The organism is Stenotrophomonas sp. 59 (assembly GCF_030291095.1).
Lineage (GTDB): Bacteria > Pseudomonadota > Gammaproteobacteria > Xanthomonadales > Xanthomonadaceae > Stenotrophomonas > Stenotrophomonas maltophilia_Q.
The window spans coordinates 171864-285082 of the sequence record NZ_CP127408.1; the positions used below are offsets into that span (position 1 = coordinate 171864).

Annotated in this window: 100 protein-coding genes, 4 pseudogenes and 2 riboswitches (2 of these 106 cut by a window edge); of the genes and pseudogenes, 54 read left to right on the top strand and 50 right to left on the bottom strand. The window is 66.7% G+C overall.

From position 1 onward, the window contains the following. On the top strand, positions 1–617 hold the 3' portion of the coding sequence (gene arsH / locus QP552_RS00705) for an arsenical resistance protein ArsH (RefSeq protein ID WP_286074692.1). It extends 112 nt beyond the left edge of the window; the window shows 617 of its 729 coding nt (coding positions 113–729); the start codon falls outside the window, past its left edge; it ends in the stop codon at positions 615–617. Between the two features lie 27 nt (positions 618–644). Here arsH and QP552_RS00710 read toward each other — a convergent pair whose 3' ends face one another. The 5 genes from QP552_RS00710 to QP552_RS00730 all read right to left on the bottom strand — a co-directional run bounded on the left by QP552_RS00710 (position 645) and on the right by QP552_RS00730 (position 4199). Continuing rightward, positions 645–989 carry a hypothetical protein gene (locus QP552_RS00710; protein ID WP_286074693.1) on the bottom strand — a complete coding sequence of 115 codons (345 nt, stop codon included), beginning with the start codon at positions 987–989 and terminating at the stop codon, positions 645–647. 436 nt (positions 990–1425) lie between these two features. Beyond that, on the bottom strand, positions 1426–1671 hold the full coding sequence (locus QP552_RS00715) for a hypothetical protein (RefSeq protein ID WP_286074694.1): 246 nt from the start codon (positions 1669–1671) through the stop codon (positions 1426–1428). A gap of 71 nt (positions 1672–1742) precedes the next feature. Further along, positions 1743–2429 (bottom strand): hypothetical protein, encoded by a 687-nt coding sequence (locus QP552_RS00720; RefSeq protein ID WP_111113309.1) that lies wholly within the window; start codon positions 2427–2429, stop codon positions 1743–1745. 166 nt (positions 2430–2595) lie between these two features. Continuing rightward, positions 2596–2868, bottom strand: a complete 273-nt coding sequence (locus QP552_RS00725; RefSeq protein ID WP_010487149.1) for a hypothetical protein — start codon at positions 2866–2868, stop codon at positions 2596–2598. A 296-nt stretch (positions 2869–3164) separates the two neighbouring features. After that, entirely contained in the window at positions 3165–4199 is a 1035-nt protein-coding gene (locus tag QP552_RS00730; RefSeq protein WP_286074695.1) for a serine hydrolase domain-containing protein, read from the bottom strand. Between the two features lie 236 nt (positions 4200–4435). On the opposite strand from QP552_RS00730, the gene QP552_RS00735 reads away from it, so the two are divergent. The 5 genes from QP552_RS00735 (at position 4436) to QP552_RS00755 (ending at position 7497) form a co-directional block, all read left to right on the top strand. Further along, the gene (locus QP552_RS00735; RefSeq protein WP_286074696.1) at positions 4436–5011 is read left to right on the top strand and encodes an Ax21 family protein; all 576 of its coding nucleotides are present in this window, start codon (positions 4436–4438) and stop codon (positions 5009–5011) included. A gap of 162 nt (positions 5012–5173) precedes the next feature. After that, positions 5174–5497, top strand: coding sequence for a hypothetical protein (locus tag QP552_RS00740; RefSeq protein WP_286074697.1), 324 nt, complete (start codon positions 5174–5176; stop codon positions 5495–5497). Between the two features lie 114 nt (positions 5498–5611). Next, positions 5612–6586, top strand: coding sequence for a Dyp-type peroxidase (locus QP552_RS00745; protein ID WP_286074698.1), 975 nt, complete (start codon positions 5612–5614; stop codon positions 6584–6586). A gap of 69 nt (positions 6587–6655) precedes the next feature. After that, positions 6656–6961 carry a hypothetical protein gene (locus QP552_RS00750; protein ID WP_146260354.1) on the top strand — a complete coding sequence of 102 codons (306 nt, stop codon included), beginning with the start codon at positions 6656–6658 and terminating at the stop codon, positions 6959–6961. 119 nt (positions 6962–7080) lie between these two features. Then, the gene (locus QP552_RS00755) at positions 7081–7497 is read left to right on the top strand and encodes a hypothetical protein (RefSeq protein ID WP_286074699.1); all 417 of its coding nucleotides are present in this window, start codon (positions 7081–7083) and stop codon (positions 7495–7497) included. 424 nt (positions 7498–7921) lie between these two features. On the opposite strand, the gene pnuC is transcribed toward QP552_RS00755, so the two are convergent. The 7 genes from pnuC to QP552_RS00790 form a co-directional block, all read right to left on the bottom strand. Then, the gene (gene pnuC, locus QP552_RS00760) at positions 7922–8494 is read right to left on the bottom strand and encodes a nicotinamide riboside transporter PnuC (protein ID WP_286074700.1); all 573 of its coding nucleotides are present in this window, start codon (positions 8492–8494) and stop codon (positions 7922–7924) included. Between the two features lie 8 nt (positions 8495–8502). Beyond that, complete coding sequence (locus QP552_RS00765; protein ID WP_286074701.1) at positions 8503–10704, bottom strand: TonB-dependent siderophore receptor; 2202 nt, start codon at positions 10702–10704, stop codon at positions 8503–8505. 70 nt (positions 10705–10774) lie between these two features. Then, positions 10775–10870, bottom strand: a riboswitch (TPP riboswitch). A gap of 109 nt (positions 10871–10979) precedes the next feature. Next, entirely contained in the window at positions 10980–12113 is a 1134-nt protein-coding gene (locus QP552_RS00770; RefSeq protein ID WP_286074702.1) for a phosphotransferase, read from the bottom strand. 125 nt (positions 12114–12238) lie between these two features. Further along, positions 12239–12646, bottom strand: coding sequence for a glycine zipper 2TM domain-containing protein (locus QP552_RS00775; RefSeq protein WP_286074703.1), 408 nt, complete (start codon positions 12644–12646; stop codon positions 12239–12241). 246 nt (positions 12647–12892) lie between these two features. Next, positions 12893–14890 (bottom strand): peptidoglycan-binding protein, encoded by a 1998-nt coding sequence (locus QP552_RS00780; protein ID WP_286074704.1) that lies wholly within the window; start codon positions 14888–14890, stop codon positions 12893–12895. A gap of 111 nt (positions 14891–15001) precedes the next feature. After that, complete coding sequence (locus tag QP552_RS00785; RefSeq protein ID WP_286074705.1) at positions 15002–15772, bottom strand: hypothetical protein; 771 nt, start codon at positions 15770–15772, stop codon at positions 15002–15004. A 378-nt stretch (positions 15773–16150) separates the two neighbouring features. After that, entirely contained in the window at positions 16151–16789 is a 639-nt protein-coding gene (locus QP552_RS00790; RefSeq protein WP_106548743.1) for a response regulator transcription factor, read from the bottom strand. A 74-nt stretch (positions 16790–16863) separates the two neighbouring features. Between QP552_RS00790 and QP552_RS00795 the strand changes: the two genes are divergently transcribed. Further along, complete coding sequence (locus QP552_RS00795) at positions 16864–20460, top strand: transporter substrate-binding domain-containing protein (RefSeq protein ID WP_286074707.1); 3597 nt, start codon at positions 16864–16866, stop codon at positions 20458–20460. On the opposite strand, the gene QP552_RS00800 is transcribed toward QP552_RS00795, so the two are convergent. Both QP552_RS00800 and QP552_RS00805 read right to left on the bottom strand, forming a co-directional pair. Then, complete coding sequence (locus QP552_RS00800) at positions 20454–20855, bottom strand: c-type cytochrome (RefSeq protein ID WP_106548745.1); 402 nt, start codon at positions 20853–20855, stop codon at positions 20454–20456. The two genes, QP552_RS00795 and QP552_RS00800, sit on opposite strands and share 7 nt — an antisense overlap. A 65-nt stretch (positions 20856–20920) precedes the next feature. After that, a complete protein-coding gene (locus QP552_RS00805; protein ID WP_286074709.1) occupies positions 20921–22597 on the bottom strand; it encodes an electron transfer flavoprotein-ubiquinone oxidoreductase in 1677 nt (558 codons plus the stop codon). A gap of 257 nt (positions 22598–22854) precedes the next feature. On the opposite strand from QP552_RS00805, the gene QP552_RS00810 reads away from it, so the two are divergent. Next, the gene (locus QP552_RS00810; protein ID WP_005420799.1) at positions 22855–24018 is read left to right on the top strand and encodes an acyl-CoA dehydrogenase family protein; all 1164 of its coding nucleotides are present in this window, start codon (positions 22855–22857) and stop codon (positions 24016–24018) included. A 485-nt stretch (positions 24019–24503) separates the two neighbouring features. Here the strand turns inward: QP552_RS00810 and QP552_RS00815 are convergent, their stop codons facing one another. After that, a complete protein-coding gene (locus QP552_RS00815) occupies positions 24504–24983 on the bottom strand; it encodes a tRNA (cytidine(34)-2'-O)-methyltransferase (RefSeq protein ID WP_100461853.1) in 480 nt (159 codons plus the stop codon). A 69-nt stretch (positions 24984–25052) separates the two neighbouring features. Beyond that, complete coding sequence (locus QP552_RS00820; RefSeq protein ID WP_106548748.1) at positions 25053–25529, bottom strand: hypothetical protein; 477 nt, start codon at positions 25527–25529, stop codon at positions 25053–25055. 416 nt (positions 25530–25945) lie between these two features. Here QP552_RS00820 and QP552_RS00825 point away from each other — a divergent pair, with 416 nt between their 5' ends. The 4 genes from QP552_RS00825 to QP552_RS00840 all read left to right on the top strand — a co-directional run bounded on the left by QP552_RS00825 (position 25946) and on the right by QP552_RS00840 (position 31459). Next, positions 25946–28795 carry a pitrilysin family protein gene (locus QP552_RS00825; RefSeq protein WP_286074710.1) on the top strand — a complete coding sequence of 950 codons (2850 nt, stop codon included), beginning with the start codon at positions 25946–25948 and terminating at the stop codon, positions 28793–28795. A 194-nt stretch (positions 28796–28989) separates the two neighbouring features. Continuing rightward, the gene (locus tag QP552_RS00830) at positions 28990–29307 is read left to right on the top strand and encodes a DUF4156 domain-containing protein (protein WP_005407628.1); all 318 of its coding nucleotides are present in this window, start codon (positions 28990–28992) and stop codon (positions 29305–29307) included. A gap of 103 nt (positions 29308–29410) precedes the next feature. Continuing rightward, the gene (locus QP552_RS00835) at positions 29411–30427 is read left to right on the top strand and encodes a 3-oxoacyl-ACP synthase III (RefSeq protein ID WP_004135358.1); all 1017 of its coding nucleotides are present in this window, start codon (positions 29411–29413) and stop codon (positions 30425–30427) included. A gap of 141 nt (positions 30428–30568) precedes the next feature. Further along, on the top strand, positions 30569–31459 hold the full coding sequence (locus QP552_RS00840) for an alpha/beta fold hydrolase (protein WP_106548750.1): 891 nt from the start codon (positions 30569–30571) through the stop codon (positions 31457–31459). A gap of 145 nt (positions 31460–31604) precedes the next feature. On the opposite strand, the gene QP552_RS00845 is transcribed toward QP552_RS00840, so the two are convergent. Further along, the gene (locus QP552_RS00845) at positions 31605–32036 is read right to left on the bottom strand and encodes a YkgJ family cysteine cluster protein (RefSeq protein WP_029380125.1); all 432 of its coding nucleotides are present in this window, start codon (positions 32034–32036) and stop codon (positions 31605–31607) included. 104 nt (positions 32037–32140) lie between these two features. On the opposite strand from QP552_RS00845, the gene oleC reads away from it, so the two are divergent. The 3 genes from oleC (at position 32141) to QP552_RS00860 (ending at position 35026) form a co-directional block, all read left to right on the top strand. Continuing rightward, positions 32141–33799 (top strand): olefin beta-lactone synthetase, encoded by a 1659-nt coding sequence (oleC, locus tag QP552_RS00850; protein WP_286074712.1) that lies wholly within the window; start codon positions 32141–32143, stop codon positions 33797–33799. Beyond that, positions 33796–34788 carry a 2-alkyl-3-oxoalkanoate reductase gene (gene oleD, locus QP552_RS00855; protein WP_111113290.1) on the top strand — a complete coding sequence of 331 codons (993 nt, stop codon included), beginning with the start codon at positions 33796–33798 and terminating at the stop codon, positions 34786–34788. Before oleC ends, oleD begins: the two co-directional genes overlap by 4 nt. A gap of 82 nt (positions 34789–34870) precedes the next feature. Continuing rightward, the gene (locus QP552_RS00860) at positions 34871–35026 is read left to right on the top strand and encodes a DUF1328 domain-containing protein (protein WP_049429804.1); all 156 of its coding nucleotides are present in this window, start codon (positions 34871–34873) and stop codon (positions 35024–35026) included. A gap of 164 nt (positions 35027–35190) precedes the next feature. On the opposite strand, the gene ddlA is transcribed toward QP552_RS00860, so the two are convergent. After that, complete coding sequence (ddlA, locus tag QP552_RS00865) at positions 35191–36276, bottom strand: D-alanine--D-alanine ligase (protein ID WP_286074714.1); 1086 nt, start codon at positions 36274–36276, stop codon at positions 35191–35193. A gap of 424 nt (positions 36277–36700) precedes the next feature. Here ddlA and QP552_RS00870 point away from each other — a divergent pair, with 424 nt between their 5' ends. Together QP552_RS00870 and ubiB are read left to right on the top strand one after the other, a co-directional pair. After that, positions 36701–37336, top strand: coding sequence for an SCP2 sterol-binding domain-containing protein (locus QP552_RS00870; RefSeq protein ID WP_106548754.1), 636 nt, complete (start codon positions 36701–36703; stop codon positions 37334–37336). Further along, positions 37333–38988 carry a ubiquinone biosynthesis regulatory protein kinase UbiB gene (gene ubiB / locus QP552_RS00875; RefSeq protein ID WP_111113287.1) on the top strand — a complete coding sequence of 552 codons (1656 nt, stop codon included), beginning with the start codon at positions 37333–37335 and terminating at the stop codon, positions 38986–38988. The genes QP552_RS00870 and ubiB overlap by 4 nt, the downstream gene beginning before the upstream one ends. A gap of 52 nt (positions 38989–39040) precedes the next feature. Here the strand turns inward: ubiB and QP552_RS00880 are convergent, their stop codons facing one another. Genes QP552_RS00880 through QP552_RS00895 form a run of 4 tightly spaced genes read right to left on the bottom strand, consistent with a single transcriptional unit; the run spans position 39041 to position 42173 of the window. Then, the gene (locus tag QP552_RS00880; protein WP_111113286.1) at positions 39041–39826 is read right to left on the bottom strand and encodes a YaiO family outer membrane beta-barrel protein; all 786 of its coding nucleotides are present in this window, start codon (positions 39824–39826) and stop codon (positions 39041–39043) included. Positions 39827–39830: 4 nt separating this feature from the next. Further along, positions 39831–40436, bottom strand: coding sequence for an acetyltransferase (locus tag QP552_RS00885; protein WP_286074716.1), 606 nt, complete (start codon positions 40434–40436; stop codon positions 39831–39833). Continuing rightward, positions 40423–41562 carry a glycosyltransferase family 2 protein gene (locus QP552_RS00890; protein ID WP_111113284.1) on the bottom strand — a complete coding sequence of 380 codons (1140 nt, stop codon included), beginning with the start codon at positions 41560–41562 and terminating at the stop codon, positions 40423–40425. Before QP552_RS00890 ends, QP552_RS00885 begins: the two co-directional genes overlap by 14 nt. Next, a complete protein-coding gene (locus QP552_RS00895) occupies positions 41562–42173 on the bottom strand; it encodes a PIG-L deacetylase family protein (protein WP_106548759.1) in 612 nt (203 codons plus the stop codon). Before QP552_RS00895 ends, QP552_RS00890 begins: the two co-directional genes overlap by 1 nt. A gap of 165 nt (positions 42174–42338) precedes the next feature. Between QP552_RS00895 and QP552_RS00900 the strand changes: the two genes are divergently transcribed. Then, positions 42339–42926 (top strand): O-methyltransferase, encoded by a 588-nt coding sequence (locus QP552_RS00900; RefSeq protein WP_286074717.1) that lies wholly within the window; start codon positions 42339–42341, stop codon positions 42924–42926. An 80-nt stretch (positions 42927–43006) separates the two neighbouring features. Further along, the gene (locus QP552_RS00905; RefSeq protein WP_106548761.1) at positions 43007–43747 is read left to right on the top strand and encodes a pseudouridine synthase; all 741 of its coding nucleotides are present in this window, start codon (positions 43007–43009) and stop codon (positions 43745–43747) included. An 81-nt stretch (positions 43748–43828) separates the two neighbouring features. On the opposite strand, the gene QP552_RS00910 is transcribed toward QP552_RS00905, so the two are convergent. Beyond that, on the bottom strand, positions 43829–44356 hold the full coding sequence (locus QP552_RS00910) for a DUF2059 domain-containing protein (RefSeq protein WP_005407643.1): 528 nt from the start codon (positions 44354–44356) through the stop codon (positions 43829–43831). A gap of 133 nt (positions 44357–44489) precedes the next feature. Here QP552_RS00910 and arfB point away from each other — a divergent pair, with 133 nt between their 5' ends. From arfB to dcp, 3 genes are all read left to right on the top strand, one after another. Then, entirely contained in the window at positions 44490–44921 is a 432-nt protein-coding gene (gene arfB, locus QP552_RS00915) for an alternative ribosome rescue aminoacyl-tRNA hydrolase ArfB (protein ID WP_049429794.1), read from the top strand. Between the two features lie 4 nt (positions 44922–44925). Next, entirely contained in the window at positions 44926–45528 is a 603-nt protein-coding gene (locus tag QP552_RS00920; protein WP_106548762.1) for a lysophospholipid acyltransferase family protein, read from the top strand. Between the two features lie 111 nt (positions 45529–45639). Further along, a complete protein-coding gene (dcp, locus tag QP552_RS00925) occupies positions 45640–47796 on the top strand; it encodes a peptidyl-dipeptidase Dcp (protein ID WP_286074718.1) in 2157 nt (718 codons plus the stop codon). A 68-nt stretch (positions 47797–47864) separates the two neighbouring features. On the opposite strand, the gene QP552_RS00930 is transcribed toward dcp, so the two are convergent. The 3 genes from QP552_RS00930 to QP552_RS00940 all read right to left on the bottom strand — a co-directional run bounded on the left by QP552_RS00930 (position 47865) and on the right by QP552_RS00940 (position 49964). After that, positions 47865–48827, bottom strand: a complete 963-nt coding sequence (locus QP552_RS00930; protein ID WP_286074719.1) for a transposase — start codon at positions 48825–48827, stop codon at positions 47865–47867. 285 nt (positions 48828–49112) lie between these two features. Further along, a complete protein-coding gene (locus tag QP552_RS00935) occupies positions 49113–49559 on the bottom strand; it encodes a 3-dehydroquinate dehydratase (protein WP_004153636.1) in 447 nt (148 codons plus the stop codon). Positions 49560–49562: 3 nt separating this feature from the next. After that, on the bottom strand, positions 49563–49964 hold the full coding sequence (locus QP552_RS00940; RefSeq protein ID WP_111113279.1) for a hypothetical protein: 402 nt from the start codon (positions 49962–49964) through the stop codon (positions 49563–49565). A 248-nt stretch (positions 49965–50212) separates the two neighbouring features. Here QP552_RS00940 and lepB point away from each other — a divergent pair, with 248 nt between their 5' ends. Both lepB and QP552_RS00950 read left to right on the top strand, forming a co-directional pair. Next, positions 50213–50839 carry a signal peptidase I gene (lepB, locus tag QP552_RS00945; protein ID WP_049429789.1) on the top strand — a complete coding sequence of 209 codons (627 nt, stop codon included), beginning with the start codon at positions 50213–50215 and terminating at the stop codon, positions 50837–50839. Positions 50840–50963: 124 nt separating this feature from the next. Continuing rightward, positions 50964–52220 carry an MFS transporter gene (locus QP552_RS00950; RefSeq protein WP_286074722.1) on the top strand — a complete coding sequence of 419 codons (1257 nt, stop codon included), beginning with the start codon at positions 50964–50966 and terminating at the stop codon, positions 52218–52220. Between the two features lie 94 nt (positions 52221–52314). Here the strand turns inward: QP552_RS00950 and QP552_RS20960 are convergent. The 6 genes and pseudogenes from QP552_RS20960 to QP552_RS00965 form a co-directional block, all read right to left on the bottom strand. Continuing rightward, a pseudogene (locus QP552_RS20960) lies at positions 52315–52416 on the bottom strand (LysR family transcriptional regulator); the annotation flags it as partial. 91 nt (positions 52417–52507) lie between these two features. After that, a pseudogene (locus QP552_RS20965) lies at positions 52508–52609 on the bottom strand (LysR family transcriptional regulator); the annotation flags it as partial. 90 nt (positions 52610–52699) lie between these two features. After that, positions 52700–52801: pseudogene (locus QP552_RS20970) on the bottom strand (LysR family transcriptional regulator); the annotation flags it as partial. Positions 52802–52880: 79 nt separating this feature from the next. Continuing rightward, entirely contained in the window at positions 52881–53825 is a 945-nt protein-coding gene (locus tag QP552_RS00955) for an IS481 family transposase (protein WP_286074724.1), read from the bottom strand. Between the two features lie 276 nt (positions 53826–54101). After that, complete coding sequence (locus QP552_RS00960; RefSeq protein ID WP_286074725.1) at positions 54102–55019, bottom strand: LysR family transcriptional regulator; 918 nt, start codon at positions 55017–55019, stop codon at positions 54102–54104. Positions 55020–55396: 377 nt separating this feature from the next. Next, a complete protein-coding gene (locus QP552_RS00965; protein ID WP_024956234.1) occupies positions 55397–56365 on the bottom strand; it encodes a LysR family transcriptional regulator in 969 nt (322 codons plus the stop codon). A 110-nt stretch (positions 56366–56475) separates the two neighbouring features. Between QP552_RS00965 and aceB the strand changes: the two genes are divergently transcribed. The 4 genes from aceB to QP552_RS00985 all read left to right on the top strand — a co-directional run bounded on the left by aceB (position 56476) and on the right by QP552_RS00985 (position 63429). Then, on the top strand, positions 56476–58098 hold the full coding sequence (aceB, locus tag QP552_RS00970; RefSeq protein WP_286074726.1) for a malate synthase A: 1623 nt from the start codon (positions 56476–56478) through the stop codon (positions 58096–58098). Between the two features lie 64 nt (positions 58099–58162). Next, a complete protein-coding gene (gene aceA, locus QP552_RS00975) occupies positions 58163–59464 on the top strand; it encodes an isocitrate lyase (protein WP_111112488.1) in 1302 nt (433 codons plus the stop codon). 369 nt (positions 59465–59833) lie between these two features. Continuing rightward, positions 59834–60874, top strand: coding sequence for a GGDEF domain-containing protein (locus QP552_RS00980; protein ID WP_099551553.1), 1041 nt, complete (start codon positions 59834–59836; stop codon positions 60872–60874). Positions 60875–60891: 17 nt separating this feature from the next. Beyond that, positions 60892–63429 carry a putative peptide modification system cyclase gene (locus QP552_RS00985; protein ID WP_111112489.1) on the top strand — a complete coding sequence of 846 codons (2538 nt, stop codon included), beginning with the start codon at positions 60892–60894 and terminating at the stop codon, positions 63427–63429. Here the strand turns inward: QP552_RS00985 and QP552_RS00990 are convergent. Beyond that, the gene (locus QP552_RS00990; RefSeq protein WP_106548770.1) at positions 63402–63707 is read right to left on the bottom strand and encodes an NHLP-related RiPP peptide; all 306 of its coding nucleotides are present in this window, start codon (positions 63705–63707) and stop codon (positions 63402–63404) included. The genes QP552_RS00985 and QP552_RS00990 overlap by 28 nt on opposite strands. Before the next feature lie 142 nt (positions 63708–63849). Here QP552_RS00990 and QP552_RS00995 point away from each other — a divergent pair, with 142 nt between their 5' ends. Next, positions 63850–65019: a putative peptide maturation dehydrogenase gene (locus tag QP552_RS00995; protein WP_286074727.1), complete on the top strand. Its 1170-nt coding sequence runs from the start codon at positions 63850–63852 to the stop codon at positions 65017–65019. A 21-nt stretch (positions 65020–65040) separates the two neighbouring features. Here the strand turns inward: QP552_RS00995 and QP552_RS01000 are convergent, their stop codons facing one another. From QP552_RS01000 to QP552_RS01010, 3 genes are read right to left on the bottom strand one after another with little or no spacing between them, the layout of a single operon-like run. After that, complete coding sequence (locus QP552_RS01000) at positions 65041–67023, bottom strand: acetyl/propionyl/methylcrotonyl-CoA carboxylase subunit alpha (RefSeq protein WP_111112491.1); 1983 nt, start codon at positions 67021–67023, stop codon at positions 65041–65043. A 41-nt stretch (positions 67024–67064) separates the two neighbouring features. Further along, positions 67065–68675 carry a carboxyl transferase domain-containing protein gene (locus QP552_RS01005; RefSeq protein WP_111112492.1) on the bottom strand — a complete coding sequence of 537 codons (1611 nt, stop codon included), beginning with the start codon at positions 68673–68675 and terminating at the stop codon, positions 67065–67067. Between the two features lie 10 nt (positions 68676–68685). Further along, positions 68686–69849, bottom strand: a complete 1164-nt coding sequence (locus QP552_RS01010; RefSeq protein ID WP_111112493.1) for an isovaleryl-CoA dehydrogenase — start codon at positions 69847–69849, stop codon at positions 68686–68688. Positions 69850–70010: 161 nt separating this feature from the next. Between QP552_RS01010 and QP552_RS01015 the strand changes: the two genes are divergently transcribed. From QP552_RS01015 to QP552_RS01025, 3 genes are all read left to right on the top strand, one after another. Then, positions 70011–70628, top strand: a complete 618-nt coding sequence (locus QP552_RS01015; protein ID WP_111112494.1) for a TetR/AcrR family transcriptional regulator — start codon at positions 70011–70013, stop codon at positions 70626–70628. A gap of 210 nt (positions 70629–70838) precedes the next feature. Beyond that, entirely contained in the window at positions 70839–71357 is a 519-nt protein-coding gene (locus QP552_RS01020) for a c-type cytochrome (protein WP_005407662.1), read from the top strand. A gap of 408 nt (positions 71358–71765) precedes the next feature. Further along, a complete protein-coding gene (locus QP552_RS01025; protein ID WP_286074728.1) occupies positions 71766–73211 on the top strand; it encodes an ExeM/NucH family extracellular endonuclease in 1446 nt (481 codons plus the stop codon). 137 nt (positions 73212–73348) lie between these two features. Here QP552_RS01025 and QP552_RS01030 read toward each other — a convergent pair whose 3' ends face one another. Further along, positions 73349–74206: an EamA family transporter gene (locus tag QP552_RS01030; protein WP_111112496.1), complete on the bottom strand. Its 858-nt coding sequence runs from the start codon at positions 74204–74206 to the stop codon at positions 73349–73351. 43 nt (positions 74207–74249) lie between these two features. Here QP552_RS01030 and QP552_RS01035 point away from each other — a divergent pair, with 43 nt between their 5' ends. From QP552_RS01035 to QP552_RS01075, 9 genes and pseudogenes are all read left to right on the top strand, one after another. Continuing rightward, positions 74250–74921, top strand: coding sequence for a CocE/NonD family hydrolase (locus tag QP552_RS01035; protein WP_286074730.1), 672 nt, complete (start codon positions 74250–74252; stop codon positions 74919–74921). Continuing rightward, positions 74918–76018 carry a cell division protein ZapE gene (zapE, locus tag QP552_RS01040; protein WP_286074731.1) on the top strand — a complete coding sequence of 367 codons (1101 nt, stop codon included), beginning with the start codon at positions 74918–74920 and terminating at the stop codon, positions 76016–76018. The genes QP552_RS01035 and zapE overlap by 4 nt, the downstream gene beginning before the upstream one ends. 188 nt (positions 76019–76206) lie before the next feature. Then, the gene (locus tag QP552_RS01045) at positions 76207–76926 is read left to right on the top strand and encodes a fimbria/pilus chaperone family protein (RefSeq protein ID WP_111112497.1); all 720 of its coding nucleotides are present in this window, start codon (positions 76207–76209) and stop codon (positions 76924–76926) included. Positions 76927–77024: 98 nt separating this feature from the next. Next, positions 77025–79379: pseudogene (locus QP552_RS01050) on the top strand (fimbria/pilus outer membrane usher protein). A gap of 126 nt (positions 79380–79505) precedes the next feature. Then, positions 79506–80153 (top strand): DUF1120 domain-containing protein, encoded by a 648-nt coding sequence (locus QP552_RS01055; protein ID WP_111112499.1) that lies wholly within the window; start codon positions 79506–79508, stop codon positions 80151–80153. A gap of 10 nt (positions 80154–80163) precedes the next feature. Next, complete coding sequence (locus QP552_RS01060; RefSeq protein ID WP_286074732.1) at positions 80164–80823, top strand: hypothetical protein; 660 nt, start codon at positions 80164–80166, stop codon at positions 80821–80823. A 526-nt stretch (positions 80824–81349) separates the two neighbouring features. After that, the gene (locus QP552_RS01065) at positions 81350–83752 is read left to right on the top strand and encodes a ribonucleoside-diphosphate reductase subunit alpha (protein ID WP_106548779.1); all 2403 of its coding nucleotides are present in this window, start codon (positions 81350–81352) and stop codon (positions 83750–83752) included. 127 nt (positions 83753–83879) lie between these two features. Next, positions 83880–84899, top strand: a complete 1020-nt coding sequence (locus QP552_RS01070; protein ID WP_008264781.1) for a ribonucleotide-diphosphate reductase subunit beta — start codon at positions 83880–83882, stop codon at positions 84897–84899. 254 nt (positions 84900–85153) lie between these two features. Beyond that, positions 85154–85522: a hypothetical protein gene (locus QP552_RS01075; protein ID WP_286074733.1), complete on the top strand. Its 369-nt coding sequence runs from the start codon at positions 85154–85156 to the stop codon at positions 85520–85522. A gap of 39 nt (positions 85523–85561) precedes the next feature. Here QP552_RS01075 and QP552_RS01080 read toward each other — a convergent pair whose 3' ends face one another. Continuing rightward, on the bottom strand, positions 85562–86197 hold the full coding sequence (locus QP552_RS01080) for a LysE family translocator (RefSeq protein WP_099551541.1): 636 nt from the start codon (positions 86195–86197) through the stop codon (positions 85562–85564). A gap of 153 nt (positions 86198–86350) precedes the next feature. Here QP552_RS01080 and QP552_RS01085 point away from each other — a divergent pair, with 153 nt between their 5' ends. From QP552_RS01085 to QP552_RS01095, 3 genes are all read left to right on the top strand, one after another. Beyond that, on the top strand, positions 86351–86752 hold the full coding sequence (locus QP552_RS01085; protein ID WP_049435481.1) for an acyl-CoA thioesterase: 402 nt from the start codon (positions 86351–86353) through the stop codon (positions 86750–86752). 56 nt (positions 86753–86808) lie between these two features. Continuing rightward, the gene (locus QP552_RS01090) at positions 86809–87615 is read left to right on the top strand and encodes an NAD-dependent protein deacetylase (protein WP_286074734.1); all 807 of its coding nucleotides are present in this window, start codon (positions 86809–86811) and stop codon (positions 87613–87615) included. Positions 87616–87780: 165 nt separating this feature from the next. Beyond that, positions 87781–88881, top strand: coding sequence for an NADH:flavin oxidoreductase/NADH oxidase (locus QP552_RS01095; RefSeq protein WP_111112503.1), 1101 nt, complete (start codon positions 87781–87783; stop codon positions 88879–88881). Positions 88882–88884: 3 nt separating this feature from the next. Here QP552_RS01095 and QP552_RS01100 read toward each other — a convergent pair whose 3' ends face one another. Continuing rightward, entirely contained in the window at positions 88885–89796 is a 912-nt protein-coding gene (locus tag QP552_RS01100; protein WP_111112504.1) for a LysR family transcriptional regulator, read from the bottom strand. A 114-nt stretch (positions 89797–89910) separates the two neighbouring features. Between QP552_RS01100 and purU the strand changes: the two genes are divergently transcribed. Then, positions 89911–90762, top strand: coding sequence for a formyltetrahydrofolate deformylase (gene purU / locus QP552_RS01105; RefSeq protein ID WP_111112505.1), 852 nt, complete (start codon positions 89911–89913; stop codon positions 90760–90762). Between the two features lie 90 nt (positions 90763–90852). Here the strand turns inward: purU and pncA are convergent, their stop codons facing one another. After that, on the bottom strand, positions 90853–91479 hold the full coding sequence (pncA, locus tag QP552_RS01110; RefSeq protein ID WP_106548786.1) for a bifunctional nicotinamidase/pyrazinamidase: 627 nt from the start codon (positions 91477–91479) through the stop codon (positions 90853–90855). Between the two features lie 56 nt (positions 91480–91535). Beyond that, on the bottom strand, positions 91536–92207 hold the full coding sequence (locus QP552_RS01115; RefSeq protein ID WP_008264648.1) for an epoxyqueuosine reductase QueH: 672 nt from the start codon (positions 92205–92207) through the stop codon (positions 91536–91538). Positions 92208–92383: 176 nt separating this feature from the next. Then, a riboswitch (cobalamin riboswitch) is annotated at positions 92384–92598 on the bottom strand. 261 nt (positions 92599–92859) lie between these two features. Between QP552_RS01115 and QP552_RS01120 the strand changes: the two genes are divergently transcribed. Next, a complete protein-coding gene (locus QP552_RS01120; protein WP_286074736.1) occupies positions 92860–93657 on the top strand; it encodes an aspartyl protease family protein in 798 nt (265 codons plus the stop codon). 53 nt (positions 93658–93710) lie between these two features. Here the strand turns inward: QP552_RS01120 and QP552_RS01125 are convergent, their stop codons facing one another. Continuing rightward, on the bottom strand, positions 93711–95117 hold the full coding sequence (locus tag QP552_RS01125; RefSeq protein ID WP_286074737.1) for an FAD-binding oxidoreductase: 1407 nt from the start codon (positions 95115–95117) through the stop codon (positions 93711–93713). Positions 95118–95306: 189 nt separating this feature from the next. Here QP552_RS01125 and QP552_RS01130 point away from each other — a divergent pair, with 189 nt between their 5' ends. Next, positions 95307–97154, top strand: coding sequence for a patatin-like phospholipase family protein (locus tag QP552_RS01130; RefSeq protein WP_286074738.1), 1848 nt, complete (start codon positions 95307–95309; stop codon positions 97152–97154). 75 nt (positions 97155–97229) lie between these two features. Here QP552_RS01130 and QP552_RS01135 read toward each other — a convergent pair whose 3' ends face one another. Together QP552_RS01135 and QP552_RS01140 are read right to left on the bottom strand one after the other, a co-directional pair. Beyond that, positions 97230–98183 (bottom strand): DUF1028 domain-containing protein, encoded by a 954-nt coding sequence (locus QP552_RS01135; RefSeq protein ID WP_286074739.1) that lies wholly within the window; start codon positions 98181–98183, stop codon positions 97230–97232. Between the two features lie 375 nt (positions 98184–98558). Next, complete coding sequence (locus tag QP552_RS01140; protein ID WP_286074740.1) at positions 98559–99926, bottom strand: short-chain fatty acyl-CoA regulator family protein; 1368 nt, start codon at positions 99924–99926, stop codon at positions 98559–98561. Between the two features lie 114 nt (positions 99927–100040). Here QP552_RS01140 and QP552_RS01145 point away from each other — a divergent pair, with 114 nt between their 5' ends. Genes QP552_RS01145 through mmsB form a run of 5 tightly spaced genes read left to right on the top strand, consistent with a single transcriptional unit; the run spans position 100041 to position 105580 of the window. Next, complete coding sequence (locus QP552_RS01145; RefSeq protein ID WP_106549917.1) at positions 100041–101546, top strand: CoA-acylating methylmalonate-semialdehyde dehydrogenase; 1506 nt, start codon at positions 100041–100043, stop codon at positions 101544–101546. A gap of 14 nt (positions 101547–101560) precedes the next feature. Next, entirely contained in the window at positions 101561–102727 is a 1167-nt protein-coding gene (locus QP552_RS01150) for an acyl-CoA dehydrogenase family protein (RefSeq protein ID WP_111112512.1), read from the top strand. Further along, the gene (locus QP552_RS01155; RefSeq protein WP_125428779.1) at positions 102724–103521 is read left to right on the top strand and encodes an enoyl-CoA hydratase; all 798 of its coding nucleotides are present in this window, start codon (positions 102724–102726) and stop codon (positions 103519–103521) included. The genes QP552_RS01150 and QP552_RS01155 overlap by 4 nt, the downstream gene beginning before the upstream one ends. Continuing rightward, positions 103518–104693 (top strand): enoyl-CoA hydratase/isomerase family protein, encoded by a 1176-nt coding sequence (locus QP552_RS01160; protein ID WP_286074742.1) that lies wholly within the window; start codon positions 103518–103520, stop codon positions 104691–104693. The genes QP552_RS01155 and QP552_RS01160 overlap by 4 nt, the downstream gene beginning before the upstream one ends. Beyond that, positions 104690–105580 (top strand): 3-hydroxyisobutyrate dehydrogenase, encoded by an 891-nt coding sequence (gene mmsB / locus QP552_RS01165; protein ID WP_099551527.1) that lies wholly within the window; start codon positions 104690–104692, stop codon positions 105578–105580. The genes QP552_RS01160 and mmsB overlap by 4 nt, the downstream gene beginning before the upstream one ends. A gap of 230 nt (positions 105581–105810) precedes the next feature. Here mmsB and QP552_RS01170 read toward each other — a convergent pair whose 3' ends face one another. Both QP552_RS01170 and QP552_RS01175 read right to left on the bottom strand, forming a co-directional pair. Then, positions 105811–106236 carry an organic hydroperoxide resistance protein gene (locus QP552_RS01170; RefSeq protein WP_004153735.1) on the bottom strand — a complete coding sequence of 142 codons (426 nt, stop codon included), beginning with the start codon at positions 106234–106236 and terminating at the stop codon, positions 105811–105813. A gap of 111 nt (positions 106237–106347) precedes the next feature. Continuing rightward, positions 106348–107304: a cation transporter gene (locus tag QP552_RS01175; protein WP_258394028.1), complete on the bottom strand. Its 957-nt coding sequence runs from the start codon at positions 107302–107304 to the stop codon at positions 106348–106350. Between the two features lie 202 nt (positions 107305–107506). On the opposite strand from QP552_RS01175, the gene QP552_RS01180 reads away from it, so the two are divergent. Beyond that, complete coding sequence (locus QP552_RS01180; RefSeq protein WP_111112517.1) at positions 107507–108961, top strand: SulP family inorganic anion transporter; 1455 nt, start codon at positions 107507–107509, stop codon at positions 108959–108961. A 57-nt stretch (positions 108962–109018) separates the two neighbouring features. Here the strand turns inward: QP552_RS01180 and QP552_RS01185 are convergent, their stop codons facing one another. From QP552_RS01185 to QP552_RS01200, 4 genes are all read right to left on the bottom strand, one after another. After that, positions 109019–109312, bottom strand: a complete 294-nt coding sequence (locus QP552_RS01185; RefSeq protein WP_111112518.1) for an addiction module antidote protein — start codon at positions 109310–109312, stop codon at positions 109019–109021. A 38-nt stretch (positions 109313–109350) separates the two neighbouring features. After that, complete coding sequence (locus QP552_RS01190; protein WP_049431373.1) at positions 109351–109641, bottom strand: type II toxin-antitoxin system RelE/ParE family toxin; 291 nt, start codon at positions 109639–109641, stop codon at positions 109351–109353. Between the two features lie 145 nt (positions 109642–109786). Beyond that, positions 109787–111568 (bottom strand): peptidoglycan-binding protein, encoded by a 1782-nt coding sequence (locus QP552_RS01195; RefSeq protein ID WP_286074745.1) that lies wholly within the window; start codon positions 111566–111568, stop codon positions 109787–109789. Between the two features lie 43 nt (positions 111569–111611). After that, positions 111612–112031 (bottom strand): DUF1311 domain-containing protein, encoded by a 420-nt coding sequence (locus QP552_RS01200; protein ID WP_258394029.1) that lies wholly within the window; start codon positions 112029–112031, stop codon positions 111612–111614. A gap of 221 nt (positions 112032–112252) precedes the next feature. On the opposite strand from QP552_RS01200, the gene dusA reads away from it, so the two are divergent. Then, on the top strand, positions 112253–113219 hold the 5' portion of the coding sequence (gene dusA / locus QP552_RS01205) for a tRNA dihydrouridine(20/20a) synthase DusA (protein WP_286074748.1). Its footprint extends 65 nt past the window's final position; 967 of the gene's 1032 nt are visible here — the first part of the coding sequence; the start codon lies at positions 112253–112255; its stop codon lies off the right edge, out of view.

The following is a 113219-nucleotide window of genomic DNA, read 5'->3' on the forward strand; positions in this document are numbered from 1 at the left end:
TGCTCTACGGCTCGCTGCGGCCGCAGTCGTTCAGCCGCAAGCTGGCGCTGGAAGCCGAGCGATTGCTGCGCCATCTGGGGTGCGAAACCCGCGTGTTCGATCCGCATGCGCTGCCCATGCTGGACAGCGTGGAAACGAGCCACCCCGAAGTGCAGCGCTTGCGTGCGTGGTCGCAGTGGTCGGAGGGCCAGGTCTGGGTCAGCCCCGAGCGGCATGGCACGGTCACCGGCGTATTCAAGAACCAGATCGACTGGTTGCCGCTGGAAGATGGCAGCGTGCGACCCACGCAGGGCAGGACGCTGGCGGTGATGCAGGTGAGCGGTGGCTCGCAGTCGTTCAACACGGTCAACACGTTGCGCGTACTTGGACGTTGGATGCGCATGCTGACCATCCCCAACCAGTCATCGGTGGCCAAGGCCTGGCAGGAATTCGATGACGATGGGCGCATGAAACCCTCGCCGTACTACGACCGCGTGGTGGATGTGATGGAGGAACTGGTGAAGTTCACGCTGCTGACGCGAGGGCGGTCGGACTACCTGGTGGACCGCTACAGCGAGCGCAAGGGCGACGCGCACGCCGCAGCATTGGCGCGGGCCGCAGGGGCTGCGGCTTCCTGATGCTCAAGGGGGCCGACCGGGGCACGATCACCCGCGCAGCTTCTTCACCCTTGAAGCGGCAAGGCGGATGATCACCACGTAGGCAAGCAGCATGCCGGTGCCGATGCCCAACACCTCGATTTCCCAGTTGCGGCGGTAGGGAGAAGGGCCCATGAAGGCCCACGCCAGCAGCAGCACTGCAATCAGCAAGGCGTTGCGGTTGGCCTTCGAAATGAGTTCATCTTCCGTCGCGCACCCCATGTTCGGATCCCAGGAACCGAGCAGCCATCCCAGGCCACGCAGGTACTCACGTCCAACGAAGAACAGGAACACGAATACGCCTGCCATCGTGCTCAGTAGAAACTGGAAGACTGGGTCCACCGGCAGCCTCATGAACGAGGCAGACGTGGCCTCGCAGGATCGTCAATGGGCGCAGTATGCCAGCGTGCCGGCCTTCGGAGACGGCACATCTGGCCAGCGAAGGCTACTGGTTCCCGATACAGAGGTACGAAATCAGATGCGATCGCAATGGTGTCGCAATTCGCACTTTAGCGCTGCTAGGCCTGATTGAAGCGGAACGCGTTCAGACCTTCAGATACATTGCGCAGAAATTCACTGCATACATGGAAGCGGAAGGAGGGCCAGACAATATTGTCAATGAGCCCGCAAACCTGCACATGCCCATCGGTCATCTGATCGAGTACTGGCTGCACCGTGGAGAGGGCCCAGATCTAAGAGACTATCTGAGAAAAATCCGCATGCCCGGCGGCACTGCCTATGCCAAGGAGACGGCAGTGATGTTCCGGACTGCCCGAGCGGCCGCATTCAGTCAGTAGATCCGGGCCGTGGAATCCACGACCAACGCCGCCTGATGGGTCACGCACCACAGTTCAAGTTCTTCTCTGAGTTGAGGCCAGAGATCGGACGCCCACGAGGGGGCGTTGCTTCGGAATACCTCTTCGGAAGGCAGGTAGGCCGTCAACCTGCCCATTGGCAGCTCAAGAACGAACGAGCCATGCGGGCCTGTGCAGACCAGCTCTTCCTTCCACCGTGCTTTGAATTCGAAAACGGACATGCGGACGTGACACCTGAACCAAGCCGGCCCGCGAAGCGGGTTCCCCCGGCGTGGAGTATACGCCGGCGCTGCTACTTGCTTGCGCGCCGCGCGCCCTTCTCGTCTTCGTCCTTCGCATCCCCGCGGCTCTGCGCGAACTCCGGGAACGTCTTCGCGATCGAATCCTTGTCCGGCAGGATGTAGAACACGCCGCCCTTCTCGAACATGGGTTGCACGATCTGCCCATAGAACGCGGGCGAGACGTTGATGCAGCCGTGGGTGACGCGGTTGTCGTCCGGCGTGGGCGATGCCAAGCGCTCGGCGCGCTTTTCCTTCGGGCTGCCCGGCGGCAGCGGATGCATTGAAACGGCGGAATCGTAGTCCACCCACAGCACGCGCCCGGCATCGTCGGAGGGGCCGTAGCCACCAATGAAGCGGCCGGCCGGCGTGGTGCGGTCGTGGCCGGGAATCGCGCTCAGTGCGAGCTTGGCGACGCCGGGTGCGGAATGATCGCCGATGGCCGAACCGAACAGCGCCGGTGCCGCGCCACGCAGCTTGCCGTCGCCGCTGAAGATCAGAACCTGCGCCGCCGCCTTGTCCATGACCGCAAACGGATAGCCCTGGTTGTCCTTGCTGGCGACCACCCAGCCGGCCAGTTCGATCACCGTTTCGGACACGCTCTGGTCAGGCGGAAGTTCATCAACGGCGGCCACCGGTGGTGCAGGTGCGTCCTTGTCCCTGGCGTTGGCTACGCCGCTGCACGCAACGACCAGTGCCATGGACAGTGCGGCATGCAGGGCGAGGCGTGCAGGGGAGGAGTAGGTACGAATGGGACGGCTCCTTGCAATGCAATCTCGGGTGGAAGGACGCCAGTGGCCGGCGAAGGCCACTGGTTCCCGATACAGAGATACGAAATCAGATGCGATTCAAACAGTGAGGGAGCGATTACCCGCGCGGCTTGCGGCCCGCAGGTGCCCTTTCAAGCTGCTGCACGCGACCTTCGATCTGGTCCAGGCGCTGGTTGGCCTGCTGCGCGGACTGGTTGGCGGACTCCGCACTCTGCGCAGCACCCTGCACCTTTACGTCGAGCTGATCGAGACGCGAGTTGATGGTTGCAAACTCGTTCTTGTAAGAGGCGCAGGCGCCAAGGCTGACGGTGGCGATGAGCGCTACAGCAAGTGCGCGGGCCGTCTTCATGTGTTGCGGGTTCAGGTTCATTGCACTCCCTCCTTCGTCTGGGGAAGCTGGAATATAGCGGCGTTTGTTCCCGTCGCTGACAAGCGCTTTCAGCTGGAATTTGAATACGTGGATGAGCTGTGAAGCCTGCCTGTGACCCCACATTAACAAGCGGGATCAGGCGAGCTGATGCACGTCGGCCGATCGCCTTGCGCCTGTTCAGAACAGCCAATTCATCTGTATGAAGCCGATGTCTGTCTGAGAGGCGTGCGCGTGTTCATAAAGGCTGCAAACGCCGATTGCCTGTTGCCTGTTGCCCGTTGCAGCGGCGCGTACGGCTACTTCAACGCAGGCAGCGTGAAGCCACTGCCATAGACAATGCCCACGAGGGTCCGCAGGAAATCAGCGGTTGGAATGCGCTCGCCGTTGGTGGAGTACGCGATCGACACATCATCGGCAGGGTTGTAGATGACGCGCGAATGAGAGCCCAGTACATCGCCGCCGTGGCCGAGGAAGCGCCGCTCGCCGAACGGGAACTCGGCCAGTCCTTTTCCCCAGCCGGCACCGACAGCCGGCGTCATCTGGTCGAGGCTTTCCCCGCGCAGCAGCCGGTAGTGGAACAGCGCATTGATCAGCACGTTCAGTTCGCGCGTGGTGCTGGCGATGTCGCCCACGCCGATCACGTTGGTGTACGCGATGTCCTTGATCTCGTTCCACTGCCCTGCATATGCATAGGACTTGAAGGTGTTGGCGTCGTGCGACGGTGCTGCGGCGAAGTGCTGCAACGCCAGCGGTTGTGCAATCTGCTGTTCGACGATGTGCTGGTAGTCGGTGCCATGGCGCTGCTCCAGGATCATCCGCAGCAGCAGGTAGGCAGAGTTGGAGTAGGCCACGCGCGTCCCCGGCGCGAACGCAGTGCCCTGCCTTCGTACTTCGTCGAGAATCCGGGCCTGGCTCACCTCGTCCACCACCCAGACCGCGCCGTCCTGTATCGCGAAGTTGCCCAGGCCACTGGAATGCGCCAGCAGATGACCAATGGTGATCTGCGGCGCCGACGGCATGTCGGGGAAGAAGTCCGACAGGTGGTCGTCCAGGCTCAACCGGCCTTCTTCGATCAGCTTGAACGCCAGGATGGCGGTAACCATCTTGGTCACCGAGGCGATCTGGTAGCGGGTGCTGCCGTCGTGCGCGACAGGTGGCAGGTTCTTCTGCCCGAAACTCCTGTTGTAGACCTCCTGCCCGTTCCGGAAGACGGACACACTGCCGACGCCGGCGTTGTTCTTCTCGACCTGATCGAGGAAGTCATCCAGCGTGCCTGCATTGACCCACGCCGCAGAAGCGGCTGCATTCGCGCCGTGAGCAAGCATCGACATCGTGAGCAGCAGAAGCAGGCAAGCCAGTCTCTTCATCGTGCAACCCTGGGTTGGAATGATGCGTACGCCACGCATGCAGAGTTCCCTGAACGGGAGCCTTATTTATACACCAGTCAGTTCAATATTCAGGGTCGATTAGACCCCCTAACGGATAATTCACACCTGTCGACCGCCTCCTCTCTCTCCCCCTCCCCGGAGGCGGTCGACGAAACCAAAATAATTAAAGGTGTGTCCCGATGAACAAGAATTCGCTGCTTGCCCTGGGTCTTCTGGCTGCCCTGCCGTTCGCTGCATCGGCAACCGACGGCCTGTCGTACAACTTCGTTGAAGGCGGCTACGTGAACACCGATGCCAAGGGCGGCGACGCCGACGGCTGGAAGGTGAAGGGTTCCGTGGCGGTGCACCCGAACTTCCACATCTTCGGCGACTACAGCGCGCAGGAGACCGACAAGTTCAAGAATGACGTCGACCAGTGGCGCATCGGCGCCGGCTACAACTACGGCATCGCACCGAACACCGACCTGGTGGCTCGCGTTGCGTACCAGAAGTACGACATGAAGCATGGCCTGGACTTCAACGGCTACTCCACCGAGGTTGGCGTGCGCACCGCGTTCAACCCGTACGTGGAAGGCTACGTGATGGCCGGCTACGAGGACTACACCAAGAAGCACGGCATCAACCCGGACGGCGAGTTCTACGGCCGTGTCGGCGCCACCGCCAAGTTCAACCAGAACTGGGGCCTGAGTGGCGAAGTGAAGCTGGCCAAGGCCGGCGACCGCGAGTGGTTCGTGGGCCCGCGCTTCACCTGGTAACAAACGCCTGTCGTTAGTGCGTGTTGTGCTGGCGTGTGACTCTCTCTCTCTCCCACACGCCAACCGAAGCCCGGCCTCGCGCCGGGCTTCACTTTTTCCGGGACCTCTGAGGCATCGGTAATGCGCGGGCATACTGTCAGCCCACCGGATGGCGGATTCCGCATGCAGACCTCCCTTTGCGCATACGTGCAGCAGGCCGATGGCAACACCGTGCAGGTGGTGCTTGTGGATGCCACCGCGCAGCCGGCGCTGGGTGCGCTTGGTTTTCAGGGCGTGCCGCCGATCCTGCATGCCTCTGTCGCCGACGATGCCGCCAAGACCCGCATGTTCGTCGCATTGCGCGATCTGGGCGTGGCCTTCTCGGCGGGGCGCGAGTGGTGCCCGGCCGAGGTGTTCGCCTGGCTGCGCGAGCGCGGCCTGCTGGAAGGCGCGTACCTGCGCATCGCTTGGATTGGCACGCAGCAGTTCCAGTTGACCCGGGCGTAGTGCGGCGCTGCTGGCAGCGGAACGAGAACCGCTCCGGCCGCGCGCGGGTGGTTCGGCTATGATCGCCGGCACATCGCCACGCGATGCGCCCGCCTCAAGCCAGCAGGAACCGCCGTGAACTCCCAGCCCGCACCGATCACCGCCCTCAATCACACGCTCGACAACGAGCCGCAGCAGATCACTGCGCCGCTGACCCATTCGGCGGCGTTCCTGGTGCTGAAGGTGAAGGATGACGAAGCGTCGATCGCCAAGGCGCGCGAGGTGCTGGCCAGTACCGACGATCTGATCAAGAACACCGCCATCCGCGAGATCGAGCGCACCTTTACCTGCAACGTCGCCATCGGCCACCGCGTGTGGCAGCCGCTGGTGGGCACCACGCCGCCGCGTGAGCTCAAGCCCTTCCGCGAGATCAAGGGCGCGGCCCACACCGCCGTGTCTACACCCGGTGACCTGCTGTACCACATCCGTGCACGAACCATGGACCTGATCGTGGCGTTCGAGCGCAACCTGCTGATGGCCTTCGGTGATGCGGTGGAAACGGTCGATGATGTGGCCGGTTTCCGCTACTTCGATGGCCGCGACCTGCTCGATTTCGTCGATGGCACCGCCAACCCGGAAGGACTGTCGTTGCCGGAAGCCACGATCGTGGGTGGCGAAGACCCGGAGCATGCCGGCGGCAGTTACGTGGTGGTGCAGAAGTACCTGCACAATCTCGATGCGTGGCGCGCACAGAAGACCGAGGCGCAGGAAGCGATCATCGGCCGCACCAAGCACGACAACATCGAGCTGGATGACGCACCGGCGGATGCGCAGAAGTCGCACAAGACTCTGTGCACCATTGAAGACGCCGACGGCGAGCACGAGATCCTGCGCGACAACATGCCGTTCGCCAACCCGGGCCGTGGCGAGTACGGCACCTATTTCATTGGTTACACGCGCCGCCTGTGGGTGATCGAGAAGATGCTCGAGCGCATGTTCATTGGCAATCCCGCGCCGCTGCACGACCGCATCCTCGATTTTTCCACCGCCACCACCGGCGTGACCTTCTTCGCGCCCTCGCGCAAGGTACTGGCCGACCTGGCGGAGTGATCAACGTATGCGTATGCATCTGGAGGACGTATGTCTGTCTTGAGAGGCCCCTTCCTGGCGACATTGTTCATGGGTATCGCCGGCTGCTCGACAGCACCGGGTCTGCTTGAACAGGCACCCGAGTCATTTGATTCTTCGAAATCGGTGCAGCAGGTGACCGTGTGCCTGTCCCAGACGTGGACCCAGCGCAACAAGGTTGTGCGCGTGCTGCCCACCGAATCCGGGCAGCGTATTGTCATCGACAACCCTGTGAACCATGGGGTGATTGCCATTGTCGAGCTTGCCTCTGCCCCGGCCGGTACGTCTGCACGCTACTGGAAGGGCGCAGGCCTCACTGGTTGGACGCGCGATGATCTGAAGGCCTGCCTGGACTGATCGAAGGCAATCCTTCTCAGTTGGGTAAGCTCGACGCGCCGCGCCATCACGGCCCGCCATCTGCCTGTCATCTATCGCGCCGACCATGTCGTGCTGGATGGGAGTGCAGGAGGCCGGCGATGGTCAAGACCAGGAACAGGACCGACGCGCGGCGTTGGTGGCGGCCGTTGGCCGCGTTGTTCGGCGCGTTGGCACTGGGGAGTGCCAGTGTTTCCGCGCAGGAGGCCCCTGCGCACTGGATGGCCTATGCCGCTGCGGTGGGTGGCCAGCTGCAGCAGCGCCTGCAGCAGGAACAGGATCCGCAGGCGCAGCGCGTGGTGGAGTGGCTGCGGGCACACACGGATACACCCACGCCGTTACCGGTGAGCCTGTGGATTGCGGCGGACGGCCGCATCTCGAAACTGGAGTTCGACAGCCTGGGTGACCGCCAGGTGGATGCAGATCTGCGCGCGACCCTGCAAGCGGCGCCGCTGCAGGCCGCACCGCCTGCTGACATGCGCCAGCCGCTGCGGTTGGGTCTGGTGCTTGACCGGTAGATCCACGCCATGCGTGGATGGGCCTACCGGTGACCCCTCAGCCACGCATGGCGTGGCTCTACTGTGGATGGCCAGCGCACAGCCCGGCCATCCGTATCAACGAACCGGCGCCACCTGCCGACATGCGCCAACCGCTGCGATTGGGTCTGGTGCTTGACCGGTAGATCCACGCCATGCGTGGATGGGCCTACCGGTGACCCCTCAGCCACGCATGGCGTGGCTCTACTGTGGATGGCCAGTGCACAGCCCGGCCATCCGCATCAACGAACCCGCACCGCCGGCCGACATGCGCCAACCGCTGCGGTTGGGTCTGGTGCTTGACCGGTAGATCCACGCCATGCGTGGATGGGCCTACCGGTGACCCCTCAGCCACGCATGGCGTGGCTCTACTGTGGATGGCCAGCGCACAGCCCGGCCATCCGTATCAACGAACCGGCGCCGCCTGCGGTTCGCGTGCGGCCGCACTCCATGCACGCAGGCCGAACGCGGCCAGGCCCAGGAAGAACACGTACAGCGCGGCAGTCACGTGCAGCGACTTGAACAGGTACGCGCCCACGTAGACCACGTCCACCACGATCCATACCCACCAGCAGGCCACATGGCGGCGCGCCTGCCACCACTGGCCAACCAGGCTCAGTGCGGTCAGCATCGCGTCCAGCCACGGCAGCGCGGCGTCGGTGAAGGTGTGCATGCCGGCTCCCAACGCCACGCCACCGCACAGGCCGATGGCCAGGTCGCGCAGCAGCTTGCCGCGCGCCAGCGGCACGATGCGGATGCTGCCTTCATCGGCAGCATGCTGGCGCCAGTTGAGCCAGCCATAGACCAGGAAACCACCAAAGGCGACCTGCAGCAGTGTGTCCGAGTACAGCTTGGCCTCGGCGAACACCAGCCCGTACAGCGTCACCGACAGCAGGCCCACCGGCCATGCCGACAGCCGGCGCCTGGCCATCAGCCAGACGCCGAGGATGCTGCAAAGGGCGGCGGTCCACTCGAGCATGACGCCGCTCACAGCGCGAACGTCACCGACAGGCGCGCCTGTCGCGGTGCGCCGGGGAACAGGTAGTAGTCACCGCCGCTGCTGCCGGTATCGCGCCAGTAGAAGCGGTTGAACACGTTGTCCACCGACAGGTTCCAGGTCACCGCACGTTCGTGCAGGCGGTGCTGGAAACGCAGGCCGGCGTCGAACACCGAGTAGTCCGGTGCACGCACGCCGCCATCGGCACGGGCCACGTTGGCACCGGCATAGCGCCAGCCGCCGGTCACATCCAGGCCCTGCACGAACGGCAGCGCATAGGCCACGTGCACGCTGGCCCGCACCTTCGGCACGTTCACCAGCTGATGGCCTTCATAGGTGGGCGTGCCGGTATCGCGAGCACGCGCCTGCAACACGCTGGCGCTGGCCACGATCTGCAGTGCATCGGTCAGCTGGCCGTTGGCGGTCAGCTCCAGGCCGGTGTGGGTCTGCGTGCCTTCCTCGACGAAGGTGTAGCCGACGTCGCTGTTGTCCGGCTTGGCGTATTGGTACGGCTGCGAAATGCGGAATACCGCCGCACCCAGGGTCAGCGCCTCGACCGGCACGTACTTCACGCCCACTTCCAGCTGCCGCGACTGCACCGACGGCAGGAAGGTGTCGGCATTGCTGGTCCAGAACGGCGCTTCCTGGCCCAGCGAAATGCCGCGCACGTAACTGGCATAGGCGTTGAGCTGGTCGGTGGCCTTCCACACCAGTGCGGTCTGCGGCAGGAAGCGCGACAGGCGGCTGTGGCGCTGCGGGGTGCCGCGCTTGTCGTAGGCGCGCTCATCGAGGCGCACGAAGCGGCCACCGGCCAGCCACTGCCAGTCGTCACCGAAGCTCATCCGGTCCAGCGCGAAGAACGCGGTCTGGCGGCTGTCCAGGCGGCGTGCGGACGGGCCGGGCATCTTCGGCGACGGCTCAAACACCGGCACCGGTGTTTCGTGGATGTTGCTGGTGCCGACGTACTCGTTGACGCTCGGGCGCTTGTCCACGGTGCGGCGGAAGTAGTCGGCGCCGATGGTCAGCTGGTGGCCGATGCTGCCGGTCTCGAAGCGGCCACGCAGTTCGGCGCGCGCCTGCTGGTTGCGGCGGGTATCGTCCGGGCTGCGGTAGTCGTAGATGTCGTAGTCGCCGTTGGGCGCGAAGTAGTTGCCCGGCACGCTGCCGTCGGCGCACTGCACGGCGTAGTAGCAGCCGTAGGCGAAGGCGACGTTGTCGTCGATCACCGACCGGCTGTGGCCTACCGACACGCGCGACTGCCAGGCGTCGTTGAAGTCGTAGGTGTGCAGTGCGGTGATGTTGGTGCTGGCGATATCCACCGGGCGCTGCCACGGCTGGTAGCCGAGCAGATGCTCGCGGTCGACGCCGCGCGGCAGGTCACGCGCGCCCAGCAGCTGGTAGCCGGACACCGAACGCTGCGAGCTGGTCTGGTAGTTGGCATCCACTTCCAGCTTGCCGCGTTCGCCGATCAGCCAATCGGCCGCCAGCGAGTAGAAGTTGCGGCGGCCATCGGCGTGCTCGACATAGGAGTTGCTGGAATCCCACGCGGCATTTAGGCGAAGGCCGAAGCGCGGGGTGATCCAGTGGCCGACATCGACGGCGACGTAGCGCGAGCCTTCCGAATCGGTGCCGAGCGTGGCGGTGCGCACCTCGGCCGGACGCTTGCCGATGTAGTTGATGATGCCGCCCGGCGCCATCACGCCTGCGGCCAGGCCGGCTTCGCCCTTGAGGATTTCCACCGACTGCACGTTCTCCAGCGCCAGGCGCTGTTCGCCGGCGATGGACAGGCCGTTGAAGCGGTAGCCGGTGGCGGCGTCCAGCGCGAAGCCGCGGATGGCGATGTTCTGGTAGTAGCCCACCGGCGCATAGGCATCGCCCAGTGAGGCATCGTTGCTGGCCAGCTCGGACAGTGAACGCACCTGGCGGCGGTCGAGGTAATCGCGCTCGAGCACGTTCACCGACGCCGGCGTGTCCTTCCAGGAACCACCACCGAAGGTGTTCACGCGCGAGGTATCGGCCTTCGGCTTGCCGGCCTGCACGCGCACGGCCGCCAGTTCGGTCGGCGAGCGTTCGGCGCCGCTGGCAGCCGCATCGGGGGACGCATCGGGGGACGCATCGGCTTCGCTGGCATGCAGCGGCAAGGCGGCGCAGAGGGCGAGGGAGAGCAGGGTGGGGCGCAGGCAGCGGTTCATTCGGTTCGTCTTCGGACAACAAGGGAGACGAAGCGACGGCGCGCAGGTGCACCGGCCCATGATGGGGGTGTGGCTGCGGCTCAAAGCTCCCTACGCCGGTGCAAACCGGATCAGGTTCCAAGGGACTCTCTCAGCCTGGCAGATCCAGGCACCCCCGCTTCAGGTGACCATTTCACTACAAATGGTACGGATTTGCGAGCCGGTGCCCTTCAGGCTGCGGGGTCAGATCCCTTTCCGCAGGAAGGGGATCTGACCCCAACGGTGTACCAACCGGGTCATGCCGCGGTGTGCAGCGCCTGCAGCAGTGCCTGCCCCGGCGCGCTGCGGAACCATGCCGGATGCCCCAGCATGAACGGCTGCCAGGCCACGTCCGCATTTGCGGTCGAGCCGGTGATGCCTTCGAAGTACTCCACTTCGGACAGTGCGAAGTCGAAATGGACCATCGGCAGCAGGTCGGCCAACAGATGCACGCGCGTACCCGACAGCGGCAGCACTTCGCGGTAGCCGTCAAGCAACGCCAGCGCAATGTCGATGCGCACTGCATCCATGCCGCGCTCGAGTTCCAGCCACGCCACCGCGTTGCGCTCGATCGCGGTGGCGAGGTCGAACAGCGCGCTGGTGGGCGAGGCCAGGCCGAAATCCAGCACGGTACTGACCTGCCCGTCGCGCCACAGCAGGTTGGACACATGCCAGTCGTTGTGCGCCCACAACTGGGGTTCGTCGCGCAGGCGCGCGGCCAGGCCGGCGTGCCACGGCAGCACGTCGCGCTGCAGCTGCGCTTCCCATGGGATGCGTGCGAGGTAACGTGCCAGACCCGGGCGTGCAGTCAGGTCGGCCTCGATTGCTTCGATCGGATCGTCGGCACGGATCAGATCATCGCGCGCGACCAGCAGGTGGGTACTGCGCTGTGGCGCGTGGTAGCTGGCGGAGGCACGGTGCAGCCGCGCTAGCATGCGGCCGGCTTCGCGTGCCTGTGCGACATCGGTCAGCAGCGACCACGACACGGCGTCGCGGTAGACGTCTTCGCCCACGCCGACGGCATGCAATTCAAAGGTCCATTCGCCGTGTTCGACGGCAGTGCGGCCATCGGTCGCCGCCAGCACCTGCACCACCGGTACGCCCTCTGCGGCGAGATGAGCGATGAAGCGATGCTCCTCTTCCAGGCAGGCCGCGCTGCGCACACTGTGGTGATGGCGCTTGACGAACACCGCGCCGTCCACGCCGTCCACGCCGTCGACGATGGCGGCGGCTGACAGCGGCCGCGGGCTGTGCCAGCGGGGCTGGCTGTGCTCGCCCAGCTGCAGGTAACGCGCGCTCAGCCACGCGATGTCCGCGGCGCTGATGGGTGGCCAGTCGGCAGCGACCTCGTCGTTGTTGAGGCCCTGCACGCGGTGGGAGGAAGACGTCATGCAGCAGCCCGAGTGGGAAAAGTCACATCCAAGGCTGCGCATTCAACGCCATGACCGCGGCCAACGCAAACGGGCGGGTCATCGACCCGCCCGTCCCTGCATCAGCATGGGTGATGCCGACGCGCTTACCAGCCGCGATGGCGGCCGCGGTCGTTGTAGTAGCGGTTGTCGTAGTAGCGCTCGCGCTGCCAGCGGCGATCGTCACCACGGTCGTAGTAGCCGCTGCGGTAATAGCCACGATCGTAGCGCCGGTCGTAGCGGTTGTCGTAGTAGCGATTGTCGTAATAGCGACGGTCGCGGCGGTCGGAGGTGGTCAGGTTGCCGATCGCGCCGCCGGCCACGGCACCACCGACGGTGGCCGCAGGATCGCCGTTGGAGAGCAGATTGCCGGCCACGCCACCGACCACGGCGCCGACCAGGGTGCGCTTGTCCTTCCTCGACATCGCGCTGGCATCGCTGACCACGGCGACACCGGCACCCAGTGCCAGGGCCATCGCCAGACCACGGAAGCTGAGTGTGGAAGTACTGAGCATGTTCGTTCTCCTGTGAGGTGCATGCCACGCTGGGCAGGGAGGGCGCGGGCGCCCCGGCTGCCGTGGAGACCACGCTGACGTTCCAACATTGCCGGAACATTGCCTGGCCCACCGTGCGGCTTGCGCATTCATCTAGCGGCAGGTGGCATGAAGCAAGGCTGAAAGCGGCCGCGGCCGCTCAGCTGGCAGAAAGGGAAAGGGCCGCGCATGGCGCGGCCCCTCCCCGGTCTGCAAGGCGCTGCGGGCTCAGACGCCCATGGCCTTCTGCGCCTGGCGGGCCTGTTCCTGCTGCGCGTCCTGCTGCTGGTGCAGCACGTTCGGCGCGCCCTGCACCGCACCGCTGCTGAGCGCGATGCTCTGCTCGCTGGCGGCGCGGGTCTCCACCGCGACACGGCTGGCCGCCGGGTCACCGATCGTGCCCTGCACGGCAAACAGGCGTTCACCATTCGGGCTGGGCACCACCGAGTCGATGCGCTGCAGGCCGGCGGCGTGGGCTTCCCTGGTCAATGCCGCTGCGGTGCTTTCCAGCGCGTGGCGATCCTTGAAGGTGCCTGCCGGCATCAGCTCCAGCCCCTTGCTGGCCTGGATGAACAATGGATTGCGCGGGTGCCGCTCGTCGTTCAGCAGCGGGCGCTCGCGAGCGTCCCTGATCGCCTCCAGGGTCTTCGCGCCGACGACGCCGTCAGCGACCAGCCCGTTGTCCTTCTGCAGCTGGCGTACCGCCGCGTCGGTGTTGCGGCCAAAGCGACCGTCTTCGACCAGCGGCTTGCCATCGGCACCGACATAGCCCAGGTGGCCCAGCTGTTCCTGCACCGTGCGCACGCCGTCGCTGTGCGCGCCCTGCTTGTACAGTTCGGCCTGCGGCGTGGCAGCGGCCTTGTGCTCGGCCGCCGGCTTGCCCTGGGTCTGCTCGTGCGACTGGGTGCGGTTTTCCAGCAGGTCGCGCGCCTTGGACAGCGGGTCGGTGGCGTACAGCTTCCAGTTCGGGTGGTCCTTCACCTGCTTGAGGTAGTCCTCGATGGGCATGGTGTGCACGCCCTTGCTGCCGGTGGACTGGCTGATCAGCAGCTTGTCGGTGTTGGGGTCGCGCACCACCATCACGATGTGGTCGATGCCGTTCCAATGCTCGTGGCGGGTCCTGGCCGTATCCAGGCCGATGATCATGCCTTCCTTCAGCGCATCGGGCTTCAGGATCGCGTCGCGGTCAAGCAGCACGCCGGACTGGTCGAACGCCTTGCGCACGATGCCGCCGGAACCCAGGTTGCCCAGGTCGATGCGATCGGCCTTGCTGAAGACCGCATGCCCGGCCTTCTGGTTGATCTCATCCATGGTCCGGTTCTGCAGCGTGCCGACCCAACCGGAACAGTCGATGTAACCCTGTTCCACGTTCTTGCCGCTCTTGCCCGGCACATGCAGCGCGTGGCCCGGGATATTGATGGCGTACTTGACGTGGTCGTACTTCACGCCGGCCTCGTAGGCGGCCTGCAGCTCGATGCCCGGCTTCGGCGCGGCAGCGGCCGAAGCGGTCGCCGCCAGCGCGGCTGCACCGGCCGCCACGGCGGCGCTGGTCTGCACCGGCGCTGCCGGGGTCTGGCCCTGGCTCTGGCCTGGGGCAACCGTCTGCGGGGCGATGTTCTTTTCCGGAATGCTGATCGCCGCGTACTTGTGGATGTAGTAGCTGGAGAAGGTGCGCGCCAGGTCGCCATCGTTCATGCCGCGCATCTCGGCCAGGGTGTGGCCGGTGAGCGCCTTGGCATCGGAGCCGATCTGGTTGAGCACGTTGCGGCGCATGTTGATCTCTTCACCATGGCCGTTGCGCACCACGCCGAAGGTGCCGGTGGCGATCGCGGTCTGCACCGAGCCATAGCCGGCGCTGCCCTGCTGGTGGGCCAGGTACAGGTCCAGCCCGGTCGGCGTACTGCCACCGGACAGGTACGGGTGGCCGGTGCGTTCGTTGCGGCGTGCCATCGAGTCCAGGTTGTCCTGGTACATCTGTGCGGCCGCTTCGGTGTTGCGGGTCGGGTCGAACTCGTGGCCGGTCAGGTGATACTGGCGCGCGGAGCCGGGCACGAACTGGAACAGGCCCTTGGCGCCGGACGAGGTGTTGTGGGCGCGCTCGTTGAAGGTGCCGCCGGTCTCGATGTGCGCGAAGCGCATGAAGTCATCGACGGGAATGCCCTTGTGCCGGGCGACCTGCTCGACGATGTCCAGGACTTCCTTTCTGCTGTAGTCATGCTGTGCCATGACGTCTTCCTCGGGGTTGATGGAGCGGCGCGTGCCGCGAATCGCCAACCGGACTCATCCATGAGTCAAGAACATGTCGGTCAACAGGTAACCCGCACGTGCGGGTGGCAATCAGGGCGCGACGTACTGCTGGGTCGCGCTGTCGAAGGTGTAGTGCACGGCGTCGCCGGCAGCCAGCGCACGGGTCTTGCCCGGGGCGTCGATGGTGGTGCCCTTGAAGGTCACGGTCAGTCGCGGCAGGCCATTGCCGTCGGCAGCGAACGCCAGTTCGCCATCGCTGTCGGTGCAGGGCATCACGTTGCCCTCGTCGCAGGCGGCGCTGTTGTCCTCGCCGGTGCGCACCGAACCGACATAGCGCCAGACCTTGTTGTCCACGTCGTCTCCGCTGCGCTTGGGGTTGAACAGCAGCAGTGCATAGCCGGTGCTGCTGATGCCGCGGTCGAAGCTGCTGGTCGGCACCGCCAGCAGCAGGCGGCCGTCGGCGGTGCGGTGTTCAAGCGGCTTGCGCCGGGTATCGACATCGTCGGCCTTGTCATAGGCGCCCAGTGCGCCGATGGTCCATTCCTGGCCACGGAACTTCCAGGGCTTGTTCGCGTCGCTGCCGGCCAGCACGAAGGTGGCCTCGGCGAGGTTGGCGCGGTCATCCGGGCCGGCCGGCGACTGCTCGCCCGGCTTGCCGTAGTGCTCGCGGGTATCCCAGGAGAAACCCGTGTAATACGTGGTGCCGTCGAGGGTGAAGGTATGGCCGAACCAGAAGGTCGCCACGCTGCCGTTCTGGACCTCGTAGGAGGTCGCGCCATCACCGTCCACCTGGTAGGTGAAATACATCACGGTCGGCGCGTCGGGCGGGGTGACGGCGGTGTCGGGAGAGGTGTTCTGCATCGGGGCAACATCCTGTCGGGGCGCATCGGCAGCCTGCACGGGGGCACCAGGCTGGGAGGACGAGGGGGCCGGATCGGCGGCGCTGCAGGCCGCAGCGGAAAGAGAGACGAGCAGGCACGCCGCGAATGCGCGCAGGGGCCGCAACGGCAGGGTCCAACGTAGCTCGGGGGGGGGATGCATGCGCCTCTCCATGGTCAGCGTTGCCGGGCCAGACGGCCGGCAGGAAACCGCACCCCATCCACCAGGGACGGGAGCGAGGACATGAGCCGGTCGATTCCTTCGACCTCGCATTGAGAACCCATGCAGGATCATCTTGGCACAGAACGGCGGCCGGTCAAAGAGGGCGGTAACAGATGCCCCCGCAGTGTGATCTGGTTCTCAGATTTTGCCGTCGCGCAGGTAGTCGAACAGTTCGGCGTCGCCCTTCAGGCCCAGCTTGAGCATGGCGTCGCCCTTCTGCCGGCTGATGGTGCTGACGCTCTTGTGCAGCTGCAGCGAGATCTCCTTCACCGTCATGCCGGTGCCGAGCAGCCGCAGCACTTCCACCTCGCGTGGCGACAACGGCTTGCCGTCGCCCTCGCGCATGCGCCAGCTGCCCGCAGCCTCGACCCGCTCACGCAGGCTCCGGCTGATGTAGAGCTGGCCCCGATAGACCGCCTGGATGGCCTGCGGCAGTTCGTCCATCGACGAGCTTTTGTCGACCAGGCCGAGCACGCCGCTGTCGAGCACCATGCGCAGGATCGCCAGGTTGTTGGAGACGCTGAGCATCAGCACCGGCAGGTCGGGGAAGCGGCGGCGGATCATGCCGATCATGGCGAAGCCATCGGCCTGTGGGCTGCCCGGCATGGAATAGTCGGTCACCAGCAGGTCGCAGGGCTGGCTGCCGAGCAGGGCCATCAGCGCCTGCGCGCTGTCGGCCTCGCCGACCACGCGGCCGACCCCGCTCGATTCGATGACGGCACGGGTACCGATACGGACCACGGGGTGGTCGTCTGCGATGATGATGCGCAAGCTCATGCTCTAGTATGGCCACCGGGCAAGCCGGACCGCGACCATCGCGGCCCTGTCAGGATTCTAGGAGATCGACGCCGATGCGTAGCTGGGCTGTTCGCGGGCTGGTCCTGCTGCTGGCCGTGCTGGTGCTGCCCGTGGCGCTGGCACAGGCGGTGCCTGGGCTGTTGCCGCTCAGCCCCCTGCAGCGCGAGTACCTCGCCGCCCATCCAAGCATCGTCGTGGGCCAGTATGACAGCGGCTGGCCGCCGTTCGAGTCCCTCCGTGATGGCCAGCAGGTTGGCCTGGGGCCGGATTATCTGTCGCTTCTTGCCCGTCAGTTGGGCGTGAAGGTTGAGGCCCGGCGTTATACCGACTGGACTTCCGTACTGGATGCGGCCTGTCGTGGCGAGATCGACGTGGTGATGAATGTCGGTCTCAGCGCCGACCGCACCCGGTGCATGGTCTACACCGCTGCCTATGGCGAGGCGCCGTTGGCGCTGGTGGGGAGACCAGGCGATCTGCGTGCTTCGAACATGCCCGACCTGGACGGATTGCGGGTGGTCATCGAGCAGGATTTCCTGACCGGCCCGCAGGTGCGGGCACGATTCCCACGTGCGGTGCAGCTTGTCGCAAACAGCTCGTTGACTGCGCTGCAGATGGTCAGAGACGACAAAGCTGATGTCTACATAGGCAATGCCTACGTTGCCACCGAACTGATCGCACGCGAGCGCCTGCAGGGTGTCGTGCTGCTGCGTCCGAGCGACCTGCCCCCCGAACGGCTGCACTTCGGCGTTCCCAACAGCAAGCAACCGCTGGCCGAAGCGCTGGACCTGGCGCTGGCCGCGACCAGCGAGGCCCAGCGCGATGCACTGGCACAACGCTGGCTGCCCCCGCCGCAGTGGTCGGCATCGGCACAGCTGGCGCTGAGCCAGGCCGAGAAGCGGGTTCTGGAACAGCCGTTGAAGATCGGTTTCGCGCCGAACGCCGCCCCACTGTCGTTCGCCGACGAGGATGGCAAGCCCAGCGGCCTGGCCAGCGAGTACCTGGGGCGGCTGATGCAGGCCGGTGCGAACCTGCAGGCACAGAACAGCCATGACTGGTACGAGGTGCGCGAGAAGGCGCGCCGCGGCGAGCTGCAGGCGGTGATGGGCATTCCGGTCGATTCGCGCTACCTGGGCCCGGACTGGGTGTTCAGCCAACCCTTCATCAGCGTGCCGAACGTGATCGTCAGCCGCCACGACAGCCCGGCCCTGCTGGGCCTGTCCGACCTCCAGGACAGGCGTGTGCTGCTGTCCGATCCGGAGCGCGTACGTGGCTATGTGCTGCAGCAGGCGCCGCAGGCCAGGATCGTCGCCGCGCGCAGCGCCGAACAGGCCATGCAACGCCTGATCGATGGCGAGGCCGACGCTTACGTGGGTAATCTGGCCCTGGTCGACCACCTGCTGCGCACGCGTTTCCCGGGTCGCCTGCAGGTTGCCGCGCCCGCGGGCTTCAACGACCAGCTGGCACTGGCCGTGGAGCGCCGGCATGCGGCTCTGGCCACGACCTTCGATCGCCTGCTGCTGCAGATGACGCCACGCGAGCGCGAAGCGCTGCGCGGCGACTGGCTGGCGGTGGAGTACCGCAACGGCATCGACTGGCGAAGCACGCTGCGCTGGGGTGTACCGCTGCTGCTGGTGCTGCTGACCGCGCTGCTGGTGCATGGCATCGGCTACTGGCGCCTGCGCCGTGAGGTGGCCGGGCGCCGCCAGCTGGAGCAGCGCCTGGCCGAAGTGACCGACAACCTGCCTGCCGTGGTCTACCAGGCCCGTCGCGAGGTTGATGGCACGCTCAGCTTCCCGTTCATTGCCGGCGACCTGCAGGCGCTGTTCGGGATCACCCGGCAGCAGGCTGAGCAGGACGCCAGGACGTTGCTGGAACGCGTCGAAGAGGAGGATCGCGCGCGCATCCTGCAGGCGGTCGAACAGGCCGCGCACCAGTTCGCACCGCTCATGCTGGAATTCCGCCTGCGTGGCAATGGAGCAGGCCCGCGCTGGGTGCGCACCCAGGCGCAACCCTATGCCGCCGAAGCCGGTGTGGTGACCTGGAGTGGCTACTGGGTGGATGCCAGCGAGGCCCGTGCACAGGCGGATGCGCTGACCGCTGCCAAGGCCGAGGCCGAGCAGGCGGCCGAGGCGAAATCCCGCTTCCTGGCCACCATGAGCCATGAGATCCGCACGCCGATGAGTGGCGTGCTGGGCATGCTGGAAGTGCTGGCGCACTCACCGCTGGATGCAGAGCAGAAACGCATCCTTGGCGTGATCGAGGATTCGGCACAGATGCTCCGGCAGATCCTTGACGACATCCTTGACTACTCGCGGCTGGAGGCCAACGCACTGCGGCTGGAGCCGGTACCGCAGCCGCTGCGGCCGTTGCTGGAAAGCGTGTGCCGCCTGCTCTCCGCACAGGCCAGCGCGCGCGGCCTGGCGCTGCAGGTACAGATCGATCCGCAATTGGCACCGGCCCATGAAGTGGATGGCGTTCGTCTGCGCCAGATCGTGTTCAATCTTCTCAGCAACGCCATCAAGTTCACCCCGCGCGGCGAAGTGCGGCTGCAGGTGGAAGTGATGGGCCCGACCTCCGAAGATGGCCGCCAACCGCTCCGCCTGAGCGTCACCGACACCGGCATGGGCATCGCGCCCGAACAGCTGCAGCACCTGTTCGCGCCGTTCACCCAGGCCGGCGCCTACATCCAGCGTGACCACGGTGGTACCGGCCTCGGCCTGAGCATCTGCCATCGGCTGGTGCAGATGATGGAGGGCGGGCTGGAGCTGCACAGTACGCTCGGCGAGGGTACCTGCGCCGAGGTACGGCTGTCGCTGGTGGAAGCGGGCATTGCCGATGCTGAAGCGCTGGCTGCCGAACAGGAACAGGCTGCCCTGCTGCCGCCGGCACTGCGCCAGGCACGCGTTCTGGTGATCGAGGATCATCCGACCAACCAGGCGATGATGGCCTGGCGGCTGCAGCAGCTGGGCGTGCCACACGTGCTGGTCGGTGATGGCCAGCAGGGGCTGGATCGCCTGGCATCGGAGCACTTCGATCTGGTCATTACCGATTGCCGGATGCCGGTGCTGGATGGGTTCGCCTTCACCCGGCTTCTGCGCGAGCGCGAGGGACGCACCGGGCAACCCCGGCTGGCCGTGCTGGCGCTGACCGCCAGCGTGCTGGACGACGATGCGCGTCGTTGCCGTGAAGCCGGGATGGATGAGGTGCTGGCCAAGCCATTGTCATTGGCGACGCTGCGCGCGGCCCTGTTGCGCTGGTTGCCGCAGGCGCAGGGGCAACGGTTCGAGGAGCCGGTGCTGGAGTCCGCCACCGACGGCGTGATGCTGCCTGACCTCGCCACGCTGCGACAGCGTTTCGGTTCACAGGCCGTGGCCGAGCAGTTGCGCGACAGCCTGCTGCAGGCCAGTGCAGGTGACCTGGCCGCTGTGCAGCGCGCGCTGGAGGCCGGCGACCGTGAGGCAGCCGCGCTGCACCTGCATCGCCAGGCGGGTGGATTGGGTGCGGTGGGGGCGACGGCACTGGCCGGGCAGGCCAATGCACTGGTCGAGCGCCTGCAGGATGCGGCCGAGACCGATCCGGTGCCGTTGTTCGCCGCGGTGGCGGCATTCGTGGCGCGGCTGCAACAGCAGCTGCAGCGCCTGGCTCACTGAGCCGACTGCTGCTGCAGGTAGGCGATCACCAGCGCACGGCGTTCGGCGCTGGGGAAGGCGTTGTACATGCGTGTGCCCGGTACAACATGGGTGGGTGACTGCAGGAACGCATCCAGGGTCTGTGCGGACCAGGTGATGTCGGCGCGGCGCATGCCGTCGGAATAGCCGTAGTCGGGCAGGCTGCCGGCGCGACGGCCGATCACGCCGTGCAGGTTCGGGCCGAAGCGGTGGATGCCGCCAGGCTGCACGGTGTGGCAGCCGGCACACAACTCGAACGCGCGTTGCATGGCCTGCTGGTGCGCCTGTTCCGGCGTGGCGGGCGCTGCAGGCGGGCGCTGGCAGGCCGTGGCGACCAGGGCCACGGCAACAGCGATGAGCGGGAGTGACGCACGCATGGGCGGGCAGGATAGCGGTGCGCGGCAAGCGATGGGCTGCGACGCTCGGTCGCAGCCCGTGGCGATCACATGCCCGAATAGTTCGGGCCGCCGCCGCCCTGCGGGGTCACCCACACGATGTTCTGGGTGGGGTCCTTGATGTCGCAGGTCTTGCAGTGCACGCAGTTCTGCGCGTTGATCTGCAATCGCGCGTTGTCCGCCTCGCCGACGAACTCGTATACACCGGCCGGGCAGTAGCGGGCTTCCGGGCCGGCGTACTCGGCCAGGTTCACCTTCACCGGAATGCTCGGATCCTTCAGCGTCAGGTGGCTGGGCTGGTTTTCGTCGTGGTTGGTGCTGCTCAGGAACACCGAACTGAGGCGATCGAAGGTCAGCACGCCATCGGGCTTGGGGTAGGCGATGCGGGTGTGCTTGGACGCCGGTTCCAGGCAGACGTGGTCCGGCTGGGTGCGGTGCAGGGTCCACGGCGGGTTGCGCACACCCAGCTTGGGCAGCAGCCACTGCTCCACGCCGGTCATCAGGGTGGCCACGGTCTGGCCCTTCTTGAACCACTGCTTGAAGTTCTTGGCCTGCTGCAGTTCGGTGAACAGCCAGCTGGCTTCGAAGGCCTTCGGGTAGGCGCTCAGCTCATCGTGCTGGCGGTCAGCAGCCAGCGCGTCGAACGCGGCGTCGGCGCACAGCATGCCGGTCTTGATAGCCGCATGGCTGCCCTTGATGCGGCTGGCGTTGAGGTAGCCGGCTTCGCAGCCGACCAGTGCGCCACCCGGGAACACGGTTTTCGGCAGCGACAGCAGGCCACCGGCGGTGATCGCGCGTGCGCCGTAGCCGATGCGGGTGCCGCCTTCCAGGTGCTTGCGGATGTCCGGGTGGGTCTTGAAGCGCTGGAATTCCTCGAACGGGCTCAGCCACGGATTCTTGTAGTCCAGGCCGACCACGTAGCCGATGGCGACCTTGCCGCCGTCGGCGTGGTACAGGAACGCGCCGCCGTAGGTGTCGCTGTCCAACGGCCAGCCGGCGGCGTGCACCACCAGGCCCGGCTCATGCTTGGCCGGGTCGATCTGCCACAGTTCCTTGATGCCGATGCCGTAGGCCTGCGGGTCCTTGCCTTCGTCCAGCGTGTAGCGGGCGATCAGCTGGCGGCCCAGGTGGCCGCGCGCGCCTTCGGCGAAGATCGTGTACTTCGCCTGCAGCGCCATGCCGCGCTCGAAGGCCGGGCCGATGCTGCCGTCCTTCTCGATGCCCATGTCGCCGGTGGCCACGCCGATCACTTCGCCGTTGTCGCCGTACAGCACCTCGGCGGCGGCGAAGCCCGGGAAGATCGCCACTTCCAGCGCCTCGGCCTGCTGCGCCAGCCAGCGCGTCACTTCGCCCAGGCTGATGATGTAGTTGCCTTCGTTGTGGAAGCACTCCGGCAGCAGCGCGTTGGGCGTGCTGCGTGCGCCGGTTTCGCTGAGGAACAGGAATTCGTCGCGGGTGACCTTCTGCTTCAGCGGTGCGCCGCGCTCGGCCCAGTCCGGGAACAGTTCGGTCAGCGCGCGCGGGTCCATCACCGCACCGGACAGCACGTGAGCGCCCGGCTCGGACCCCTTCTCCAGCACGCACACCGACAATTCGCGGCCGGCTTTGATCGCGCGCTGGCGCAGGCGGATCGCGGTGGCCAGGCCGGCGGGGCCGGCACCGACGATCACCACGTCGAATTCCATTACTTCACGCGGGGGCAGGGCGTTGGCTTCAGCGCTCATCGATTGCATGACTCGTGGGTAGGGCCGGCATCGGGGCCACCGGCGGTGCCTGGGAATCGCGCGTGCGGCCACGGGCGAAACGGTTGTTTGAATGTGTCAGGGTACCGGGACGCGCCGGATCCAGCTAGATCGGCGCCGTTCACGCCGCGATTGCTGCATTGCAGCGTAGTGCTGCAGCTCTGGTGGGTGCCGACCTTGGTCGGCACGCTCTGCCCGGATGACCGACAATGGCCGGGTCCTGACTGCGTGTGAGTGCCATGGCTTTGCATCCGTACGATCTGTTCGATGTCCGTTCCCTGCTCAACGAGGAAGAGCGCGCCGTACAGGAGAGCGTGGCCCGCTTCACCAACGAACGCGTGCTGCCGATCATCGGCGATGCGTTCGACCAGGCCCGTTTCCCCGACGAACTGGTGCCGGAGATCGCGTCACTGGGCCTGCTCGGTGCGACCCTGCCGGCCGAGTACGGCGGCGGTGGCCTCGGCGCGGTCAGCTACGGCCTGATCTGCCAGGAGCTTGAGCGCGGCGATTCCGGCCTGCGCAGTTTCGTCTCGGTGCAGAGCTCGCTGTGCATGTACCCGATCTACGCCTATGGCAGCGAGGAACAGCGCCAGCAGTGGCTGCCGGCGATGGCGCGCGGCGAGCTGATCGGCTGCTTCGGCCTGACCGAGGCGCATGGCGGTTCCGATCCGGCCAGCATGAAGACCCGCGCGGTGCGCGATGGCAGTGACTGGCGCATCAGCGGCAGCAAGATGTGGATCACCAGCGGCCCGGTGGCCGACCTGGCCATCGTCTGGGCGCAGACCGAGGACGGCATCCAGGGCTTCGTGCTGGAAAAGGGCATGGCCGGTTTCACCACGCAGGAGATCAAGCACAAGATGAGCCTGCGCGCGTCGCTGACTGGCGCCCTGTTCTTCGACGACGTGCGCGTGCCCGACAGCCACCGCCTGCCGAACGTAAAGGGCCTGAAGGGTCCGCTGGGCTGCCTGACCCAGGCCCGCTACGGCATCAGCTGGGGGCCGATCGGTGCGGCCATTGCCTGCCTGGATGAAGCGCTGGGCTATGCCAAGGAACGCGTGCTGTTCGGTCGCCCGCTGGCGGCCACGCAGAGCGCGCAGATCAAGCTGGCCGAAATGGCCCGCCGCATCACCACCGCGCAGCTGCTGGCGCTGCAGCTGGGCCGCCTGAAGGAAGCCGGCCAGCTGCAACCGCAGCAGGTCAGCCTGGCCAAGTGGAACAACTGCCGCATGGCCATCGACATCGCCCGCGAGTGCCGCGACCTGCTGGGCGGCGCCGGCATCACCACCGAGCATGTGGCGATCCGGCATGCGCTGAACCTGGAATCGGTGATCACCTATGAAGGTACCGAAACCGTGCACCAGCTGGTGATCGGGCGCGAACTGACCGGCATCAACGCGTTCTGAAACCTGGTTCTGGTGGGTGCCAACCTTGGTTGGCACTGCGGCCGCACGCCAAAGGCATCCACGCATGGCGTGGATCTACCGGGTGGGTGATCCGATCTGCCTTTGGTGGGTGCCAACCTTGGTTGGCACATTCCTTCGGCGCGCAACCGGGCATCGGTGCGGACCAAGGTCCGCACCCACCAGAAGCGATCCACAGCCACCAGAAGTTCTCGGCAGTCCCCTGAACCTGCCTTTGGTGGGTGCCGACCTTGGTCGGCACATTCCTTCAGAGCGCGATCGGGCATCGGTGCGGACCAAGGTCCGCACCCACCAGAAGCGATCCACAGCCACCAGAAGTTCTCAGCAGTCCCCTGAACCTGCCTTTGGTGGGTGCCAACCTTGGTTGGCACATTCCCTCAGCGCGCGATCAAACATCTGTGCGGGCCAAGGTCCGCACCCGCCAAGAGCGGTTCACGCGGGGAACACCATCCACGCATGGCGTGGATCTACTGGCCGCCGGCAAACCCGTGCTGCCGCCAGGCCTCGTACATCACCACGGCCACGGTGTTGGACAGATTGAGGCTGCGGTTGTCCGGCCGCATCGGCAGGCGCAGGCGGCGGCCATCGGGCAGGGCATCGAGCACGTCCTGCGGCAGGCCACGGCTTTCCGGGCCGAACAGGAACGCATCACCGTCTTCGAACGCCACGCTGTCATAGCGGACGCTGGCACGCGTACTCAGGGCGAACAAGCGCTTCGGTGCGATCCGCGCCAGCGCAGTGTCCAGGTCGGGATGCACCTGCAGGCGCGAGTACTCGTGGTAGTCCAGCCCGGCGCGCTTGAGCTGCTTGTCTTCCAGTGCGAAGCCGAGCGGCTCGACCAGGTGCAGCTGCGCGCCGGTGTTGGCGCAGAGCCGGATCACATTGCCCGTGTTGGGCGGGATTTCCGGTTGGAACAGGATCACGTGGAACTGGGGCGCGGCATTCATCGGCGCAGTGTACCTGCGACGGCCGCCGCCTTTACGGCGCACGCCCTGCGCGAGGCAGGGCGGCACCGCTTACGGGCGCAGCAGGACCTGGGCGGTTTCGGTGGCCAGGGCCTGCAGGTCGGCAGCGCTCGGACGCACCTGCAGGGCCGGCAGGTTGACGATCACCTGGTTGGCGACGCTGGTGGCGGCTGCAGCCAGGGTGGCGGCGTAGCGCTGGGCTTCCAGTTCGGCGGCCAGGGCGACGCGCTGTTCCAGGCTCGGGCGCACTTCCACCGAGGCCAGGGTGGTGACCGGCATCGCGGCGGCGACCGGGGCGGCGACGTAGCCGCTGCGCTCGGCCAGCTGGTCGGCGCTCGGGCGCACTTCCACGGTGGCCAGGGTCGGAATGCCGCTGGCCTGTTCCCAGGCCTGCTGGGCCAGCTGGTCGGCGGCCGGGCGGACCTGCACCGTGGACAGGGTCTTGATGGATTCGGAGGCCTGCACCGACGAAACAACCGCGGTGCCGGCGATCAGGGCGATGGCGATGGCAATGGTCTTGGCGTTCATGACGGGGCCTGTTTAGTGTTGGTGATCAGTGGTGTGGTAGTAAGGTAGTACACCGATTCTGGGCTTGCAAGGAAAATTTTCGATTTCCTGCATTTGTTCAGTCTTCAGTCAGCTTTCGTCTGAAGCCCTTCCTGGCGCAGGAAGTACCAAGCAATCCCCGTGCCAACTTTTAGTCGTTGATTTACAAGGGTTTTGTTTGGATCGAAAAGTGTCCGGTGGGCGGACACCTGTCCATTCGATGCGCCGCGGACACTGTCCGGACGCCTGCTGCGGGCGCATGTGACTTCCCACGCCGGCGTGGGAGGGCCGGGCGGATGGCGCACAGGGGCAAACACCCCCAGTGACTGGCGACCGATTCCTGCCATTGCGCGCGCACGCTAGGATCGGGGTTCACCTATGTGACCAAGGATCCGGATATGTCTCTCGCCCTTCGCCCGCGCGCTGCGCTGCTGGCCGTCGCCCTCAGCACCGCCCTGGGCACGCTTGTGCCTTCCCATGCGTTGGCGGCAAAGCCGGCCGCACCGGCCAGGGTCGATATCCCGTATGAGCAGTTCACCCTGCCCAACGGCCTGCGCGTGATCGTGCATACCGATCGCAAGGCGCCGATCGTCGCGGTCAACGTCTGGTACCACGTCGGCAGCAAGGACGAACCGGCCGGCCGCACCGGCTTCGCGCACCTGTTCGAGCACCTGATGTTCCAGGGCAGCGAAAACCACAGCGGCGAATTCTTCGAGCCGTTCAAGCAGGTGGGTGCCACCAACCAGAACGGCACCACCAATACCGACCGCACCAACTACTTCGAGAACGTGCCGACCACCGCGCTGGACATGGCGCTGTGGATGGAATCGGACCGCATGGGCCATCTGGTCGGCGCGATCGACCAGGCGGCGCTGGACGAGCAGCGCGGCGTGGTGCAGAACGAGAAGCGCCAGGGCGAAAACCAGCCCTACGGACAGGCCTGGGACCAGCTCAACAAGGCGATGTACCCGGTGGGCCACCCGTACCACCACAGCGTGATCGGTTCGATGAACGATCTGAACGCCGCGTCGCTGGATGATGTGAAAACCTGGTTCCGCACCTGGTACGGCCCGAACAACGCGGTGCTGGTGCTGGCCGGTGACATTGATCTGGCCACCGCCAAGGAAAAGGTCGGCAAGTACTTCGGCAGCATCCCGGCCGGTCCGACCATGGCGCAGCCGGCGGTGAACGTGGCCAAGCGCATTGCCGATACCCGCGAGACGATGACCGACAAGGTGCCGCAGGCGCGCATCTACCGCGCCTGGAACGTGCCGCAGGTCGGCACCACCGAGGTCGATCAGCTGCAGCTGTTCGCGCAGGTACTGGGCGGCGCCAAATCCTCGCGCCTGAGCCAGCGCCTGCAACACCAGGACAAGCTGGTGGACAGCATCGGCTCGGGCCTGTCGACCTCGCAGCTGGGCTCCAACTTCGTGATCATGGCCACGGTCAAGCAGGGCCAGGATCCGGCCAAGGTCGAGAAGATCATCGACGAGGAACTGGACCGCCTGATCAAGCAGGGCCCGACCGCCGCCGAACTGGAACGCGCCAAGACCGGCGCACGCGCCGGCTTCATCCGTGGCATCGAGCGCATCGGCGGCTTCGGCGGCAAGGCCGACGCGCTGGCCGAGTGCGCGGTGTTCACCGGCGACCCGGGCTGCTTCCGTACCTCGCTGGCCAACATCGAGAAGGCCAGTGCCGCCGACCTGAGCCGTCTGGGCACGCAATGGCTGGACAAGGGCAGCCACACCCTGGTGATCGCACCGGGTGAGCGCGTGGCGCTGAAGGAAGACCCGAGCCAGGCGCCGAAACCGTTCAACGTGCCGGCGGTGGACCCGAAGTACAGCACCCTGCCGGAGCAGGTCGACCGCAAGGCCGGCGTGCCGCAGACCCGCGAGTTCCCGCAGCTGAAGTTCCCGGCGCTGCAGCGCGCCACGCTGAAGAACGGCACGCAGGTGATCCTGGCCGAGCGCCATGAGATTCCAGTGGTGCAGTTCAGCTATCAGTTCCCGGGCGGCTTCAGTGCCGACCAGGGCCGCAAGCCGGGCACCGCCAACTTCACCATGAGCCTGATGACGGAGGGTGCGGGCAAGCTCGGTTCGTTGGCCTTTGCCGATGCCGCCGACGCGCTGGGCGCGAGCCTGGACGCCTCGGCCGGCCTGGATTCGATGAGCGTGGACCTGTCGGCGCTGAAGGAAAACCTGGCGCCGTCGCTGGCGCTGTACCGCGATCTGCTGCGCGAACCGCGCTTCGAGCAGGGCGAGATCGACCGGGTCAAGGCGAGCTGGATCGCCGGCATCCAACAGGAGAAGGTCAACCCGGGTGCGGTAGCGATGCGCGTGCTGCCGCCGCTGCTGTACGGCAAGGGCCACCCGTATGCCATTCCGTTCACCGGCAGCGGTGACGAAGCGGCGATCAACGGCCTGGCCCGCGAAGACCTGGTCGACTTCCACCATGACTGGCTGCGCCCGCAGAACGGCACCCTGATCGTGGTCGGTGACACCACCCTGGCCGAGATCGTGCCGCTGCTGGACAAGCAGCTGGGCGACTGGAAGGCCAGTGGCGACGCTCCGCAGGTGAAGGCGGCCACCGACGTCGCGCTGCCGAAGGGCCCGCGCGTGTTCCTGATCGACCAGCCGGGCGCGGTGCAGGCCAACCTGTTCGCCGGCCAGGTGGTGGCGCCCTCCAGCGCTGCCAGCTCGACCCGCTTCGACATCGCCAACGGCGTGATCGGCGGCGACTTCACCTCGCGCCTGAACATGAACCTGCGTGAAGACAAGCACTGGTCGTACGGTGCACGCAGCAGCGCGGTCAACTCGGTGGGCCAGCGTCCGTGGATGGCCAGCGCGCCGGTGCAGATCGACAAGACCGGCCCGGCGATGGCGGAGATGCGCAAGGAAATCGCCGCGTATGCCGATGGCAGCAAGCCGGCCACCGCCGACGAGGTGAACCGCATCCGCAACATCCAGACCCTGAGCCTGCCGGGTGCCTACGAGACCGCCAGCGCGGTGGCATCGACCATCGGCTCGATCGTGCAGTTCAAGCGCCCGGACGATTACGTGCTGCGTCGCAAGGCCGAGATCGAAGCGATGACCCCGGCGCAGGTGCAGCAGGCCGCGGCCGAGATCAAGCCGCAGGCGCTGACCTGGGTGGTGGTGGGTGACCTCAAGCAGACCGAAGCGGCCGTGCGCGCGCTGAACCTGGGCGAGGTGACCGTGATCGATGCCGAAGGCAACCCGGTCAAGAAATAAGGGATGTGCCTGCCCGCCACGGCGGGCAGGCCTCCCGTGGTAGCGCCGGGCCATGCCCGGCGGCTTTCCGGCGGCCAGCCATGCCGCGCTCTGCGCTCGCCGGGCATGGCCCGGCGCTACCGGGACCCCATCCCGGCTACCCCCGATTCAGGCTGTTCAGGCAGAATCCCCCCATACCCTTCCAGGATCTGCCCATGCGCGTTCTGCTGCTTTCCTCCCTGCTGCTCACCGTCACCGCCTGTACCTGGGTGCCGATCGAACCGGCCGGCAAGGCGACCCGCGTGCTGCCGGCAGGTCCGGTTCCGGCCGGCTGCATCGCCAAGGGCGAGGTGGTGGTGACCGTGAAGAGCAAGGTCGGCTTCTACAACCGCAACCCGCTGCGCGTGCAGGAAGAGCTGGAAACCCTGGCCCGCAACGAGGCTCCGAGTGCCGGCGCCAATGCCGTGCAGGCCGCCGCGGCCCCCGCCGATGGCAGCCAGCGCTTCGCCGCGTTCCAGTGCCCGCCGCGCTGAACGCTTCACCATACGGCCAAGGCTGAATTCGTAAAGATGCGGTGAAGGCCCCGGGGGTTATAGAATAGCGCCCCCTTTTGCCTGAGCCTTGGCGCTAACCTCGATGCTCTTCAAGAATGTCTCGATCGCCGGCCTGGCACACGTCGACGCGCCGCACACGCTGACGACCAAGGAAATCAACGAGCGGCTGCAGCCGACGTTGGACCGTCTCGGCATCCGCACCGACGTGCTCGGCGACATCGCCGGCATCCACGCGCGCCGCCTGTGGGACAACGGCGTGCTGGCGTCCGACGCTGCCACCATGGCAGGCCGCAAGGCACTGGAAGACGCAGGCATCAATGCGACGCAGGTCGGCCTGCTGGTCAACACCTCGGTCAGCCGCGACTACCTGGAGCCCTCCACGGCCTCCATCGTCTCGGGCAACCTCGGTGTCAGCGACGAGTGCATGACCTTCGACGTTGCCAATGCCTGCCTGGCCTTCATCAACGGCATGGATATCGCCGCGCGCATGATCGAGCGCGGTGACATCGACTACGCGCTGGTGGTGGACGGTGAGACTGCCAACCTGGTGTACGAGAAGACCCTGGAGCGCATGACCGCGCCGGACGTCACCGCCGACGACTTCCGCAACGAACTGGCGGCGCTGACCACCGGTTCGGGTGCTGCGGCGATGGTGATGGCGCGCTCGGAGCTGGTGCCGGACGCGCCGCGCTACAAGGGCGGCGTGACCCGCTCGGCCACCGAGTGGAACCAGCTGTGCCTGGGCAACCTGGACCGCATGGTCACCGACACCCGCCTGCTGCTGATCGAAGGCATCAAGCTGGCCCAGAAGACCTTCACCGCCGCCAAGATTGCCCTGGGCTGGGCCGTGGAAGAGCTGGACCAGTTCGTGATCCACCAGGTCAGCCAGCCGCACACCGCCGCGTTCATCAAGAACTTCGGCATCGACCCGAAGAAGGTCATGACCATCTTCGGCGAGCACGGCAACATCGGCCCGGCCTCGGTGCCGATCGTGCTGAGCAAGCTCAAGCAGCTGGGCAAGCTGAAGAAGGGCGATCGCATCGCGCTTCTGGGCATCGGCTCGGGCCTGAACTGCTCGATGGCTGAAGTGGTCTGGTAAGAGCTTCCTGCCAGACTCCCTGTAGAGCCGAGCCCATGCTCGGCTCACGCGCACAGCGCGGTCCTTCTGCGGCCTGACCGGAGAGCCGCCGAGCATCGGCTCGGCGCTACACCGCGCCGCGATTCTCCCTAGGTGCTCCGCATGCGCGATCTCCCCGGTTACCCCGCCCACCCGCAGCGCTTCGAGGTACGCCCCGGCCTGTCGATGAACTATCTCGACGAAGGCCCGCGCGACGGCGAAGTGGTGGTGATGGTGCACGGCAACCCGTCGTGGAGCTATTACTGGCGCACGCTGGTGGCCGGCCTGTCGGACACGTACCGCTGCATCGTGCCGGACCACATCGGCATGGGCCTGTCGGACAAGCCGGACGACAGCCGCTATGAGTACACGCTGCAGTCGCGCGTGGACGATCTGGATGCGCTGCTCAAGCACCTGGGCATCACCGGCCCGGTGACCCTGGCCGTGCACGACTGGGGCGGCATGATCGGTTTCGGCTGGGCGCTGTCGCACCACGACCAGGTGAAGCGCCTGGTGGTGCTCAACACCGCCGCCTTCCCGATGCCGGCCGCGAAGAAGATGCCGTGGCAGATCGCGCTGGGACGCCACTGGAAGATCGGCGAGTGGATCATCCGCACCTTCAATGCGTTCTCGTCCGGTGCCTCGTGGCTGGGCGTGGAGCGGAAGATGCCGGCCGACGTGCGCCGCGCCTATGTATCGCCCTACAACAGCTACGCCAACCGCATCAGCACCATCCGCTTCATGCAGGACATCCCGCTGTCGCCGGCCGACAAGGCGTGGTCGCTGCTGGAGCGTGCCGGCAAGGCGCTGCCGTCGTTCGCTGACCGGCCGGCCTTCCTCGGCTGGGGCCTGCGCGACTTCGTGTTCGATCATCATTTCCTGAAGGGCTTCCAGGCCGCGCTGCCGCAGGCCCAGGTGCATGCCTTCGAGGACGCCGGCCACTACGTGCTGGAAGACAAGCACGAAGTGCTGGTGCCGGAGATCCGCGCGTTCCTGGACAAGAACCCGCTGTAACCGGATGCGGGGTCGGATCCCTCTCGCAGAGAGGGCTCTGACCCCATCTGCGACGGAACCCTTCGGTAGCGCCGGGCCATGCCCGGCGTTGTCGTACATGGGGTCAGAGCCGTTTCCGTGCCGGAAACGGATCCGACCCCGCCCGTCACGCGGCGACCGGCGCCTGCGGCGGCGAAGACGGGCTGTTGCCGTTGTCGTCCGGATGGTCGTCGTCGTTGTCGGCGTCATCGCGCCAGCGCCAGTCGGCCAGCGTCAACGGATCCAGGCCATAGGCGATGCGCGCCTTGTCGCACTGCGGGCTGGCCTTGCCGTACTCCCACGATGCATCCACCTCGCGGCACACGCTGGGCCGGTTGGGGTGGATGGTGCAGCGCGAATACACGCCGATCTGCGCATCTAGCGCCACGCAGCGCACCGGCTTGGAGTGGGTGCCGCGCATGCACAGGCGATGCGGGTCGAGCACCTCGGTGAGCTGGTGCGGTACGCCGCCGGGAGTGACCTCGTCCGATTCCATCCAGTGGAAGGCCACGCGGTACTGGGTGCAGCAGGCGCCGCAGGTCATGCAGGGATGTTGCATGGGCAAGCCGCCTCGGGCGGCAGTCGGAATCAGGAACGAGGGTGCGGATTTTCCACGAAGTGGGCCGCCGCGCAAGAAATTCCGTAAGCGGCGACAATGAACGGATGAACCGACCCTGCAATATTGCCGCCCGCCTGCCTGAACTGGCGCGTGAACGGCCTGATCAGATCGCCATCCGCTGCCCTGGCCGGCGTGGCGCCGGCAACGGCATGGCCGCCTACGACGTGACCCTGGATTACCGCCAGCTGGACGCCCGAAGCGACGCCATGGCGGCCGGCCTGGCCGGCTACGGGATCGGTCGTGGGGTGCGCACGGTGGTGATGGTGCGGCCGTCGCCGGAGTTCTTCCTGCTGATGTTTGCCCTGTTCAAGCTGGGCGCGGTGCCGGTGCTGGTCGACCCGGGCATCGACAGGCGCGCGCTGAAGCAGTGCCTGGACGAGGCGCAGCCGGAGGCCTTCATCGGCATTCCGCTGGCGCATGTGGCGCGGCTGGTGCTGCGCTGGGCACCGTCGGCGACCCGCCTGGTGACCGTCGGCCGCCGCCTCGGCTGGGGCGGGACCACGCTGGCCGCGCTGGAGCGCGCCGGTGCCAACGGTGGGCCGATGCTGGCCGCCACTGATGGCGAGGACATGGCCGCGATCCTGTTCACCAGCGGCTCTACCGGCGTGCCCAAGGGCGTGGTCTACCGCCATCGCCACTTCGTCGGCCAGATCCAGCTGCTGGGCAGTGCCTTCGGCATGGAAGCGGGCGGGGTGGACCTGCCGACCTTCCCGCCGTTCGCGCTGTTCGATCCGGCGCTGGGGCTGACCTCGGTGATTCCGGACATGGACCCGACCCGGCCGGCACAGGCCGACCCGGCGCGCCTGCACGACGCCATCCAGCGTTTCGGCGTGACCCAGCTGTTCGGCTCGCCGGCGCTGATGCGGGTGCTGGCCAGGCATGGCCGTCCGCTGCCGACGGTGACCCGGGTGACCTCGGCCGGTGCGCCGGTGCCGCCGGACGTGGTCGCCACCATCCGCAGCCTGCTGCCGGCCGACGCGCAGTTCTGGACGCCGTATGGCGCCACCGAGTGCCTGCCGGTGGCCGTGGTCGAGGGCCGTGAGCTGGAGCGTACGCGCGCCGCCACCGAAGCCGGTGCCGGTACCTGCGTGGGCAGCGTGGTGGCGCCGAACGAAGTGCGCATCATCGCCATCGATGACGCACCGTTGCCGGACTGGTCGCAGGCACGCGTGTTGGCCGTTGGCGAAGTGGGAGAAATCACGGTGGCTGGCCCGACCGCTACCGACACCTACTTCAACCGCCCGCAGGCCACCGCTGCAGCGAAGATCCGCGAGACGCTGGCCGATGGAGGCACCCGCATCGTCCATCGCATGGGCGACGTCGGCTACTTCGATGCACAGGGCCGCTTGTGGTTCTGTGGACGCAAGACGCAGCGCGTGGAGACCGCGCGCGGACCGCTGTACACCGAACAGGTCGAGCCGGTGTTCAACACCGTCGCAGGCGTGGCGCGCACCGCGCTGGTCGGCGTCGGCGTGGCCGGTGCGCAGGTGCCGGTGCTGTGCGTGGAACTGCTGCGCGGCCAGTCCGACAGCCCGGCACTGCAGGAAGCGCTGCGTGCGCATGCCGCAGCGTGCACGCCTGAGGCCGGCCTGCAGCACTTCCTGGTGCATCCGGCCTTCCCCGTCGATATCCGTCACAACGCCAAGATCGGCCGCGAGAAGCTCGCCGTCTGGGCCAGCGCCGAACTGGAGAAGCGCGCATGAAGATCCTGGTCACCGGTGGTGGTGGTTTCCTCGGCCAGGCGCTGTGCCGCGGGCTGGTCGAGCGGGGCCACCAGGTGCTGTCATTCAACCGCAGCCACTACCCGGAACTGCAGGCGTTGGGCGTGGGCCAGATCCGCGGCGACCTGGCCGATCCGCAGGCAGTGCTGCACGCGGTGGCCGGCGTCGACGCGGTATTTCACAACGGTGCCAAGGCCGGCGCCTGGGGCAGCTATGACAGCTACCACCAGGCCAACGTGGTCGGCACCGACAATGTGATCGCCGCCTGCCGTGCGCATGGCATCAGCCGACTGGTCTACACCTCCACGCCCAGCGTGACGCACCGTGCCACCCACCCGGTGGAAGGCCTTGGCGCCGATGAAGTGCCTTATGGCGAGGATTTCCAGGCGCCGTATGCGGCGACCAAGGCGATTGCCGAACAGCGTGTGTTGGCCGCCAACGATGCAACGCTGGCGACGGTAGCGCTGCGCCCGCGCCTGATCTGGGGCCCGGGCGACCAGCAGCTGGTGCCGCGCCTGGCCGAGCGCGCGCGGCAGGGCCGCCTGCGCCTGGTTGGCGATGGCAACAACAAGGTCGATACCACCTACATCGACAACGCCGCGCTCGCGCACTTCCTCGCCTTCGAGGCATTGGCTCCGGGCGCTGCATGTGCAGGCAAGGCCTACTTCATTTCCAACGGCGAACCGTTGCCGATGCGCGAGCTGGTCAACAAGCTGCTGGCCGCTGTGGGTGCACCGACCGTGGACAAGGCGATCAGCTTCAAGACCGCCTACCGCATCGGTGCGATCTGCGAGCGCCTGTGGCCGCTGCTGCGCCTGCGCGGCGAACCGCCGTTGACCCGCTTCCTGGCCGAGCAGCTGTGCACGCCGCACTGGTACAGCATGGAACCGGCGCGCCGCGACTTCGGCTACGTGCCGCAGGTCAGCATCGAGGAAGGCCTGCGCAGGCTGAAGGCTTCATCTGCCGCATAGGTCGCCATCACTGGTTGCACACCGCCAGATCGGGAGGATGGACCCACGCCATCCAACGGCCCGGACATCTGCGAGGAGCGCCATGCTGCATTACGCCGTCATCTTTTTCGTCATCGCCATCATCGCCGCCGTGCTCGGCTTCTCCGGCATCGCCGGTGCCGCCAGCAACATCGCCTGGATCCTGTTCGTGATCTTCCTGGTGCTGGCGGTGATCTCGATGTTCCGCAAGCGCGGATAGAACCTGCAGGGCGTGCCGGTCACCGACCGGCACGCCGCTTCCCGGTGGTTACCGACCTTGGTCGGCATTGTCTTTAACCGGTGGGTGCCGACCGTTGGTCGGCACGCCTCCTGTAGAGCCGAGCCATGCTCGGCTGCATCTCCAGGGTCGAGCATGGCTCGACGCTACAGAAGCGCCCGGTCCGCCGCATGGCGCTCCAGCGCCAGCTCGATCAACCGCGTGATCAGCGTGGTGTAGTCCACGCCGCTGGCGCCCCAGAGCTTCGGATACATGCTGATGCTGGTGAAGCCGGGCAGCGTGTTGATCTCGTTGATGATGATCTCGCCCTCCGCGGTGAGGAATACATCGACCCGCGCCATGCCCGCGCATTCCAGCGCCTGGTAGGCCTGCAGCGCGATCTGCTGGATGCGCGCCTGGGTGGCGGCGTCGATGCCGGCCGGCACCACCACGTCAGCGCCATTGGCATTGATGTACTTGGTGTCGTAGGCGTAGAACTCGTCGTGCACCACCACCTCGCCGCACACGCTGGCCTGCGGCTGCTCGTTGCCCAGCACCGCGCATTCGATCTCGCGGCCGACCACCGCCGATTCCACCAGCACCTTGTGGTCGTAGCGCAGTGCCAGTTCCAGCGCATCGGCGAAACCCGCGGCATCCTTGACCTTGCTCACGCCCACCGACGAACCCTGGTTGGCGGGCTTAACGAACAACGGCAGGCCGAGCTGGGCGATCACCGCATCGACATCGACCGCTGCGGCCTGATGACGGCGGATGCACAGCCACGGCGCCACCTGCAGGCCGGCATCGCGCAGCAGGCGCTTGGTCACGTCCTTGTCCATCGCTGCGGCCGAGCCCAGCACCGGCGAACCGACGAAGGGCAGGTTGACCATGCGCAGCAGGCCCTGCAGCGCACCGTCCTCGCCGAGTGGCCCGTGCACGATCGGCAGCACCACGTCGATCTGGCCGAGCGCGCTGGCCGCATCGCACGGCTGCAGCTGCCCCTGTTCCACACCCGGGCGCACCGCCAGTGACGTGCCGGACCGATGCAGCGCGATGCGCGACGGATCATCGGCATTGAGCAGGAACGTCTCCGGCTGGCTCAGGTGCCACTGGCCCTGCTTGTCGATGCCGACAAGCACCGGCTCGAAGCGCTCGCGGTCGAGCGCGTCGAGGATGTTCTTCGCCGACTGCAGTGAAACTTCGTGCTCGGAAGACTTGCCACCGAAGATGATGCCGACCCGGGTCCGTGCCATGGGGAATGCGATGTCCTGTGCGTTGCGTGGCCGTACAGCATGAACCTTCCGTTGCCGCCCAGGTGAGGCGCGGATGAACCGGCCATCCATCCACGCATGGCGTGGATCTACCGTCCTCATGGCCCATCAACAGGGGTCAGAGCCCGTTGCGCAGCAACGGGATCCGACCCCACAGACGGCAGGAACCTGTCGAAGGCGGGGTGGGTCCGGTCGCGGGGGCGTGAGCCGCATGGATGCGGCGACCGAGCTTACAGGGACGTACTTGCAGCGGCCCCCGCAACCGGACCCACCCCGTCAACCCACGGAATGCCGGTTGTTGCTGTTGCTTCGGCTATTGCTGTTGCCGTTGCCTCTGCCGTTGCCTCTGCGGGTGCCGGGCAGCAGCCCGGCCCAAGCCCCCCACCCACGCAGGTAGAATGCGCACATGGCTCTCTCCCTGCTCAAGTCCCTCAAGCCGGTCGCTGGCCGCGCCCTGCAGATCGCCCTGAACCGCGCACTGGCGCTGGATCCGGATACCCGCCATGCATTGGCCAGCCTCGACGGCCGGCATATCGACCTGACCCTGGAAGCGCCTTCGCTGGCCATGCGCATCAGCGTCGACGGCGATGCACTGCGGGTCGGCCCGGTGGACGCGCAGGAGGCCGACCTGGCCGTGCGCAGCAGCCTGGCCGGCGTACTCGCGCAATTGCCGCTGCTGGCCAACGCACGCCGTGCCGACAACAACGGCAAGGGCCGCGTACGCGTTGCCGGTGACGCCGAGCTGGCGCGCCGCCTGCAGCAGCTGGCCAAGGGCTTCGATCCGGACTGGCAGCAGCCGTTCGTCAGCGTGTTCGGCGAAGTGCTGGGCGTGCAGGTCGCCAACACCCTGCGCAGCGCCCTGCAGCATGCACGCCAGGGTGCCATCGACCTGGCCCACAGCGCTGCCGAGTTCATCACCGAAGAGTCGCGCGACGTGGTGCCACGTGCCGAGCTGGATGCCTTCCACGACGACGTGGATGTGCTGCGCGATGACGTGGAGCGCCTTGGTGCACGCGTACAGCGCCTGCGGGGTGCCGCATGAAGGCCGTGCTGCGGGCAAGCCGCATTGGCCGGGTGATCCTGCGTTACCGTCTCGACGACCTGCTGCAGGGCACGCCGGCCGAGCGCTGGCTGCGCCTGGCCAAGCCGTTCGTGCCGCGCGCCTCGGCCAGCATCGCTTCGCAGTCGCGCGGCGCCCGCCTGCGTCTGGCGCTGCAGGACCTCGGCCCGATCTTCGTCAAGTTCGGCCAGATCCTGTCCACCCGCCGCGACCTGGTGCCGCCGGACGTGGCCAACGAACTGACCCTGCTGCAGGACCGGGTCAAGCCGTTCGATGGCGAGACCGCGCGTCGCATCGTCGAGGACGCGCTCGGACTGCCGGTGAGCGAGGCCTTCGCCAGCTTCGATACCGAACCACTGGCCTCGGCCTCGATCGCGCAGGTCCACGCGGCCACGCTGGCCGATGGCCGCCAGGTGGTGGTCAAGGTGCTGCGTCCGGGCATCGAGAAGCAGATCGACGCTGACATCGCCCTGCTCAACTCGCTGGCCGCGCTGGTCGAGCGCACCCACCCGCGCGCCGACAAGATCCGTCCGCGCGAAGTGGTGGCCGAAGTCGAGAACACCCTGGCCGCCGAACTGGACCTGCAGCGCGAGGGCGCCAATGCCAGCGTGCTGCGTCGTTTCTGGGAGAACAGCGACGACCTGTACGTGCCGGAAGTGATCTGGAGCCACACCGCCGAGCGCGCACTGACCCTGGAGCGCGTGTGGGGTATTCCGTCCGACGACATCGACGCGCTGGACAAGGCCGGCATCGACCGCAAGGCGCTGGCCGCCAAGGGCGTGCGGGTGTTCTACACACAGGTGTTCCGCGACAACTTCTTCCACGCCGATGCGCACGCCGGCAACATCTGGGTCGATACCGATCCGGCGCGCCGAGCCAATCCGCGCTTCATCGCGCTGGACTTCGGCATCATGGGCCAGCTCTCGCAGGAAGATCAGTACTACCTGGCCGAGAACTTCATGGCCATCTTCAACCGCGATTACCGCCGCATCGCCGAACTGCACGTGCAGGCACGCTGGATGCCCGACCACGTCCGCATCGACGATCTGGAAGCGGCCGTGCGTTCGGTGTGCGAGCCGTACTTCACCCGCCCGCTGTCGCAGATCTCGCTGGCCGAAGTGCTGATGAAGCTGTTCCGCGTGGCGCAGCGTTACCAGCTGACGTTGCAGCCACAGCTGATCCTGCTGCAGAAGACCCTGCTGAACATCGAGGGCGTCGGCCGCCAGCTGGACCCGCAGATCGACATCTGGGCGGTGGCCAAGCCGGTACTGGCGAAGATCCTGCGCGAGCGCTACAGCCCGCGCAGGGTGGTTCGCGAGCTCGGCAAGCGCCTGCCGGAAATCATGACCCACGCGCCGGACATGCCACGCCTGGTACACGCTTGGCTGACCCAGCAGGTGGAAGGCCGCCACGAACTGGCGATGCGTTCGCGCGATCTGGTCACGCTCGACGCCAGCCTGCAGCGCCTGCAGAAGCGCGCCGTGGGCGCGATCACCGGTGTGGGCCTGCTCGCCATCGCTGCACTGATGTACGTGGTGCAGCCACCGGGCTGGTACTGGGGCGACCTGCCGATGTGGAGCTGGCTGTCCGGTGTGGTCGGCGTGGTGGCGCTGGCGCGCGCGTGGTGGCGCTGACTCCTGCGGGCTGAAGATCGGCGGCACTGCATGCCGCCGATCGACCACAGGCTTACCAGTGGTAGCCCAGGCCCAGGTGCGACTGCACGCTCTGGAAGCTGTCCAGGCGGGTCTTGTGCCAGGTCTTGCCGATACCCACGTCCAGCACCAGATGTTCACCCAATGGCTGGCTGCGGCGCAGGAAGGCACGCCGTGCGTCGTGCTCGCGCAGCAGCAGCGGATCGGACTCGGCGGTGTAGCCGGACGTGCCGCTGCCCAGCCACAGCTGGGTCGAGCCACGGCCTTGCCCATCCTTCAGCCGCAGCGACAGTGTGGTGCCATGCCCATCCGGTCCATTGGACTGGCGGTGCCGCTCGTGGCGCAGTGAGGTGGTCACGCGCGGGAAGTAATGCGAGGCACCCACCGACCAACCGCTCACATAGGCGCCGGCATGGTACTGGGCGTATTTGCCGCCCACGCTCAGTACGGTCTGCGGTGCCACTTTCCACTGGATGTCCTGGTTCACCTGGCGGTTGACGAACACTGGATCATCGTTGGATGCCGTGACGGCAGTGCGGGTGGACAGGCGCGTGCTCCAGCGATGGTGCAGCGAGCCCTGCACGCGGTTGCCGCTGAATCGCCTGCTGCCGTAGTCGCGCTCGCCATGGGCCAGCCCCAGGTGCCATCGGCTGTCGCCACTGCGGCCGGCCACGTCCACCGTCTGTACGTCGCGCTTGCCGAAGCCATCGCTGTAGTCGGCATGGTCCAGCTGCACCGTGACACGGTCGACGCCGGCGTGGGCGCTGGAAACAGCCAGCAGCAGGGCGCACGGCAGTGCGCCACGGATGATCAATCGCATGGGGTTACTCCAGGGGTTGGGAATGCAGTGACTGCAGCAGGCGATAGCGGCCGGGCGGCAGGTTTCGTTCCACGGTGATGCGTGGGCCGAACTGGCTCCCCGGCGCGACGATGCGGCCGGGCAGGATGATCACGCCGACGCCCAGCGCGGCACCTTCACCGATCCAGGCACCGAGCTTGTCGCGTTGGCTGTCGATGGCGGTGCCTTCGATATGCACGCTGACCGTGGCGCCATCGAGGCGGTGGTTGCTGGTGCGCACCAGGGCGCCGAGATAGACCTGGTCATCGATACGGCTGTCGGCGACGAAGCATTGCGGACCGATGCTGACCTGGTTGCCCAACCGTGCGTTCTTCAGCTCACTGGCAAAGCCGATACGCGTGCCGTCGCCGATGCACAGCGGGCCGCGCAGCAGCGCGTTGTTGCCGATCAGGCAGTCGCGGCCGATCGACACCGGACCCTGGACATGGGCGCCGTCGCAGATGCGACTGCCGGCACCGATCCGTATGGCGCCCTGCAGGGTGGCCCGTGGCGAGACCCGTGCGCTGGGATCGGTGTGGGGCGCCAGTGCCGACAGCGCCTCGGCCATGGCGGCGAGGTCATTCCACCACATGCGGATACCTCGTCGGTTTGTCGCGCACGGGCTCACGGCCGGTGAACAGTCCCGCCAGGCCGTGCAGCAGCCAGATCGCATAGGCGAGCAGCACATACAGCATCGAGAAGGCCGCCGCCGGCACCAGCCACGCGCGTCGGTGGTGGATGGCGCTGATCACTGCCAGCAGCATGACGATGCCGATCCAGAACAGCGGCATCACCGACAGTGCAAGGCCACCGGGTCCGTTCAGCCGGGCCGCGCCAAACCATACCTGCAGCGACAGCGCGATGCCGGCCAGGGCGAGCAGCATCATCGGCAGGATGCTGAAAAGGCCGAAGCGGGTCAGCAGCAGGCGGCGATGCAGGCGCATGCATACCGCATAGCCGACGATCCAGCGTCGCCAGCGGCGCCACTCCTCCACCAGCGTGTTGCATTCCTGCGGGTAGACCACGCAGCGGACGCTCTGGCGAACCCGATAGCCCTGCGCAACCAGCGACCAGGACATGTCCAGGTCTTCCACGCGGGTGCGATCGGAAAACCCGACCTTGCGCAGCACCGAAGTGCGGAACAGGCCACACGAACCGGAGACGATGAACGGTGCGCCGCCCAGCCATTGCTGGAAGCTGCGCTTGATCACGATCATCGGCAGTTTCAGGCTGGCGCGCACATGGGGGAGGAAACCGGCGCCCTGCAGGCTGGAAGAGGGGACGCCGCCAACTGCATCGGCACCGCGTTCGATCTCGTCCAGCAGATGGCCCAGGCCATGGCTGCGCGGATCGATATGGGTATCTGCATCGGTCAGGAACACCTGCTCGGCGGTCGCGTGCTGCAGCCCGTGCATCAGTGCACCGCCCTTGCCGGTGTTGGCCTGGTGCACGGCCACCAGCCGCCCGGGCCAGCGTGCCTGCAGCGCATCAAGCACTTGAGCGGTGTTGTCGGTGGAACCATCGTTGACGCAGATCACCCGCGCCACGTATGGGTTTTCCAGCAGGCTGGCCAGCGAGCGCTCCAGGCACGGGGCTTCGTTGTAGGCCGGCACGATCGCGTCGATGCTGTACAGGCGGGTGCTGGGCCGGCGCGAGGCCTGCACGCAGATACGCACCAGGATGAAGGCGCACATGGCCAGGAACAACAGTGTCTTCATCACAGCACCAACCGGTATGGCAGGAAACCCTCGCTGGGACCGATGCCGATCTGCTGGCCACGGAACTGCGCATGGCAGCGGAGGTGGCTTTCCTGCATGTAGTGGCGATCGCCCTGGCTGGCATGCTCGCGCAGCGCGTGGATCTTCAGCTCCAGCTGCGCGCTGATGTCCTCGAACACCTGCGGCGCGAACTGCGGCAGGGTGCTGGGGCTCTCATAACAGAGGATCTGCGGAATGTGGCGGCAGGCGATGATCGACGCTTCGTGGACGGTGCGATGGTCCTGGTGATGATCCTCGCCACACATCGTGTAGACGCGGCCTGGTTCGATCACGGCGCAGGCCTGTTCGATCGACGCGATGATGTCGTTGCGACAGGCGGGGAATCGCGTGTCCGGGAAATCCTGCTGGATCACCTCGGCCACCCCGAGTCGGCGCAGGGCGCGATGCGATTCATCGCTGCGATCGATGCCGGCGTGGCAGCCGCGGCCGCCGCGGCTGAGTACCAGTGCATGGATGCGTGAGCCGGCGCGGGCGAGCTTTGCCAGGCTGCCACCGCAACCGAGTTCGATGTCATCTGGATGGGCACCGATTGCCAGAATGTTCAATGTCATGGCCGTGTCCTAGCGGAAGCCGGGTGCGCGGCGGCCAGGCATGCTGTCCCCGCGTGAAGGAGGCGGGAACTATCTCAGCGTGAAAATGCAGCGGCTCTAGGATTAATACGAAAATTCGGGATTCGGGTAAGAATGGACGCTGCTTCATGGCGAGCTCAGCGGAAAATGGCCCTGGAACTGTCGGAACTGAAGAATGAACTGGCCCGGCTTGGTGCCGAAAACGACGCCCGTGAAGTCGAACGCGGCCGCCGCATGCTCAACATCACACCGGATACGGGCGAATTCCTGGCGGTGCTGGTGCGTTTCGGCGCAGCGCGGCGGGTGCTGGAGGTCGGCACCTCCAACGGCTATTCCACGCTGTGGCTGGCTGAGGCCGCCGCCGCCATCGACGGCCACGTGACCACGCTGGAGTTCGCCGGGGACAAGGTGGCGATGGCACGTGCGAACTTTGCACGCAGCGGTCTGGGCGAGCACATCACGCTGGTGCACGGCGATGCCGGGCAGTGGTTGGCTCAGGCCGGTGAGGACAGCATCGATCTGCTGTTCCTCGATTCGGACCGCGGGCAGTACGCCGGCTGGTGGCCGCAGCTGCGTCGCGTGCTGCGCCCGGGCGGCCTGCTGGTGGTGGACAACGCCACCTCGCACGCGGAAGAGATGGAACCGCTGCGGGCGCTGCTGGAGGCTGACGCGGACTTCAGCACCAGCCTGGTGCCGATGGGCAACGGTGAGCTGCTGGCCGTGCGCAACGCCTGATTGCGGTGCCGCCCCCGCATGGGGTCAGAACCCTTTTCCTTCGGAAAAGGGTTCTGACCCCGATCTGCGATAATCCCGTGGTGAGCACCGAACCCGATACCCTCGCCGCGGTCGAGACCGACACCGCGCCCCTGCAGCTGCTGCACCTGGATGAACGCCTGGCCGTGGTCAACAAGCCTGCCGGGCTGATGGTCCACGACAGCAAGCTGGCCCGTGGCGAAGACGATTTCCTGGCCGACCGCCTGCGCGGGCAGCTGGGCCGCCCGATCTTCCTGGTCCACCGGCTGGACCGCGCCACCAGTGGCTGCCTGTTGTTGGCCTTCGACCGTGATACCGCCAGTGTGCTGGGCAAGGCGCTGATGGGGGGCGAGGTGCTGAAGGACTACCTGACCGTCTGTCGGGGCTGGCCGGCCGAACTGTCCTGGCGGGTCGACCATGACCTCGACGGTGGCCCGGGCAAGCCGGTGAAGAAGCCGGCGATCACCGACTTCCAGCGCCTGGCGACCGGCGAGCTGTCGGTGCCGGTCGGCGAGTTCACCAGCTCGCGTTACGCACTGCTGCGCTGCCAGCCGCAGACCGGGCGCTTCCGGCAGATCCGCCGGCATCTCAAGCACCTGTCGCATCACATGATCGGCGACACCAGCCACGGTGATGGCCGCCACAACCGCATCTTCCGCATGCAGGGCGTGCACCGCATGCTGCTGCACGCCGAGCGTCTGCGTTTCCCGCATCCCGACGGCGGCATGGTGGATGTACGTGCGCCGCTGGACCGTGAGTTCCAGAAGGCGCTGGACCTGTTCGGCTGGCACCAGGACGTGTAGAGCCGAGCCCACGCTCGGCTGCGCTTCACGGCGCTGCGCGCCGCCGCCCGAGCATGGGCTCGGGCGCTACGGAAATCCCGGTCACTTCTTTTCCGGCTCGTTGACGATCGCTTCCAGGTCCTTCTGCAGGTCTGCGAACAGCGGCTGCATGCGCGCCTGGATCGCTACCATCACGTTCTGCATCAGCGCCGGGGTCTTGTCCAGCAGGCTCTGGCCGGCCGCGCTCTCGTAGAACTCGGCCATCGCCAGCACGTCTTCCTTGCTGAAGGTCTTCTTGTACAGGTCCACGTACATCGGCCGCAGCTGCTGCCACGACAGGGCCTGGCGCAGGGTCTGGCTGGTCCGTGCCTGGATCCGCTTCAGCTGTTCCTGCTGCTGGGCGTTGAGCTGGCGCTGGGCGGCCACCTGCTGGAACTGCTGCTGCTGCATTGCCTCGATCTGCGGCAGCATGGTGTCGATCATGCTCTGCGCGCGCGAGGCCGAGAGCAGGCGGTTGATGTCGCCGTCGGTCGGCGGTGCGGCCAGGGCCGGGACACTGGCCACGGCCAGCGCCAGCAACAGGGCAGCGCGGCGCAGCAGGGATGGCAGGGCGGGTGCGGAGCGGGTCATGCGAAGCTTCCTGCGGTACATGGGATGGCCAGCATACCCGCAGCCAAGGCGAAGGCGGCGTGTTCGGTACCTGATCGGCGGCATACGGCGCGCGATGCGCACTCCGACACGTGGCTGCCGCTACAATGCGCGGATGGGCAGTGGACCGGTCACCATCAGCGCGCAGCTTGAAATCCCCGACGGCGAGATCGTCGAGCGGTTCGTGCGCGCCAGCGGTGCCGGTGGCCAGAACGTCAACAAGGTCTCCACCGCGGTGGAACTGCGTTTCGATGTGGCCAACTCGCCCTCGTTGCCCGACCCGTTGCGCGAGCGCCTGCTGGCGCGGCGTGACCGGCGCATGACCGGCGAAGGCGTGCTGGTCATCGACGCGCAACGTTTCCGCACCCAGGATCGCAATCGCGAGGATGCGCGCGAGCGGCTGGCGGCCTTCATCCAGGCCGGGCTGAGCGTGCCCAAACCGCGCAAGGCCACCAAGCCGACCCTCGGGTCGAAACTGCGTCGTCTGGACGCCAAACGCGGGCGCGCGCAGATCAAGCGCGGGCGCTCATCACGTGACTGGGAGTGATTGCTTGAACAAGCCGACTTCGTTGCTGCCGGCCGTGCCGCCGCAGATGCCGCAGGTCAAACCCAACGCCTTCCTGCGCTGGCTGGCGCGCTGCACCCTGCGCATGGGCGGCTGGAAGGTGACCGGCACCCTGCCTGACATCCCGCGGCTGGTCTTCATCATCGCCCCGCACTCGTCCAACTGGGACGGCCTGTGGGGCATGGCGGCCAAGATCGCGCTGGGCATGAAGGTGAAGGTGCTGGGCAAGGCCTCGCTGTTCTGGTGGCCGCTGGGGCCGCTGCTGCACAAGCTGGGCGTGATCCCGCTGGACCGCAGCTCGCCGCAGGGCACGGTGGGCCAGGCGGTGGACCTGCTGCGCAACAACGAGAAGATGTGGTTCGCCATCACCCCCGAGGGCACCCGCAAGGCGGTGAAGGACTGGAAGGCCGGCTTCCTGAAGATCGCCCGGATGGCCGACGTGCCGATCCTGGCCGCCTATTTCCATTACCCGGAAAAGACCATCGGCATCGGCCCGCTGTTCCAGCCGACCGGCGATGACGCCGCCGACATGGCCGCCATCCGCGAGTTCTACCGCCCGTGGATCGGCAAGACCCGCGGCACGGTCTGAGCCGGTCACAGGCCGCCGCATAGACGCCACGTCCGGCACATGCCGGGCGAGCGCGACAGGAGTAGGGTGGAGGGCTGGTATTCCATACCGTCTGCCCAAGGAGCGTTTTACATGTCGCGTACCGTAGTCCTGGCCGCCGCCATCAGCCTGGCGCTGGCGGCCTGTTCCGGCAAGGAGTCCACCCCCGTGTCCGATGCCCAGAAAGCCCCGGCCCAGCAGCCGGCCGAAGCCTCCACCAATCCGCTGCTGAGCGCCAGCACGCTGCCGTTCCAGGCGCCGCAGTTCGACAAGATCAAGGACAGCGACTACCTGCCGGCGTTCGAAGAAGGCATGCGCCAGCACCTGGCCGACGTGCGCAAGATCGCCGACAGCAGCGAGCCGGCCACCTTCGACAACACCATCGTGGCGATGGAGCGCAGCGGCGAGACCCTGAACCGCGTGTCGCGCATCTTCTTCGGCCTGGTCCAGGCCGATACCAACGACGCGCGCCAGAAGATCCAGGAAGAGGTGGCGCCGAAGCTGGCTGCGCACCAGGACGAGATCAATCTCGATCCGAAGCTGTTCGCGCGCGTGAAGTCGATCTATGACCAGCGCGACACGCTGGAACTGGATCCGGTGCAGAAGCGCCTGGTCGAGCATTACTACGATGGCCTGGTGCGCGCTGGCGCGCAGCTGTCCGACGCCGACAAGGCCTCGCTGCGCAAGCTCAACGTAGAAGAGACCACGCTCTCCACCCAGTTCCATACCCGCCTGGTGGCTGCCACCGCCGCTGCCGCCGTCGTCGTTGACGACAAGGCCAAGCTGGCTGGCCTCGACGAAGACGCGATCAACAACGCGGCGGCCGCCGCCAAGGATCGCAAGCTGGATGGCAAGTTCCTGCTGCCGCTGCAGAACACCACCCAGCAGCCGGTGCTCGGTTCGCTGAGCGATCGCGACCAGCGCGCCGCCGTGCTGAAGGCTTCGGAAACCCGCGCCGAGCGCGGCGATGCCAACGACACCCGGCAGACCGTGCAGCGCCTGGCCCAGCTGCGTGCGCAGAAGGCCAAGCTGCTTGGCTTCGACACCTTCGCCGACTACCAGCTGGGCGACCAGATGGCCAAGACCCCGGCTGCCGCGCTCAAGCTGCTGACCGACACCGTACCGGCTGCCACCGCCAAGGCCCGCGCCGAAGCCGGCGAGATCCAGAAGGTGATCGACGCGCAGAAGGGCGGCTTCCAGGTCGCCGCCTCGGACTGGGACTTCTACGCCGAGCAGGTGCGCAAGGCCAAGTACGATCTGGACGAATCGCAGGTCAAGCCGTACTTCGAACTGGACAACGTGCTGCAGAACGGCGTCTTCTACGCCGCCACCCAGCTGTACGGCATCACCTTCAAGCCGCGTACCGACATTCCGACCTACAACCCGGACATGAAGGTGTACGAAGTGTTCGACAAGGACGGCACCTCGCTGGCCCTGTTCTACACCGACTACTTCAAGCGTGACAGCAAGTCCGGTGGCGCCTGGATGGACGTGTTCGTCGAACAGGACGGCCTGACCGGTGCCAAGCCGGTGGTCTACAACGTCTGCAACTTCACCAAGCCGGCCGCCGGCCAGCCTGCGCTGATCAGCTTCGACGACGTCACCACCATGTTCCATGAGTTCGGCCACGCACTGCATGGCATGTTCTCGAACGTGAAGTACCCGTCGATCGCCGGCACCGCCACCTCGCGCGACTTCGTCGAGTTCCCGTCGCAGTTCAACGAACACTGGGCGCTGGACCCGAAGGTGTTCGCCAACTACGCCAAGCACTACAAGACCGGCGAGGCGATGCCGCAGGAACTGGTCGACAAGATCCTCAAGGCACGCAGCTTCAACCAGGGCTATGCGACCACCGAGTATCTGTCGGCCGCACTGCTGGACCTGGCCTGGCACACGCAGAAGGCCGACGCGCCGCTGCAGGATGTCGGTGCCTTTGAAGCCAGCGCGCTGAAGAAGTTCAAGGTCGACCTGCCGCAGGTGCCGCCGCGTTACCGCACCACCTACTTCGACCACATCTGGGGTGGCGGTTACTCGGCCGGCTACTACGCCTACTTCTGGGCCGAAGTGCTGGATCATGACACCTACCAGTGGTTCACCGAACACGGTGGCCTGACCGCCGCCAACGGCCAGGAATTCCGCGACAAGATCCTCTCGCGCGGCAACAGCGTGGAGCTGTCGACCCTGTACCGCGATTTCCGCGGCAAGGACCCGTCGGTGGAACCGCTGCTGAAGTTCCGCGGGCTGAAGTAAGAAACAGGAAACGGCGGGGGAAACCCCGCCGTTCTTCTTTGTGTAGAGCCGAGATCCTATGTTCGCGGTCAAGCCTGCTGGAAGCAGGCTTGACCCACTTTCAGCATGGCTGGGTCAAAGTCCCGACCGCTTTTGAAGACGCCCCAGGCGATCCTGGCCAGCTTTCTGGCCAGGATGTTAAAGCTGGCGGTACTGCTGTGGCCACGTTCGCGGATGGCCGTATAAAGGGGTTTGCCGCCTTTGGATCGAGTCAGGCCCATGGCCGCCATGTAGAGGATCTGGCGCAGGCTGGCGTTGCCACGCTTGGACAGGCGCCGTCTGCCGATCCGCGCACCGGATTCGTTGGGTCGCGGATCCAGACCGCTGCAGGCGATCCAAGCGTCTGAGCTGGTCAAGGGCCAGCGCGTGATGTGATGGGTGATGAAGGCCGCAACCGTCGGTCCGATCCCCGGGATGGTCATGATCCGCCGATACAGGTCGCGCTGTTCACCGCTGCGGCACAGTTGCTGAATCTGTTGGTCGAGCATGGCAATGGCCTCTTTCAGGCCACCGAAGATGCGCCCAAAGATGGCCGACTCCGACGCTCCCGCGCCTAGCGAGAGATTCAACTTCGCCTTGCTCCGGACCAGGCTGTCACGTTGCTGGAGTAGCACATGCAGCTGCTCCTGCGCAGGCGAACGGGCGACATGCTCATGCAGATTGTCGGCCTCCTTGGCGATGTAACGCGCGATAACCTGCGCGTCACCTGAGTCGGTTTTGCCGCGGCAGGCCACGCCCTTGGCGTAATGTTTGATGTCGCGCGGATTGAGCACAAAGACGGCGTGACCGCCCTTCTGGGCAGCTTGAACCACAAGCTCGTGGTAGCGATTGGTTGCCTCCACTCCAATGCGAGACCTGGCCGGCAGGCCGGACAGCCACTTAGTGATGGCCGATGCTGAATTGGTGATGCGGGCGCTGCCCTTGGTGCCGTGACAGGCCACCACAAGGGTCTTTGAATCGGCATCGATGCCGATGGCCAAACGATCTGACATCTGCGCAACTCCCAGCTATTGTTGAGGGGCTGGGGTGGTACCGCACCACGTTGGCTTGCCTACATCGGCGGTCCTCAAAGGCCGCTAGATCCTTTATCGACGTTAAGGTGCGGGATGGGGATCGCTCGGCTCGTCTGTCGGCTGGTACCCGCAGATATCATGTTGACGGTCCCTCCACCCTGGTTCCTACATACCTCGTAGGAGCCGGGAGGAACATACAAGCCATGCTCGGCTGGTTTTTCCTGGGAATGCAGCCGAGCATGGGCTCGGCTCCACACCAGCGGTTTACGTCCCCACGTGCACCCGGTTGGCCTGCTCGGCCAGCCCCAGGTGATCCAGCGCGATGTCCAGCGCCAGCACATAGCTCTGCGCGCCATACCCGGCAGCAATGCCCAGTCGCTGGCCGACACCGGCCGGCAGGCACGGCTCGGCCACCGCGCCGTCGTCATGCACTTCCACGTACGCGTTGTGCAGATAGGGCAGCAGACGCTGCAGACGCAGGCTGTTGGCACACGCACCCGGATCGAGCAGCGTCACCTCGCCGCGGCTGTGGTCGGCCACGCGCAGTGCATCCAGCAGTTCCTGTTCCGAACCACAGGCGCGGATCGCCACGCTGGTGCCGGCGTCGATCGCACGATGCACCAGCGACTTCAGCACCGGCGCCGGCAGCGGCATGGCGGTACGGATCAACGCGCCGGCGGCTTCCGGGCCACGGATGATGAAGATCGACATGGCTCAGCCCTCCTGCGCCAGGCGGCGACCGACGATGGCCAGCGACAGCGGATAGCCGGCCTGCTGGCTGCGCTGGTCGATCACCACTGCGGCGGGGCCATGCTGCAGGCGCAGGCGCGCATCCAGGCCGGGCTCGCTGGGCGACTGCAGCTCGATGTACTGCGCCGGCAGATGTTCCAGCGCCGCCTGCAGCGCACCGCCCTCGGCCTGCCATTGCGCTTCGTCGGCCACGCCGACATCCAGCAGTACCCAGTCGGCTGAACGTGCCTGCGGCTGGCACAGGCACTGGCGTACTTCGGACAGGCTGGCGCAGTCGCTGCACAGCACGCGATGGCCGGCCAGCTGCGCCGGCAATTGCGGGCGCGGCGCCGACGAAGATGCGTGGCGGATCACCAGGAGGGTCATACAACACCTTGCGGAATGCGCCCTGCGGCGCGGTGGGCACACGATGCGCGCAGCAGCCGTAAAGGTGCGATGCCCGGAGCCGGCCACACGCGTAAAACCTGCGTAACCCCGCATCGGTAGCGCCGGGCCGTGCCCGGCGAACGCGCCGCATCCCCGTTTCCATCGGCCGCCGGGCATGGCTCGGCGCTACCGGGAACCTCTCCCCCCATGTGTGGTCTGATGCATCTACCACCCACCCGGAGCCTGCCATGGATGCTGTTGCCCGCCCTCCCTTTTCCGAACGCGCGCTGGCCTGGCTGAAGAAGGAGGCGTTGCCGCTGCTGGTGATGCTCGGCCTGCTCGCCGCTGCCCGCGATACCCTGGCCAACCACTACGTGGTGCCCAGCGGCTCGATGCAGCCGACCCTGCAACCGGGCGACCGGGTGGTGGTGGACATGCGCGCCTACGGCCTGCGCCTGCCGTTCACCAACAAGGAACTGCTGGCGACCGGTACCCCGCAGCGCGGCGAAGTGGCGGTGTTTGATTCGCCGGCCGATGGCACCCGGTTGATCAAGCGCGTGGCGGCGGTGGCGGGGGACCACGTGCACATGCGCGAGGGACACCTGAGCATCAACGGCCAGCCGCTGCAGATCGCTGACCTGCAGGACGTGGAAGCCTTCGGTGAACGTCGTGCCCGCCTGGACCTGGACATGGGCGGTGGTCCGGACATCGCCGATCTGGTGGTGCCAGCCGGCAAGGTGCTGGTGCTGGGAGACCACCGTGGCAACAGTTTCGATGGCCGCTTCTTCGGTTTCGTCGATGCGGACAAGGTCTACGGCCGGGCGGTGGCGGTGTACTACCGCCGGGGCGACGGCTTCGAGTGGCAGCGCCTGTAAGCTGAATTGATACTTCCTGTGTATCAATCATGACCTATCAGGTTATGGATCGACTGGATGGACGGGCCTAGTCTGAGGCCCGTTCCCTCCCATACCCGGCCGTCCCCACCGGCCCACCGATCCCATGACTGGCGAAACCGCCGCGACCCTCGAACGCTGCCCCCACGCTGTTGACCCCGCTTCCGACACCCGCATCCAGCAGGGCACGCCGGCCTTCCGCCGCACTGCGCTGGCGCTGTTCCTGGCCGGCTTTTCCACCTTCGGCCTGCTGTACACGGTGCAGCCGCTGCTGCCCGAGTTCAGCCGCCACTTCGGCGTTTCTGCTGCCGGCAGCGCGATGTCGCTGTCGCTGACCACCGGCACGCTGGCGGTGGCCATGCTGCTGGCCGGCCTGCTGTCCGACGCGGTCGGCCGTCGCCCGTTGATGATCGCTGCGCTGCTGGCCTCGGCCATGCTGTCGCTGAGCACCGCGCTGGTGGACGACTGGACCACGTTGCTGGTGCTGCGCACCCTGCTCGGCCTGGCGCTGAGCGGCGTACCGGCGGTGGCGATGACCTACCTGGTCGAGGAAATGGACAGCCGCGCGCTGGGCCTGGCGATGGGCCTGTACATCGGCGGCAACGCCATCGGTGGCATGAGCGGGCGCCTGCTGGCCGGCATCATCGCCGACCACTGGGGCTGGCGCTGGGGTATCGGCGTGGTCTCGATCATCGCCATCGCCAGCACCGCGCTGCTGTGGCTGCAGCTGCCCCCGTCGCGCCATTTCCACGCGCGTCGCGATGGCCTGCGCCAGTTGCCGTCGCGCTGGCGCATGCTGTTCGCCGACCCGGGCCTGCCGTGGCTGTTCGCCACCTCGTTCGTGCTGATGGGCGTGTTCGTCACCCTCTACAACTACCTGGGCTACCACCTGCTGGCGCCGCCGTACCACCTCAGCCAGACCGTGGTCGGCCTGATCTTCAGCGTGTACCTGGTGGGCACCTTCAGTTCGGCGTGGATGGGCCAGCAGGCCACGCGGTACGGGCGCGGCCGCATCCTGTCGATCTCGTTCGCGCTGATCGGCGCCGGCATCGCGCTGCTGGCGATGCCGTGGCTGAGCACGATGGCGCTGGGTATCGCGCTGGTGACGTTTGGCTTCTTCGGTGGCCACTCGGTCGCCAGCAGCTGGGTCGGCAGCCGCGCCGGTGCGATGCGCGCCGAAGCGTCGGCGCTGTACCTGTTTGCCTACTACCTGGGGTCCAGCGTGCTGGGCGGCGTGGGTGGCCTGGCCTATGCCGCCTGGGACTGGCTTGGCGTCTGTGCGTTCGCCGCCGTGTTGACCCTGATCGGCGGTGGCATCGTCTGGGCGTTGCAGCAGCGTGCGCCGCAGCCGGTTACGGCGTGATCCTGTGGAGTTGCGCTTGCCTTGGTAGAGTCGACTGTCAGTCGACTGCTCTTCGATCAGACCGCAAAAATCCCGCGCTGCGCGCGTTAGTCGACTAACAGTCGACTCTACCGGCGAACGCCCCGCGCAGCAGCGTGGCGAAATTGCGGATCAACGGCGTTACCCGTTCGCGATGCCAGGCAAGCCGCACTTCCGATAGCACCGACGCCTGCCGAGGTAGAGTCGACTGTCAGTCGACTGCTCTTCCATCAGACCGCAAAAAATCCCGCGCTGCGCGCGTCAGTCGACTAACAGTCGACTCTACCGGCGAACGCCCCGCGCAGCAGGGTGGCGAAATTGCGGATCAGAGGCGTTACCCGTTCGCGATGCCAGGCCAGCCGCACTTCCGATAGCACCGACGCCTGCCGAGGTAGAGTCGACTGTCAGTCGACTGCTCTTCCATCAGACCGCAAAAGCCCCGCGTTGCGCGCGATAGTCGACTAACTGTCGACTCTACCGGCGAACGCCCCGCGCAGCAGAGTGGTGAAATTGCGGATCAGAGGCGTTACCCGTTCGCGATGCCAGGCCAGCCGCACTTCCGATAGCACCGACGCCTGCCGAGGTAGAGTCGACTGCTCTTCCATCAGACCGCAAAACCCCCGCGCTGCGCGCGGTAGTCGACTAACTGTGTAAACCCACCACGTTGTTCAGCAGGACTCTGGAAATAGGTGGCTGACCACCGATCCCCATGTGAGGGCGGTGCCAGTTGTAGTGGTGCAGCCATTGGGTCAGCACGGAATTGCGCTGGTCCGAGGAGGCGTATTCGCGGGCGTAGGCCCATTCACGCAGGCTGGTTTGGATGAAGCGCTCCGCTTTGCCGTTGGTGCGCGGGGTGTACGGTTTGGTCCGCATGTGCTTGATCCCAAGGGACTTAAGTAGCTTGGCGAATGCAGTGGAGCGATAGCACGCCCCGTTGTCGGTCAGAATTCGTTTGAAGGTGATTCCCAGGCTGGCGTAGTACTCCAAGGCACCAAGCAGTGCTTGGCAGGCCGTGTCCTTTTGTTCGTCGGGGTGAACGCTGCTGTAGGCGATGCGGGAGTGATCGTCGATAGCCACGTGCACGTAGCCCCAGCCTCCGCCACCGGCATTTCCTCGGCGCTTGGCGTCGGTTCTATGGCCCGGCCGCTGGAAGTTGCCCAGCTTCTTGATGTCCAGGTGTAGCAGCCCTCCGGGCTGATCGTATTCGTATCGGATGACCTCCTTAGGCGGATCCAGCCGGCACAAACGATTGAGGCCGTGGGCGCGCATCAGCCTGGAAATGGTGCTGTGGCCGATCCCCAAGGCTTTGGAGATGGTCAGATAGGTCTGCCGTTTACGGCGACACTCCTTGATCTGCTCGACCACCGGTGCAGATGTGGCATGTGGTGTCCGGTGAGGGCGTGAGCTGCGGTTTTCCAGTCCTGACACCCCCAATTCCCGGAATCGGGCCAGCCATTTGTAGGCCGTACGCACACTTACGCCGCATGCTTGGGCTGCTTCCTCTGGGCGCAGGCCCTCGTGGAGGATGCGGCGAACAAGAAGTGCTCGACTATGGACGGTCAAACGGGCATTTTTATGGGGGTTCATCCGGGCTCTTTGGGGTCTGGAGAGGTGTGGTAACCACCATTTTCCAAAGATGTCCCGGATGAACAACCTACAGAGAGATCACAACTAACAGTCGACTCTACCGGCGAACGCCCCGCGCAGCGGCGTGGCGAAATTGCGGATCAACGGCGTCACCCGCTCGCGGTGCCAGGCCAGCTGCACTTCCGATGGTGGTGGCGCCTGCCGAGGTAGAGTCGACTGTCAGTCGACTGCTCTTCAATCAGACCGCAAAAGCCCCGCGCTGCGCGCGATAGTCGACTAACAGTCGACTCTACCGGCGAACGCCCCGCGCAGCAGGGTGGCGAAATTGCGGATCAACGGCGTCACCCCTTCGCGACGCCACGCCAGCTGCACTTCCGAATGTGCGCCGGCGTCGGCCAGCGCCACGAAGCGCGCGCCTTCCACGCGGATGTGATCGCACGACGACGGCAGGATCGCCGCACCCAGGCCCGCGGCGGCCAGACTGATCAGCGTCGAGGCTTCACCCGCCTCCTGCACGATGCGCGGTGTGAATCCGGCAGCCGCGCACAACGCGATCATGTGGTCATGGATGCCCGCGCCGGCACTGCGGCGGAACGCCACGAACGGCTCCTGCGCGAAGTCGCGCAGCGACAGCGTGCCCTGCTTCGACAGCCTGCGCAGGGCAGGATGGTCGGCGTGCACGATCAACGCCAGTGGATCGACAAACAGGCTGTGCGCCACCAGTTCCGGGGGCAGCGCACGCTTGCGGATGATGCCCACATCCAGTGAGCCGTCGAGCAGCGCGTCGATCTGCTGCAGCGTGTTCATCTCGCTCAGCTGCAACCGCACCTGCGGATACTGCTGGCGGTAATGCAGGATCGAACGCGGAATCTGTGGCGACAGCGGCGTGGCGCGGGTCAGGCCGATATGCAGCTCACCCTGCTCGCCGCGCTGCGCACGCTGCACCTCATCCACCGCGGTTTCCACCTGCTGCACGATGGCGCGTGCACGTTCCTGCAGCAACTCGCCTGCAGGCGTCAGCTGCACGCGGCGATGGCTTCGTACGAACAGGCGTGCACCGATCAGGTCTTCCAGCTGGCGGATCTGCTGGCTGAGCGGCGGTTGCGACATCCCCAGCCGCTCGGCCGCCTGGCCGAAGTGCAGCGTATCGGCGACGGCAAGGAAGTAACGCAGGTGGCGGAGTTCGATGGGCATGGGGCCAGTCTATTCATCGCCAGCCGTAAATGGGTCGGAAGTGGGGTCAGATCCCGTTGCGCAGCGGCGGGCTCTGACCCCGGTAGATCGAAGGCATCCACGCATGGCGTGGATCTACTGTGTCGACCAAGGTCGACACCCACCCAGAGCAGGCCATGTCATCCAGACAGACTGCGCAAAACTGTCGAAGGCGGGGTGGGTCCGGTTGTGGGGGTGTCCGCGGCATGGATGCCGCGGCCAAGCCCCCAAGGACGGGTTTACGGCGTCCCCCGCTACCGGACCCATCCCCCATCACACGGATAGCTCGCTGTTGCTGTTGCTTCGGCTGTTGCTCTGGCCTCTGCAGGTGCAGGGCGGCAGCCCTGCCCAACAACCCCTCACCGCTCGGAATGCCCGCTCTGGTCGTAATCGCGCGGACTGAACAACTCCGGCTGGATCAGCTCGATGAATGCCCGCGCCTGCGCTGACAACGCTTTGCCGCGCCGCACGATCACCCCGTAACTGCGTTCCGGGAACCAGCGCTTCATCGACCGCGCCGCCAGCCGCTCGCGGTCGGCCTCGTTCAGGCACAGCGCCGGCACGATGGAAATGCCCATGCCCATCGCCACGTACTGTTTGATCACCTCCCAGCCGCCGACCTCCAGCGCCACCGTGTAGGCGATGCGGTGGCGCTGGAAGACCTGGTCGACCAGCCGGTAGGTGATCTGCCGCTTCGGCGGCAGCACCAGCGGGTAGCGCGCAATGTCGGCCAGCTCCAGCTCGCCGCCACTGGCCAGCGGATGATCGTGCGGTGCGATCAGCACCTGCTCGAAGCGGTAGGCCGGGGCGTAGCTCAGGTCGGCCGGCACATCGGTCATCGAACCGATCGCCAGGTCGGCGGCATCCTCGCGCAGCAGGTCGGTGCCGTCGGCGCTGATCGCGTTGTGCAGGGTCAGGCGCACGTCCGGGTGATGCAGGCGGAAGCGTTCGACGATCTTCGGCAGCAGGTACAGGATGGTGGAACTGTTGGCGGCGATGTTCAGTTCGCCCGCGTCCAGGCCGCGCACCTTGTCGCGGAAACGCGCCTCCAGCCCATCCAGGTTCTCCACCAGTGGCTGCGCCATTTCATACAACAGCTGGCCCTCACGGCTGGGCACCAGGCGCCGCCCACTGCGCTCGAAAAGCGGCACCCCCAACTCACGCTCCAGCGCCTGCAACTGCAGGCTGATGGCCGGCTGGCTGACGAACAGCGCCTCAGCAGCCCGTGAGACCGAACCCAGGCGCACCGTCTGGCAGAACGCGCGCAGCGGCTTCAACCGGTCGGATTTGTAGGAAAAACGAGGACTTGGCGAAGGGCGCGTGGTCATGGCGTCACAAGTATTAGCACAATTTATGTAGAGCATTGCAAAAACTGTTTTGCCAAATACTCAGCCCCGGCGGCACCGTGGAGACGTTCCCCCATCGCTGGAGTCGCCCCATGTCCGCCGTCGCTTCCGCTGTTCCCACCCCTGCCAGCAAGGCTACCCCCGGCATCGCCCTGGCGACCCGCGTGGCCGGCCAGGACACCGTGCTGCCGGCGCCGCTGCTGGCCCTGCTGGTGTCGCTGCACCGCGCGGTGGAACCGGGCCGGCAGGCACGGCTGCAGGCCCGCCGCGAGCGCCAGGCATTCTTCGACCAGGGCGGCCTGCCGGATTTCCGCGAAGACACTGCCGCCATCCGCAGCGGCGACTGGACCGTCGCGCCGCTGCCGGCCGCGTTGCAGGACCGCCGCGTCGAGATCACCGGCCCGACCGATCCGAAGATGGTCATCAACGCGCTGAACTCCGGCGCCAAGGTGTTCATGGCCGACTTCGAGGATTCGACCTCGCCGACCTGGCGCAACCTGCTGGCGGGTCAGCAGTCGCTGGCGGCGGCGGTGCGCGGTGATCTGGAATACACGGCACCCAATGGCAAGCACTACAGCCTGCGTCCCTACGACGAGCAGGCGGTGCTGATCGTGCGCCCGCGCGGCTGGCACCTGGACGAAAAGCACGTGGCGATTGACGGCCAGCCGCTGGCCGGTGGCCTGTTCGACGCGGCGGTGTTCGCCTTCCACAACGCCCGCGCCCTGCAGGGCAAGGACCGCGGCCCGTACTTCTACCTGCCCAAGCTGCAGAGCATGGAGGAGGCGGCGCTGTGGGAGACCGCGCTGTCGCACATCGAAGGCATGCTCGGCCTGCCGCACGGCCAGATCAAGGTGACCGTGCTGATCGAAACACTGCCGGCGGTGTTCGAGATGGACGAGATCCTGCACGCGCTGCGTGACCGCATCGTCGGCCTGAACTGCGGGCGCTGGGATTACATCTTCTCGTACCTGAAGACCTTCCGCCGCCACGCCGACCGCGTGCTGCCCGAGCGCGGCCAGGTGACCATGACCCAGCCGTTCCTGAAGGCGTACTCGGAACTGCTGATCCAGACCTGCCATCGCCGTGGTGCGCATGCGATGGGCGGCATGGCCGCGCAGATCCCGATCAACAACGATGCCGCCGCCAACGAACAGGCGATGGCCCGGGTGCGCGCCGACAAGCTGCGCGAAGTCAGCGCCGGCCATGACGGTACCTGGGTCGCGCACCCGGCGCTGATTCCGGTGGCGATGGCGATCTTCGACGAGCACATGCCCACCGCGAACCAGCACAGCGTGCTGCGCCAGGATGTGCGCGTCGGCCGCGACGAACTGATCGCGCGTCCGCCGGGCACCATCACCCGCGCCGGTTTCGAAGGCAACGTGGAAGTCTGCGTGCGCTATCTGGCGGCGTGGCTGGATGGCAACGGCTGCGTGCCGATCCATCACCTGATGGAGGACGCGGCCACCGCCGAGATCAGCCGCAGCCAGCTGTGGCAGTGGCTGCATACGCCGGGCCAGCAACTGGACGATGGCACCGCGATCGACCTGGCCCTGCTGGATTCCACGCTGGCGCAGCTGCCGGCGCGGCTGGGCGATACCGCCGCGCTGCCCGGTGGCGCACGCATCAGCGAAGCCATCGCGCTGCTGGCCGAACTGAGCCGCAGCAACGAACTGACCGATTTCCTGACCCTGCCGGCCTACGCGCGCATCGACTGACTGACTGCCCGCAATCCCGCCGTTTCCCTCCCCGCTGCACGCACGAACCGAACTGGAGAAAGACATGAGCAAGCTGCCCACTGCCGAACAGATCCAGCACGACTGGGACACCAACCCGCGCTGGGAAGGCATCAAGCGCAACTACAGCGCCGCTGACGTGGTGCGCCTGCGCGGCACCGTCCACATCGAGCATTCGCTGGCCCGCCTGGGCGCGGAGAAGCTGTGGGCATCGCTGCATGAGCGCGAGTTCGTCAACGCGCTGGGTGCCCTGACCGGCAACCAGGCCATGCAGCAGGTCAAGGCCGGGCTGAAGGCGATCTACCTGTCCGGCTGGCAGGTGGCGGCCGATGCCAACCTGGCCGGCCAGATGTATCCGGACCAGTCGCTGTACCCTGCCGATTCGGTGCCGGCGGTGGTCAAGCGCATCAACAACACGCTGCTGCGCGCCGACCAGCTGCACCACGCCGAAGGCAAGGATGACATCGACTTCCTGCAGCCGATCGTGGCCGATGCCGAGGCCGGTTTCGGCGGCGTGCTCAACGCGTTCGAGCTGATGAAGGCGATGATCGAGGCCGGCGCCGCCGGCGTGCATTTCGAGGACCAGCTGGCCTCGGTGAAGAAGTGCGGCCACATGGGCGGCAAGGTGCTGGTGCCGACCCGAGAGGCGATCGAGAAGCTCAACGCCGCGCGCCTGGCTGCCGACGTGCTGGGCGTGCCGACCCTGCTGGTGGCGCGTACCGACGCCGAAGCCGCCGACTTGCTGACCAGCGACATCGATGGCAACGACAAGCCCTTTGCCACCGGCGAGCGCACCGTGGAAGGCTTCTACAAGACCCGCAATGGCCTGGACCAGGCGATCAGCCGCGGCCTGGCCTACGCGCCCTATGCCGACCTGGTGTGGTGCGAGACCGGCAAGCCGGACCTGGAGTTCGCGCGGAAGTTCGCCGAGGCGATCCACGCGAAGTTCCCCGGCAAGCTGCTGGCGTACAACTGCTCGCCCAGCTTCAACTGGAAGAAGAACCTGGACGACGCAACGATCGCGAAGTTCCAGCGCGAGCTGGGCAGCTACGGCTACAAGTTCCAGTTCATCACCCTGGCCGGCTTCCACGCGCTGAACTACGGCATGTTCAACCTGGCCCACGGCTATGCACGCCGCCAGATGAGCGCCTTCGTGGAACTGCAGGAGGCCGAGTTCGAAGCGGCCGAGCGTGGCTTCACCGCGGTCAAGCACCAGCGCGAGGTCGGCACCGGCTACTTCGATGCCGTGACCCAGGCGATCCAGCAGGGCCAGTCGTCGACTACCGCGTTGACCGGTTCGACAGAAGAAGAGCAGTTCCACGGCGGCCGCAGCGAACGCGCCGCCTGACCGTTACTGCCGGCCAGCGGCCGGCTCTACCGCAGCCTCGAAATACGATCAGGGTGGCCAGGGAAGGGCCAGACAACGCCGGCCGGTCGGGGGACCTGCCGGCGTTGTTGTATCGGTGGAAACGCGATGAACGCGTGCAGCGTCAATCCGGCGCACCCCACAGCCCGGCAACTTGGCCGAAACCCTGTGAAGGTGGCCATCAGATTGATCCGGAACGACTTTTCCCTGGACCGTGGCGGGCAGAACGGCCACCGCGCGCCTTCACATCGGGAAAGCGGGCCACAAGGCTCAAAATGAGATAGGGCGCACATTTTAAAGCGGTGCTATGCTCCGCGGCTCACCAGGGGACGCTGGCGGCGGGTGCAGGGAATGACCGGCAGGGGTGCGGCCGAGAACAGTGATGTGACGTCAGGTATCGCCCGGGTGGCGATGGCCGAGATCGTGCATGCGCTGCTGTCCGATGCCGAGGTCGCATTGTTCGCCAGATTTGCCCGTCCATGCAAGCTTCATGCCGGACAGTGGCTGTTCCAGCGCGGGCATCGTGGCGAGCGCATGTACGTGATCCTGGAAGGCCAGATCGAACTGGACTTCGGCGAGGACCTGGTGATCAAGACCCTCGGGCAGCAGGAGTTCTTCGGTGAGCTGGGCCTGCTGGTGGGTGATCACCCGCGCAGCGCCAGTGCGCGCGCCCTGGTGGACTGCGAGGTGCTTGAGCTGGGGCCCGCCGACTTCCATCGCCTGGTCGAATCCGATCCGGGCCTGGTCGCCTACTTCCTGCGCCGCACGATCATGCGTGTGCTGACCAACGAACAGGCCCTGATCAGCCAGCTGCGCCGGCGCAACCATGACCTGGAAACCGCGCTGGACAACCTGTACATCACCACCCACCAGCTGACCCACACCCGTGAGCTGGTGCGTACCGATGAACTGACCGGACTGCACAACCGCCGTGGCCTCACCCTGTACCTGCAGGAATGCCGCGCAGATGGCAGTGGGCTGCCGCAGGCGCTGCTGCTGATCGACTGCGACCGCTTCAAGCAGATCAATGACCGCCATGGCCACCAGGCCGGCGATCGCGTGCTGCAGAGCATGGGCAACATCCTGCGCTCGATGGCCGGCGAGCAGGACCTGACCTGCCGGCTCGGCGGTGACGAGTTCTGCCTGATCCTGCGTCGTGGCAACCACGAGATCGTGCAGCACGCGGCCGAGTTCATTCTCAGCGCGGTACACGGCCTGCTCGAACGCAGCCACGGCACGCCGCACGTCAGCCTGGTCAGCATCGGCGCCAGCCTGCTGGACCCGGATGCGGGCTGGAGCGAGTGGTACGCCAGCGCGGACCGTGCGCTGTACCAGGCCAAGCGTGATGGTGGCAACTGCCTGCGTTGGGCAGACGCAGTGGACTCACCCTAGATCGGGAGACAGAGGCGATGAATGGCGACAACGGAACGTCGGCGCCGCACAACCAGCAACTGCGCGCCCTGCTGTTCACTGACCTGTGTGACTCGCTGCTGCTGGTCGAACGCATCGGCGATGTCGCTGCCGCCGAACTGTTCCAGGAACACGACCGGCTGGTGCTGGTGCTGCAGCAGCGCTGGAACGGCCAGCTGATCGATCGCTCCGACGGGTTGTTCATGCTGTTCGAGCGCCCGATCGACGCGCTTGGCTTCGCATTGGATTACCAGCGCGGGTTGCAGCCGCTGGGGCAGAGACACGAGATCCATCTGCAGGCGCGGGCCGGTCTGCATGTGGGCGATGTGCTCACCTGGGAGAACAGCGCCGAGGCAGTGCGGGCTGGCGCCAAGGCGATTGAAGTCGAAGGCCTGGCCAAGCCGACGGCGGCGCGCTTGATGCAGTTGGCAAGGCCGGGCCAGATCCTGCTTTCGGCGGTGGCCGAATCCATCGTGCGTCGCTCCAGTGGGTCGCTGGGCGCGATGGCTGAGGGCCTGCAATGGCGATCATTCGGGCGCTGGCGCTTCAAGGGTGTGAGCCAGCCTGCCGAAGTCTATGGCGTGCAGGCGGCGGGCATGCCCACGCCGGGGCGGCTGCGGCACACGGCCAAGGCCCGGCGTGATCTTCCGTTGTGGCGCCGTCCACTGGCGATGGCGGCGCAGGCCGCTGTGCTGCTGGCTGCAGTGCTTGGCGTCTGGTTGCTGACCCGGCCACAGCCGGCCATCGCGTTCGCTGAACGCGATTGGGTGGTGCTCGGCGGGCTGCATAACCTTACCGGCAATCGCCTGCTTGATGACGCCCTGGACCAGGCGTTCCGGATCAGTCTCGAGCAGTCCCGCTACGTCAACGTCGTCAGTGACGATCGCGTCGGCCGCACCCTTGAGATGATGCGGAAACCGCTGGATGGCGGCGTCCGCGAACGCGGCGATGCCGCCGCTGTTGCGGTACGCACGGGCGCCCGCCTGGTGTTCGTGCCATCGGCTACCGATATCGGCGGCCGCACCCGCTTCAGCGTGGAGGTGGTCGAGCCGTCGACGCTGCGCACCCTGGCCGTGGTATCCGCCGATGCGAAGGCGGGTGCGGTACTGGCGGCGGTGGACGATGTTTCGCGCCAGCTGCGCGATCGCCTGGGCGAAGAGCCCGCATTGATCCAGCGCGACAGCCAATCCCTGCCGGAGGTGACCACGGGCAGCATGGATGCGTTGCGTGCTTTTGCCTTGGGCCAGAAGCGCTACAGCCGCGGAGATTTCAACGGAGCGATGGCGTTCTTCGGGCAGGCGATCCAGGTCGATCCTGAGTTCGCCCTGGCATGGCTGGGCCAAGCCCGCTGTCGCTTCGCCATGATGAACTACCACGATGCCAAGCGTCTGCTGGAAGAGGCCGACCGTCGATCAGGACACCTTACGCCACGCGAGCGCCTGTATGTGCAGAACTGGGCGCTGCAGATCGGTGATCCGGATCGTGCCACCGATGGCTGGGCGCGCATGGCAGAGCTGTATCCGGATTACATGCCTGCAAGCTACAACGCCGGCCTGAATCTTTTCCACGAGAACCGCCTTGCCGAGGCCCTGGCGCTTTCCAAGCGCGTTGCACAAAGCAGGGTCGAGCTGCCTGAGATCGCACAGGACCAGTACGGCCGCGCCTTGCTGGCCAGCGAGCGCTACGCAGAGGCTGACATCGCGTTCAGCCGTGCCGCCAGCAATGGTTGGGAAGGTGCATTGATGCGCCAGGCAACGGTGGCGGCAGCGCGTGCCGAGTTCGAGAAGGCCAATGCGTTGCTTGGGCGGATCGACCCAAACAACTTCCATGCTGGTAATTTCGCCACCACGATTGCGCTTGACCAAGGCGACGTCGAGGGCGCCATCAAGCTCGCCGAACAGGGGAGGATGCTTGCCGCACGGCGCCAGGGCATGGATCGGTACAACTTCGACATGCCCCTGGCCGTCGCCTACATGATGGCCGGCAGAAAGTCGAAAGCCTTGATGGTGGCGCGCGCGTCCGCGACGGCGCCGTTCGCAGAGCTGAGTGGCGAACCGGCGGTGGAAATAGTGGATCGTCTGGTTGCAGCACATGCGGCAGCCTTGCTGGCACTGAGACTGGGTGATGACGCACCGGCCAGGGCGGTCCAGGCCCGGATGAAGGCGCTTCAGGATCTTCCTGATAGCAGTGTGTTACGCCAGTACGTCACCCTGTTGGCCGGGCGGATGATGCAGCATGAGGGCAAGCCCCAAGCCGGGCTGGACCTGCTCGTACCGCTGCTGAAGAAGCAGCCACGCCTGCAGGTACGGCTGGCAGTGCGTGACCTGGCGCTGGAGGCAGGGCTGAAGGATGTTGCTCAGGAGCAGACGCGCTGGCTGCGTGATCGCCCCGGATTTGCATACGCGGAAGCGCAATGCAGCTTCTGCCTGCAGGCACTGAATGTAGTGGATGTGAGGAGGCTCATGGCGGCGCCGGCAAGCGAGGCTGCCGACACCGTGGCCTCGGTGCCTCAGCGCAGCGTTCGCGGCGAGCCGTAACCGTCCTCAAGCATCGGCACGGAGTAGCCGGTACCACTGGTCAGCATGGCGATGATCTGGTCTTCGGCCTGTGCGATGACGTCCTTCTCCGCCAGGCAGATGTTCTTGCAGCAATCCTGGACGAACTGCTGAAGATCAGCCGGGTCGGATGGAACGTGTCCAGCCAGCAGTATCGCGGCGGCCGTGTCGGTGGCGAAGAGCTGGCGGAAGGTGTCATCGGTGGCGAGGCGCTGAACCAGCGTCCTGGCGACCGGCAGCGAGAGCGTCAACGTGGGCATTGTGTCCTGCATCCATGGAGTGTCGAGGGGCAGTGGTGATGTCGGCCTGGCAAACCGGTTCTTGAGAGAGTAGAGCGGAAGATGTAAAGGAATCGGGTCGCGGTTCGATAACGTGGATTCACGATGAAGGAAGGCTGATCCGATGGATGTCAGGCGCTGCGCGATCGTAGTGGTACAGCCCACCGAGCAGATCCGGTTTGAGCTTGAAGGCCTGCTGCGCGGTAGTGATGGCCTGGTGCGCACGCTTGCCTGGGAGGCACTCGCCCCTCACCTGGATGCGCCGGTGGTGCTGGACGCCACGGCACAGGCACTGCTGGGAAGCCTGAGCCCAAGTGCATGGACCACGCTTGAGGCAGAGAAAGCCTGTTCACCTGCGATGGACCTGCTGATTGCCAGCGGCCTGGTGTTGACCCGCGGACAGGATGACGATGTTGCCGCTCGTGATGAGCGGCTGCGTGCAACGCATTGGCACCCGCTGGCTGCGGTCATGCATGCCTTCTCACGCTGGGAGGATGTTGACGCCGTTCGCAACATGCGTGAATCACAGATCGAAACCGCCTCGCAGATGCGCAGGACATTGGGAGCGCCCCCACCGCACGCTGCCGCTGCCGAAGCAGGGTTGGTACCACTGCCGCCTCAGCAGTCCAACGATTTCGACGCACTGCTGGCGCGGCGCGTCACCTGCCGGAACTTCGATGTCACCCGATCACTGCCACTGCCCCTGCTGAGCCAGATGCTGCAGCGGGCATTCGGCAGCAGCAGCTGCCAGCGAGAAGGCGATGATCTGGTGTTCCTGAAGAAGAACGTACCCTCAGGCGGCGGACTGCATCCTGTCGAAGCCTACGTGCTGGTGCGCAATGTCGATGGGCTTGCTGCCGGCATGTATCTCTATCGAGCGCAGGGCCACGGACTGATGCCGATTGATTGCCCCGTGGCCATCGATCGCGACTTCGTGATGTCCATGGTCGGGCAGCAGCACTGGTTTGCGGATGCGCATGTGCTGGTGATCCTGGCCCCGCGTTTCAACAGGACGTACTGGAAGTATCGCCAGCATGGGAAAAGCTATCGGGTTGTCGCGATGGAGGCGGGACATCTATCGCAGACGCTGTATCTGGCGGCCACGGATGCCGGCCTGGGAGCATTCATTACTGCGGCGATCAACGAAAAGCCGATCGAGCGGGCCCTGGGCCTGGACACGATCAATGAGGGGGTGCTCGCGGTCTGCGGTTTCGGATGGCGTGCATCACGGATGACGACCAGCGAGCTGGACCCGGCAGGCGTGATCTGGAACCTTGAAGACCGCGCGGGCTGACCCCGCGCGGCCTCTGCTGCATCACGCCGCTTCGAAGTCCACCAGCACCGCGCCATCACCCACCTGGTCGCCGGCCTTGGCGCGGTAGCCCTTCACCGTGCCGTCGGCGGGTGCCTGCAGGGTGTGCTCCATCTTCATCGCTTCCAGCACCACCAGCGGGGTGCCGCGCTTGACCTCGGTGCCGGCGGCGACCAGCGTGGCGACGATCTTGCCCGGCATCGGCGCCAGCAGGCTTCCCGCATCGGCCACGGCGTGGTCCGATTCGCCCACGGGATCATGCAGGGTGAAACGGTGCTGGCCGTCGGCGCCGAACAGGTACAGCTGGTCGCCTTCGCGCAGCAGCTGCAGTGACCAGCGGCGCTCGCCCAGCTGCACGGTCAGATGCTGTGCATCGGCCATGCCGATCACCTGCACCGGTGCTGCGTCGTCGCACTGCACGCGCCAGCCATGGGCCTGCGGCCACACCTTCAGCGTGTGCCGGCGCTCGCCCTGCTGCAGCGGCAGCACGCGCGGGGCGGATGCGCCGAGGCGCCAGCCGTCCTGTGCCTGCCATGGCGAATGCGGGTCGCGGGCATCGGTGATGGCTCCTGCGGTGCTGGTCACGGCGGCCACCGCTGCCAGCAGCCACAGTGCATCCTCGCTGTCGCCGACTACGCTCAACGCCGTCTGTTCGCGTTCGATCAGCGCGGTATCCAGCTTGGCGTGGGTGAACGAATCGGTGTTCACCAGCCGGCGCAGGAAGCTGGCATTGGTGGTCACGCCTACCACCTGGCAGTCGGCCAGTGCCTGGCTCATGCGGCGCAGCGCGGCATCGCGGTCCACGTCCCAGACGATCAGCTTGGCGATCATCGGGTCGTAGTACGGGGTGATGCTGTCGCCTTCCTCCACGCCGGTATCCACGCGCACGTTGGCCGACGGCGTCGGCAGGCGCAGGCGGCGCAGGGTGCCGGTGGAGGGCAGGAAGCCACGATCGGCATCCTCGGCGTACAGCCGCGCTTCGATTGCGTGGCCGTGGATGGCCAGCTGTTCCTGGCGCAACGGCAACGGTTGGCCCGAAGCCACGCGCAGCTGCCACTCCACCAGGTCGGTGCCGGTGATGTACTCGGTGACCGGGTGCTCGACCTGCAGGCGGGTGTTCATTTCCATGAAGTAGAAATCGCCGTCCGGGCCAGCGATGAACTCCACAGTGCCCGCACCCTCATAGCCCACCGCGCGCGCGGCATCGACCGCGGCCTTGCCCATCGCCGCACGACGCTCGGCACTCATGCCCGGCGCAGGTGCTTCTTCCAGCACCTTCTGGTGGCGGCGCTGCACCGAGCAGTCGCGCTCGAACAGGTACACCGCCTCACCGTGGCTGTCGCCGAAGACCTGGATCTCGATGTGGCGCGGGCGCTCGACGTACTTCTCGACCAGCACGTGGTCGTTGCCGAACGCCGAGGCCGCCTCGCGCTGGCAGCTGGCCAGTGCATCGACGAAGTCCTCGCTGCGCTCGACCTTGCGCATGCCCTTGCCGCCGCCGCCAGCGCTGGCCTTGATCAGCACCGGGTAACCGATGGCATCGGCCTGCGCGCGCAGGAAGTCCGGTGCCTGCTGGTCGCCGTGGTAGCCCGGGGTCAGCGGCACGCCGGCCTTGGCCATCAGCGCCTTGGCCGCGCTCTTGTCACCCATCGCGCGGATGGCGCTGGCCGGCGGGCCGATGAAGGTGATGCCGGCGGCGGCGCAGGCGTCGGCGAAGTCGGCATTCTCGGACAGGAAGCCGTAGCCGGGGTGGATGGCCTGCGCGCCGGTCGCGCGTGCGGCATCGAGCAGGGCATCGCCGCGCAGGTAACTCTCGCGCGCGGCGGCCGGACCGATGTGGATGGCTTCGTCGGCCAGCCGGACGTGACGCGCGTTGCGGTCGGCATCGGAATACACCGCCACGGTGGCGATGCCGAGGCGGCGGCAGGTGGCGATGACGCGGCAGGCGATCTCGCCGCGGTTGGCGATCAGGACTTTGGTGAACATGGCAACGGGCTTCATGGGAGCGTGCTCGGTCATGGCATGGGTTACATGCGGAACACGCCGAAGCGCGTCTGCTGCGGAGCGGCGTTGAGGCTGGCCGACAGCGCCAGGGCCAGTACGCGGCGGGTGTCGGCCGGATCGATCACGCCGTCGTCCCACAGGCGCGCGCTGGCGTAATACGGGTGGCCCTGCTGTTCGAACTGCTCGCGGATCGGTGCCTTGAACGCGTCTTCCTCCGCTGCCGGCCACTGCCCGCCCTTGGCTTCGATGCCATCGCGCTTGACCGTGGCCAGCACGCTGGCCGCCTGCTCGCCGCCCATCACGCCGATGCGCGCGTTCGGCCACATCCACAGGAAGTTGGGCGAATAGGCGCGGCCACACATGCCGTAATTGCCGGCACCGAACGAACCGCCGATGACCACGGTGAACTTGGGCACCTTGGCGCAGGCCACCGCCATCACCAGCTTGGCACCGTCCTTGGCGATGCCGCCCTGTTCGTACTTGCGGCCGACCATGAAGCCGGTGATGTTCTGCAGGAACACCAGCGGGATGTTGCGCTGGGTGCACAGTTCGATGAAGTGCGCACCCTTCAGTGCCGACTCGGAGAACAGGATGCCGTTGTTGGCGATGATGCCGATCGGGTAGCCGTTCAGATGGGCGAAGCCGGTGACCAGCGTTGCGCCGTAGCGCGGCTTGAACTCGTCGAAGCGCGAGCCATCGACCAGCCGTGCGATCACTTCGCGCACGTCGTAGGGTTTGCGCGTGTCGGCGGGAATCACGCCATACAGTTCATGCGCCGGCAGCAGCGGTTCCTCGGGCGCCTGCACCGCCATCGCCGGTTCCGGCTTGCGCCAGTTCAGCTGCGCGATGATCGTGCGTACCCGCGCCAGCGCCTGCAGGTCGTTGTCGGCCATGTGGTCGGCCACGCCGGAAATGCGCGTGTGCACGTCGGCACCGCCCAGTTCTTCGGCGGTCACCACTTCACCGGTGGCCGCCTTCACCAGCGGCGGGCCGCCCAGGAAGATGGTGCCCTGCTCGCGCACGATCACCGTCTCGTCGCTCATCGCCGGCACGTAGGCGCCGCCGGCGGTGCAGCTGCCCATCACGCAGGCGATCTGCGGAATGCCCTGCGCCGACAGGTTGGCCTGGTTGTAGAAGATGCGGCCGAAATGGTCGCGGTCGGGGAAGACTTCATCCTGCAGCGGCAGGAACGCGCCGCCGGAGTCGACCAGGTAGATGCAGGGCAGGTGGTTCTGCTCGGCGATCTCCTGCGCGCGCAGGTGCTTCTTCACCGTCATCGGGTAGTAGGTGCCGCCCTTGACCGTGGCGTCGTTGGCCACGATCACGCATTCCACGCCGCTCACGCGGCCGATGCCGGCTACCACGCCAGCGGCAGGCACGGCGTCTTCATACATGCCGTGCGCGGCCAGCGGCGCGATTTCCAGGAAGGCGCTGCCGGGGTCGAGCAGGGCGTCGATGCGGTCGCGCACCAGCAGCTTGCCGCGTGCGGTGTGCTTGGCGCGTGCCGCCTCGTTGCCGCCCAGTGCAGTGCGGGCAAGCGTGGCGTGCAGGTCATCAACCACGGCCTGCATGGCCGCGCGGTTGGCTTCAAAGGTATCGCTGCCCGGTTGCAGCTGGCTGTTCAGGACGGTCATCGCGGTGGCCTTACAGGGTGCGCTGGAACAGTTCGCGGCCGATCAGCATGCGGCGGATCTCCGAGGTGCCGGCGCCGATTTCATACAGCTTGGCGTCGCGCCACAAACGGCCGGTCGGGTATTCGTTGATGTAGCCGTTGCCGCCCAGGATCTGGATCGCCTGGCCGGTCAGCCAGGTGGCCTTCTCGGCGGCGTACAGGATGGCACCGGCGGCGTCCTGGCGGGTGGTGCGGCCCTGGTCGCAGGCGCGCGCCACGGCATACACATAGGCGCGGCAGGCGCCGAGGCCCACGTACATGTCGGCGATCTTGGCCTGGATCAGCTGGAAGCTGCCGATCGCCTCGCCGAACTGGTGGCGCTCGTGCACGTACGGCATCACCACGTCCATGGCGGCGGCCATCAGGCCCAGCGGGCCGCCGGACAGCACCACGCGCTCGTAGTCCAGGCCGGACATCAGCACGCGCACGCCGCCACCGACCTGGCCGAGCACGTTCTCTTCCGGCACTTCGCAGTCCTGGAACACCAGCTCGCAGGTGGGCGAGGAACGCATGCCCAGCTTGTCCAGCTTCTGCGCGGTGGAGAAGCCCTTCATGCCCTTCTCGACCAGGAAGGCGGTGATGCCCTTGGCGCCTGCCTCCATGTCGGTCTTGGCATAGACCACCAGCACGTCGGCATCCGGGCCGTTGGTGATCCACATCTTGTTGCCGTTGAGCACGTAGCGGTCGCCACGCTTGTCGGCGCGCAGCTTCATCGACACTACGTCCGAACCGGCACCCGGTTCGCTCATCGCCAGCGCGCCCACCTTGGCGCCGCTGCACAGGTCGGGCAGGAAGCGCTGCTTCTGTTCCTCGTTGCCGTTCTTGCGCAGCTGGTTCACGCACAGGTTGGAGTGCGCGCCATAGGACAGGCCGATGCCGCCGGAGGCGCGCGAGATTTCTTCCATCGCCACCACGTGGGCCAGGTAACCCATGCCGGTGCCGCCGTATGCTTCCTCCACGGTCAGGCCGAGCAGGCCCTGTTCGCCCAGCTTGGGCCACAGGGCCAGCGGGAACTGGTTGGTGGCATCGGCCTCGGCGGCCAGCGGTGCGACCTCGGCGGCGGCAAAATGGGACACGCTCTGGCGCAGCAGGTCGATGTCTTCGCCAAGATCGAAGTTCAGGGATGGCACGTGCATTGTGGTGGCTCCACGGCGGGATGGCAGGAAATGGACGCACCCGGCGGGGGAGCGGGCGGCGGTCTGCAGGACCGCTGCCCGCACGGGCGATTGGACCCCAGCGTAGCGGGGTTCGGGTAAGAAGTGAATACGAATTCAAAAATTGAAACTAGAATCAGAACATGGCCTATAAACGCTCTGCATTGATGGAAGAACGCCTGGCCGGGGCCCGTGAAAGGATCCTGCTGGCCACCCGCGAGCTGGTCGCCACCGGCGGCTGGCGCAACGCCCCGGTGACCGCCGTAGCGACCCAGGCCGGGGTGTCCACCGGCCTGATCTACCGCCACTTCCCGTCCAAGGCCGAACTGTTCGTGGAGGTGCTCAACGCCGCCGTGGCCCACGAAGTGGCGATCATGGAACGCATCGCCAGCGGTCCGGAGGCGGCCAGCGAGCGGCTGCGGCTGGCGATCACCGCCTTCGTCCGCCGCGCCCTGGCCGGGCCGGGGCTGGCCCATGCGTTCATCGTCGAGCCGGTCGACCCGGACGTGGAAGCCGAACGCATACGCGGCCGCCGTGCCTTTGGTGATGTCTTCCTGCGGCTGGTGGAAGAGGGCGTGGCCGCCGGTGAGCTGCCGGCGCAGGACGCGCACGCCACGGCCGCGTGCCTGGTCGGTGCCTTCACCGAAGCGATGGTCGGCCCGACCGCGCCCAGCCGCGAAGCGCACCGCGACGAAGGCGCACTGGTGGATGCGATCTGCAGCTTCTGCCTGCGCGCGATCGGCGCCCCGGCAAAACGGTAGCGCCGGGCCATGCCCGGCGGCTGTTGCCGCGCTTGCGTTGCCGGGGTCAGATCCCTTTTGCATCGCAAAAGGGATCTGACCCCAGCCCCCGGCATGTTGCGCCGCATCAGCAGTGACGCCTGTTGTCGCACGCAAAGTGCGTTCTATACTCGGCCCATCACGCAGTCGCTCAGCCGTGGTCCAACGACTATCAGCCAGGGGTAACGAAGAGTGCGGAATTACGATCTGGAGTTCCTGAAACGCTTCTCCATGGTGATCGCGCTGCTGGCGACCATCACCCTCGGCCTCATCCTCCTTGCCGCCTATATCCACACCCGGATTCCGCCCGAGGTGTCGCCGACCGCGGCCAAACGCACCGAACAGCGCATCTCGCCCACCGGCGCGGTCTATGCCGGCAGCACCGGCGCCGCTGCGCAGGCTGCAGCCAAGGCGGCGGCACTGGCCAAGGCGGCGTCGCAGGTGGCCTATGGCGGTACCAAGGACGGCAAGGTCATCTTCGACAACCTGTGCACTGCCTGCCACACCACTGGCGTGGGCATGGCGCCAACGCTGGACCACTCGCATTGGGACAAGCGCATCGCGCAGGGCAAGGACACGCTCTACAAGCACGCCATCGAGGGCTATACCGGCCCGGACGGCGGCATCATGCCCCCCAAGGGCGGCAACCCGGCGCTGACCGAGGAGCAGATCCACGCCACCGTGGACTGGATGCTGGGCAACCTGAAGTAGCCGCCGAACGGCGGAACGGCCAAACCGCTGGATGGCCAAACCGCCGAACCGCCGAACGACCGAATCGCCTAACCGCCTAACCGCCGAATCGCCTAACCACCGGTAGAGTCGACTGTTAGTCGACTGCTCTTCCCAACGCTGCCGGAAAGCCCGCGCTGCGCGCGACAGTCGACTAACAGTCGACTCTACCGCCGGTCACGCCGGTCACGCCGGTCACGCCGGTCACGCCGGTCACGCCGGTCACGCCGGTCACGCCGGTCACGCCGGTCGCCCCGGTCGCCCCGGTCACCCCGGTCGCCGCACCAGCTTTGCCCACCGAGGCCTGATCGCCCATATTCCCCCGCCCACAAGCGGGGTTTCGCATTTCAGGGTTAGTCTGTGCGCCCTCTTCCCTGGAATCGCCCGTCGATGCGCCGCCGTTCCCTTGCTCTTGCCCTGTCCCTGCTGCTGCCGGCCAGCGCCTTTGCCCAGGCCCAGCCGCAGGCCGCACCGGCTACGACGCCCGCTGCCGCGCGCAGCAGCGCCACCGTGGTGCTGACCGCCGCACCGGCCGACTGGCGCGCGCTGGACGGCCAGCGCGTGCGCATCGCCGCGCCGCTCACCCTGGCCGGTACCGACGGTCTGGAGCGCTTCGGCCAGCTCACTGTCGCCTTCGATGGTCGCCTCTGGCAGCCCACCGAAGTGGCCGCGCCGGGTACTGCCGGCTACGAGCAGGTGATGGCCGACAACCTGCGCCGCCGCCTGGTGCTGGACGACGGCAGTGATGCGCGCGATCCGGCCAGCGTGCCCTACCTGCCGGGCAACCCGGTGCTGCGCACCGGCATGCAGCTGCGCAACGTGGAAGGTGTCGTGCACGTGGACGCGCAGGGGCGCCCGCGCCTGCAGGTCGAAGGTGTGCTGAAGCTGCCGGAGCTGAAGCGCCCGGCGGTGCCGACGGTGCCGGGCAGCCTGCACGTGGCTGCCTTCAACCTGGAAAACTTCTTCAACGGCGACGGCCAGGGCGGCGGCTTCCCGACCCTGCGCGGTGCACGCACGCTGGACGAGCACAAGGCACAGGTGGCCAAGCTGGTCACCACGGTCAACGCGCTCGGTGCCGATGTCGCGGCGCTGATGGAGCTGGAGAACGATGGTTATGGCCCGCAGTCGGCAATCGCCGAGCTGGTCGATGCGCTCAACCGCGACCGTGGCGCGCAGGGCGACTGGCGTTTCGTCGATGCCGGCAACGGCCCCGGTGACAACCCGATCCGGGTCGGCATCATCTACCGCAGCAGCCGCCTGCAGCCGCTGGGCAAGCCGGCCACGCTGACCGGCGGCCCGTTCGTCGAGCACAGCCGCGTACCGTTGGCGCAGGCCTTCCAGGGCAAGCACGGCGCGCCGTTCGTGGTGGTGGCCAATCACTTCAAGTCGAAGGGCTGCCGCGATGCGAGCGGCGCCGATGCCGACCGCAACGACAACCAGGGCTGCTGGAACGCGACCCGCGTGACCTCCGCGCAGCAGCTGCATGCCTGGCTGCAGACGGATCCGACCGGTACCGGCGCCAAGGATGCGGTACTGCTGGGCGATTTCAACGCCTACGCGATGGAAGATCCGATCCGCGCCCTGCATGACCTGGGCTGGCAGGACGCCTTCAAGGTCGCCAAGGTCGAGCATCCCTACAGCTACGTCTACAACGGCTACTCCGGCCGCCTTGACCACGCGTTGCTCAGCCCGGGCATGGCCAAGCGCCTGCGCGGTGCCGCCGAATGGCACAGCAACGCCGACGAGCAGGACGCCAGCGGCTACCAGGGGCGCAATGTGCAGGGCCCGTGGCGCAGCTCCGACCACGACCCGCTGCTGTTGGGCTTCGACAGATAACCCCTCCAACGCCGGGGTCGCGGCAGGGGTCGGATCCCATTCCAACGGAATGGGCTCTGACCCCCATGCATCGCGGGATCTGAAACGTAGGGGTCAGAGCCCATTCCGTTGGAATGGGATCCGACCCCAGGCCACGCTCATCCCCAGGCGATCAACCCGATCGCCAGCACCGCCAGCGCCAGGCCGGCGCGGTTCCACTTCGTGGTCGCCTCGCCGAAGGCGAACACGCCCACCAGCGCACCCAGCACCACCACGCCGATGTTCATGCCGGCGAACACGGTGGCCGGGCTCTGCGGCATTGCCTGGTGCGCATGCACATAGAAAAGAATGTTGCCGCCATTGAGCAGGCCCAGCAGCGCGCCGGCGCCGAGGTTGCGCCAGGCCAGCCGGCTGCGACCACTGAAGTGACGCCACAGCTGCAGCGCCAGCATCAGCACGAAGGCCACGCTGAAGCTGGCCAGCACTGCCGCCATCGACGGCGTGCCGGACAGCGCCACCTGCTTGAGCAGCACGTCGACCACTGCAAACCCTGCCCATACGCCCAGCAGCCAGCCCCAGCCAGCGGGTGAGGACGCCACCGCCGGGCCGCGCGGGCGCAGGCTGATCGCCACCATCGCCAGCAGGCCCAGGCCGAGCCCGGCCAGCTTCCACGGCGTCGCGGTCTGGCCGAAGAACAGGAACGCCGCGGCCAGTGACAACAGCAGCGACAGGCGCTGTGCCACATCGCTGCGGACGATGCCGGCCACCGCCACCGCGCGGCCCAGCACCAGGAAAATCGAGGGCAGTACCACCGCCAGCGCCAGTAATGACAGCCAGGGCGCGTGCGGAGCACGCAAGGCATCCAGCGGCGGCTGCAGCACCACCGCTGTCATTGTCGCGGCCACCAGGTAGTTCCAGGTGACCATCTGCGCGACATCCAGCTGGCGGCGGTTGGCCAGCTTCAACAACACCGAAACCAGCACGCTGCAGATCACGGCCAAAGACAGGTAGAGCATGGGGCGGGCACAGGGCAGGGGCGGGGGACGGTATCATGGTGCCATGCACAAGCCCTCGTTCCCCGTCGCCCCCGGCGAAACCGCCTGCCTCGAACTGGACGGCCCGGCCGGCCCGCTGGAAGTGGTCGTCGACCTGCCCAAGGCCGATGTGCCGGTGCAGCCGATCGTGGCCATCATCTGCCACCCGCTGTCCACCGAAGGCGGCACCCTGCACAACAAGGTGGTCACCATGACCGCCACCACCCTGCGCGAGCTGGGCATCGCCACGGTGCGCTTCAACTTCCGCAGCGTCGGTGGTTCGGCCGGTGAGTTCGCCCACGGCGTGGGCGAGCAGGACGACCTGAAGGCCGTGGCCGCCTGGGTGCAGAGCCAGCGCCCCGACGACCGCCTGTGGCTGGCCGGTTTCAGTTTCGGTTCGTTCGTTTCGCTGAAGGCCGCTGCCGAGCTGCAGCCCGAAGCGCTGATCTCGATCGCGCCGCCGGCCGGCCGCTGGGATTTCGATGGCATCGCACCGCCAGCGCGCTGGCTGGTGATCCAGGGCGAGCAGGACGAGATCGTCGACCCGCAGGCGGTCTACCAGTGGCTGGATACGCTGGATTTCCCGCATGAGCTGGTGCGCATGCCCGAGACCAGCCACTTCTTCCACCGCAAGCTGATCGACCTGCGTGGCGCGCTGACCCACGGCGTGAAGCATTGGCTGGGCGCGGCGGCATGAGTGCAACCGAGTTGACCCCGTCGCAGCGGTACGCGGAAGGGGTCGCCCGTGGCGACTGGCAGAACGACCCGGCCCAGCATGCGGCGCTGGCCGAGCTGGACCGCATCCACCTGGGCCTGCTGGACAGCGCCGAGGACGGCTGGCTGGACCGCCTGTCCTCGTTCTGGAAGAAGCCCGAGCCGGTGAAGGGCCTGTACTTCTGGGGTGGCGTCGGCCGCGGCAAGACCTTCCTGGTCGACCTGTTCTACGACGGCCTGCCGATCAAGCAGAAGTACCGCACCCACTTCCATCGCTTCATGCGCAGCGTGCACGAGCGCCTGCGCGAGCACCAGGGCCAGAGCGACCCGTTGGCAAAGATCGCCCAGGAATGGCGCAGCAATCTGCGCGTGCTGGTGCTGGACGAGTTCTTCGTCACCGACATCGGCGATGCGATGCTGCTGGCGCGGTTGCTGGAGCGCCTGTTCGCGGAGGGCGTGACCCTGGTCACCACCTCCAACACGGCGGTGGAGAACCTGTACCTCAACGGCCTGCAGCGCGAGAGCTTCCTGCCGGTGATCGGCCTGCTGCAGCGCTTCTGCGTCGAGCTGTACGCCGAAGGCACCGAGGATTACCGCATGCGCGCGCTGACCCGCTCGCCGGTGTACCGCGCGCCGCTGGCGGCCGACAGCGATGAGTGGCTGGCCACGCGCTGGAACGAACTGAGTGGCGGCCAGCCGGCCAAGGCCGGCAACATCGAGATCGAAGGTCGCAAGATTCCGGTGCGCGGCCGTGGCAAGAGCATCGCCTGGTTCGATTTCGCCGCGCTGTGCGAAGGCCCGCGCGGCCCGTCGGATTACATCGAGATCGCGCACGAGTTCAACACCGTGCTGCTGGGCGGCATTCCCGCCTTCGACCGCCTGAACGAAGATGCCGCGCGCCGCTTCGTCAACCTGATCGATGAGCTGTACGACCGCCACGTCAACCTGGTGTGCACCGCCAGCACCTCGCCGATCGAGCTGTATACCGGCCAGCGCCTGCAGGGCGCCTTCGAGCGCACCGCCTCGCGCCTGATCGAGATGCAGAGCGCCGAATACCTGGGCACCCCGCACCGGGCGTGATGGAGAGTGCCGGCCATCGGTCGGCACTACCCGATGCAGGCGTGGTCATCGACCGGGCCATTGGCGTCAATCGATATCGCTTTAGGATTCGCCTGATAGTTCATCGGGTGGGGGCGCCCTAGCATGGCCGTCATCGCCTGACGTCGCGTGCCTGCGCCGCAACGGGGCCCCACCGAACAGGAACTGCCATGAACGCTCTTCTTTCGAAGCGGCGCGGGAATCTGTTGGCCTGGAAATGGCTGGCTGCCGCCGCGCTGCTCGGCCCGGCGCTGCCGCTGCAGGCGTCCACCTTCGCGCTGCAGAGCAATACGGTGATCCTGGAGGAGCGCGAGGGACGTACCGCGTTCAACATCAGCAATCCCGGCAGCGAGCCGATCCTGCTGCTGAGCAGCGTGGACGACCTGGACGAGCGGCCGATGGCCGGCAACATCCTGGTGACGCCGGCGGTGACCCGCATCGACCCGGGCCAGAGCCAGATCGTCAACTTCACGCTGAAGAAGGGCGTGGTGCTGGATCGCGAATACATGCTGCGGGCGTCGTTCGAAGGCGTCACCCAGAAGAGCGAGCGCGGCATGCGCATGCCGATCCGCCAGCAGATCGGCTTCATCCTGCAGCCGCGTGCGGTGGCCGTTGCAGCCCGTCCCTGGCAGGACCTGCGCTTCTCCATCGATGGTGATCAGTTGACTGTCCGCAACAGTGGACCCCATGTGATCCGGATAGGTCCCGAGCTGCGCCTGCAGCCCTCCGCCGCGCTGGGTGTGCTGCCGCATCCCTACCTGATGCCGGGCGAAACGCGGGTGCTGACCCTGGCGGGCGAAGTAGGCGGCAGCGACGGTCATGTCGAAATCCTGCCACTGAGCCGCTATGGCTTCGCCAAGGACAAGGAACAGCTGCCGCTGCAACCGTGAGCGCGCGGCGATGACTCCATCTGCATGCAAGGACCCCACCCATGAGGCAGTCGCCGTCATTGGCGCCGGTTGCCGCCTTGGTGATCGGTGCGGGAGGAATGAGTAACGCCGCCGGAGTTGCCGCACAGGAAGTGCAGTTCGACCTCAAGCAACTGGAGCGCAATGGCGTCTCGGCCGACGTTGCACGCTTCTTTGCACGCCAGGCTGGTTTTCTGCCGGGCGTGCACCAGGTCGACGCCAGTGTGAACGGCATGCGCCGCGAGCAGCTGCAGGTGCGTTTCGATGCACAGGGTGAGCCCTGCTTTTCCGCCGAAGTGCTGGCGCAGCTGGGCCTGAAACAGGACGACCCGGCGCAGGCCTGCGCGCCGCTGCAGCAGATCCATCCCGGTACCCGGATCGAGCTGCGGCCCGGCAGTGCACGGATGGACCTGGTCGTGCCGGCTGCGGCCCTGAGTGACGGCGGCGCGGGAGGTGCCTACCAGCGTGGCGGCAGTGCCCTGGTTCTCAACTACGACGTTTTCTCCCAGCGCGTGCAGCGACGCACGGGCAACGACCAATCTTTGAGTGCACGCATGGAACTGGGTTTCAACACTGCCAACTGGGCGGTACGCAGCCGCGGCGACTACGCACGGCGTCGCTCGCAGAGCCGCTACGTGCAGCAGGAAACCTATGCCCAGCGTGCGCTGGAGCGTGCGTCCGCGTTGTTCCAGGCGGGCCAGCTGAGCCTGGCCTCGGAAGGCTTCGGTGGCACTCCGATGGTGGGTGCACAGCTGTTTTCCGATGACATGCAGCGCCAGGCCACCCGCCTCAGCGTGCCGATCGAGGGCATCGCCGACAGCCATGCAGTGGTGGAAGTGCGCCAGCGCGGCAGCGTCGTGCACCGCAGCGTGGTCGCGCCAGGTGTCTATTCGATCAGCGACATCGCCGTGACCAGCCGTGGCACGGACCTCGATGTGGAAGTCCGGGAAGAGGACGGGCGCATTACCCGCTATCGGGTACCGGCACCGATGGATGTGCCGGGAGCCGATGCTGCGCCAGGCTTCCAGCTGGGGGTGGGGCGCTACCGTGCCCGCGATGGCATGCACCTGCAGGGCAATGCTCCCTGGATGGTCCACGCAGGGGGCGCGGCGCAGCTGCGCGCTGATACCCGTGTCAGCGCCTCGGTGTTGCTCGCGCGTGACTACCGGGGATTGGCGGCGCAGTCCGGCTTCAGCCTCGGGTCGCGCAGCACGTGGGGCGTGGGCGCGCGTTTCTCGCATGCCGCGCAGTGGGGCTTCGGCCACTAGCTGCAGCTGCAGGGCAATGCCAGTTTCGACAACGGGCTCAGCATGGGAGCGTCCTGGCAGCGCCGCAGCGCAGCCTTCGCAACGCTGGAAGACACGTTGTCGTTGCGCGATACCCGGCCGTGGCCCTGCGAACCCTGGACCCTGCCGGACGCCTGCGCTTCACGCAACGAGCGGCTGCAGCAATCGCTGTCGGCCTCGATGGGCTGGTCCAGCGCTACGTGGGGCGCGTTTTCCTACACTTTCTGGCAAAGCAGCTATGGCGGCGACGTTGGCCGCGGGCAGACGCTGTCGGCGTCACGCCGGTTCGGCCGGGTCAACGTCAACCTGACACTGCAGCACGCGCAGGGGCGTGGCAGTGCCGCGTTCGTCAATCTGCAGGTTCCGTTGGGACGCGGCAGCGTCAGTGCCCGTGCCTATCGCTATGAAGATGCGTCGCGCAACCTGGGTGCCAGTTTCCAGAGCCGCACCGCAGGTGGCCTGGCCTACAACGTGGATGCGTCGCACAGCGGTTCGCAGCAGCGGCTGGCGGTCGCTGCCAGCCAGCGCACCGCGTATGGCGCATTCAATGCGGGGGTCTCGCATATCCAGGGCCAGGCCCAGACTCAGTATCTGGCCGCCAGCGGTGGTATGGCGCTGACCTCGGGGCGCACGTTGGCGTTTTCCAGCTCGCGCATTGGCGACACCTTTGCCGTGGTCCGGATTCCACGTGTGGCCGGGGTCGGCCTGAGCGGCGCCGGCAGTGCCACCACCTCCGTGCTGGGCACCGCGGTGTTGCCGTCGATCACCCCTTACCGGCGTACCCGGTTGCAGCTGGAAGGGCGCACGCTGCCGCTGAACCAGCGCTTCGCCAGTACCACGCTTGATCTGGCACTGGCGCGCGGGGCCGTCGCCACCCACACCATCAGTGCGCACCCGGTGCGCCAGCTGTTGCTGACCGTGCGTACCCGCGGTGGCGAACTGGCAAGGGTAGGTACCGCGCTGTACTCGGCCGAAGGCGACTTCATCGGCACCGTGATCGGCCAAGGCAACGCGATCCTGGACAACGAACAGATCGGCAGGCCGGTGCTGCTGGACGATGCCAACGGTCGCTGTGAAGTGCACTACAGCGTGCCGGCCCGCTTCGATCCCGCACGTCCCTACGAAGCGTCCGAAGGACGCTGCCTGTGATGGCCTCATTCCACCGCCGCGAACGCGGGGTACCCGTATTGCCGGTGGCGACGTCGGTCGCTCCGCCAATGGATCGTCGTCGCAGACGGTCCCCCCATCCCCCTCCAACCTGGGAGTTTCCACACCATGAGTAAAGTCCAGCTTTCCCTTGCCACAACCGTGCTGGCACTGCTGTCGGCCGGTGCCGTGCACGCAGGCCCCATCGCACCCTCGACCCTGAAGGTCACCGGCAGCCTGGATGTACCGGCCTGCCTGGTCACCGCCGGCGATGACGGCGTGTACGACTACGGCAGCCTGGGCCCGGGCGATATCCGCACCGGTACCACCTACAACGTGCTTCCTGCCATCAGCAAGGCCTGGAAGATCGAGTGTGAAGGCGATACCTACCTGACCTTCAAGGTGACTGACAACGCCGCTGCTTCGGCCAGTGCGGTGGGCTCGTCGTACTTCGGCATGGGCAACGTCAACGGCACCGGCAAGCTGGGCTACTACACCGTGACCATGCGCAACCCGAAGGTGAATGGCACCGCATCCAACGTGTTTGCCACCAGTACCACCGCCATTACCCGCGCGACCACGGCTGCCGTGCAGCAGAGCAGCTACACCATGGGCTGGGCGCAGACCGCGGCCAACCTGCAGCAGATCGGCCGGGTGTTCGAGACCGACCTGGATGTGGTCGCCAACCTTGCCGGCAGCCAGACCATGGGCGGCCCCATCACCGAGGACGCGAAGCTGGAAGGCTCGCTGACCCTGAACTTCGCCTACGGCCTGTAAGGAGGCTCCCATGCGCACTCATATGATCCGCTCCTCGCTCGTGCTGGCCCTGCTGTCGGCCTGTGGCATTGCCTCCGCTGCCATTGCGCCCAAGGAACTGCAGGTGACCGGCACGGTGAAGACGCCGACCTGCATGGTCAGCTCCGACAAGGATGGTGTCTACGACTACGGCAAGGTCAACGCCAGCCTCATCCCGACCTCGGGCTATCTCACGTTGTCCACCATCGACCAGGTGTGGACGGTGGATTGCGGCAGCGGCAAGACCTTCATGTCCTTCCAGGTGGTCGACAACCGCGAGGCCTCCAGCTCCAGCGTCAGCTCGCAGAACTTCGGGCTGGGCGCGGTGGCGGGCTTCCCCACCAGCAAGCTGGGCTACTTCACGGTGACCCTGAACGGGGCCAAGGTCGACCAGGCCAATGTCAACGTGCTGCGCGGGACCAAGGGCGCGGCCTCCGGTACCGGGGCCTCCAGCAGCTTCCTGGACAAGACCCTGTCGCACAGCTGGACCACCTCGGGCACCACCGGTGCCCTGCCGCTCAGCGGCAGCGTGTTCTCGATGGGGTTGCGGGTCAGCGCCTTCGTCGCCAGTGAAACGGTGCGCGGTGCGCCGATCACCGAAGGAACGCCGCTGGATGGCAACCTGACACTGAACTACGCCTTCGGTCTTTGACGGCAATGCCGGGGCAGGTGCAATGCCTGCCTCGGCTGCCCAGCCGCCGCCCGGCTGGCCGGAAGTCCCCCGTCCACCGCATTCCCACCGGCTGCCCACCACCTATCCACAGGGTTGTCCCTAGCCAGCTTCATCACTGTCATGTGAAGCTGTCATTGTTCCGTTTCCGTGGTGCGTTGTGCCACCGCAGTGACGCCTTCCGGGCTTGACTGCGCAGCCCGTTCCGGCAGGTCTGAAGCGTCTGATCCGGGCGCCGATGGCACGATCCTTGCGGCGCAAGGGATTGCCGAATTTCACTACATTTGGCGTTGACGGACCCCATTACCCCCACTATCTTGTGGCCGTCGGTCGCAGCAACCCCAATTCCAGGGGGTGGCAGCAGCACCCATCCGCGATCGTCAACGGCAGTGGCAGGCGCAGGGTCTCATCCCCTGCGACGCCGTCCTGCCATCCTGGGCTGTCATGTCCCGGGCTGCGTCACCCGATGCATCGAGCACCCACCAATCACGCCAAGAGGACACACGCCGTGACCACCGAATCCAGCGCCACCATCGAGAAGGAAAGCGAATTCCTGTTGACGTCGCCGCCGACGGCCAACGCGATGAGTGTGACCAAGCGCAATGGCACGACCGAGCTGGTGGACCTGAACAAGATCGTGCGCGCGGTGCAGCGTTCCTCCGAAGGCCTGCACGCCGTCGATCCGATGCGCGTGGCCACCCGCACCATTTCCGGCCTGTACAACGGCGCCACCACCCGCGAGCTGGACGAACTGTCCATCCGTACCGCCGCCCTGCTGATCGGTGAAGAGCCCGAGTACGGCCGCCTTGCTGCGCGCCTGCTGGCCAACTACATCGCCAAGGAAGTCTCGGGCCAGGAAATCTACGCTTTCTCGCAGTCGGTCAGCCGTGGCCATGAAGTCGGCCTGATCAACGACCGCCTGCTGAACTTCGTGCAGACCAACGCGCGCAAGCTCAACGACGCCATCGACATCTCGCTGGACCTGAACTTCGATTACTTCGGCCTGCGTACCCTGTACGACCGTTACCTGCTGCGCCACCCGCACACCCGCAAGGTGATCGAGACCCCGCAGCAGTTCTTCCTGCGCATCGCAAGCGCGCTGAGCGAGGACGTGTCCGAGACCCTGGCGCTGTACAAGCGCATGGGCAACCTGGACTACCTGCCGTCCAGCCCGACCCTGTTCAACTCCGGTACCACCCACGAGCAGCTGTCCTCGTGCTTCCTGCTGGATTCGCCGCAGGACTCGCTGGAGTCGATCTATTCCAAGTACGGCGACATCGCCCAGCTGTCGAAGTTCTCCGGCGGCATCGGCGTCAGCTACACCCGCGTGCGTTCGCGTGGTTCGCTCATCAAGTCGACCAACGGCCACTCCAACGGCATCGTGCCGTGGCTGAAGACCATGGATTCGTCCGTGGCCGCAGTGAACCAGGGTGGCAAGCGCAAGGGCGCGGCCTGCGTGTACCTGGAAACCTGGCACGCCGACATCGAGGACTTCCTCGAGCTGCGTGACAACACCGGTGACGAAGCCCGCCGTGCGCACAACCTGAACCTGGCCAACTGGGTGCCGGACCTGTTCATGAAGCGCGTCGAAGCCGACCAGGAATGGTCGCTGTTCGATCCGCGCGTCGTGCCGGAGTTCACCGACCTGTTCGGCGAAGCCTTCGAGGCCGCCTACCTGCAGGCCGAAGCCCAGGGCAAGGCCAACCGCACCATCTCCGCGCGCAAGCTGTACGCCCGCATGATGCGTACGCTGGCCGAGACCGGCAACGGCTGGATGACCTTCAAGGACAAGTGCAACCGCGCCAGCAACCAGACCCTGCGTCCGGGCAACGTGATCCACCTGTCCAACCTGTGCACCGAAATCCTGGAAGTCACCTCCAACGATGAAACCGCGGTGTGCAACCTGGGTTCGATCAACCTGGGCAACCACTTCGACGAGCACAACGAGTTCGACTTCGAGAAACTGGCCGAGACCGTGCGCCTGGCCGTGCGCCAGCTCGACCGCGTCATCGACCTGAACTTCTACCCGATCGAAACCGCCCGCCGCGCCAACCTGCGCTGGCGTCCGGTCGGCCTGGGCTGCATGGGCCTGCAGGACGTGTTCTTCCGCAAGCGCCTGCCGTTCGACAGTGCCGAAGCCCGCGCCCTGTCGAAGAAGATCGCCGAAACGATCTACTTCCATGCCCTGGAAACCTCGGCCGAACTGGCCCAGGAACGCGGCAAGCACCCGTCGTTCAACGATACCCGTGCTGCCAGCGGCGAACTGCAGTTCGACGCCTGGAACGTGGTGCCGGAAGACACCGCGCGCTGGGATGCCCTGCGTGAGCGCATCAAGGAACACGGCCTGCGCAACTCGCTGATGATCGCGATCGCCCCGACCGCGACCATCGCCTCGATCGCCGGCTGCTACGAGTGCGTCGAGCCGCAGGTGTCCAACCTGTTCAAGCGCGAGACCCTGTCCGGTGACTTCCTGCAGGTCAACCGCTACCTGGTGAACGAGCTGAAGAAGCTGGGCCTGTGGACCGCCGACATGCGCGATGCCATCAAGCTGGCCGAAGGCTCCATCGCCGGCGTGGCGCAGATTCCGGAAACGCTGCGCGAGGTCTACCGCACCGCGTGGGAACTGCCGATGCGTTCGCTGATCGACATGGCCGCCGAGCGTGGCGCCTTCATCGACCAGTCGGCCTCGCTCAACCTGTTCATGGAAAGCCCGAACATCGGCGCGATGTCCTCCATGTACATGTACGCCTGGAAGCAGGGCATCAAGACCACCTACTACCTGCGCTCGCGCCCGGCCACCAAGATCGCCAAGACCACGGTGAGCACCGCCGCGCCGGCCAAGGTGTTCAGCCCGGACGAAGCCATCGCCTGCTCGCTGGAAAACCCGGAAGCCTGCGAGGCCTGCCAGTAAAACGCGCTGTGCCGGCCCCGCCGGCACCTCGCACCTGTAGAGCCGAGCCATGCTCGGCTGCGGAAAAACACCCACGGTAGCGCCGGGCCATGCCCGGCGTCTCACCCAGGAATTCAAGGAAACACCCATGGCCGACAAGCCCAAGCAGATGCTGCTCGATCCCGGTTTTGAACTGACCCTGCGCCCGATGCGCTACCCGCAGTTCTATGACATGTACCGGAACGCGATCAAGAACACCTGGACGGTGGAAGAGATCAACTTCCAGATCGATATCACCGACCTGCACAGCAAGATGTCGCCGGGTGAGCGCCACCTGATCCATCGCCTGGTCGCGTTCTTCGCCACCGGTGATTCGATCGTGTCCAACAACCTGGTGCTGAACCTGTACCAGCACCTCAATGCGCCGGAAGCGCGCATGTACCTGTCGCGCCAGCTGTATGAAGAAGCGCTGCACGTGCAGTTCTACCTGACCCTGCTCGACAACTACCTGCCGGACCCGGAGGAGCGCGTCAAAGCCTTCGCTGCGGTGGAGAATATCGACTCGATCAAGAAGAAGGCCGATTTCTGCTTCAAGTGGATCGACTCGATCCAGGACCTGAAGCGCATCGAGACCCGTGCCGAGCGTCGCCAGTTCCTGCTCAACCAGATCTGCTTCGCCGCCTGCATCGAAGGCCTGTTCTTCTTCGCCGCGTTCGCCTACGTGTACTACTTCCGTTCGCGCGGCCTGCTGCCGGGCCTGGCCTCGGGCACCAACTGGGTGTTCCGCGACGAGAGCGCGCACATGGAGTTCGCGTTCGAGTCGGTGCGTGTTGTCCGCGAGGAAGAGCCGGACCTGTTCGACGATGAAATGAAGCAGCAGGTCTACGACATGCTGGCCGAAGCCATCGAATGCGAAGTGCAGTTCGCCGAGGACGTGCTGTCCGGCGGCGTGGCGGGCATCTCGACCCGCGACATGCGCCAGTACCTGCAGCACTGCGCCGACCAGCACTTCGCCAAGCTGGGCATGGAGAAGAAGTACAACGTGCGCAACCCGCTGCCGTTCATGGAACTGCAGGACGTGCAGGAACTGACCAACTTCTTCGAACGCCGCGTCTCGGCCTACCAGGTCGGCGTGCAGGGCGAAGTCGCCTTCGACATGAACTTCTGATCGAACCGGTCAGGCCTGTCGCAACGAAGAACCCCGGCCAGTGCCGGGGTTTTTTGTTGCACCTCAACAGGATGGGCTATTCTCGCTGGACTCCAGCGACGGCGGTGCGTCGTACCCATGCCGCGCCTGGGGAGGAAGAGGGGATGCCACTGCAGGAATGAGACGCGGACAATCCCTGCGCCGCGTTCCCGTATGCGTGTTCCTGCCATGGTGGTGGAATTGAATGGACCCTGGAGGTCGCAATGGAGACTGCAGTGCCTGGAACAGCAACCCGCAAGACCGTGTTTCGTGGATGGATGGGAGGACTGTTCGCCGTCCTGGTCGCCTGTCCGTCCCTCGCCCATGGCACGAACTGCGATTCCAAGGTGGCCAACGTTTCCATCGATGCCAGCGGCAAGGTGTTCGTGGCAACCACCGTCTCGCCCATCCACGCGGTCTGCAACATCGTCAGCAAAGGCGACTTCAGCATGCCGCCGGAGGTCTGCAAGGCGACCTACGCCATGCTGATGAGTGCGAAGGTCTCCGCCATTCCCATCCGCCTGTACTACACCGACGTGCCCAAATGCGGCGATATCAAGGCCTGGTCGGCACAACCGAGCTTCTACCACGCCGAACTGTTCTGATCACTGGGCCGGGCGCATCGCCTGGAGGGCACGCCGCGATCAGCGCCGCCCTTCCACCGCCATGCGTACCGCCAGCCCGGCCAGCACCGTGCCCATCAGCCAGCGCTGCACCACCTGCCAGGTCGGGCGCGCAGCCAGGAAGCCGGCGATGCTGCCTGCAGTCAGCGCGATCATGCCGTTCACGCTGACACTGACCAGGATCTGGGTGGAGCCCAGCACGATCGACTGCATCAGCACACTGCCTTCGCCGTCGGGATGCAGGAACTGCGGCAGCAGCGACAGGTACATCACGGCTACCTTCGGGTTCAGCAGATTGGTCAGAAAGCCCATCGTGAACAGCTTGCGCGGGCTGTCCTGCGGCAGGTCGCGCACCGCGAACGGCGAACGGCCACCCGGCTTGAGCGCCTGCCAGGCCAGGTACAGCAGGTACAGCGCGCCGCCGATGCGCAGCGCGTCGTAGGCGAACGGTACCGTCATCAGCAGGGCGGTAATGCCCAGCGCCGCGCACAGCATGTAGAACACGAAGCCCAGCGCCACCCCGCCCAACGAGATCAGTCCCGCCATCGGCCCTTGGCAGATCGAGCGCGAGATGACGTAGATCATGTTCGGCCCGGGCGTGATCACCATGGCCAGCGAGACCAGTGCAAAGGCCAGAAGGTCGGAAGTGGCGGGCATGGGCGGTCCTGGCGGTGGGCGTGGCGCAGTGTAGCGCCTGCCACGGGCGCGGCCTGCGCAGGCACCGCTGCCGGGTGGCCATTGCACATGCGTTCCGATGGCCGTCACGCCGGTCGCATAAAATCACTGGACCCCACACACCGAAGCACCCCCATGACCCCGATCCCCGAGACCGTGCCGCCCACCGAAGTGCGCATGGCCGAAATCGTCTTCCCGAACCACACCAACCACCTCGGCACCCTGTTCGGTGGCCAGGCACTGGCGTGGATGGACAAGGCCGCCTTCCTGGCCGCCGCGCGCTACTCGCGCCGCACCGTGGTGACCGCGCGCAGCGACCAGGTCGACTTCAAGCTGCCGATCCGCATCGGCCAGATGGTGGAAACCATCGGCCGCATCGTCGAAGTCGGCCGCAGCTCGATGAAGGTCGAGGTGGAGCTGGTCGCCGAAGACCTGCACAGCGGCGAGCGCAAGCTGTGTACCCGCGGCCACTTCGTGATGATCGCGCTGGACGAGGAAGGCCATCCGATCGCGGTACCGCCGCTGCCGGTGGCCTGACCAAGCCGACTGAGCCAGCGCTTGCGGGGGCGCCCACGCGCCCCCATCTGGCACCCATGACCCCGCCGCTGACCGACTTCATCGACCGCGCCCAGCGCCTGTTCGTGCTGACCGGCGCCGGTTGCAGCACCGCCTCGGGCATTCCCGATTACCGCGATACCGACGGCCAGTGGAAACGTACGCCACCGGTGACCTACCAGGCGTTCATGGGCGAAGCGGCCACCCGCCAGCGTTACTGGGCGCGCAGCCTGCTGGGCTGGCCGCGCTTCGGCCTGGCACGGCCCAATGGTACCCACCACGCCCTGGCCGCACTGGAGGACAGCGGCAAGCTGCAGGTGCTGCTGACCCAGAACGTGGACGGCCTGCACCAGCGGGCCGGCAGCCGCAACGTGATCGACCTGCATGGCCGCCTGGACCTGGTGCGCTGCATGGGCTGCGAGCGCCGTGGCGGCCGCGAGGACCTCCAGCAGCGCCTGCTGGACGCCAATCCCGGCTGGGATGCCCTGGAGGCCGGCATCGCCCCCGACGGCGATGCCGATCTGGAGACCGATTTCTCCAGCTTCGTGGTGCCCGGTTGCCCGTACTGTGGCGGCCTGCTGAAGCCGGACGTGGTGTTCTTCGGCGAAAACGTGCCGCGTGAGCGCGTGGAGGCGGTGCATGAGCACCTGCGGCAGGCCGACGCCGTGCTGGTGGTGGGCTCGTCGCTGATGGTCTATTCCGGCTTCCGCTTCGTGCAGGCGGCGGCCAGGGCAGGGTTGCCGGTGGCGGCGCTGAACCGAGGCCGCACCCGCGCCGATGACCTGCTGCAGTTCAAGGATGAGCGCGACTGCGCCGAGGCGCTGGCAGGGCTCGTTACCGGGTAGCGCCGGGCCATGCCCGGCGGAAACGGGGTGCCGCGCCGCACGTTCGCCGGGCATGGCCCGGCGCTACCCATCATGCGCCCCCGCGAAACAGCGATCCATCCAGGCGGTTGATTCGCAGGCCGTGCGGCGGTGCAATACGCACCCCCTTCGTCGTCCATCACCGTCTTGAGCCAGCTGTTTTCGCCGATCTCGTTCGGCCCCCTGACCCTGTCCAACCGCATCGTCATCGCGCCGATGTGCCAGTACTCCGCCGAAGACGGCCGTGCCAGCGACTGGCATGCCATGCACCTGGGCAACCTGGCGCAGTCCGGCGCCGGCCTGCTGATCCTGGAAGCCACGGCGGTCGAGCCGCGCGGCCGCATCAGCTGGGCCGACCTGGGCCTGTGGGATGACGGCACCGAAGCGGCACTGGCACAGGTACTGGCCAGCGTCCGCCGCTGGTCGCCGATGCCGCTGGGCATCCAGCTCGGCCATGCAGGTCGCAAGGCGTCGGTGAAGCGCCCGTGGGACGGCGGCGGCCAGCTGCCGGCCGATGATGCGCGTGGCTGGGCCACCGTGGCGCCGTCGCCGTTGCCGTTCCACGCAGCCGATCCGGCGCCGCAGGAACTGGATGAGGCCGGCATTGCCGAAGTCGTCGCTGCCTTCGCCGCCAGCGCGGTGCGTGCCGAGCGCCTGGGCTTCGAGCTGATCGAGCTGCACGCCGCCCACGGCTACCTGCTGCACCAGTTCCTGTCGCCGCTGAGCAACCGCCGTACCGATGGCTACGGTGGCTCACTGCCGAACCGCCTGCGCCTGCTGGTGGAAGTGTTCGATGCCGTGCGTGCGGCAGTGTCCGACAAGGTCGCTGTGGGCGTGCGTATTTCCGCCAGCGACTGGGTCGACGGTGGTTGGGATCTGGTGCAGAGCGAAGCGCTGGCGCAGGTGATGGATGCGCGCGGCTGCAACTTCCTGCACGTTTCCAGCGGTGGCCTGGACGAGCGCCAGAAGATCACCGTCGGCCCGGGTTACCAGGTTCCGTTCGCGGCGGCGATCAAGGCCAAGGTGCGCATGCCGGTCATCGCCGTGGGCATGATCACCGAACCGGAGCAGGCCGAATCGATCCTGCGCCATCGCCACGCCGATGCGGTAGCGCTGGCACGCGGCATCCTCTACGACCCGCGCTGGCCGTGGCACGCCGCTGCTGCATTGCGCGACAGCGTGGAACCGGCGCCGCAGTACCTGCGCTGCGAGCCGCGCGATGCGCGCGGCGTGTTCAAGGCACGCTGAAGCTCACACCCGCCAGGCCGGCGCGATGCCGGCCTGCAGGTGTTCGAACAGCGCGCGGATCTTGGCGGTGAAGTCGCGGCGGTCGCTGACGCAGAAGTAGACCTCCATCGGTTCCGGGCGCCACGCGGTGTCGGCGCCGAACACCGCCTGCAGGCGGCCATCGCGCAGGTACGGCTCGGCCACGAATGCGGCCAGCCGGGTGATGCCGGCATCGGCCACCGCCAGCGTCGCCAGCGCATCGATGTCATCGCAGACCATGCTCGGTGGCAGCACGGCGTCCACGCGCTGGCCGTCCTTCAGCAGGCCCCAGCGCAATGGTCGGCCATCGGTGGGGAAGCGGTGCAGCAGACCACGATGGCTGCCCAGGTCGGAGGGCTGCTGCGGGGTGCCGTGCGCCTTCAGATAGCCCGGCGAGGCACAGAACACGAACGGTACGCGCGCCAGTTGCCGCGCGACCACGCCATCTTCCAGCTGCGCACCAATGCGGATGCTGGCATCCACCGCTTCCGGCCCATGTTGCACGGCGCGGTCGGTCAGGCGCAGCTCCAGCTGCAGTTGTGGATGGCGCTGCTGCAGTGAAGGCAGCAACGGTGCCAGCACGTGGCGACCGAACGCACTGCTGCTGGCGATGCGCAGCGGCCCGGCCGGTTCGATGTCGCCGGCGGTGACCATGGCCTGCGCGCGCGCCAGGTCGGCTTCGATGTGGCGCACCTGGGCCAGGTACAGCGCACCGGCCTCGCTGAGGGCCAGCTGGCGCGTGCTTCGGTTCAGCAACCGTACGCCCAGATGTGCCTCCAGCCGGTTGATGTTCTGGCCGACTGCGGTGGCGCTGATGCCAAGGATGCGGGCCGCGGCGGCAATGCTGCCGGTCTCTGCGGTGCGGGTGAAGCTGCGGATCAGTTGCAACAGGTTCATGACCGACCAGCTTGCCATGGGGACGCCCAAGTATCGCTTGGGACTGAACCAAGCAGTTCGGTTGCATCGGTGACCATCGATCCGCCGGGCAGGGCGCTGCCCTACACTCGGGCAATGCGCCCCGATTCCATTCTTACCCTGTCCTGTCCCGACCGTACCGGCATCGTCTACCGCGTGTCCGGCCTGCTGTTCGACCACGGCTGCAACATCCTCGACGCCCAGCAGTTCGGTGATGAGGAAAGTGGCCGCTTCTTCCTGCGCGTGCACTTCGACCGCGACGCCAGCCTGCCGCTGGAGACCGTGCACACGAGCATGGCCGCGCTCGCCGAAGGCTTCGGCATGGACTGGCAGCTGCACGATGGCCGCCGCCGCGCACGCCTGCTGGTGCTGGTCAGCAAGCAGGGCCACTGCCTCAACGATCTGCTGTTCCGCGCCCACAGTGGCCAGCTGAAGGTGGACATCGCCGCGGTGGCCTCCAACCACGCCGACTTCGCGCCGCTGGCCGCGTCCTACCAGGTGCCGTTCCACCACCTGCCTGTGAACGCGGAAACACGCGCGGTACAGGAGCAGCAGATCATCGACCTGGTCGAGCGCGAGCGCATCGACCTGGTGGTGCTGGCGCGCTACATGCAGATCCTGTCGCCCACGCTGTGCCGCGCGCTGGCCGGCCGTGCGATCAACATCCACCACAGTTTCCTGCCCAGCTTCAAGGGCGCGCAGCCGTACCACCAGGCGCACGCACGCGGGGTCAAGATCATCGGTGCCACCGCGCACTACGTCACCGAGGATCTGGATGAAGGCCCGATCATCGAACAGGACGTGGCCCGCGTGGACCACGCGATGGCACCGCGCGAACTGGTACGACTGGGCAGCGATACCGAATCGCTGGTGCTGGCACGCGCCGTGCGCCGCCATGTGGAGCACCGCATCCTGCTCAACGGGCACCGCACGGTGGTGTTCCGCTAACGTTCCATCTGATCCGTGTCCGCCGGGCATGGCCCGGCGCTACCCATGGGCGCGATCCGGTAGCGCCGGGCCATGCCCGGCGGTCGCGCGTCAGGCGATCGCAATCCCCGCCTTGCCCAGCGCCTCGCGCACCATCGCGTCATTGGCCTCGGTCACCGGTTTGGTCAGCTCCCACAGGAACTTCACCCGGAAGCCGGACTTCACCGCGTCCTGCGCGCTCCACAGCACGCAGTAGTCGCGGGCCAGGCCGCACACGTGCACTTCGCGGATGCGGCGCTCGTGCAGCCAGCCGGCCAGGCCAGTAGCCGGGCGTTCGCCATCGGGGCCGTGGTTCTCGCGGAAGGCGCTGTACGAATCCACCTGTTGGCGCGTGCCCTTGCGCAGGATCAGGTCGGCCACGGTCCAGTCCACGCCCGGGTGCAGCGCGGCGCCATCGCTGCCCTGCACGCAATGGTCGGGCCACAGGGTCTGTGGCTGCGCGTGCAGCAGGATGGTCTCGAACGGACGCTTGCCGGGGTGCTGGCTGGCGAATGAGGCGTGATCGGCCGGGTGCCAGTCCTGGGTGGCCACCACCGTGCGGTAGCGGCGCTGCGCCAGCAGTCCGGCAATCGGCGCGACCAGCGCATCGCCCTGGTCGCAGGCCAACGCGCCACCGGGCATGAAGTCCGGCTGCAGGTCGATCACCAGCAGGGCGACATCGGCGGGCAGGGCAGTCATGGCAGGTCCACTACAAACTGAAGGGGCGACCAGCGTGGCCGCCCCCCGAGCGCACGTCAATCGCCCTGCGGTGTCTCAGCGTCCTGCCCGTAGTACAGCAGGCCGATCTTGATCCGCTCGCGGCCGTTCTCGCGGCGATGGCGGTTGGCATCGCGCAGCGAGTACACGCAGCCGCAGTATTCCTGCTGGTAGAACTGCTCGCGCTTGCTGATCTCGATCATGCGGCTGGCACCACCGCCCTTGCGCCAGTTGTAGTCCCAGTACTGCAGGCCTTCATAGCGTGAGGCGGCGCGGATGCCGCAGTCGTTGATCTGCGCCATGTTCTTCCAGCGCGAGATGCCCAGCGACGAGCTGATGGTGTCGTAGCCGTGTTCATGCGCGTACAGCGCGGTGCGCTCGAAACGCATGTCGAAGCACATCGTGCAGCGGATGCCGCGCTCGGGTTCGTTCTCCATGCCACGCGCACGGCTGAACCAGTTGTCGGTGTCGTAGTCGCAGTCGATGAACGGAATGTCGTGCTGTTCGGCGAAGCGGATGTTCTCCTGCTTGCGCAGCTCGTACTCCTTCACCGGGTGGATGTTGGGGTTGTAGAAGAAGATCGCGTAGTCGATCCCGGAGGCGGTGATCGCCTCCATCACTTCGCCCGAACAGGGCGCGCAGCACGAATGCAGCAGCAGGCGCTTGCCGTCGGCGGGCAGGGTCAGGGTGGGGCGTTGGAGCTCGGTCATCGTCAGGTACCGCATGGACCGCCGGCAACGGCGGTGGCCCATGCATCAGCGCGTGGGTGGAACAGGGCGGGCCGGATACCGTGAAAAGGACGCGCGCGGCCGCGCGGCCTGCAGGCGCAGGACAACGACGGCCCCGGCACCCTCCCCGCGGAGAGTCCAGGTCGAGTCAGGGGACGGTCGTGTCCCCCGGCCGGGGCCGGTATTCGGGCTGATGGACACGGGCCGCAGCCCACCTACTACCTGCCGCTTCCCAGGCATGCGCCCAGTGCTGTTGGCAGGATTCGTTTCCATTCACCGCTGCGGGGCAGCTCCGGAATGGGCGCGCGAGGCGCCTTCACCGGATTCCCGTTTAAATCCCTGCCGCCATCCAGCCACGGCAGGGATACCTTCGGCGTGTGCACGGTGGACCCGTTGGCGGCGATGGTCAAGGTCCGCAGGGTGCAACCGTGCAGGCCCGTGGCGCATCCATGCTGCAGGACCACCTGGAACCCTGCCCATGGACAGCTTTGCCGCAACGCCCCCGCACGCCTGCACCGGACATCCTGCCGCCCCGACCCGTTCCAGGCGGCGCTGCCTGCCCGCATGGGCGCTGGGGCTGCTCTGCCTCTCCGGATGGACCCATGCATTGCCCTCAGCTGGCCCGGCATGTGCATTGGCCACTGCGCCCGGTGAAACCCTCATCGATGTTCCGTTCGAGGTTGTCGATGGGCGCATCTACCTGCAGGTGCAGGTCAACGACGCAGGCACGTTCCGCTTCGCCGTCGATACCGGTGCGAGTGGTGTGGCGCGTGCCGACACCCGCCTGGTGCGCGCGCTGCACCTGCCGATGGGTGGCACCGCCTCCCATTCCGATGGCGTGCGCACCGCCGATGCCGCCACGGTCCGCTTCGATTCGCTCACCCTGGGTGGCGTGCGTCGCCAGGGCGTGGTGGCGATCACCCGCGACTATAACGCCCGACAGTCCGAAGCCGCCGCCTTCGATGGGATCCTGGCGCGCGATTTCTTCGACGATGGCCTGCTGGTGCTCGACTTCCCACGCAAGCGGCTGCGCTTTCGCCGCGACCATCGATTGCTGCCGGAGCAGCCGGGCACGCTGGTCTACACGCGGGCCTTCCGCATTCCGGTGCAGATCGGCACGGTAACGACAGAAGCACAGTTGGATACCGGCGCGAACGTGGCGCTGGTGCTGCCTGCTGCACTCCATGAGCGCGTAGCCAGCGGCGTGGTTGTCCCGGGCGACCCGCTGACCCTCAGCCACGGCCGGATCCAGAGCGGCCGGGCACGGCTGGACGTGCCGCTGGTGGCCGGTGGCCTGACGCTGCGGAATCTCGACGTGCGCGTCTCTGATCACTACCCGGAGGCGGTGATCGGCGCGCACGCACTGCAGGACGCGGCGGTGCTGATCGATGCGCGCAGCAAGCGCGTGGCGCTCTGTCCGCAGCAGCGTTGATTTGCCGGCCGGGCCCGGGCGGTGGATCCACGCCGTGCGTGGATGCCTCGGCTTCATGCTGCCGCCATGTACCGCTGCCAGAGGTGGTTCACCAGCTGCGTCTGCGGATCGTACTGGCGTTTGAGTTCAACGAATGCGTTCCATCGCGGATACGCGCGCTGGAACTGCTCGCGTGTGGCATGCGGGCGATACGGCAGGTAATAGCGTCCGCCACACTCCACCGCGGCGTCGATCAATGCGCGTGTCCAGCGTGTGGCCATCGTGTCGCCCCACGGATGCCGACGCTGTTTGTGGTACAGCACGAAGCAGAACACTTCTTCGCTTGCCCATGCCATCAATGCGGTTGCATCGGCCGGCGCATGGCGGATCGACACGTTCAGCGCATCGACGCGGTGGTGCTGCAGGATCGCCGCCATGCGCGTGGCGAAGGCCTGGAAGCTGCGCACCGGGATGAAGTACTCCTGCAGCAGGTAGGTCGACATCGCGCGGGTGCGGGGTTCCAATGCCGCCACATCCAGGCTTGCCTCCAGGTTTCGATGGATCACCCGCGGTTCGGCCATCTGCTGCTTCACCACCGAGCTCTGGCGCAGCTGTGGCCCGCCGGGCAGCTCGGTGACGGCCCAGATCATGTTCTGTTCGTGGGCATAATCCGCGCCTACCGGTATCAGTCGCCGGGTGTCGGTCAGTGGTGCCGTGCTGCGTCGCCAGGTCACGGTCACCGGGGCGTCGAAACGGGGTGGGATGAGGTCGGCGTTGTGCATCAACGCATCTCTGCGTGACACCACGTTCTCGCGGAACCAGTGCGGGTAGTCGGCCAGCGCCACCCGTTCCATGTGCCGCGCCATGCGGTCGTTGTCGGCCAGGTCCAGTTCGACTTCGCTGACCACGCCCATCAGGCCGTAGCCACCGATGACCGCAGCGAACAGCTCCGGATGCAGGGTGCGCGAGGTCTCGATCACCTCGCCGGAGCGCAGCACCACCTGCAGCGCACGAATGGTCGAAGCGATACTGCCGCTGCCGACGTAGCGGCCATGGCAGTTCACCGAGACCGAGCCGCCGACGGTGAAGTTGCTGAAGCTCTGCATCACCTTCACCGACAGGTTGTGCGGGTCCAGCCATTCCTGCAGCGTGCGCCAGCGCATGCCGGCCTGCACGCGCACAGCCTTGCGGGCGATGTCCAGCCACAGCAGGCGGTTGCTGGGCGTCAGATCCAGCTGCAGGGCAGCGGTCGCGCTGGTCTGGCCGCCCATGCTGAATCGCCCACCGGCCACGCAGACAGTGCCGAGGTGCTGCTGCAGCGCCGCCTGCAGATCCGCCGTTCCGGCAATGGCCCGCACCCCGGCGACCTCGGTGGGTTCCAGCTGGCTGATGTCGTTGGCGATGCCCGCGCTGCGCCGCGTACAGGCATTGGCGGCAACGGCGGCTCCACAGCCTGCGATGAACGCGCGACGGGTGGTCATGGCAATCCCTGCATGAATGTCCTGGGTGCAGTGTGCCCGGGCTGGGCAGAGGCGGCCAGTGGCGCTTCCGTGGGCGGGTTCTCAGGCTGTGAGAAGGCTTCGCGTCATACTGCATCCGTAGCGTCGGATGGCATCTCGGGCACAATCAGCGGGGGCAGGGTAGTGGCGGACAAGTACTGCGATCTGGTCATGAAAGGCGGCATCACCAGCGGCATCGTGTACCCCAATGCGGTACTGGCGCTGGCCCGTGAGTATCGCTTCAAGAGCATCGGCGGCACCTCGGCCGGCGCCATTGCCGCGGCGGTGGCGGCTGCAGCGGCCTGCGGTGATCGCCGCCAGCAGGCCGGTGAGCACCTGCCCGGCGATGCGGGCTATGGCGGCTTGTCGGCGGTTTCGGCACAGCTGTCGCGGCGCGGTTTCATCTACAGCCTGTTCCAGCCGGCGCGCGGTGCGCGTGCGGCGTATCGGCTGCTGGTGGTGCTGACCGGCAATGCCCGCCTGCCGCACAAGCTGCTGTGCCTGGCCATCGCGGTGTTCGAGATCGCGCCGCTTGAGGTGCTGGTGTCGCTGGCGTTGCTGCTCGGCCTGGGCTGGTGGGGCGGCGGCTGGAGCGGCGTGGCCGCCACGTTGCTGCCATCGCTGCTGTGCGCCTACGGTGCGGGCGTGGCCGGCGCCGCGCTGCGGGTCGCGCGGGTGGCGCGGCGTAACCTGCTGGGCCTGTGCAGCGGTCTCGGCCGCGATGCGCGCAAACCGGCATTGACCGAATGGCTGCATGCGTGCCTGCAGCAGTTGTCCGGCAAGCCGTTGGATGCCCCGCTGACCTTCGCGGACCTGCACGACGCACCGCGCTATGCCGGCGAACCGGACAGCCCGCATGCGATCAGCCTGCAGATGATCACCACCTGCGTGTCGCACAACGAGCCGCGCACGCTGCCGCTGGGCGGCGCGCAGTTCTGGTTCCTGCGCGAGGAGTTCGAACAGTTGTTCCCGGCCAGCGTGGTGCAGTGGCTGGTGAAGCAGGCTGGACCGCCGCTGGAGGTGGAGGGACGACAGTACTACCACCTGCCGCCGGGCCCGCAGCTGCCGGTGCTGGTGGCCACGCGCATGAGCCTGAGCTTCCCGCTGCTGATCAGCGCCGTACCGCTGCACGAACCTTCGCGCCGCGAGCGTCGCTGCGAGCCGACTGCGCCAGCGGCCGACCCCGAGCACAACGTGGCCGACAGCATGGAAGGGCTGACCAGCGCCGGGCAGGCCTGCGGCCCGGTGATCACCGCCTTCCGCATCTGCTGGTTCTCCGATGGCGGCATCAGCAGCAACTTCCCGATCCACCTCTTCGACGCGGCCCTGCCGCGTTGGCCGACCTTTGCCATCAACCTGGTCTACCCGCAGCACGCCGAGGATGTGAGCCATGGCAGCAGTGGTCGCCAGGCGCTGGAACATGCGGTGTTCCTGCCGACCGAGAACCGGCACGGCTGGCAGCGCACCTACCAGTCCATCGCCACGCCGCTGGCGGCCGCCGAGCTCGGTCGCTTCCTGTTCGCCGTGGTGGCGACCATGCAGAACTGGCGCGACCTGCTGCAGGCGCGGGCACCGGGTTACCGCGACCGCATCGTGCACGTCAGCCTGCAGGGCGACGAAGGCGGCATGAACCTGGACATGCCGCAGGAGGTGCTGAGCCGCATCGCCGACAAGGGCAGCCTGGCCGGTGCGCGTTTCTGCTCGTTCTCGTTCGAGAACCACTACTGGATCCGCTGGCGCAACCTGGCCTCGGCGTACCAGCGCTACACGCTGGAGGTAGCACGCACCGATGACCCTGCACAGCAGGTGCTGGCCTACCGTGCGGCCTATTCGATGGTCGCCCGTGGTGAACCGGCACCGCCGTCGTACAAGCTGGGATCGGAGGACAAGCGGCTGGCCTCCCAGCAGCTGTGGGGGCTGATGGTCGAGCAGGGCCGCAGCTGGGATGACCTCGGCCCGGACCTTACCGACGGCGCGCCTCGACCGCTGCCGCAGATGAAGGTGACGCCGATCTACTGAGCCGGTCCAATGGGGGCAATCGGGGTCAGATCCGTTTTCCTGCGGAAAACGGATCTGACCCCTCCCCGGTGCGCCTCATCGCCACGCCTCCACCACCGCATCGCCCTGCAACGGCGCATACAGCGGCAACGCCAGTTCCTGCTTCACCCACTCCGGATTGAGCGCACGCAGGCCGGCCAGATACTCGCGTGCCAGCGCCGCATCGCCCTGCCGCATCGCCAGCCGCGCCGCGCGCGCCCAGGTCCGGTCCCAGCCGTGTGCCAGCGACAACGACGTCGCCAGCGCCGCGCGCGCACCCGCCACGTCCCCCTTCTCCCAGCGCTGCTCGGCACGGATGATCGCCTCGTTGGACAGGCGCATGTCGTACAGCTCGCGCAGCCGTGCCACTGCATGCGGGTCGGCGTCCACGCGCAGATCGGTGTCCTGCCAGTCGCCGCCAGGTGTACGTACCAGCAGCGCCGCCGACCATTGACCGCTGCGCTGGCCGCCTGCGGCCTGGCCCGCTTCCAGTGCCGCCAGCAGGCGCGCAGCCAATTCTCCGTGTGATGCGCCGAAGGCACGTTGCATCGCGGCCAGCACCTCCGGCCCGGCCAGCCCATTGCCCTGCACGCTCAGCATGCCCTCGCCCTGCGCACCGGCCCAATCCGCCTGCTGCGCGGTAGCACCGGTGTACTGCGCATTGCCGCCGCGCGCGCTGACCAGCCCTACCTGGCGCTCGGCGAGCGTGGTGCCATCAAAATCGCCATCTTCGTCCAGCAGCTGCTTCAACACCTGCGCAGGCGTGCGTCCTTTGGCCAGCAGTTCAAGGCCTTTGGAGCCGTAGGTCGGGTTGGTCTCGAATTGGCTGGCGACAGCGCCCACCTTCGCCTGCGCCCACGGCACCCCGACACCGCCGACGCCGAGATTGTGCGTGGCCACCGCCACGCCACAGTCCCCTGCGTCGTTGCAGGCCGCAATGGAAAAGGTTGCCCACGCCGGTGCGGCGATGGCAGCAAGCAGTAGAGCCAGGCAAGGGCGCAGCAGGAACATGGGTGTCTCCATGGGCGGGCATCCCGATTGGGATGCAGCCTACGCACGAAAGGTTTAGTAGATCCACGCCATGCGTGGATGGAACCCCATCGGAACTGAATATTTCAAGCATTCATCGAAGAGCATCCACGCCATGCGTGGATCAAGCGTGTCGACCAAGGTCGACACCCACCAAGAGCAGCGGGAAACTGTCGAAGGCGGGGTGGGTCCGGTTGCGGGGGTGTCCGCGGCATGGATGCCGCGGCCAAGCCCCCAAGGACGGGTTTACGGCGTCCCCCGCAACCGGATCCACCCCGCCATCCCACGGAAAGCCCGCTGTTGCTTTTGCTGTTGCCTTGGATTGAAGCAGGTGCAGGGCGCAGCCCTGCCAACCCCCTACCTTCCCGGCAACTGCGCGAACGCACGCTGCATGCAGTCCTCGCGCGGGCACACCCGGCAGCCTGGGCCGATCGATACCGAATTGCCCGGGCTCTGCACGTCCAGCCCCAGCGAGTACACCAGCCGTTCGGCATGCTGAAGATCGCAGCCCAGTGCCACCGCAAACGTCTTGCGCGGCTGCCCATGCCCGACCGGCCCGCTGCTGACCTGCCGTGCCAGCCAGAAATGTCGGCGGCCATCCGGCATGCGCGCGGTCTGGGTGAGGATGCGCCCGGGCTGGTTGAAGGCCTCGTAGACGATCCACAGCGGGCACGAACCGCCCACCTGCGAGAAATGGAAATCGGTGGCCGAATGGCGCTTGGACACATTGCCGGCGCGGTCCACGCGGATGAAGAAGAACGGCAGGCCAGGCGCGCTGCGCCGCGCCAGCGTGCTCAGCCGGTGGCAGACCGCTTCGAAGCCGACGCCGAACTGGTGCGCCAGCAGTTCGATGTCGTAACTGCTGGCCTCGGCGGCGCGCAGGAAGCGCATGTACGGCATCACCAGCGCACCGGCGAAGTAGTTTGAAAGACCGATGCGGGCCTGCGCGATGCGCGCGTCATCGGTGAATCCAGCACGCGCCACCACCGCATCGATCTGCGGCAGGTAACCGTGCAGGGCGAGTTCGGCGGCCATCTGGAACGCCTGCTGGCCAGGTTCCAGGTAGTCCGGCAGCCACAACCGGCGCGTGCCGGCATCGTACTGGCGCTTCTCGCGCCCGGCCTGCAGCGCGGCCACTTCCACCAGCACGCCATGGCGGTCGGCCAGCAGCTGGCGCAGGCGTGGTGCCACATGCCCGGGCGACAACCCCCACTCGGCGAACAGGCGCTCGGCCAGTTCGTCCAGCTCGGGGATGTGGTTGTGCATGCGGTTGAAGAACTCGCGCACCTGGTCACCGGCGGGCAGGGTGCTGCCAGCACCCGGCTCGCCCAGCTGGAATTCCAGGGCAGCGGCATGTTCGCGCAGGGCCAGGTGGCGCCGATGCAGGTCCAGCAGGGCGCGGCTGACCTGCGGCAGGTTGCCGGCCAGTGCGCGCAGTTCGGTCGCGCTCACCTCCGCCAGGCCCAGGTCGCGCAGGGTCTCGCCCAGCGCCTCCTGCAGGGCAGCGGGTTCTTCCTCGTCGAACAGCGCCGAAACGTCGCCGAGTACCTGACCCAGCTTCTTCTGCACGGCTGGGGTCAGCGGGCGCTTGTTGCGCTCGATCTGGTTCAGGTAGCTGGCCGACAACCCCAGCGCTCGTGCCAGGTCGGCCTGGCTGTAGCCACGCTGCTCGCGCAGCCGCAGCAGGCGCAGGCCAAGTTGTCGCTGGGTGGCTGAATAATTCACAGAATTAACATGAATCGTCTGGCGTGTTGGCCAGATTAAGCGGATTCAGCCCGGAAATCGAGGCGGGTGCTGTGAATAATGCCAAGCATCTTTCGAGCCCGTGGGATTGTCGTCATGACTGTTGCAGCGCCCCGTATCCGCATGCTGATCGATGGCCAGTTCATCGAATCGGCCACCTCCCACTGGCAGGACGTGATCAATCCGGCCACCCAGGACGTGCTGGCCAAGGTGCCGTTCGCCACCACCGGTGAAGTGGACGCCGCCGTCGCCGCCGCCAAGGAAGCCTTCAAGACCTGGCGCAAGACCCCGATCGGCACCCGCGCGCGCATCTTCCTGAAGTACCAGCAGCTGATCCGCGAGAACATGAGCGAGCTGGCCCACATCCTCACCGCCGAACAGGGCAAGACCCTGCCGGACGCCGAAGGTGACGTGTTCCGCGGCCTGGAAGTGGTCGAGCATGCGGCTGCCATCGGCAACCTGCAGCTGGGCGAGCTGGCCAACAACGTGGCCAATGGCGTGGATACCTACACGATCATGCAGCCGCTGGGCGTGTGCGCCGGCATCACCCCGTTCAACTTCCCGGCGATGATCCCGCTGTGGATGTTCCCGATGGCGATCGCCACCGGCAACACCTTCATCCTCAAGCCGTCCGAGCAGGACCCGATGGTCACCATGCGCCTGGTTGAACTGGCGCTGGAAGCCGGCATTCCGAAGGGCGTGCTGAACGTGGTGCATGGCGGCGAAGAAGTGGTCAATGCGATCTGCGACCACCCGGACATCAAGGCCGTGTCGTTCGTGGGTTCCACCCGCGTCGGCACCCACGTCTACAACCGCGCCTCGCTGGCCGGCAAGCGCGTGCAGTGCATGATGGGCGCCAAGAACCACGCCGTGGTGCTGCCCGACGCCAACAAGGAACAGACCCTCAACGCGATGGTCGGCGCTGCCTTCGGTGCGGCCGGCCAGCGCTGCATGGCCGCCTCCACCCTGGTGCTGGTCGGTGAAGCACGCAACTGGGTGCAGGACCTGGTCAGCAAGGCCAAGACCCTGAAGGTCAGCGGCGGCACCGTCTCCGGTACCGACGTGGGTCCGGTCATTTCCTGCAGCGCCCGCGAGCGCGTGGAAGGCCTGATCGCCTCGGGCGTGGAGCAGGGCGCGCAGCTGGTGCTCGACGGCCGCAAGCCGCAGGTCGATGGCTTCGAGAAGGGCAACTTCGTCGGCCCGACCATCTTTGCCGGTGTCACCACCGACATGCGCATCTACCAGGAAGAAATCTTCGGGCCGGTGCTGGTCATCCTCGAAGCGGAAACGCTGGAAGACGCCATCGCGATGGTCAACAGCAACCCGAACGGCAACGGCACCGCACTGTTCACCCAGTCCGGCGCGGCCGCACGCAAGTTCCAGGAAGACATCGACGTCGGGCAGGTCGGCATCAACGTGCCGATCCCGGTGCCGGTGCCGCTGTTCTCGTTCACCGGTTCGCGCGCCTCCAAGCTGGGCGACCTGGGCCCGTACGGCAAGCAGGTGGTGCTGTTCTACACCCAGACCAAGACGGTCACCGCGCGCTGGTTCGATGACGAGACGCTGAGCCACGGCGTCAACACCACGATCAGCCTGAAGTAACGGCAGGAGCAGCCATGAGCCACTCGATGACGACGGAACTGGAAGAAGCACAGCAGGCGTACCGCGAGGCTGCGCGCGACTTCGCACAGGCCGAACTGGCGCCGCACGCCGCGCGATGGGATGCGGAGGGCATCTTTCCGCGCGAGGCGATTGCCAAGGCCGGTGAACTGGGCTTCTGCGGTCTGTACATGGACCCGGAAGTGGGCGGCAGCGGTCTGAGCCGACTGGACGCCGCCGTCGTCATCGAGGAGCTCGCCAACGTCGATCCGTCGACCGCGGCCTACATCAGCATCCACAACATGGCCTCGTGGATGGTGTCCAAGTGGGGCCAGCCGGCCCTGCGCGATGCGTGGGGCCAGGACCTGGCCGCCGGCCTCAAGCTGGCCTCGTACTGCCTGACCGAACCGGGCGCCGGTTCCGATGCGGCCTCGCTGAAGACCACCGCGGTGCGCGACGGCGACCACTTCGTGCTGAACGGCGCCAAGGCCTTCATCTCCGGCGCCGGTGCCACCGAGCTGCTGGTGGTGATGGCGCGCACCGGCGGCGCGGGTGCAGGTGGCGTCAGCGCCATTGCAGTGCCGGCCAACCTGCCGGGCGTCAGCTTCGGCCGCAAGGAAGAGAAGATGGGCTGGAACAGCCAGCCCACCCGTGGCATCACCTTCGAAAACGTCCGCGTGCCGGTCAGCCACCTTCTGGGAGAGGAAGGCGGCGGCTTCAAGCTGGCGATGAAGGGGCTCGACGGCGGCCGCATCAACATCGCCGCCTGCTCGCTGGGTGCCGCGCAGGGCGCGCTGGATGCCGCGCGCCGCTACATGGGCGAGCGCCGCCAGTTCGGCAAGGCGCTGGCCGAGTTCCAGGCGCTGCAGTTCAAGCTGGCCGACATGGCCATCGAACTGGTCGCCGCGCGGCAGATGGTGCACACCGCCGCGCGCAAGCTCGATGCCGGTGCCAGCGATGCCAATGTCTGGTGCGCGATGGCCAAGCGCTTTGCCACCGATGCCGGTTTCAACGTCTGCAACGAAGCGCTGCAGATTCATGGTGGCTACGGCTACATCCGCGAATACCCCATCGAGCGCCTGCTGCGTGACTGCCGCGTGCACCAGATCCTGGAAGGCACCAACGAGATCATGCGGGTGATCGTTGCCCGTCACCTGCTCAACACCGAAGAGGAACTGCGATGAAGGATTGGCGTACCCAGGAGCACGTGGGCCTGAAGGTCGAGGCCGACGGCCACACCGCCGTGGTCACCCTGAACAACCCGCCGGCGCATACCTGGACGGTGCACAGCCTGTCGGCGCTGCGCGACCTGGTGGGCGCGCTCAACGCAGACCGCGGGATCTACGCGCTGGTGATCACCGGTGACGGCGAGAAGTTCTTCTCCGCCGGTGCCGACCTCAATCAGTTCGCCTCGGGCGACAAGGCCGCCGCACGCGAAGCGGCACGCCGTTTCGGCGAAGCGTTCGAAGCACTGTCCGGCTTCCGTGGCGTGTCGATCGCTGCGATCAACGGCTATGCGATGGGCGGTGGCCTGGAATGCGCATTGGCCTGTGACCTGCGCATCATTGAAGACCACGCCCAGGTCGCGCTGCCGGAGGCCACCGTCGGCCTTTTGCCGTGCGCCGGTGGCACCCAGAACCTGCCGCGCCTGGTCGGCGAGGGCTGGGCCAAGCGCATGATCCTGCTGGGTGAGCGCATCAACGCTGAGACCGCGCTGCGGATTGGTCTTGCCGAAGAAAAGGTCGGCAAGGGTGAAGCCAAGGCACTGGCACTGGAATGGGCGAAGAAGGCCGGCAAGCAGAGCCCGACCAGCATCGCCGCGTGCAAGACCCTGGTGCAGTCCACCCGCACCGGCACCCACGCCTCGGCGCTGGTGGCCGAGCGCGAAGCCTTCGTCGACCTGTTCGACACCGCCGACCAGGTCGAGGGCGTGACCGCCTTCCTGGAAAAGCGCGCGGCGCAGTGGAAGAACGCATGAGCACCGACACCGTTGCCGACGAAGCACCGGTGTTGTTCGAAGAGCGCGTGGCCGGCAACGGCACGCGCATCGGCATCGCTACGCTCAACGCTCCACGCACGCTCAATGGCTTCTCGCTGCCGATGGCGCACCTGCTGCTGAAGCAGTTGAACGCCTGGGCCGACGACGATGGCATCGCCATGGTGGTGCTGCAGGGCGCTGGCGAGAAGGCGTTCTGCGCCGGCGGCGACCTGCACAGCCTGCACAGGAGCATGGTCGCCTTCCGCGAGGCCGGCCGCAGCGATATCCGCGAGAACGACTACGCCGCCGAGTTCTTCGACGTCGAGTACCGCGTCGATTATCTCATCCACACCTACGCCAAGCCGATCCTGTGCTGGGGCCACGGCATCGTGATGGGCGGCGGCATCGGCCTGATGTCCGGTGCCAGCCACCGCGTGGTCAGCGAGCGTTCCAAGCTGGCCTTCCCGGAAATCACCGTCGGCCTGTTCCCGGACGTGGGTGGCAGCTGGCTGCTGCCGCGCGTACCGGGCAAGGGCGGCCTGTTCCTGGCCCTGACCGGCGCGCTGCTCAACCCGGGCGATGCCATCTATGCCGGCCTGGCCGATGTGCATGTGGCGGAAGAGCGCCGCAGTGCAGTGTTCGACGCGCTGCTGCAGGTGGCCTGGTCGGGCGATGCCGCGCACAACCACGAACGCCTCAGCCATCTGCTGCAGTCGCACGCCAGCGATGCCGCCACCGGCCCGCTGCTGGCCAATGCCGCGCAGGTCGACGCGCTGTGCGAGGGCGATGACCTTGCCGCCATCATCGATCGCATCAGCGGCCTGCAGACCGACGATGGCTGGCTGCAGGCGGCACAGAAGACCCTCGCCGCCGGTGCGCCCGGCTCGGCGCGGCTGGCCTTTGAACTGCAGCGCCGCAGCGCCGGCCAGGACCTGGCCAGCGTCTACCGGCTGGAGTACATCACCGCGCTGCACTGCGCCGCCCACGGCGATTTCGCCGAAGGCATCCGCGCGCTGCTGATCGACAAGGACCGCAATCCGCAGTGGAACCCGGCCACCCTGGCCGAGGCCACCGGCGCGTGGGCCGACACCTTCTTCGCTTCCCCCTGGGCCGATGCCGCGCATCCGCTGGTCGACCTGGGCACTCCCCTTGTTGAAAGGAGCCTTGCATGAGCCGCATTGCATTCATCGGGTTGGGCAACATGGGTGGCCCGATGGCCGCCAATCTGGTCAAGAACGGCCACACCGTGCGCGTGTTCGATCTGGTCCCGGCCGCGGTGCAGGCCGCCGTCGATGCCGGCGCCAGCGCGGCTGCGTCGGCGCGTGAAACCCTGGCCGACGCCGAAGTGGTGATCTCGATGCTGCCGGCCAGCCGCCATGTCGAAGGCGTGTACCTGGGCGATGACGGCATCCTCGCCGCGATTCCGGCCGGTGCACTGGTCATCGACTGCAGCACCATTGCCCCGGCGAGCGCGCGCAAGGTTTCCGAAGCCGCGGCCGCGCGTGGCCTGCAGATGATCGACGCGCCGGTGTCCGGCGGTACCGCCGGTGCCCAGGCCGGCACCCTGACCTTCATCGTCGGTGGCGAAGAGGACGCGCTGGAACGCGCGCGCCCGGTGCTGCAGGCGATGGGCAAGAACATCTTCCACGTGGGCGCCAGTGGTGCCGGCCAGGTTGCCAAGCTGTGCAACAACATGGCGCTGGGCGTGATCATGGCGGTGACCGGCGAAGCCATCGCGCTCGGCGTGGCGCACGGGCTGGACCCGAAGGTGCTGTCGCAGATGATGGCGGTCAGCACCGGCCGCAGCTGGGCCACCGAAGTGTGCAACCCGTGGCCGGGCGTGCTGGAGAACGCGCCCGCGTCGCGCGGCTACAGCGGCGGTTTCGGCAGCGACCTGATGCTGAAGGACATGGGCCTGGCGGTGGAAGCGGCGATGAGCGTCGGCGCCTCGATTCCGCTGGGCGAAGTGGCCCGCAACCTGTATTCGATGAACCACCAGGCCGGCCGCGGCAAGCTGGATTTCTCCAGCGTCGTGCAGCTGATCACCAGCGACCAGTAACTGGTCGCTGGTCCGCGCATTCCACCTTATCCCCGCGCCGTTGGCGCGCCCCCTTGAACAACAAGGGGGCTCTTCTCCAGAAGGATGGATGCGCGCCGCAGCGAATGCGTCCCCGGCCGCGCGCCGGGGCCCACCCGAGGTGGGATGGGCGGATGCCCGGTTTCGACCGGCATCCGCCCATTTTTTTCTCTTCACGTTGGTAGTGCCGGCCGCTGGCCGGCATCACCGCATCAGGCAACGATCAGCGTCACGTCGATGTTGCCGCGGGTGGCATTCGAGTACGGGCAAACGATGTGCGCCTTCTGCACCAGCTCTTCCACCTGCTCGCGCGGCACGCCCGGCACGTTGATGGTCAGCTCGGCTTCGATGCCGAAACCAGTCGGGATCTGGCCGATGCCGACCTTGCCGGTGACGGTGGTGTCGGCCGGCAGGGCGACCTTGGCCTGACCGGCCACGAACTTCAGCGCGCCCAGGAAGCAGGCCGAGTAGCCGGCTGCGAACAGCTGTTCCGGGTTGGTGCCCGGGCCGCCGGCGCCGCCCAGCTCGCGCGGGGTCGACAGCTGGATGTCCAGCACGTTGTCGGAGGAGACGGAACGGCCTTCACGGCCGCCGGTGGAGGTGGCCTGGGCGGTGTACAGAACCTTTTCGATGGACATCGGGATGCTCCTGGTCAGTGGGTGGGTGTTGCGTTGGAGCCTACTTTGCCCGGTTTTCGCGTACGTTGGGTTGCAATGCGTACGAAAAACTTGATTGATCGTCCTGTCGGCCTAGATCGTCCATTCGCGATCGGTGGTGAACATGATGGTCAGCCAGCGGTCCGGCGAAGCCTCGCCCAGCGCATCGCCGATCTCATCACGCAGCTGGTCCCATTCCACCAGCGGCCGCGGCGGGTCGTCCTCGCGCACCACGAAGAACAGCTCGATCTGTTCGCCACGCCCCACCTGCGCCACGTAGCTGCGGTGCTCGACGAAGCCATGCTTGGCGACGATGTCGCGCGCCACCGCATCCACATGCGCCTGAAGCTCCGGCGGAGTCACCAGCAGGATGCCGGCCAGCGCCCGGCGTACGGTGCCGAGCGGGGCGATCATCACCAGCACGCAGACGAAGGCGAGGATGGCCGGGTCGATGTACGGCCCGACCCAGGCCCACGAGGTGCCCTGCACCAGCACACCGCCGAGGAAGGCCAGCAGGTAGCAGGCCGACATGCTGGCCGCGATCACCCAGTTCTTCGCATCCAGAGCAATGAATTCCGAGCCGATGCGGCGATTGGCGCGCAGGATGAACCACGCCAGTGCGCCTTCGCCCACGATCGACAGCCCGGCAAAGGCGATGGCCGGGCCCAGCGCAATGTGGCGGCCCCCGGACATCAGTGCATCCACCGCATTGACCAGGGCATACAGTGCCGCACCGATCATCAGCGTGCCGCTGACCCCCAGCACGATCGGCTCCAGGTGCCAGAAGCCCATGGTGAAGCGCTGGTTGAGCCGCGACTGCAGGGCGTCGGTCTGGGTGGACAGCGCGATCAGCCGTGCCACCAGCAGCGACAGCCAGGTCATCACCACGTCGATCAGGCCGTAGATGCCGTCGAAGATGATCAACGACGAATTGGCGAGCAGGCCGAACACCACCGCCGCCGCCGCCAGCAGCAGCGAAGCGGCGATCGACAGGCGCAGCACGCCCTGTTCGGTGGCGGGGTCGAAGAACTGCGGGCGATCGGTAGGCATGCCCCGATTGTAGAGCGGAGCCATGCCCCGCGGCCTTTTGCGGCCGGCCGCGCTACCCTCGTGCGGCCGCTTCCCGTAGACTGCGCCCCTCCCACGTACCGGCTTCCGCCGGTAGAGTCGACTGTTAGTCGACTGCTCGTGATTGACCGCTCCTGATCGACAGCGCCATGCGGCCATGCCCGCGTGCGCGCGGAGTTTTCCCATGCAAACGTCCTACCCCCTGCGCCAGCAATGGCTCGGCAACCTCCGTGGCGACCTGCTGTCCGGCATCGTCGTCGCCCTGGCCCTGATTCCCGAGGCCATCGCCTTCTCGCTCATCGCCGGCGTCGACCCCAAGGTCGGCCTGTATGCCGCGTTCTCGATTGCCGTCATCACCGCGATCGCGGGTGGCCGCCCCGGCATGATCTCCGCCGCCACCGGTGCAATGGCGCTGGTGATGGTCGACCTGGTCAAGGACCACGGCCTGCAGTACCTGTTCGCCGCCAGCATCCTGGCCGGGTTGCTGCAGGTGCTGGCCGGCGTGTTCAAGCTTGGCTCGCTGATGCGCTTCGTCTCGCGCTCGGTCATCACCGGCTTCGTCAACGCATTGGCGATCCTGATCTTCCTGGCACAGCTGCCCGAACTGGTGGGCCGCGGTCCGACGGTGTACCTGCTGTGCGCGGCGGCGCTGGCGATCGTCTACCTGCTGCCACGCCTCACCCGCGCCGTGCCTTCACCGCTGGTGGCCATCGTGGTGCTCACCGCCGTAGTGATCGGCTTCGGCATCGACGTGCGCAGCGTCGGCGACATGGGCCAGCTGCCCGACAGCCTTCCGCACTTCCTTATTCCCGATGTGCCGCTTACATGGGAAACGCTGCGCATCCTGTTGCCGGTGTCGGCCACGCTGGCCGTGGTCGGCCTGCTCGAATCGATGATGACCCTGCAGATCGTCGAGGACATCACCGAGACGCCCAGCGAGCGCAACCGCGAATGCGTCGGCCAGGGCGTGGCCAATACGGTGACCGGCTTCCTCGGCGGCATGGCGGGCTGCGCGATGATCGGCCAGTCGATCATCAACGTGACCTCCGGTGGCCGTGGCCGCCTCTCGTGCCTGGTGGCGGGCGTGCTGCTGCTGGCATTGGTGGTGTACGGCAGTGACCTGGTGCGGCAGATCCCGATGGCCGCACTGGTAGCGGTGATGATCATGGTCAGCATCGGCACCTTCAGCTGGCGCTCGCTGCGCGACCTGCGCACGCACCCCCGCAGCTCGTCTGCGGTGATGCTGCTGACCGTCGTGGTGACGGTAGCGACCCACGATCTGGCCAAGGGCGTACTCAGCGGGGTGCTGCTGTCAGCGCTGTTCTTCGCGCGCAAGGTCGGCCGCATGCTGGACGTGCAGTGCGAGGATGCGGGTGACACGCAGGTCTACCGCGTGCGTGGGCAGGTGTTCTTTGCCTCGGCGGGACAACTGGGTGCGGCGTTCGACTACCAGCACGTGGCGCCGAAGGTACGGATCGATCTGCGCGATGCCCATCTGTGGGACCTGACCGCCGTGGCCGCGCTGGAGCGGGTGCAGGAAAAGCTGGCCGCGCATGGTGCGGAGGTGACGGTGGTGGGACTCAATGCGGCCAGCCAGACGTTGATCGAGCAGGTGGGTGGCGCGGGTAGCGCTCACTGATCCGGCCATGCGGCCCGGGTAGCGCCGGGCCATGCCCGGCGAGCGAAGCGGTCGCGGTCAGGCCTTGCCGGCCTGCACGATCAGGTGCACCCCAAGCGCCGACAGCACACGTTGCACGGTATCGAAGCGTGGGTGTGCTCCGGGGCGCAGCGCCTTGTACAGGCTCTCGCGTCCAAGACCGGAGACCTCGGCAACGCCGCCCATGCCGCGGGCGCGCGCCACTGTTCCGAGCGCCTCCTGGAAGTGGCCCGCATCACCTGCTGCCAACGCCTCGCTCAGATAGGCGGCGATTGCGACGTCATCAGCCAGATAGTCGGCGGGATCGAAGGGAATCGTCTTCAGCTTGCTCATGGGGAGAGTCCTGGGAACGGCATGGAATCAAATGGTGGCTACAGCAGCTCCGCGAGCCTGACCGCTTTTTCGATATCGCGACGCTGGCTCGACTTGTCGCCACCGTGCAGGAGCACGACGATGGATCTCCCGCGACGCGTGAAATACACGCGATATCCCGGCCCATGGTTGATTCGCAGTTCGCTCACGCCATGACCCACTGATCGAACATCTCCCTCGAGACCGCGGGCGACGCGCTGCAGGCGCTCCACGATCACGCCGCGGGCCCTGCTGTCGTTGAGTCCGCGCAGCCATCGCGTGAATGTTTCTGTTGCCTGGAGAATCGCCATTCATCCACAGTATCCATAAGGATACATGGTTCAATCGGCATCCGCGACGATCATCGACGCACCGTGCTCGACCCCACTGGCCTGCCTCAGGCGGACCAGTGGGGGGCGCGCGAATGACGACAGCAGGCCCGTGGGCCTGCAACCCTCACGCCATCATGGCCCGCGGCCCATGCTGCTGGGTCTGCTGGTCGATCCTCTGCTGCTCGCGCTGCTGATCGCTCACCTGCAACGCCCGCTCGCTGTTCTCCTGCACGCTCTGGCGCATCGCGTCAGCGGTCGATACCGGCGCGGTATTGCGGTTCAACGCGCTTTCGTCGTGCAGTGCATTGGCCTGCACCGCGCGCGCCATCGAGCCATCCTGGTTCAGCTCAACGCGATCAACCCGGTACAGGCCGGCGCGCGCAGCTTCCACGGTAAGCGCGGCGGCCAGCTTCTCGCTGTGCTCGCCGGAGGGCAGGCCACGTGCTTCCTCGGCGAACTTCACCTGCACCAGGGTCTCGGTGTACAGCCAGTTCTGCGGGCTGCGCGGGTCGGACATCGGGTACACCGTCTCACGCGCTGGCTCGGCCGCTGCCTGCTGTTCCGGGGTGTTGCCCTGTCCCTGCGCACGCTGCTGCACTTCATTGGCCAGCGCCTGGCGGGTTTCCGCATCGGCGATGCCAGTCGCAGGCAGGCCATGCTGTTGCTGGAAGGTGTTGATCGCGTGGCGGCTGCCGCCGCCCAGATAGCCGTCGCTGCCGATGACCTGGCCCTTGGCATCGGTCAGCCCCAGCGCGGCCAGGTTGCCCTGCAGTTCGCGCGCGTCGCGGTCGATCGCGGCCAGCGTGGCCGGGCCGGCCTTGCCGTCCACCGGGTCCAGATTGTGTGCGCGCTGGAAGTCTTCCACCGCCTTGCGGGTAGTGGCATCGAAGCGCCGGTCCGGATTCAGCGTCTGCTGGCCGTCGGCACTGGCATGGCCCAGCGTGACCAGGTTGCTTTCCAGCTTCAGCACGTCACGGCCGCTGGACCCTTCCTTCAACGTCTGCGAACCGGCCTGCTGGCGCGGTGCGCCGATCTGGCCCAGCGCCACCTGGATATCGGCGTCGTTGTGCTCGCCGGCAGGCGAGTAGTCGCGGCTGCTGACCTTGGCATGGGCGCGGTCCATTGCGTCCTTGTTGTTGGCATACGCGTCCTCGTAGCGCACGGCGATGTCGCCGGCCTTGGGCGCATCGAAGTACTGGTAGGTTTCGCGGATCTGCCCGGCCTTGGCGCGCAGCGCCTCGTAGTCACCGCCGTCTTCCAGCACTTTCTGCAGCTTGGGCAGCTGGCTGGGCAACTGGTTGGCGGTCTTGGCGATCAGGCTGATGGCTTCGAAGCGGTTTTCCTCGGCGATGCCGCTGCCGTGCGCGTCCACCATCGTCATGCCGATCCGCGTGGCGTTGCGCACCTGCGGGTAGTCGATGTTTGCGTGGATCCACTGCTTGCCCTCGGCCGAACCGGCCCAGGCGTTGATGCTGTCGCGCGTGTTGGTATCGATGAACTGGATCGAGCTGCGCCCGCTCAGGCCATTGCCGTGGCTGAGCAGGTCGCGGCGCAGGTCGGCGTGGTCCTGGGTGAAGGGCAGGTTGTGCGCCTTGGCATAGCTGCTGGCCTGATCGATCACGGCGTCGACATAGGTCGTCTCACCCGCCTTCAGTGCGTGGCCGTCGATGGCGCCCAGCGCCCATTCGCCACGCTGGCCGAAGTCGACCTGGATCGCGCCCAGGCTGTAACCGCTGTTCTGCGCGACTTTGTTCACCGTGCCCCAGTGCGGTTCGGTCACGCCCTGGGTGATGCCGGCGATGGCCAGATGGTAGGAGGCAGGGCCACCTTCGGTGCCACGGCCGACGGCGAAATACACGGCGCCGGAGGTGGCATCGAGATCGTGGGTATCGATGTTGGTTGGCATGTCTTACATCCTTGTGCAATCAGAGGGGCTGCCCCTCAAGGGGTCAGTCCAGCAGCTGGAGATACTTCTGCAGCTGGTCGGCACGCGCGCTCAGGCGCATCACATCGTTCAGCTCGCCCTGAAGGTTGCCAGGCTGCGAATCGTCGTAGAGCGCGGTATCCAGTTCACCATCGCGGCTGCGCGACTGCAGCCACGCGCGCTGGGCATTCACCAGCTTGGTCTTCTTCGCGCCACTCAGCTTTGCCTGCAGCTGGCGGTAGGCCTGGTTCAGGCGCTGGTCCTGGCGGGCGCTTTCCGAGGTCAGGCAGGCGGCCTGCTCGACCGCACCCTGCGCCTTGTCACGGCAGGTGGTGAAGGTCGGGCTCAGCCCGGTGGCCGCCGGTGCTGCGGTTGCCGTGCCGATGGCCAGGGCGGCGACCGCCAGCGCGGTGGCGAGGGCCCTGCTCAAACGCTTGTGCTGCATCATCTGCTCCACACGTCCATTCCATTGCGAGCGCTGGACTATAACGGCGTCAATATTTCGTCGTCGTCAACGAATCGCGACAACTGTGACCGGTTGCCCGTCATTGCGGGTGGGCGCCTTCCGGCTTGCATACGGCCCTCGGGCCGGGGGCGCCGCAGCGGTATCCGGGCGCCACCCGCCGCCATTCAGCCGCCCGGTGTAAACTATTGATCTCACTGGCAATGCCAGTCTCCACGATCAACACCCCGATGACGTCCGCCACCGCCCGTTACGCCGATTCCCTGCGACTGTCCGTTGCCCCGATGATGGACTGGACCGATCGCCATTGCCGCGTGTTCCACCGCGTGCTGGCGCCGGGCGCGCGCCTGTACACGGAGATGGTGCACGCCAACGCGGTCATCCACGGCGACCGCGAGCGCCTGCTCGGCTTCGATGCCAGCGAACAGCCGCTGGCGCTGCAGCTGGGCGGCAGCGATCCGGCCTTGCTGGCGCAGGCCGCGCGTATCGCCGCCGAGTGGGGCTACGACGAGGTCAACCTCAATTGCGGCTGCCCATCCGACCGCGTGCAGGCCGGGCGTTTTGGTGCCTGCCTGATGCGCGAGCCGGTGCTGGTGGCCGAGTGCGTGGCGGCCATGGTCGACGCGGTTGATATCCCGGTGACGGTGAAGTGCCGCCTGGGCGTGGACGAGGACAACGACTACGACGTGTTTGCCAGCTTCGTCGACCGCCAGGTCGCCGCCGGCGCGGCGATGGTGGTGGTGCACGCGCGCAATGCGTGGCTGAAGGGCCTGTCGCCCAAGGAGAACCGCGAGGTTCCGCCGCTGAAGTACGACTGGGCCTACCGCCTTAAGCAGGAGCGCCCGGCGCTGCCGGTGGTGATCAACGGCGGCCTGGCCAGCATCGAGGCGGTGCAGGCGCAGGCCGCGCACGTCGATGGCGTGATGCTGGGCCGCGCGGCCTACCACGACCCTTACCTGCTGCATCAGCTGGAGGCGCTGCACACCGGCGCCCCGCTGCAGGCCCGCGGCGACCTGCTGCGCGCGCTTCGTCCCTATGTGGAAGCACGGCTGGGCGAAGGCCTGGCACTGAAGCACATCACCCGCCACCTGCTCGGCCTGTTCCACGGCCAACCCGGTGGCCGCGCGTTCCGCCAGGTGCTGAGCGAGGGCGCACACCGCCCGGGCGCCG

Bases quoted from the DNA above. Each gene is read 5' to 3' on its own strand.
- QP552_RS00890 (WP_111113284.1), bottom strand. From the start codon at position 41,562: ATGAAGACACTGTTGTTCCTGGCCATGTGCGCCTTCATCCTGGTGCGT.
- zapE (WP_286074731.1), top strand. From the start codon at position 74,918: ATGAGTGCAACCGAGTTGACCCCGTCGCAGCGGTACGCGGAAGGGGTC.
- QP552_RS01090 (WP_286074734.1), top strand. From the start codon at position 86,809: ATGACCCCGCCGCTGACCGACTTCATCGACCGCGCCCAGCGCCTGTTC.
- QP552_RS00810 (WP_005420799.1), top strand. From the start codon at position 22,855: ATGGCTTTGCATCCGTACGATCTGTTCGATGTCCGTTCCCTGCTCAAC.
- QP552_RS00990 (WP_106548770.1), bottom strand. From the start codon at position 63,707: ATGCCCACGTTGACGCTCTCGCTGCCGGTCGCCAGGACGCTGGTTCAG.
- oleC (WP_286074712.1), top strand. From the start codon at position 32,141: ATGAACCGACCCTGCAATATTGCCGCCCGCCTGCCTGAACTGGCGCGT.
- QP552_RS01000 (WP_111112491.1), bottom strand. From the start codon at position 67,023: ATGTTCACCAAAGTCCTGATCGCCAACCGCGGCGAGATCGCCTGCCGC.
- QP552_RS01195 (WP_286074745.1), bottom strand. From the start codon at position 111,568: ATGCCAACCAACATCGATACCCACGATCTCGATGCCACCTCCGGCGCC.
- mmsB (WP_099551527.1), top strand. From the start codon at position 104,690: ATGAGCCGCATTGCATTCATCGGGTTGGGCAACATGGGTGGCCCGATG.
- QP552_RS01030 (WP_111112496.1), bottom strand. From the start codon at position 74,206: ATGCTCTACCTGTCTTTGGCCGTGATCTGCAGCGTGCTGGTTTCGGTG.
- QP552_RS01135 (WP_286074739.1), bottom strand. From the start codon at position 98,183: ATGTTCCTGCTGCGCCCTTGCCTGGCTCTACTGCTTGCTGCCATCGCC.
- QP552_RS01170 (WP_004153735.1), bottom strand. From the start codon at position 106,236: ATGTCCATCGAAAAGGTTCTGTACACCGCCCAGGCCACCTCCACCGGC.
- QP552_RS00765 (WP_286074701.1), bottom strand. From the start codon at position 10,704: ATGAACCGCTGCCTGCGCCCCACCCTGCTCTCCCTCGCCCTCTGCGCC.
- QP552_RS00795 (WP_286074707.1), top strand. From the start codon at position 16,864: ATGCGTAGCTGGGCTGTTCGCGGGCTGGTCCTGCTGCTGGCCGTGCTG.
- QP552_RS01175 (WP_258394028.1), bottom strand. From the start codon at position 107,304: ATGCCTACCGATCGCCCGCAGTTCTTCGACCCCGCCACCGAACAGGGC.
- QP552_RS00775 (WP_286074703.1), bottom strand. From the start codon at position 12,646: ATGCTCAGTACTTCCACACTCAGCTTCCGTGGTCTGGCGATGGCCCTG.
- QP552_RS00720 (WP_111113309.1), bottom strand. From the start codon at position 2,429: ATGGCACTGGTCGTTGCGTGCAGCGGCGTAGCCAACGCCAGGGACAAG.
- QP552_RS00750 (WP_146260354.1), top strand. From the start codon at position 6,656: ATGGGTATCGCCGGCTGCTCGACAGCACCGGGTCTGCTTGAACAGGCA.
- QP552_RS00780 (WP_286074704.1), bottom strand. From the start codon at position 14,890: ATGGCACAGCATGACTACAGCAGAAAGGAAGTCCTGGACATCGTCGAG.
- aceA (WP_111112488.1), top strand. From the start codon at position 58,163: ATGAGCAAGCTGCCCACTGCCGAACAGATCCAGCACGACTGGGACACC.
- QP552_RS00715 (WP_286074694.1), bottom strand. From the start codon at position 1,671: ATGTCCGTTTTCGAATTCAAAGCACGGTGGAAGGAAGAGCTGGTCTGC.
- QP552_RS01130 (WP_286074738.1), top strand. From the start codon at position 95,307: ATGAAAGGCGGCATCACCAGCGGCATCGTGTACCCCAATGCGGTACTG.
- QP552_RS01035 (WP_286074730.1), top strand. From the start codon at position 74,250: ATGCACAAGCCCTCGTTCCCCGTCGCCCCCGGCGAAACCGCCTGCCTC.
- QP552_RS00755 (WP_286074699.1), top strand. From the start codon at position 7,081: ATGGTCAAGACCAGGAACAGGACCGACGCGCGGCGTTGGTGGCGGCCG.
- QP552_RS01180 (WP_111112517.1), top strand. From the start codon at position 107,507: ATGCAAACGTCCTACCCCCTGCGCCAGCAATGGCTCGGCAACCTCCGT.
- QP552_RS01100 (WP_111112504.1), bottom strand. From the start codon at position 89,796: ATGAACCTGTTGCAACTGATCCGCAGCTTCACCCGCACCGCAGAGACC.
- QP552_RS00740 (WP_286074697.1), top strand. From the start codon at position 5,174: ATGCAGACCTCCCTTTGCGCATACGTGCAGCAGGCCGATGGCAACACC.
- QP552_RS01080 (WP_099551541.1), bottom strand. From the start codon at position 86,197: ATGCCCGCCACTTCCGACCTTCTGGCCTTTGCACTGGTCTCGCTGGCC.
- QP552_RS00910 (WP_005407643.1), bottom strand. From the start codon at position 44,356: ATGACCCGCTCCGCACCCGCCCTGCCATCCCTGCTGCGCCGCGCTGCC.
- QP552_RS00900 (WP_286074717.1), top strand. From the start codon at position 42,339: ATGGCCCTGGAACTGTCGGAACTGAAGAATGAACTGGCCCGGCTTGGT.
- QP552_RS00835 (WP_004135358.1), top strand. From the start codon at position 29,411: ATGCTCTTCAAGAATGTCTCGATCGCCGGCCTGGCACACGTCGACGCG.
- QP552_RS00895 (WP_106548759.1), bottom strand. From the start codon at position 42,173: ATGACATTGAACATTCTGGCAATCGGTGCCCATCCAGATGACATCGAA.
- pnuC (WP_286074700.1), bottom strand. From the start codon at position 8,494: ATGCTCGAGTGGACCGCCGCCCTTTGCAGCATCCTCGGCGTCTGGCTG.
- QP552_RS00815 (WP_100461853.1), bottom strand. From the start codon at position 24,983: ATGAATGCCGCGCCCCAGTTCCACGTGATCCTGTTCCAACCGGAAATC.
- QP552_RS00950 (WP_286074722.1), top strand. From the start codon at position 50,964: ATGACTGGCGAAACCGCCGCGACCCTCGAACGCTGCCCCCACGCTGTT.
- purU (WP_111112505.1), top strand. From the start codon at position 89,911: ATGCGCCCCGATTCCATTCTTACCCTGTCCTGTCCCGACCGTACCGGC.
- QP552_RS00995 (WP_286074727.1), top strand. From the start codon at position 63,850: ATGGATGTCAGGCGCTGCGCGATCGTAGTGGTACAGCCCACCGAGCAG.
- arfB (WP_049429794.1), top strand. From the start codon at position 44,490: ATGGGCAGTGGACCGGTCACCATCAGCGCGCAGCTTGAAATCCCCGAC.
- QP552_RS01085 (WP_049435481.1), top strand. From the start codon at position 86,351: ATGACCCCGATCCCCGAGACCGTGCCGCCCACCGAAGTGCGCATGGCC.
- QP552_RS00735 (WP_286074696.1), top strand. From the start codon at position 4,436: ATGAACAAGAATTCGCTGCTTGCCCTGGGTCTTCTGGCTGCCCTGCCG.
- QP552_RS00785 (WP_286074705.1), bottom strand. From the start codon at position 15,772: ATGCAGAACACCTCTCCCGACACCGCCGTCACCCCGCCCGACGCGCCG.
- ddlA (WP_286074714.1), bottom strand. From the start codon at position 36,276: ATGGCACGGACCCGGGTCGGCATCATCTTCGGTGGCAAGTCTTCCGAG.
- QP552_RS01150 (WP_111112512.1), top strand. From the start codon at position 101,561: ATGAGCCACTCGATGACGACGGAACTGGAAGAAGCACAGCAGGCGTAC.
- QP552_RS00730 (WP_286074695.1), bottom strand. From the start codon at position 4,199: ATGTCGATGCTTGCTCACGGCGCGAATGCAGCCGCTTCTGCGGCGTGG.
- QP552_RS01005 (WP_111112492.1), bottom strand. From the start codon at position 68,675: ATGACCGTCCTGAACAGCCAGCTGCAACCGGGCAGCGATACCTTTGAA.
- QP552_RS00710 (WP_286074693.1), bottom strand. From the start codon at position 989: ATGAGGCTGCCGGTGGACCCAGTCTTCCAGTTTCTACTGAGCACGATG.
- QP552_RS00830 (WP_005407628.1), top strand. From the start codon at position 28,990: ATGCGCGTTCTGCTGCTTTCCTCCCTGCTGCTCACCGTCACCGCCTGT.
- QP552_RS00880 (WP_111113286.1), bottom strand. From the start codon at position 39,826: ATGCGATTGATCATCCGTGGCGCACTGCCGTGCGCCCTGCTGCTGGCT.
- QP552_RS00980 (WP_099551553.1), top strand. From the start codon at position 59,834: ATGACCGGCAGGGGTGCGGCCGAGAACAGTGATGTGACGTCAGGTATC.
- QP552_RS01200 (WP_258394029.1), bottom strand. From the start codon at position 112,031: ATGCAGCACAAGCGTTTGAGCAGGGCCCTCGCCACCGCGCTGGCGGTC.
- lepB (WP_049429789.1), top strand. From the start codon at position 50,213: ATGGATGCTGTTGCCCGCCCTCCCTTTTCCGAACGCGCGCTGGCCTGG.
- QP552_RS00805 (WP_286074709.1), bottom strand. From the start codon at position 22,597: ATGAGCGCTGAAGCCAACGCCCTGCCCCCGCGTGAAGTAATGGAATTC.
- QP552_RS00860 (WP_049429804.1), top strand. From the start codon at position 34,871: ATGCTGCATTACGCCGTCATCTTTTTCGTCATCGCCATCATCGCCGCC.
- oleD (WP_111113290.1), top strand. From the start codon at position 33,796: ATGAAGATCCTGGTCACCGGTGGTGGTGGTTTCCTCGGCCAGGCGCTG.
- QP552_RS01145 (WP_106549917.1), top strand. From the start codon at position 100,041: ATGACTGTTGCAGCGCCCCGTATCCGCATGCTGATCGATGGCCAGTTC.
- QP552_RS00985 (WP_111112489.1), top strand. From the start codon at position 60,892: ATGAATGGCGACAACGGAACGTCGGCGCCGCACAACCAGCAACTGCGC.
- QP552_RS01045 (WP_111112497.1), top strand. From the start codon at position 76,207: ATGAACGCTCTTCTTTCGAAGCGGCGCGGGAATCTGTTGGCCTGGAAA.
- pncA (WP_106548786.1), bottom strand. From the start codon at position 91,479: ATGACTGCCCTGCCCGCCGATGTCGCCCTGCTGGTGATCGACCTGCAG.
- QP552_RS01015 (WP_111112494.1), top strand. From the start codon at position 70,011: ATGGCCTATAAACGCTCTGCATTGATGGAAGAACGCCTGGCCGGGGCC.
- QP552_RS01185 (WP_111112518.1), bottom strand. From the start codon at position 109,312: ATGAGCAAGCTGAAGACGATTCCCTTCGATCCCGCCGACTATCTGGCT.
- QP552_RS00845 (WP_029380125.1), bottom strand. From the start codon at position 32,036: ATGCAACATCCCTGCATGACCTGCGGCGCCTGCTGCACCCAGTACCGC.
- QP552_RS01055 (WP_111112499.1), top strand. From the start codon at position 79,506: ATGAGTAAAGTCCAGCTTTCCCTTGCCACAACCGTGCTGGCACTGCTG.
- aceB (WP_286074726.1), top strand. From the start codon at position 56,476: ATGTCCGCCGTCGCTTCCGCTGTTCCCACCCCTGCCAGCAAGGCTACC.
- dcp (WP_286074718.1), top strand. From the start codon at position 45,640: ATGTCGCGTACCGTAGTCCTGGCCGCCGCCATCAGCCTGGCGCTGGCG.
- QP552_RS01160 (WP_286074742.1), top strand. From the start codon at position 103,518: ATGAGCACCGACACCGTTGCCGACGAAGCACCGGTGTTGTTCGAAGAG.
- QP552_RS01060 (WP_286074732.1), top strand. From the start codon at position 80,164: ATGCGCACTCATATGATCCGCTCCTCGCTCGTGCTGGCCCTGCTGTCG.
- QP552_RS01010 (WP_111112493.1), bottom strand. From the start codon at position 69,849: ATGCACGTGCCATCCCTGAACTTCGATCTTGGCGAAGACATCGACCTG.
- ubiB (WP_111113287.1), top strand. From the start codon at position 37,333: ATGAAGGCCGTGCTGCGGGCAAGCCGCATTGGCCGGGTGATCCTGCGT.
- QP552_RS01070 (WP_008264781.1), top strand. From the start codon at position 83,880: ATGGCCGACAAGCCCAAGCAGATGCTGCTCGATCCCGGTTTTGAACTG.
- QP552_RS01025 (WP_286074728.1), top strand. From the start codon at position 71,766: ATGCGCCGCCGTTCCCTTGCTCTTGCCCTGTCCCTGCTGCTGCCGGCC.
- QP552_RS00940 (WP_111113279.1), bottom strand. From the start codon at position 49,964: ATGACCCTCCTGGTGATCCGCCACGCATCTTCGTCGGCGCCGCGCCCG.
- QP552_RS00840 (WP_106548750.1), top strand. From the start codon at position 30,569: ATGCGCGATCTCCCCGGTTACCCCGCCCACCCGCAGCGCTTCGAGGTA.
- QP552_RS00820 (WP_106548748.1), bottom strand. From the start codon at position 25,529: ATGAACGCCAAGACCATTGCCATCGCCATCGCCCTGATCGCCGGCACC.
- QP552_RS00870 (WP_106548754.1), top strand. From the start codon at position 36,701: ATGGCTCTCTCCCTGCTCAAGTCCCTCAAGCCGGTCGCTGGCCGCGCC.
- QP552_RS00825 (WP_286074710.1), top strand. From the start codon at position 25,946: ATGTCTCTCGCCCTTCGCCCGCGCGCTGCGCTGCTGGCCGTCGCCCTC.
- QP552_RS00770 (WP_286074702.1), bottom strand. From the start codon at position 12,113: ATGACGTCTTCCTCCCACCGCGTGCAGGGCCTCAACAACGACGAGGTC.
- QP552_RS01190 (WP_049431373.1), bottom strand. From the start codon at position 109,641: ATGGCGATTCTCCAGGCAACAGAAACATTCACGCGATGGCTGCGCGGA.
- QP552_RS01155 (WP_125428779.1), top strand. From the start codon at position 102,724: ATGAAGGATTGGCGTACCCAGGAGCACGTGGGCCTGAAGGTCGAGGCC.
- QP552_RS00725 (WP_010487149.1), bottom strand. From the start codon at position 2,868: ATGAACCTGAACCCGCAACACATGAAGACGGCCCGCGCACTTGCTGTA.
- QP552_RS00800 (WP_106548745.1), bottom strand. From the start codon at position 20,855: ATGCGTGCGTCACTCCCGCTCATCGCTGTTGCCGTGGCCCTGGTCGCC.
- QP552_RS01115 (WP_008264648.1), bottom strand. From the start codon at position 92,207: ATGACCGAGCTCCAACGCCCCACCCTGACCCTGCCCGCCGACGGCAAG.
- QP552_RS00960 (WP_286074725.1), bottom strand. From the start codon at position 55,019: ATGCCCATCGAACTCCGCCACCTGCGTTACTTCCTTGCCGTCGCCGAT.
- QP552_RS00885 (WP_286074716.1), bottom strand. From the start codon at position 40,436: ATGTGGTGGAATGACCTCGCCGCCATGGCCGAGGCGCTGTCGGCACTG.
- QP552_RS00790 (WP_106548743.1), bottom strand. From the start codon at position 16,789: ATGAGCTTGCGCATCATCATCGCAGACGACCACCCCGTGGTCCGTATC.
- QP552_RS01125 (WP_286074737.1), bottom strand. From the start codon at position 95,117: ATGACCACCCGTCGCGCGTTCATCGCAGGCTGTGGAGCCGCCGTTGCC.
- QP552_RS00955 (WP_286074724.1), bottom strand. From the start codon at position 53,825: ATGAACCCCCATAAAAATGCCCGTTTGACCGTCCATAGTCGAGCACTT.
- QP552_RS00965 (WP_024956234.1), bottom strand. From the start codon at position 56,365: ATGACCACGCGCCCTTCGCCAAGTCCTCGTTTTTCCTACAAATCCGAC.
- QP552_RS00935 (WP_004153636.1), bottom strand. From the start codon at position 49,559: ATGTCGATCTTCATCATCCGTGGCCCGGAAGCCGCCGGCGCGTTGATC.
- QP552_RS00930 (WP_286074719.1), bottom strand. From the start codon at position 48,827: ATGTCAGATCGTTTGGCCATCGGCATCGATGCCGATTCAAAGACCCTT.